Genomic DNA, 110827 nt, shown 5'->3' with positions numbered 1-110827 from the left:
CACCGACCTGCAACTGGTGCAGGGCCTGCTGGCGATGGTGCCCTGGTCGGGGCTGGCCGTGCTGCAGTTCGTGCTCTCGGCGGTGGTGATGGTGTGGCTGAGCCCGCCGCTGGCCCTGGCCGCGCTGCTGGTGGCGCCCGCGATGGTGGTGGTCGTGCTGCGAGTGCGGCCCCGCCTCTACGCCGCGACCTGGTCGGCCCAGCAGCGCGCCGCCGACCTCGCCGAACACGTCGAGCAGACGGTCACCGGGGTGCGCGTGGTGAAGGGCTTCGGGCAGGAGGCCCGGATGGTCGACATCCTCGAGGACCACGGCCGCGCGCTGTTCGCCGAGCGGCTGCGCGCCGCGCGGATCAATGCCCGTTTCGCGCCGGTCGTCTCGGCGCTGCCGCAGGCCGGGCTGGTCGCGGTGATCATCGTCGGCGGTGTGCTGGCCCGGCACGGTGCCATCGGTGTGGGCACCTTCCTCGCCTTCACCGCCTACCTCGCCACCATGACGGCCTCGGCGCGCACCATCACCTCGGTGGTGATCATGGGCCAGCTCACCAAGGCCGCCGTCGACCGGGTGTTCCAGGTGATCGACGCGGCGCCGGTGCTGGTCGACCCGGACCAGCCGGTCGACCTGCCGCCGGGCCCGCTGGGCATCGAGTTCGAGGCGGTGCGTTTCGGCTTCGATCCCGGACAGCCGGTGCTGCGCGAACTCGACCTCACCGTGCGTCCCGGCGAGACCGTGGCGATCATCGGCCCGGCCGGGTCGGGCAAGTCCACCCTGTCGCTGCTGCTGCCCCGCTTCTACGCCCCCGACGCGGGCCGGATCAGCCTCGTCGGCGCCGACGGCACCCGCGCCGACCTGGCCGACCTGCGCGCCGAGGACCTGCGCGGCGCGCTCGGCGTGGTCTTCGACGACCCGTTCCTGTTCTCCGACACCATCGCCGCCAATATCGCGCTGGGCAGCCCCGAGGCCACCGACGCCGAGATCAGGGCCGCCGCCACCGCGGCCGCCGCCGACGAGTTCATCGCCGCGCTGCCCGAGGGCTACGACACGGTGATCGGCGAACGCGGCCTCACCCTCTCCGGCGGGCAGCGTCAGCGCATCGCCCTGGCCAGGGTGCTGCTGACGCGCCCGCGTGTGCTCGTGCTCGACGACGCCACCTCCGCCGTGGACGCCGTCACCGAGGCCGAGATCTTCCGCCGTCTGCCCGACCCCGGCGGGCGCACCACGCTGATCCTGGCCCACCGCGAGTCCACGCTGGCCAGGGCCGACCGCGTCATCCGGTTACCCGCCCCCGCCGTCTCCGTGGTGCCGAGCCCGGCGGCCGCCGACCGGCCGCGCACCGACCTCGGCAAGCCGCGCACCATGTCGGCCACCGCCACCGAACTCAGCGAGACCCCCGAACTGCGCGCCGCCGTCGACGCCCTGCCCCCGGCCACCGAAGCGCCCCGGCTGCCCGGTGACCTGCGCGCGCCGCAGCCCGATTTCGGCCTGCGCGCGCTGCTGCGCCCGGTGCGCGGGCTGGTGCTGACGGTGATGGCCCTGCTCACCGCCGACGCGCTGATCGGCGTCGCCTTCCCGCCGCTGGTGCGCTACGCCATCGACACCGGCGTGACCGCGGGCGACGGCACCGCGCTGGCCGTCGCCGGGATCGCCGGGATCGGCCTGGTGCTGGCCGGACTGGCCGTGGGCGCGGCGGTCACCGTGCTCACCGCGCGCACCGGTGAGCGGGTGCTGTTCGGTCTGCGGGTGCGCAGCTACGCGCACTTGCAGCGGCTCGGCCTCGACTACTACGAGCGCGAACTGTCCGGCCGGATCATGACCAGGATGACCACCGACGTCGACGCCCTGTCGACCTTCCTGCAGACCGGCGTGGCGACCGGGCTGGTCGCGATGATCACCCTGGTCGGCGTCGCGGTGGGGCTGGTACTCATCGACGCCGGGCTGGCGCTGGTGGTGCTGGCCACCGTGTCGCCCATGCTGCTGGCCACACTGGCCTTCCGGCGCGTCTCGTCGAGCGCCTACACCGTCTCGCGCGAGCGGGTCTCGGTGGTCAACGCCGATTTCCAGGAGAACATCGCGGGCCTGCGGGCGGTGCAGGCCGCGCGCAACGAGCCGGTCGCCGCGCGCCGCTTCGCCGAGTACTCGCACCGCTACCGTGACGCCCGCGTGCGCGCCCAGCGGGCCATCGCGGCCTATTTCTCCTTCGGCCTGGCCTGGGCCGATGTCGCGCTGGCGGTGGTGGTCTACCTGGGTGCCACCGCCGTGGCCGACGGGCGAACCAGCACCGGCACCCTGGTCGCCTTCGTCCTCTATCTCGGGCTGCTGTTCAGCCCGATCCAGGAGCTGTCCCAGGTCTTCGACGGCTACCAGCAGGCCAGGGTCGGCCTGCGCCGCATCGGTGAGCTGCTGCGCACCGAGTCCTCGATCGCCGCCGATCCCCCCGACGCGCTGCCGGTCACCCGCCTCGACGGCGAGATCGTCTTCGACCGGGTCGGCTTCCGCTACCCGGGCGCGAGCACGCCCGCCCTCGACGACGTCTCCTTCACGGTTCCGGCGGGCGCGACGCTGGCGCTGGTGGGCGCGACCGGCGCGGGCAAGTCGACGATCGTGAAGCTGCTGGCCCGTCTCTACGACCTGCCCGACGACCCGGCGGCGGGCTCGATCCGGGTCGACGGGGTCGAACTACGTAAATTTGTGCTCACCGACTACCGGCGGCGGCTGGGAATTGTGCCTCAGGAAGCTCACTTGTTCACCGGTGACGTGGCGAGCAACATCGCATTCGGGCAACCTTTCGCCTCGGCAGTGGACATCGGCACCGCGGCCGCGAATGTCGGCGCGGCCGAAATGATCGCCGGATTACCCCGGAAAATGGACCAGCCGGTCGGTGAACGCGGGCGTGGCCTGTCCGCCGGACAGCGTCAGCTGGTCGCCCTGGCGCGGGCCGAACTGGTCGATCCCGACCTGCTGCTGCTCGACGAGGCCACCTCCACCCTCGACCCCGAAGCCGAGGCATCGGTGCTGGTAGCGAGCCGATCACTGGCCCGGGGCCGGACCACCGTCGTGGTCGCGCACCGGCTGGCCACGGCCGCGCGCGCCGACCTGATCGGCGTGGTCGATTCCGGACGTGTCATCGAATTCGGGACGCACCGGGAACTGCTCGACCGCGACGGTCGTTACGCGCGACTCTGGGCGGCGGGTGCGGGCACCGAGGGAATACTGTCGGCGCGGGACCGGTCGTAGGTGAGGAGATCGGGTCAGTAGCAACGCCGATATGCCGCTGGGCATATGCTCGGTGAGGGCGCATCGGCAGCCATCCGCTGATACCCCTGCCGGGCACGTCACAAACGTCGCAGCGCGAAGAACGAAATGAGGCGAACACCAGCTGTGAGCAGCTCAACTTCCCAGTTCGGACAGAACCAGTGGCTAGTCGACGAGATGTATCAGAAGTTCAAACAGGACCCGTCCTCGGTCGACGCCAGTTGGCACGAGTTCCTCGCGGATTACACCCCCGAAGCGAGCGAGTCCGCTAACAGCCAGCCGCAGGCTCCGGCCGCCGCGGCCGCGACAGCGCCCAAGACGGCCGTGGCGACAGCGCCCGCGCCGAAGGCCGCCGCGCCGCAGCCCGCGCCCGCCGCGAAGCCGGCACCGGCGGCGAAGCCCGCCCCGGCCGCCGCGCCCAAGCCCGCGACCGTGCGCGCGCCGCAGACCACCCCTGCCCCGGTGTCGAACGCACCGGCCACCACCGCGCCCAAGGCCGCCGCGGCCGCCGACGAGTCCAAGGTGCTGCGTGGCCCGGCCGCCGCCATCGCCAAGAACATGTCGGCCTCGCTGACCATCCCCACCGCCACCTCGGTGCGCGCGATCCCGGCCAAGCTGATGATCGACAACCGCCTGGTGATCAACAACCACCTGGCCCGTACCCGCGGCGGCAAGATCTCCTTCACCCACCTGCTCGGCTACGCGATCGTGCAGGCGGTCAAGGCGTTCCCGAACATGAACCGCCACTTCGCCGAGATCGACGGCAAGCCCAACGCGGTCACCCCCGCCCACACCAACCTGGGCCTGGCCATCGACCTCGCGGGCAAGGACGGCAACCGCTCGCTGGTGGTCGCGGCCATCAAGGGCACCGAGGACATGAGCTTCGGCCAGTTCCACACCGCCTACGAGGACATCGTCCGCCGCGCCCGCGAGGGCAAGCTCGGCGCCGACGACTTCTCCGGCGTCACCATCTCGCTGACCAACCCGGGCACCATCGGCACCGTGCACTCGGTGCCGCGCCTGATGCCGGGCCAGGGCGCGATCGTCGGCGCGGGCGCCATGGAGTACCCGGCCGAGTTCCAGGGCATGAGCGACGAGCGCATCGCCGACATCGGCGTGGGCAAGCTGATGACGCTCACCTCGACCTACGACCACCGCATCATCCAGGGCGCCGAGTCCGGCGACTTCCTGCGGACCATCCACAACCTGCTGATCTCCGACGAGTTCTACGACGAGATCTTCCACGGCCTGGGCGTGCCGTACGAGCCGGTCCGCTGGCGCAAGGACATCAGCGAGCGCGGCGTGGACAAGAGCGCCCGCGTGCTCGAGCTGATCGCGGCCTACCGCAACCGTGGTCACCTGATGGCCGACACCGACCCGCTGCGCCTGGTCAAGGACAAGTTCCGCAGCCACCCCGACCTCGACGTCACCCAGCACGGCCTGACCCTGTGGGACCTCGACCGCACCTTCAACGTGGCCGGTTTCCACGGCCAGGAGCGGATGAAGCTGCGCGATGTGCTCTCCATCCTGCGCGACGCCTACTGCCGCCACGTCGGTGTGGAGTACACCCACATCCTCGAGACCGACCAGCTGCAGTGGATCCAGGACCGGGTCGAGCAGAAGCACGTCAAACCGACTGTCGCGCAGCAGAAGTACATCCTGAACCGGCTCAACGCCGCCGAGGCGTTCGAGACCTTCCTGCAGACCAAGTACGTCGGCCAGAAGCGTTTCTCGCTCGAGGGCGCCGAAGCCGTCATCCCGATGATGGACGCCACCATCGACCAGTGCGCCGAGTACGCGATGGACGAAGTGGTCATCGGTATGCCGCACCGCGGCCGCCTCAACGTGCTGGCCAATATCGTCGGCAAGCCGTACTCGAAGATCTTCACCGAGTTCGAGGGCAACATGAACCCGGCGGCCACCCACGGCTCCGGCGACGTGAAGTACCACCTCGGCGCGCACGGCCAGTACCTGCAGATGTTCGGCGACAACGAGATCGCGGTCTCGCTCACCGCCAACCCCTCGCACCTGGAGGCGGTCGACCCCGTTCTCGAGGGTCTGGTGCGCGCCAAGCAGGACCTGCTCGACAAGGGCGACGGCCCCGACGGCTTCTCGGTCATGCCGCTGATGCTGCACGGTGACGCCGCGTTCGCCGGTCAGGGCGTGGTCGCCGAGACGCTGAACCTCTCGGGTCTGCGTGGTTACCGCGTGGGCGGCACCATCCACATCGTGGTGAACAACCAGATCGGTTTCACCACCGCGCCGGAGAACAGCCGCTCCACCGAGTACTCCACCGACATCGCGAAGTTCATCGGCGCGCCGATCTTCCACGTCAACGGTGACGACCCGGAGGCCTGCGACTGGGTCGCGCGCCTGGCGGTCGACTTCCGCCAGAAGTTCCGCAAGGACGTCGTCATCGACCTCGTCTGCTACCGCCGCCGCGGGCACAACGAGGGCGACGACCCCTCGATGACCCAGCCGGAGATGTACGACGTCATCGACACCAAGCGTTCGGTCCGCAAGGCCTACACCGAATCGCTGATCGGCCGTGGCGACATCTCCATGAAGGAGGCCGAGGACGCGCTGCGCGACTACCAGGGGCAGCTCGAGCGCGTGTTCAACGAGGTCCGCGAGCTGGAGAAGTACAGCCCGGAGCCCTCGGAGTCGGTCGAGGACGACCAGAAGGTGCCTGCCACCGTGCAGACCGCCGTCGACAAGTCGATCCTGCAGCGCATCGGCGACGCGTTCAACACCCCGCCGGACGGCTTCAACGTGCACCCGCGCGTCAAGCCGGTGCTGGAGAAGCGCCGCGAGATGGCCTACGAGGGCAAGGTCGACTGGGCCTTCGCCGAGCTGATGGCCTTCGGCACGCTGATCGACCAGGGCCACGACGTGCGCCTGACCGGTCAGGACTCGCGCCGCGGCACCTTCACCCAGCGCCACGCGGTGATCATCGACCGCGTCAACGCCGACGAGTACACCCCGCTGCACAACATCGGCTCGGAGAAGCCGGGCTGGTTCGCGGTGCACGACTCGGCGCTGAGCGAGTACGCCGCGGTCGGCTTCGAATACGGCTACTCCCTGGGCAATCCGAACGCCCTGGTGCTGTGGGAAGCCCAGTTCGGTGACTTCGTCAACGGCGCGCAGTCGATCATCGACGAGTTCATCTCCTCCGGTGAGGCCAAGTGGGGCCAGCTCTCCGACGTGGTGCTGCTGCTGCCGCACGGCCACGAGGGCCAGGGTCCCGACCACACCTCCGGCCGCATCGAGCGCTTCCTGCAGCTGTGCGCGGAGGGCTCGATGACCGTGGCGGTGCCCTCGACTCCGGCGAACTACTTCCACCTGCTGCGCCGCCACGCCCTCGACGGCATCCGCCGTCCGCTGATCGTCTTCACCCCGAAGTCGATGCTGCGCAACAAGGCCGTGGTCTCCGACATCAAGGACTTCACCGAGTCGAAGTTCCGTTCGGTGTTCGACGAGCCCACCTACGAGCAGGGCGTCGGCGACACCGCCAAGGTCAAGCGCATCCTGCTGACCTCGGGCAAGCTCTACTACGAGCTGGCCGCCGAGAAGGCCAAGCACAAGCGCGAGGACGTGGCCATCGTCCGGATCGAACAGCTCTACCCGATCCCGACCTACCGCCTCAACGAGGCACTGGCCAAGTACCCCAACGCGACCGACATCGCCTGGGTCCAGGAGGAACCGGCCAACCAGGGCGCCTGGCCCTTCTTCGGCCTCAACCTCCCGGAGGTCCTGCCCGACCACCTCGGCAAGCTGCGCCGCATCTCCCGGCGCGCCATGTCGGCCCCGTCCTCGGGTTCGTCGAAGGTCCACGCCGTGGAACAGGCCGAGATCATCGCCGAGGCCTTCGAGCCGACCACGTAATCTCTTCCAGCACAACGGCCGACGCCGGGTGGATCACCACGATCCACCCGGCGTCGGCCGTTGTCAGGCCAGCAGGTTCCGCAGGACCGTGCGGACGTGTTGTTCGGTGAGCCCGCGCAGTTCGGCGCGGCCGATCCGGTTGCCGCGGACCGTCAGTGTGGTGTCCACGTACACGTTCTCGTCGAGCACACCGATGCGTACCTGCGTCACCGCGCGCCCGTCCTCGTTGGCGCTCTCCTGCACGAACGCGTCTTCGCCGAGCCCGGCCAGGTATTCGAAACTCGTGTCCGGGTCCGAGATACGGTCGCCGACGAGGTAGGTGAAGTTGTCGTATTGCCGTCGCCGATCACCATCCGCCCGCGTGACCTTCAGGGTCAGCGACACGGTGAGATCACCGAAGGTGCCGGAGCAGAAGCCGGTCGAACCGAGGGGCTCCCCGTCGCTTTGCCGCCATTCGGCGCTGCCGCGACGCGTGAGTTCCGCCAGATCCATCAGCTCGCAGTGATCGCCGGGCTCCAGTTCGCGGTACTTACGCGAGGCCGGGGTGTCGATCGGCGTGCCCGGTATCCAGGACGAGTCCTGCGCCCCGCGCCCCAGCCACATCGCGGCGGCGATCACGAGGACCACCACCAGCGCGCAGGCCGACACCGAGGCGACCAGCCAGGGCATCGACAACCGTCGTCGTGGCGTCATGCGAGGCGCTCCCAGAGTGCTCGTCCCTGCTGCTCACAGGCACGCGCCATCTCCGCGTCGTCCACGGTCGTCTTCGCGGGCGTGTGCAGCGTGACCGCGACGACCACGTTGTCGTCGAAGAGGCCGAACTCGCAGGTCGGGCCGTACATGAAGGCCAGACGGCGGACATAGAGGTAGGAATCGTCACCGACCCCGAGCGTGCGCTCCCCCGCAGGCGTGCCGGTCGCCGACACGCGTGCCGACTCCCGGTCGCTGTGGAAGAACGCCTCGGCACTGTGGCCGTCGTTCACGACCTTGGCGAGCACGGTGACCCCGAGACCGCGGTAGGAGATCGAGCAGTGATGACTCGAATACGGATCGGAGTCAACGGATTCGGAGTGCACGGGTGATTCGGGCGCCGACCCGCCGAGCTGTTCGAGGGCAGCCGGATCGAGCAGCTCACAGGCGTTCGCGACACTCTGCGTGGTGTAGACCCGGGCCGGTTCGCCACGGATCAGGTCGGTGGTGGTCATGACGACCAGCAGGGCGACCGTGGCCGCCGTCAGCACGGCGGTGAGCGCCCAGGGCAGCAGCGGCCCGCGCCGTTTCCACCGCGGATCGGGCGACCCGGCCGCGACAGCGGGCGAACTGCTCGGGGACGGTGCCGTGGGTTCGAACACCCTGGTCGCCGCGGCGGCGAGATCGGCACAGCGGGCGAATCGATCCTCGGGCCGTTTCGCCATCGCGGTCGCGATGACCGCGTCGATGCCGCGCGGCAGCTCCGGCCGGAGCTCGGAGGGGCGTGGCGGTGGCGCGCCGAGGTGCGCGGCGATGACGGCGGCCTGATCGCCGCGCGGGAAAGGTGTGCGGCCGGTGAGCAATTGGAACAGCGTGCAGCCGAGGGAGTAGATGTCGGCCCGATGATCCACCGTGGCCCCGTGGAACCGTTCGGGTGCGGCGTAGGCGAAGGTCGCCGCCATCCCGGACAGGGTGACGGTGTCGTCGAGCGTACGGGCGATGCCGAAGTCGGTGAGCAGCGCCGTTTCCCGGCCCGCGGCGTCCCGTTCGACGAGCAGGTTCGCGGGTTTGACGTCGCGATGCAGCACACCCTGTTCGTGCGCGAAGTCCAGCGCCGCGGCGGCACCCTGGATCAGACGCAGGGCCCGGGCCGGGTTCAGCCCGCCGGGCTCGGCCTCGAGCAGACCGATCGCGTCCCCACTCGCGACATATTTCATCGACAGCCACAGCACCGGGTCCTGCGGACCGCTGCGATCGTAGACGGAGACGATATTGGGATGCTCGAGCCGCGCGGCGACCGTCGCCTCACGCTCGAAGGCGTTGCGCGCCTTGCTGTCCAGCGACAGCCCGTGGCCCAGCACCTTGATCGCGACCCGGCGGTTCAGCCGCGGGTGCCCGGCGAGATACACCGCCCCCATCCCGCCGGTGCCGAGGAGCCGTTCGATCGTGTAACCGGCGAACAGTGTTCCGCGTTCCACCCCTGCCCACCTTCTACCGCCGCCGTCCAGGGCGCGACATCGCCCGACACCCCTGGGTCGGATCGAATCTAGGTGCCTGCGATGGCCCGGGCAACTCACGTCCCCTGGTGGGCCACCGCACGACACCGTCGGCGCGGGCCGACACGATTCACCCGGCGTCCGCCGCAGTCCGCCCCGCCACCACAGCGGTCCCGCACGGAAGCGGCCGCCTCCTCTTACACGGTCCCGAGGATCGGAAACGCATAGCAAACCACGAATCCCGCAGTCCCACAATTTCTTTGGTAACCGCTCGGCCGCCGTTCAGCGGCCGCCGATGAACTTCTCGGCGGGGATGAACAGTTCGTGGCCGGAATCGAAGCGGAGACGGACGCCTTCGGGAAGCCAGTCGACCGCGGCGAATTCCAGGTTGTCGGTGCCGGTGAAGTCGACGCGGACGAAGTGGCCGTAGGCCAGGGCCGGGTCGCGGCCGGAATAGATCTGGTGGTGGCGGTCCCTGCCGAGCAAGGTGCGTGTCTCGTAGATCGCCACGTAGTGGGTCGACCCGTCGGCGTAGCTGACCGAATCCGGCTGCCGGTTCTGGTCGACGACGCGGTGTGGGTGGATCTGGCTGTCCAGCACCATGACCATCGCCAGTACCAGCAGCCCGAGAACGAACCCGATCACGGCGGGGACCAGGCCGCCGCCTCCCGCTTTTGCGCTTCGCCGAATGTCCCCCACCGGGACGACACTAGACCCGCACCGAGCCGACGGCCCTCCCGTGGCGCAACTGACAGAGTTCTCTTATCCGGCTCCCCGGTGCGGCTCACGGCCGGCCGGTAGTGTCCGCCGGACGGACGGACAGGAGTCGAGATGACCGGCACACGCAACGGGTACCTGCTGGTCGGCGCGATGGCGTCGATCGGGGCGGGGGCCGTGCATTTCCTGGCGGCGGGCATGCACACCGAGCACGCGACGCTGGCACGGCTGATGGTGGTGCTCGCGGCGGCACAGTGTGTGACCGGGCTGCTGGTGCTGGTGACCGAACGCAAGGCGGTCGCGCTGTCGGTGCTCGCGGTGAACGGGTTCGCGGCGGCGGTGTGGGTGTTCACCCGGTTCGCGGATGTGCCGTGGATCGCCGGATTGACCGCGGAGGCACCGCAGGTGGCCGACACGGTGTGTGCCGCGCTGGGTGCGCTGGCCGTGCTCGCGGTCGGGGTCGGGCTGGTGCGGCCCGGTGCGGGTCTGCCGCCGTCGCGGTCCGGGATCGCGGCCGCCGCGGTCGGTGTGCTGGCGCTCGCCGCGATGCTCAACGGTGTCGGGCACGTGCACAGTCACGGCGACGGCGACCACGCGCATGCCGCCGGCGACGACCACTCCCACAGCGAGCATCCCGACACCGGCGACGCCTGGCCGCGCCCGTTCGACCCCACCCAGCCGGTCGACGTCTCCGGCGTCCCCGGCGTCACCGCCGAGCAGGAACAGCGGGCCACCGCCCTGATCCGCAGCACCCTCGACGGCCTGCCCGCCTTCGCCGACGTGACCACCGTCGGCGCCCTCGGCTTCCGCTCGATCGGCGACTCCGCCACCGGTTACGAGCATTTCATCAACACCGGCTATATCCGCGACGACGCCTTCCTCGACGCCACCCGCCCCGAATCGCTGGTCTACCGGGTCGACGGCACGAACCGCACGCTCGTCTCGGCCATGTACATCGCCAAGGGCAAGAAGATCGACGACCCCGACCTGGTCGACTACGGTGGCGCCCTCATGCAGTGGCACGTCCACGACAACCTCTGCTGGCGCGCGGGCGACAACGGTCCCCAGGTCGCCGGCGTCACCGACGAGCAGGGCAACTGCCCGCCCAACTCCATCAATCCCGGCTCCGGCAACCCGATGGTCCACGTCTGGATCGCACCCCACCAGTGCGGACCCTTCGCCGCGCTGGAAGGCCACGGCGCGGGCCAGGCCGCCGCCGACGGCCGCCGCACCGACACCTGCGCCACCGGCCACGATCACGGCGGCGGGCACAAGTAGTCCTCAGCCGTCACGCCCGGTGCGGCTCACCGCGATTCCCGCGCGGATCGCCGACACCGCCGCGCCGGGATCGTCGGCCCAGAACGCGACGACCGATGCCGTGAATTCGCCGTGCGGTGTCATGAAGGTCCGGGGCTCGACGAGGTCGAGGCGAACGTTCGTCGAACTCCCCGCGACGACCGCCAGCGTATTCCCGTTGAGCTGCAAGGATTTCCCGTCGTAGCCGCTCAGATCCTGGTGGACCGCGCGGACTTCGTGCAGGTCCAGGTCGAGACGGGTGCGGCGCAGGTAGCGCACGCGCAGCCGCTCGCCGGTGAGCACATGGGGATAGACATGATGCGCGGCGATCATGCCGATCATCAACAGCACTCCCCAGATGCCGAGCACCAGCGCGACGATCCGCACCGGCGCCCACGGGATGAGAAAGTGCACGGCCGGGATCTCGATCGCGCTCACCACCAGGAATGCCCACAACACCGGCGATTCCGCGCCCGCGTACCGAATCGGCACGCCATCGGCGATGTCGGGCCTGCGCGCGACCACCCGCACGAGACTCACCCACATATCCGTCTCCAGCCGGACGAACCCCAACACCATCGCACGCATCGAACCCCTCCTTTGCAATACAAATGCATCGTAAAGAGTGATGGGCACCTATGGCAATACGACTGCATCGTGAAAAGATGGGCCCATGCCGAAACGGGTGGATCATGAAGCACGGCGGGCGGCGATCAGCGACGCGGTGATGCGATTGCTCGCGCGCGAGGGCCTGGAGGCCATCAGCCTGCGGAATGTCGCCGCCGAAGCGAGCGTCTCGGCGGGGCAGGTGCAGCACTATTTCCCCAGCAAGGACTCCATGATGGAGTACGCGGCGGGCGCCATCGCCGAACGGATCGGCGCCCGGGTCGCCACCGCGGGCCCCGACCCCGATCTGCGCCAGATCCTCACCGCGCTACTCCCCACCGACGCCGACTCGGCCGCCGACGCCCGCAGCCTCATCGGCTATCTGGCGTTCGCGTCCGTCCGCCCCCAGGTCGCCGCGACCATGGCCACCAACGGACGGTCCTTCCGCGACCATCTCGCCACCATGCTCCCCGACCACCCCGATCCCACCACCGCCGCCGACACCCTCCTCGCCCTCCTCGACGGCCTGGCCCTGCACGCCACCCTCGGCCAGATCTCCCCCGACCGGGCCCGCACCCTACTCACCGCGGCGATCGACACCACGCTCGCGCGGCGTTGAATCGGGGAAGTCAGTCGGCGGAGCCCTTGGGGTCGACCGCGCGGGCGAGGTCCAGGTCGAGGGGGAAGGGGAGGTCGACCTTCATGCGGCCGTGGTGGATGCCGGTGGTCGAATACTTCCCCGTCGCCGGGTCGAGCTGGTAGGCGTAGACCACCGCCCGGCCGTCGACGTTCTCGACGCGCCAGAAGTGCGGGATACCGGCTTCGGCGTAGAGCTGGGGCTTGCGGTGACGGTCGCGTTCGACGGAGTCCGGGGAGACGACCTCGATCGCGAGGACGACGTCCTCCGGACGGAACGTGGTCTGGTCGAGCCCGGTGAATGCCGCCGTGTCGACAACCATGACGTCGGGTTCAGGTCGTTGCCGCGCACCCAGCGTCACTGTCATCTCACGGATGACGGTGTACTCCCCGGGAATCTGCGCGAGCAGCTGCCATTCGAGGAATCGGATGAGAAGCAGGTGAAACATCATCTGCGGACTCACGAAAACCAAGCTCCCGTCGATCAACTGAGTGTGCGGCGGCAGTTCACTCAGATGGTCCAGGTCCTCGGCGAAATATCCCCCCGGTGGCGGCACCGGCCAGCTCAACGGGGCCCGGCCCCCCGGTGGCATCGGCTCCGCTGTCATCGGTTCCTCGCTCGTCGTACGGCGATCATCTGACACCGCCCAGTATGGCACACCGGCAGCGGCACCAAGTGGGCATTATCGCTGCTCAGACGCAGCGCGACGGCTGGTCCGCGAGGCATGGACAGCACCGCGGACCAGCCGCCGGGATCACGATCGCACGGGCTGGGTGACGCGGCGGGCGGCGACCGCGGCAGCGGTCTCGGCCATCACCAGTTCCGCGTTGATCTGCGCGCCCGCCATCGCGCCCGCGGCCGAGGCTGCGCCGACCTGGGCGGTGGGCTCGCTGAGATTGCCCGCGATCCAGACGCCGGGGACGGTGGTGCGGCCGACCGGGTCGGCGGGGAGGTGATCACCCATGCCCGACGGGTGCGGCTGCGGGGGCAGTCCGAGACCGGTGAGGAAATCGGCGCGAATGCTCGAGCGCGGGGCGACCACGAGGGCGTCGCGTTCGAGCACCGTGCCGTCGGCCAGGCGGACTCCGGCGAGCCGGTCGCCGGCCGAGAGGACCTCGGCGACTTCGCCTTCCACGATCCGGATGCCTCGCGCGGCCAGCTTCTCGGCGTCCTCGTCACCCGGTGCCTGCGCGGTGTGCGCCAGGTAGACGACATCGTCGCTGAGCTGACTGAACAGCAGCGCCTGGTGCACCGACATCGGCCCGCTCGCGAGCACGGCGATCCGCCGATCGCGCACCTCCCAGCCGTGGCAGTACGGGCAGTGCAGCACGTCGTGCCCCCAGTGTTCGCGCAGACCAGGGATCTCCGGAAGCACGTCGGTGATGCCGGTCGTCACGAGCAGGCGCCGGGCCAGGACGGTCCGCCCGTCGGCGAGGGTCACCCGGAACCCGGACGAATCCCGCGCCCCGGCAGGCATTTCCGCACCGCGAGGATCGGCGGGACCGGGCACCGAGTCCTGATCGCTCCCGTCGATCCGATCGACCGCGACGACAGCCCCGTCCACCACCTCCCCGCCGTACCCGACCACCTCGGCCCGCCCCTGCGCGACCAGTTCCGCGGGCGGCGTCCCGTCGCGGGCCAGCAGTCCGTGCACACCCTCGGCGGGTGCGTTGCGGGGCGAGCCCGCGTCGATCACCAGGACCGAGCGTCGCGAGCGCACCAGCATCAGTGCCCCGCTCAGGCCGGCGGCGCCACCGCCGATCACCACCACGTCATACGAATCGTTCATCTCGACCTCCTTCGCCGACCACCCTGCCGACCACCCCACCGAACTGGCAAGGTTATTTGCCGCTATGGCAAACTGGCTGACATGGACGACCTCGAACAGACCCTCGACTCGGTCGGCCCCCGCCTGCGCGCCCTGCGCTCGCAGCGCCGCACCACCCTGGCCGACCTTTCCCAGGAGACCGGCATCTCGGTCAGCACGCTGTCGCGACTGGAGTCCGGCGACCGCAAACCCACCCTCGAACTGCTGCTCCCCCTGGCCAAGGCACACGGGGTGACCCTCGACGAACTCGTCGACGCCCCCGCCACCGGCGACCCACGCATCCACATGCGCCCGATCACCCGCCACGGCATGACCATGCTCCCGCTCACCAAGCGCGCGGGCGGTATCCAGGCGTTCAAGATGATCATCGCCCCGGGGGCGACCGACCGGCCGCAGACCCCGCAGGTGCACGAGGGTTACGAGTGGCTCTACGTGCTCAACGGGCGCCTGCGCCTGATCCTCGGCGACAACGACATCGTGCTCACCCCCGGCGAGGCCGCCGAGTTCGACACCCATGTCCCGCACTGGTTCGGCGCCGCCGACGACCAACCGGTCGAATTCCTCAGCCTCTTCGGCAAGCAGGGCGAGCGCGCTCATCTGCGCGCCCGCCCCCGGGGTTCGGACTGACGATCAGCCGAGTGTGAAGCTCGCCCGGCCGGAGATGTGCTCGGCGGTCAGACCGACCAGGGCTGCGGCGGTGGCCAGGGTGGCGATCCGGCGCGGCCGCGACAATGGTCTCGATCTCGCAACGCGCCCGTCCGGCCGGGACCGGCGACGATCCTCGCCCGCGGTCGTATTCTGAGCCCGACCAGCACTTCCGCCGAGGAGGGCAGATGGGCGAGCGGCATTCCCCGAAGGCGAGCCGGTTCCGGTTCACCGTCACCGTCGTGCTCCTGCTGCTCACCGGCGTGCTGGTGATCGCCGGGGTGCTGGCCCGCTACCTGCACTCGGACCTGCTCGACACCGACCGCTACGTCGCCATCGTGGGCCCACTGGCCACCGAACCGGCCATCCAGGACGCGGTGACCGACCAGGTCGGCGCGGCGATCCTGAACCGCCTCGACGACACATCCCTGGCCCAGGACCTCGCCGCCGCCCTCACCGATGACGACACCGCCGCGGACTCACCCCGCCTGCAGGCCGCCCTGCGCGCCCTGCCCGCTCTGCTCCGCGCCGAGCTCGACGACCTGGTCCGCCAGACGACCGAATCGGTGGTGCGCAGCGAGCAGTTCGCCGAGCTGTGGACCTCGGCCAATCGTGGGGCACACACCGCGGTGAGCGGGGTGCTCACCGGTTCCGGACCGCTCGAGGTCGACGAGGACGGCACGGTGCGCGTCCCGCTCGACCAGGTCGTGGAGGTCGTGCGACAACGGCTGCGGGAGCGCGGCGTGGAGGTCTCCGGCGAATCGCGCACTATCAACGCGGAAGTGGTCGTCTTCCAGGACGAACGGATCGCGCGGGCCCAGCACTGGACCCGCCTGCTCGACCGCGCGGCCACCGGGCTGCCGGTGCTCGCGCTGCTGCTCGCCGTCGCCGCGATCGTGATCGCCCCACCGGGCACCCGCCGCCGCGCGGTCGCCCTGCACGGCGCGATCCTGATCGCCGCCATGGCGCTGCTCGCGGTGGCGATCGCGCTCGGCCGTCATTTCTACCTCTCGGCGGTGTCGCTGAATCCGGAGGTCGCGCGCCTGCTGTTCGACACCGTTACCGACCCGGTGCGCGAGAAGCTGCGCGTGGTCGCCGCCTACGGCGCCGTGCTGGTGGTGTTCGCGCCGCTGACCGGGCCGTCACGTCCCGCACGGGCGGTGCGGGCACGGATCGCGGCGGGCTGGGCGGCGATCATCCGCCGACCGGGCCTGGCGAGCTGGTGCGCGGTCGGCCTGGCGGCGCTGGTTCTGGTGTTCTGGACATCGCCCTCGATCACGGCGCTCGTGGTGGTCGCGGCGGCGGCCTGCGCGGCCGTGGTGACGATCCAACTGCTCGCCCGCCGCGCACAGCGTTGACCTCAGCTCTGGAGCGCGGTGATCAGCGCGGGACTCAAGGCCAGCGCGGGCAGTGACTCCACCAGCAGCTCGACCAATTGCTCACGGGTGACCGGCTTTTCGAGCATCCAGGTGAGGATGGTCTCCTCGACGAAGGCGATCCAGCCGCGGATGGCGAGGGTGAGCCGGGCCAGGTCCGGGTCGTTGGGCGGTAGCGGCAGTTCGCTGACGATGAGGTCGGCGATGGTGGCACGGGTGCTGTCGACATAGCCCGACATCTCCGGGGTGATGCTGGCCGGGCCGCGCAGCACCGAGCGATAGGACGCCGAGTGCTCGGTGACGTAGTCGACGAAACGGTCGATCGAATCGCGCAGCATGTCGAACAGCGACAGTTCCCGGTTCGGGGCGATCGCGGTGTAGAACTCCTCGATCACGTGCCGGGCGATGGCCTCGTGGAACTCCTGCTTGGACGCGAAGTAGTGGAACAGCAGGCCACGCGAGATGCCTGCCTGCTTGGCGATGTCGTCGACCGAGATGTCCTCGAGCGAACGCCCGGCCAGCATCTCGGCGCCGAGGGTGATCAGCTGCAGCCGACGTTCCTCGGGGCTGAGCCGGATGCGCTTGGTCTCGCCGGAAGTCCTGATGGTCACGCCGCCCATCGTAGCGCTACTGAACTCGATTCAATAGCTGTTGACTCCGGCTCAATAAGACCGTAGTCTGCTGTACATGAGTCGCAAGGTTACAGACAAAGTTGTCGACCGCAGCGCCGCCCGCCACATCAAGACGATCATCGTCGGCAGCGGGTTCGCGGGCCTCGGCATGGCCATCCGCCTGCATCAGCAGGGTCGTGACGATTTCCTCGTGCTCGAGCGCGGCAGCGATGTCGGCGGCACCTGGCGCGACAACACCTACCCCGGTGCCGCCTGCGACGTGCCCTCGCACCTGTACTCGTACTCCTTCGCACTGAACCCCGACTGGTCGCGCTCGTTCTCCAAGCAGGGCGAGATCCAGGCCTACATCCGCGGCGTCGCCGAAAAGAACAATGTGCTCGACAAGCACCTGTTCGACTGCGATGTGCTCGGCATGCGCTGGAACGCCGAGACCGCCCGCTGGGACATCACCACCAGCAAGGGCGATTTCACCGCCGACACCGTCGTCTCCGCGGTCGGCGCCCTCTGCGAGCCCTCGCTACCGGATATCAAGGGCATCAACGACTTCTCCGGCGAGATCTTCCACTCGGCCCGCTGGGACCACGACGTGGACCTGACCGGCAAGCGGGTCGCCGTGATCGGCACCGGCGCCTCGGCCATCCAGATCGTGCCCGCCATCGCGAGCAAGGTCGCCCACCTCGACCTCTACCAGCGCACCGCGCCCTGGCTGCTGCCGCGCATGGACCGCCCGTACTTCCTGCCCGAGCGCCTGGCGTTCAAGTACATCCCGGGCGTGCAGCGCCTCTCGCGCGCGGCCATCTACGCCGCTCGCGAGACCCAGGTCGTCGGCCTGGCCAAGTACCCCGCGCTGATGAAGATCTTCGAGACGATCTCGCGCGGCAAGCTGCTGGCCGAGGTCCGCAACCCGGTCAAGCGCGCGCTGGTCACCCCGGACTACCGCATCGGCTGCAAGCGCATGCTGATCTCCAACGAGTACTACCCGGCCATCGACCGCGACAATGTCGAGGTCGTCACCAACGGCATCGCCGAGGTGAAGGCGGGCTCGATCGTCACCAAGGACGGCACCGAGCGCGAGATCGACGCGCTGATCGTGGCCACCGGCTTCCACGTCACCGACTCCCCCGCCTTCGAGGGCATCATCGGAAAGACCGGGCAGACCCTGGCCGAGCAGTTCGACGAGGTCGGCCAGCGCGGCTACAAGGGCTCGACCATCGAGAACTTCCCCAACATGTTCTTCCTGCTCGGCCCGAACGTGGGCCTGGGCCACACCTCGATGGTGTTCATGATCGAATCGCAGATCAACTACGTCGCCGACGCCCTGGCAACCATCGACGCCGAGGGCCTGCGTACCGTCGAGGTCCGCAAGGACGCGGTCGACACGTACAACACCGAGCTGCAGGCGAAGATGGCCGACAGCGTGTGGATGAACGGCGGCTGTGCCAGCTGGTACCTGGACAAGCACGGCAACAACACCACGCTCTGGCCCGATTTCACCTTCCAGTTCCGTAGGCTGACCAAGAATTTCGATGTCGCTGCCTACGACACGACTTCTTCGACCGACTCCGACACCGAACTGAAAGTGGTGGCAGCACAGTGAGCAAAGATGCTTACTTCACGAACAAGGTCTGTGTGATCACGGGCGCCGGGTCCGGCATCGGCCGCGCGCTGGCCGAGAACCTGGCCCGCCGCGGCGCCAAGCTGGCGCTGTCCGACATCGACGCCGAGGGTCTGGCCGAGACCGTGCGCCTGGTCGAGGCGCTGGGCGCGCAGGTCAAGGCCGACCGGCTCAATGTCGCCGAGCGCGAGGCGTTCCTGCTCTACGCCGATTCGGTGAAGGCCCACTTCGGTGTCGTGCACCAGATCTACAACAACGCGGGCATCGCCTACCACGGTGACGTGGTCAAGACCGACTTCAAAGACATCGAACGCATCATGGATGTCGATTTCTGGGGCGTCGTCAACGGCACCAAGGCGTTCCTGCCGATGCTGATCGACTCCGGCGACGGTCACGTCGTCAACGTCTCCAGCCTGTTCGGCCTGGTCACCGTGCCCGGCCAGGCGGCCTACAACTCGGCCAAGTTCGCGGTGCGCGGCTTCACCGAGGCGCTCTACCAGGAGATGAAGATCGCCAAGGCGCCGGTCAAGGTCACCTGCGTGCACCCCGGCGGCATCAAGACCGCGGTGGCCCGCAACGCCACCTACGCCGAGGGCATCGACGGCGCCAACACCGCCTCGCTGTTCGACAAGTACCTGGCGATCCACAGCCCGGAGATGGCCGCGCAGACCATCACCGAGGGTGTGCGCAAGGGTCACGCGCGCGTGCTGATCGGCTGGGAGGCCAAGGTGCTCGACGCGAGCGTGCGCTTCCTGGCCTCGGGCTACAACCGGATCTCGGCCGTGGTCAACGGCCGCTTCATGCCGCACTGACCTCAGGACGACGCCCATGCGCGAGTTCAAGATTCCGCTGCCGATCGTGCGCGCGGTGCTCGACCCGGTCTTCCGGGTGACGCTCAACGCCCGCCTGCCGATCGCGGCGCAACGCGCTCTGCTCGACGCGGTCTCCCTGCTGCAGCTGGTGCCGGACGGTTCCATCGTCCAGCGGCTGCAGCTGGGGGGCCGCCCGGCCGAGCGGGTCATCGCCGAGACCGCGATTCCGGGTTCGCGTACCCACGCGGTCCCGCCGGAGCGCGCCGCCGGCGCGATCCTGTACCTGCACGGCGGTGGCTACGTGGTCGGTTCGCTGGCCACGCACCGCTCGCTGGTGGCCCATCTGGCCAGGGAGAGCGCCTGCGCGGTGTACTCGCTGGACTACCGGCTGGCCCCCGAGCACCCGTTCCCGGCCGGCCTCGACGACGCCGAGGCCGCGTTCCTCGACCTGGTCGACAATGTCGGCTACCGGCCCGAACAGATCTGCTTGGCGGGTGACTCGGCCGGTGGCGGCCTGGCCCTGGCCCTGGCGCAGCGACTGCTGGCCCGTCACGGCATCGCGCCTGCCGCGCTGGGCCTGATCGCGCCCTGGGTCGACCCGACCCAGGTGCCGACCAAAGACCGCGACCTGGTGATCAACCGGGCGTGGTCACAGGCGTGTGCCGCCCACTATCTGGGCGACGCCGCCGTCACCGAGGCGGGCTACGCGCCCCTGCTCGGCGACCTGCTCGGCCTGCCTCCCACCTACGTGCAGGTCGATGTGAGCGAACTGTTACACGATCAGTGCCGCCAGCTGGTCACGGCCCTTCGGGGGGCGGGTGTGCACGTCCGCTTCAGCGAAACGCGCGGCCTGTGGCATGTCGCGCAACTGCAGGCCGCGCTGGTCACCGAGGCCGCGCGGGCACTGAGCGAACTCGCAGAATTCCTGCGAGAAGCAATACAGCCGGTATCGATAGACGATTTACGATAAAGCCTGGTGACGGGCAATTCGGGCGGCGATATCGCGACCCGGCCGAGAGTGTCGTAGATTACTGGCGAGTAGAACCCACTGGAAGGGCACAGATGCGAGAGTTCGAAGTTCCGGCTTCCTACACCATCCCGGACGATGCGAACAATTCCGACAACGTCTTCCGCTTCGCGCAGGAGACGCCGAACACGGTCTTGTTCAACGTCCCGAACGGCAGCGGCGGCTGGAACGACGTCACGGCGGCACAGTTCGAGCGGGCCGTCACCGGCGTGGCCAAGGGCCTGATCGCCGCGGGCATCGAGCTGGGCGACCGCGTCGCCATCATGGCCGCCACCCGGTACGAGTGGACGCTGCTGGACTTCGCGATCTGGGCCGCCGGTGGCGTGACCGTCGCGATCTACGACAGCTCGGCCGCCGAGCAGGCCAAGTGGATCCTGCAGGACTCCGAGACCAAGCTGCTCGTCGTCGAGAACGACAAGCACCGCGCGACCATCGAGGAGATCGAGGCCGGTTCGCTGCCCGCGCTCGCCGAGACCCTGCAGATCGACAAGGGCGCGATCGACGAGCTGACCAAGCGCGGCACCGACCTCGACGACTCGGTCGTGCACGAGCGTCGCAAGCAGGTCGGCGCGGCCTCCCCCGCCACCCTGATCTACACCTCGGGCACCACCGGCAAGCCCAAGGGCGTGCAGTTGACCCACGCCAACCTCTACGCCGAGTCGCGCTCCGGCGGCATCGAGCTGTCGGCGTTCGTCTCCGAGGGCCAGAAGACCCTGCTGTTCCTGCCGCTGGCGCACGTGTTCGCCCGCGCGGTCGCGCTGATCGCCTTCGACTCCAAGGTGACCATCCGGCACAGCTCGGACTGGACCACCCTGGTCGAGCAGTTCGGCGAGTTCAAGCCCGACTTCATCCTCTCGGTGCCGCGCGTGTTCGAGAAGGTGTACAACTCGGCCAAGCAGAAGGCGCACGACGGCGGCAAGGGCAAGATCTTCGACGCCGCCGCCGAGACCGCCATCGCCTACAGCGAGGCGCTCGAGAAGGGCGGCCCCGACCTGCTGCTCAAGCTCAAGCACTTCGTCTTCGACAAGCTGGTCTACAGCAAGCTGCGCGCGGCCCTCGGTGGCCAGTGCCTGGCCGCTGTCTCCGGCGGCGGCCCGCTGGGCGCGCGCCTGGGCCACTTCTTCCGTGGCGTCGGCGTCACCATCTACGAGGGCTACGGCCTGACCGAGACCACCGCCGCGTTCAGCGTCAACACCCCGCAGTTCATCCGCGTGGGTTCGGTCGGTCGCCCGATCCAGGGCCACGCGGCCAAGATCGCCGAAGACGGCGAGCTGCTGCTCAAGGGCTCGGTCGTGTTCGACGGCTACTGGGGCAACCCGGAGGCCACCGCGGACTCGTTCGAGGACGGCTGGTTCAAGACCGGTGACCTCGGCGCCATCGACGCCGACGGCTTCATCACCATCACCGGCCGCAAGAAGGAAATCCTGGTCACCGCGGGCGGCAAGAACGTCTCCCCCGCCGTGCTCGAGGACTCCCTGCGCGCGCACCCGCTGATCAGCCAGGTCATGGTCGTCGGTGACGGGCAGCCGTTCATCGGCGCCCTGATCACCCTCGACCCGGAGGCCCTGCCGGGCTGGAAGGATCGCAACGGCGTCGCCGCCGACACCGCGATCGAGACCCTGATCGAGAACCCGGCGCTGGTCGCCGAGGTGCAGGCGGCGGTCGACGAGACCAACAAGAAGGTCTCCAAGGCCGAGGCGATCAAGAAGATCCGCATCCTGCCGGTCGACTGGACCCAGGAGGGTGGCGAGCTCACCCCGAAGATGTCGCTCAAGCGCGCCGTCGTCATGAAGCAGTACGCCTCCGAGGTGGACAAGATCTACTCGTAGGTCTCACCAGCTCGAAAACGGCCGGTCGCGCATGGTGCGCGACCGGCCGTTTCGTTTGTTCTAGTAGCGTTGAGCGGCGAATTCGGCTGCGGTGAGGGTCATTCCGTTGACGGCGTAGAGGGTGTGGACGGCGTTGGGCTGGGCGAGGGGGGAACCGTCGCAGATGTTGTCGGTGGGGATGCACAGGTCGATGGTCTTGCCCGCGTAGGGGTCGCCGACGGTGACGACGGGGGCGCCCGCGTCGGTGAGGAAGCGTTCGGAGGGTTTGCCGAACAGGGCGACCGCGGCGATGTGCTCGGCGATCTCGGGTGCCAGCGGTTCGGGAATGTAGGACAGGTATTCGGCGGGTACGCCCGCGGGCGCGTCGGCGCCGAGCGCGAAACCGGCCACGGCCGCGCCCTGGCTGTAACCGCCGAGCACGATCCGGGTGCCGGGGCAGGTGGCGGCGAGGTATTCCACGCGCCGCTGGGTGTCGTCGATGCCGCGCAGGACGGTGTGGGCGAAGGCGAGGCGGTCGGTGAAATCGCCGCTGGCCGGGTAGTTCACGCCGTAGGCGCCGACCGAGCGGCCGCCGGCGTTCAGGCGCACCGCCTCGACGAAGGACGTACCGGTGAGACCGAGTTCGCCGCCGGGCTCGGCGGTCCCGCGGGCGAAGACCACCTCGATGTCGGCGCAGGGCGCCGCGGTGGCCGGATGGGTGGGCGCTACCAGCGGAATCGCGGCTGCCAGAAGAGCTGCAGACACGAATCGAGGAAGAGAACGTGCTGTCATGCCGCGCAGACTACCGACCGGCGGCGCGCACCCGGCGCTTCGTGGCGCCGACGCGCCGCCGGTCAGCGGGTCTTTCGCGAGGCTAGGAAACCGGGGCCGGGATCATCCGGCGGGCGCGCAGGGCGTAGAGGCCCGCGATGCCGATGGCGATGTCGGCGCTGATCTCGAACAGTGCGGCGAACCAGGAGAACCCGGTGACGCGGGCCTGTGGCGGCGCGTTGATGAAACTGTCGCTGAGCGGCCCGAACCAGTCGGGCAGGATGTGCACCACGATGAAGCCGACCGCACTGGCGAACCCGACGATCGTCGCCGCCAGCGGTGCCGCGCTGTGGCCGCGGAACACCAGCACGATGGCCAGCACCGCGAACAGCAACTGCATCGTGCCCAGCGCGTTGACCAGCGCCGAACAGACATTCAGCCCCCGCCAGAAATGATCGCCACCATGCACGAACAGCGCCACGGCGAACACCGCGGTCGTCGCACGCAAGGCCCGGTCGGCTGGATTGGTAGTGGTCTCCGGCATGGGGTCCTCCTGCCCTTCATGACTACTACATAGCGTAGTTTTTCGAGCGCGATCAGGACAGGGTTTCGGCCGTCACGAATGGGTCACCCCTCACTCCGGCCGGTCTCGACGCGGATATTCGCGCACCGTCCACCGGGGTGGACGGCACACAGCACAGAGCCGCCCGTCGCGGCAGTTCGCGACGGGCGGCTCGAGGGGGGAATCAGACGCCCGCGTCGGCTTTCTCGAGTTGCGGGCGGGGGGCGGCGGACTTGGTGTGGCCCACGAACAGCGCCGAGGCGACGACGCCGATGAGGAGGATGGCGGCCGGGAGGATCATCGACTGGCCCAGCGCGGTGCTGAACTCGTCGAGGATCTGCGGCGGAAGCGGGCCGGTGGCCGCACCCTCGCCGACCGGTCCGCCGCCACCGAGGCCGTTGGCGGTCAGGCGCGCGGCGATCAGCGCGCTGATGGCCGCGCTGCCCAGCACCGAACCGACCTGACGGGTGGTGTTGTAGACACCCGCGCCCGCACCGGCCTGCGCGACCGGCAGGTTGTGGGTGGCGATCGAGGCCAGCGGGGCCCAGATGCAGGCGTTGGCGAAGCCGGCCAGGGTGGCCGCGAGCAGGAACCAGACGATCGACGAATCCGGGCGCATCAGCGCCGCGAAGGCGAACACCGAGGCCGCGAACAGCGTGAAACCGATGGTCGGCACCAGCCGGGGCGGCAGCTTGTCGGAGATCCGGCCGATGAACGGCGCGGTGAAACCGGTGGCCAGCGCCATCGGCGCGAACACCAGCGCCGAGGTGGTCGGCGACATCTCCCGCACGGCCTGCAGATAGAAGTACGAGGGCACCATCAGCGAGGTCACCGCGGCACCCATCGCCGCGATCGCCAGGTTCGACAACGCGAAATTGCGGTCGCGGAACAGGCTCATCGGGACCAGCGGTTCGCCGGTGTTGCGGGTCTGGTTGATCACGAACACCACCAGCATCACCACACCGAAGCCGATGAGCAGCCAGATCCGCAGCGACCAGTCCTGCGCGTTGCCCTCCTGGATGCCGAACACCAGCGCCAGCATGCCGACACCGCTGAGCACCACGCCGACGATGTCGAACTTGTGCTCGCTGGTCGGCAGCGCGGGCACCAGCCACGCGGCCAGCGCGAACGCGATGATGCCGACCGGCACGTTGACGAAGAAGATCCACTCCCAGCCGAGATTGTCGACCAGCACACCGCCCAGGATCGGGCCGACCAGCGTCGCCAGACCGGCCACGCCGCCCCACAGACCCATCGCCGCGCCGCGCTTGTCCGGCGGGAACGTGCGGGTGATGACGGCCATCGTCTGCGGCGTCATCAGCGCCGCGCCGATGCCCTGGGCCGCGCGCGCCGCGATCAGCATGCCGATGCTGCCCGACAGACCGCACCACAGCGAGGCGACGGTGAAGACCGCCAGGCCGATCAGGTAGATGTTCTTGGGCCCGAACCGGTCACCGAGGCGGCCGGTGACCAGCAGCGGCACCGCGTAGGTGAGCAGGTAGGCGCTGGTGACCCAGATGACGTTGGAGATGTCGGTGTCGAGCTCGGTCATGATCGCCGGGTTGGCGACCGCGACGATCGTCATGTCCAGCAGGATCATGAAGAATCCGACGACCAGCGCGAACAGCGCGGGCCACGGATTGCGTCGGTCAGTCATCGAAGTGGTTCCTATCGAGAAAATGAAGCGCGGATATCAGCCGCGGGCGGGAACGTCCACCCAGCGGGGTCGCGGTATGGGGTGGTCGCGGCTCGGCCAGTCGTCCTCGGTCCCGATACCGCTGATGACGCGTTCGCCGGTGCCGGGGTCGAACTCCTCCCACTCGACGGCGCCGCTGCCGAGTTCGGCGGCGAAGCCCTCGATCCAGGTCAGTTCGGCGTGCAGGGTGGTGCGGATGTACTCCAGGACCATGCAGTACCGGCGTGGCATGGCACGGTCACGGGTCCAGTCGATCAGCGCGTCGATGTCGGCGAGTTCGTGGCGCAGGTGCGCGACCCGCTCACCGAGTAGCGTGACGACCTGCTCGCGCGGCAGGCTGTGCGCCTCGGCCAGTGCCAGCCGGAAGATCGGGTACTCGCGCGCGGGGGTGCTCAGCAGCTCGGCGATCCGCTCGCGCAAGGCGGTGCGCCCGGATTCGGTGATCCGGTAGGTGGTGCGTTCGGGCCGGTTGCCCGCCCGGTCGGTGCCCTCCGCGGCGACCATCTCGTCGTCGGCCAGCCGCGCCACCGCGTGATACAGCGACCCCGGCCGCACCTTGACCAGCAGATCCTCCCGCCGCGCCACCAGCAGTTGATACATCTCGTAGGGATGCATCGGCCGCTCGTCCAGCAGCGCGAGCACCGCGACCGCCAACGGCGACATCACCCCCCGGCCCACCTGCCCCACCACCCCACCTCCCTGCTCCGAACCAAATATTCCAGTAGGAATATACGGAGCGGAACAGACGGGGCAAGAGCTACCCCTGCTGCCCGGCGCAGCCCCGCGGAAATCGGCGAACGCGGGTCGGCCCGCCGGGCAGAATGGGCGAGTGTCGAGAGTGTGGACTCGTGTGGGGGTCCTGATCTGCCTGCTGGTCTGCGCGGGATTCTTGGCCGCGTGCTCGCCGTATGAGACCTCCGATCCCGGCGCCCCCGCACGGGTGCTGGCGGCGATGCGGATCGGCGACTGCGCGCATGTGCCCGCGTTCGGCGATATCCCGAGCGAGACCATCCCCGCGCCGACTCCGGCCCCCTGCGACAACAGCGTGAACAGCAATGCCGTGGTGACGGCATCGTCGGCCCGGCGTTGCGGCACGGACGGCGAAATACTTTGGTCCGGACATTGTTTCGCACTCCGATGGATCACCGGTGCGTGCTACCGAAAGGTGCCCGTCGGCTGGCTGCGCACCGGGCTGTGCGCGACCGAAGATCGGACCGTACAGCAGTTCCGCGCAGACGGTTCCCTGGATGTTCCCGGCTCCGGATCGAACACCTACACCGTCTACACCGACTGGCGCGCGGTCGGTTTCGACATCTGGTCGACCCTGGTCGGCCTCGCCATCCTGGCCGCCGTGTTCGTCGTGACCCGGGCGATTCGCTTCTACCGATTCGTCGAGGGCAAGCCGGCGCCCTCGCGATCCTGTTTCGGGATCGCGCTGATCCTGTTCGTCCCGGTGCTGATCACCGCGTGGCTGCTCGAGTGGATGCTGCGATCGGGCGCCAGCGGACACCAACTGAGGCAGGCGCAGGCATTCGCCGACGATTGGAGCATCACCATCGTCGACCCGACCGCGATGCCCGGCCCCCACACCCGACGCATGGACCCGATCGTCGCCCGCACCGCCGACGGCACCCCTGTGACCTGCACGCTCAGCGCTTCCACCCGGCACCGCAAAACCGGCGAATGGGTGTTCACGGCAAAGCTCCCACGCGGCGAGCGCAGCGGCTGGCGCCGGTTCGAGCTGACCTGCGCCGGGATCACGCCGCGGGCGGCTGGGTGAGGGGCCAGTCAGCGGGGAGGCCGAGGACCGCGGCGGTCAGACGGACTGCGGTCAGGAAGGCGTGGATGTCGTCCAAGCCTGGGACCAGGTTCACGGGACGGTCGCCGATCCGGCAGGGGCACAGAGTGATTCGTGGGTTTCCTGGCTTCGGGTACGGGCGGCCGAAGACGACCGTGACCGGGCCGTCGGGGGTGGCGAGGACTCTGGTCGCGATCGGTGCGCCCAGGGTGGTGGTGCTCATCAGGAGGCGCCGGGAAGTGTCGGCAGACCGTGGTCAGCCTGGCCGAAGACGGTGTAGGCGGTGCCGGATTCGGCGGCGCGGGCCAGGTCGGCGTCGATGGCGGCGAGGGCGGTGTAGATCGCGGCCAGGGCGTCGGCGCCGGTGGACGAGCCGGTGGTCGTGTTCTCGATGCGGTAGCGGCAGAGCCATTCGCCGGACGCCGGGTCTTCCGTGGGCGCGCCGATGTCGATGGACAGCACGTCGCCGCGGTGGTCGATTGCGCGCGACAGGATGACCGGTCCGATATCGGTGAGGGGCTCGTTCCAGAGGTGGATGAGGAGGTGGGGGTCGACCGGGACCAGGCGGGGTTCGTGACCGGGGGCCGTGGCGAGGTAGGGCTGGTGGGGGCCGGGGAGTTCGTAGAGGCGGACGTGGACGCGGGCGGGCCCCGCGGGAGTGAGAGTGCCGGCCAGTTCGCCCTGGCATTCTTCGAAATAGCAGCTGGCGAGCCGCTGACTGCCGTGCTCGGTGAGATACGCGGCTTCCGCGAGGAACTCGGCGGACTCGGGTTCGGGCGGAAACCCGCCCTCCCCCACCTCGACGCTGACCCGCGCGAGATTGCCGTAAGACCGGTCCCGTCCGGCGTCGATACACAGCGCACCGATCCCGGCGCGTAGGCGGGCGGGATGGGACGGCAGGGTGTGCATCTGATCGCGCAGCGGCTCGTCGACGAGGTAGATACATCCCCCTTCGTCGTAGTCGATGATGTCGGTCGCCGGCATCGGCCCAGTATGCATCGGGTGTCCGACGGTATCCGCCGGGCGGACCGGCCAGTCGACGGAAGGGGTTCGGAGGGGGTTGGGGGCGCCGTAGACTCGGGGGTGACGGTCGTGGCGGGGGGATCGCTGTGGGGATGTATCGGATCGGGCCGGTGTTGGTGGTGCTCGTGGCTGGGACTGTGGGGTGTGGGGAGGTCGGGCGGGCGCTCAATGAGGGTGGGGATACGACGTGTGGTGTGTATCTCGAGCAGGATGCCGAGGATCAGCGCACCACGATCACCAAGTTCCTCGAGGAGCGGCGCCGGGGCGATGCGGAGTTCACTCCGGCGACGATCGATGTGGCGCGCGGTGGGGTGAACATGTTGTGTTCGATTCCCGCCAACACGGACGTGGCCATTCGGGACGCGACTTTCGTCGGCAAGCTCGACGTGCGGGTCACGCCCACCCGCTGAGCGTCCGGCGGGACGTGGTTCAGAGGGCGTGGGCGTCGAGCCAGTGGCGGGCGGCGGTGGCGGGGGCGGTGCCGGTGTCGACCTCGGCGATGAGGGCGAGGAGGTCGTCGGTGGTGAGTTCGCCCGCGACGTAGTTGAGCTTCTTGACCTGCTGGCGGTCGAAGATTCCGCTGCGGTAGAGGGCCAGGATGTTCTGGGCGCGGATCGCGTAGCCGGGGTCGGCGAGGACCGTGAGGCCGGTGAGGTCGCCGCCGGGGCCGTCGGTGAGGCCGGCCTGGATCGTGTTGTTCAGCAGGTCGGTTCGCAGGGCAGCGAGGTCGGGATAGGGGTGGACGGTGGCGGGGGCGCAGTCGGCGACGAGCTGTGCGGACGGATCGTCGTCCGAGGTCGGGGCGAGGGCGCCGACGGTGAGAGTGGCGCAGGCGGGGGCCAGCGCGGTGACGGTGCGGATGCCGTCGGCGGCCACGGCGGACTCGGGGCGGACCACGCGCGGACGCAGATCGGTGCCGTCGGCGGCATCGGACACACTGAGCCCGGCGGGCAGCGCCGCGTTGACGGCGGCGGCGACGGCGGCGGGCTCGCGGGCGGGCGAAGCGGGATTCCAGCGGTCGAGCAACTCGCCGTTGCGAGCACCGAGGACCGCGACGCGGCCCGCGTCGAGCGCGGCCAGCGGATCGGTCAGCCCGGTCACCACGCTGGTGCGGGTGCCGACACGCGCCAGGGCCTGGGCGTAGATCTCGGCGAGTACCACCGACTCGGTGGAGCTGCCCGCACCGACCGCGACCATGGGCCGATCATCGGCATCAGCGCAGGACACGGCGGCCATCGCACCGGCCGTCACCAGGATCGCGGCCATACTCCGACGCACCGCGCGCGCGACCATCGCCTCCGACACCAACTTCCCGTATTCGCCGTCCACCCACGCATTTCGGCGCGACGCGGGCAGTATTACCACCCAGAATGTACCTGCGGCCCCCGGGACGCATGCACAGCGCACTGCCCGCCTTTGCCGGAAGGACCCCAGTGAAAACCGCGTTCACCGCTTCGCCAGGACATCGCCGACCGGCTCGCCGCCTCGTGGTCCGGGCCGGACGGGTACTCGCGGCCGCTGTCGCTCTCGCCGCCGCCATGATCGTCTCCGCCTGCGGCAACACCGATCCGATGGCGGCCAAGGGCGATTGCGCCAGCGACGCGCTGATCATCGGTTCGGCCGACTTTCCCGAATCCGAGACCGTCGCCACGATCTACACCGAGGTCTTACGCATCAATGGCTTCAAGGTCGACACCGAGTTCAATATCGGTGATCGCGAAACCTATCTCCCGGCGCTGCGCCAGTGCGCGATCTCGCTGATTCCCGAATACACCGGAAACCTGTTGCGCTACCTGGACAACGACGCCACCGCCACCACCGCCGACGAGGTCACCGCGGCCCTGCCCGGCGTGCTCGGCGAGGAACTGGCCATCGCGACGCCCGCGCCCGGCCAGGATTCCGACGCGGTGGTGGTCACCCGGGCCACCGCCGAGAAATGGAAGCTGAGCAGCATCGCCGATCTGGCACCGCATTCGGCCGAGGTGACCTTCGGCGCCCAGCCGGAATTCGCGCAGCGGCCCGGCGGATTGCCCGGGCTGAAGAAGAACTACGGGCTCGACATCAGCGCGGGCAATTTCGAGGCGATCGACGACCACGGCGGCCCGGCGACGGTGCGCGCGCTGGTCGACGGAAAGGTCCTCGCCGCCGACATCTACACCACCTCCCCCGCCATCGCGCAGAACGATCTGGTGGTGCTCGCCGATCCGAAGCGCAATTTCGCGGCGCAGAATGTGGTGCCGCTGTTCAATGCCGCGAAGAAGACCGACAAAGCGGTGGCGGTCCTCGACGCGGTGTCGGCGAAACTCACCACCACGGAATTGATTTCGCTCAACACGGCGGTCTCCGGGCCCGGCAGGATCGAGCCGAAGGCGGCCGCGCTGGCGTGGATCACCGCACAGGGCTTGAATTCCCCGATCGGTTAGTCATCGCCCAGCAGGGCGCGCAGGTGTGGGTCGTCGGCCAGTACCGCCCGCATCCTGGCACGTTCGTGGGCGCGCTGGGCCTGGGCGTGCAGCCAGTCCTGCGCGGCCTGCACGAGCACGACGTTCACCCCGACGCCCGCCGCCTCGGCCGCGGCGACGAGCTCCGCGGCCATCTCGTCCGGAAACTGCACGGTGATCGATGCCATGCCCCGATGATCCCAGACAACGCGACAGCGCCCCCGTTCCGGACCGGAACGGGGGCGCTGTTCGACGGAACTACTGACTACGCGACACCCTCGGCGCGCGCGGTCGCGGCCACGGCCGCGGCGACGGCGGAAGCCACGCGCGGGTCCAGCGGGCTCGGGATGATCTTGTCGACCGCGAGCTCACCGGCGACCACGTTGAAGATGGCGTCGGCGGCGGCGACCTTCATGCCCTCGGTGATGCGGCGAGCGCCCGCGTCCAGCGCACCCTTGAACACGCCGGGGAAGGCGAGCACATTGTTGATCTGGTTCGGGAAGTCACTGCGGCCGGTGGCCACGATGGCGGCGTACTTGGCGGCCACCTCGGGGTGGATCTCCGGGTCCGGGTTCGACATGGCGAACACGATCGACTCCGGCGCCATCGAGGCGATGAGCTCCTCGGGGATGGTGCCCGCGGACAGGCCCAGGAACACATCGGCACCGGCCAGCGCCTCGGCCGGGCCACCGGTCAGGCCGCGCGGGTTGCTGCGGGCGGCCAGGTCGGCCTTGACGCCGTTGAGGCCGTCACGACCGGCGCTGACGATGCCCTTGGAGTCGAGCACGACCACGTCGGGGATGCCCGCGGCGAGCAGGATGTTGGCGCACGCCACACCGGCGGCACCGGCACCGGAGACGACCACCTTCAGGGCGGACATGTCACGGCCCTGCTGGGCGGCGGCGCCCTTGAGCGCGGCGAGCACCACGATGGCGGTGCCGTGCTGGTCGTCGTGCATGACCGGGCAGTCCAGCGCCTCGATGACCCGCTGTTCGATCTCGAAGCAGCGCGGGGCGGAGATGTCCTCGAGGTTCACCGCGCCGAAGCTCGGGCGCAGGCGGATCAGGGTCTCCACGATCGCGTCGGGGTCGGTGGTGTCGAGCACCAGCGGGATGGAGTTCAGGCCCGCGAACTTCTTGAACAGCGCGGCCTTGCCCTCCATCACCGGCAGCGAGGCGCGCGGGCCGATGTCGCCCAGACCGAGCACGGCGGTGCCGTCGCTGACGACGACCACGAGGCGGTCGGTCCAGGTGTAGGTCTTGGTGAGCGCGGCGTCCTCGGCGATGGCCCGGCTGACCTGGGCGACGCCCGGGGTGTAGGCGATGGACAGGTCGCGCTGGGTCTCGAGCGGGGCACTGAGCTCTACCGACAGCTTGCCGCCGAGGTGTCCCGCGAAGATCTCGTCGTGGGTGATGGCAGCCAGGCTCGCTGCATCATCGGCCTGGGGCGCCGCGGTGGCATTCGGTGCGTCAGTCACAGATGACACGATTTCACTCCTGCTCGAGTCGGACTCAACCGGGGGACGGTTACCGCCGGGTATATCGGGTTACGGTTCTTCATGAGCGCTCACCGGACGAGCGGCCCGACGCGGATACCGGTCACAACCGGTCGCGGGGCGCGGCACTGATCCAGGGTGCGGAGCCGGACGGGTGGTCCGGGCGAACAAAGGGTGGTCCCTCGGCCGCGACGGTGCGTCGCGTGGCGGGAGGTCACCAGGTTTCCCGAACCCGGCGGTGGCGAGGGAAGGGAATCCGCAACATTCTGCCAGCCGGGCCGACCAGTTGCCAAACCGGTGCGGGGTGTCCGCCGACAGCGTGTCATCTGTCGAGCGTAGCGACGCCGAATTGCCGCGGGGTAAGAGAAAACTCGCAGCTGACGGGGAACAGCCGGTGAACAATCACACCGCGGCCGGGCGTGGCGCGGTGAGTTCGTCGCCGAGGGGTTGCGGGCCTTGTTCGCGGCGCACCCAGACCTCGTCCAGCCCACCACAGCGCAGGCGCGCACGCCAGTCCGCGGCCGGGTCGGGATGGTCGGTGCGGCGGTGGATACCGCGCGACTCGGTGCGCACCAGCGCGCTGTACCCGGCCCAGCGGGCGACGGCGAGCAGCGCGGCGGCCTGGCGGGCGCGCAACTGGGCCGCGCCGGTGCCGCCGAGTTCGAACTGCGCGCCCGGCCACATGGCGTCGAGTTCGGCGATGCTGTCGCCCAGGCTGCCCGCGCTGCGCCGGTAGCTGCGGCGCAGCGGCAGGGTGTGTTCCTGGACCAGGCCGACGACCGAGCGCGGGTCGATGTGGGCGCGCGGGCCCAGGCCGGCGCCGGGGACCGGGCGCGCGCTGCCCGCCCACTCGGTCGACCGGGCGAAGACGGCCGCGCCCGCACCGGCCCAGCTGCCCGAGGCCACGGCCCACGCGCCGCTGAGCCCGCCCGCGGTGCCCGCCGCCCCGGCGACGAGTTCGCGCCCGGCCAGGTCGCCCGCGGTGTAGAGGCCGCGCACGGTGGTCGCGCAGTCGGGACCGGTCAGCGCGAGGCCGCCCGCGCCGCCGATGGTGCCTTCGAGCACCGCGCGCACCGGCACCCGCCCCGACGCGTCGACGGCACCGTGGCGGCCGAGCCAGGACCGCAGCGGTTCCGGGGTCTCGCGCAGGGCCGCGAAAACCCGGCGGCCCTCGGCGATGGCGGCCAGGGCGGTGCCGTCACCGGCCGGGAGCGCGGTGCCCGCCTCGTCGTAGAGCACCGCGAACGGCATCGACGGCCCCGGTGCGAGGGCGGAGTACAGCCGAGCCGGGACCGGGGCCAGGCCGTAGGCGCTGGAGAACTCCATGCCCGCCAGTTCGGCGCCCGCCTCGGCAGCCATCAGCAGGCCCTCCCCGGTGTTCACCTCGGTTCCCGCGCCGCCGGACAGGAAGGCGCAGCCGCCGGTGGCCACGACCACCGCGCCGGCCCGGATGGTCCACGGGCGGAACCGGTGGTGCCGTTGCAGGCCCGCCGCGCCGACGACGGTGCCCGCCGGGTCGACGAGCAGTTGCAGCGCCGGATGATGATCGAGGACGCGCACCCCCGCCGCCAGCGCACCGCGGCGCAGCCTGCGCAGATAGCTCGCGCCGTCGAGATATACGCGCGGCGGACCGGGGGCGGGCGCGCGCCGCACCGGCCCGGTCCAGCCGCGCAGCCGCCGATGCGTCTCGTCGATCACCCGCTCCAGCCAGACCGGATCGCCCAGACCGCCGCCGCGCGCGATGCTCGCGGCCACCGCCTCGGCCCGGTCCTGACCCGGTTCGATGTCCCACAGCACGGTGGTGCCGTGCACGGTGGGACCGCTGGATCCGCTGCGGCTCTTGTCCGCCAGCACCACGCGCGCACCGGCGGCCGCGGCGGCGACGGCGGCCCAGAGCCCGGCGGGCCCGCCGCCGAGGATCAGAACATCCGTCTCGATGCTGGTCACAGAGAGAAATGTTCGCCGCTCATTCACCTGCCCGCAACCACTACGCGGCGGTCAACCCCACCATTGTGTCCAAAGCAGTACACCGGTCGTGACCAGAACGATCGCCGACCCCGACAACGCCGCCGGACCACGCCCGCGATCCGCCACGAGTTGCGCGCCGACGACCACCACCGCCGCCACCACATGCCAGCCCAGCGAGGCGGCACCGGGCCCGGGGAAATCGCGCCGCGCGCCCATCACGGCGGCGCCGATCACCACGCACAGCAGCACCACGACGCCACCGGCGACGACGCCGCTGATCCCGCGCAGCAGCGTCACGAGGTGATCACCGGGACACCGCTCGCCTTGCCGATCAGCGCCTCGAACTGCTCGGGATCGGTGTGGCAGGCGCCGAGCGCGATGGTCTTGTTGCTGCCGTGATAGTCCGAGGAGCCGGTGCGTAGCAGGCCGAGTTCGGCGGAGAGGTCGGTGAGCACCGCGCGATCGGCGGCGCTGTGGTCGGGATGGTCGATCTCGAGACCCCCCAGGCCGAGCGTGGCCAGTTCCCTGATCTCGTCGAGGGCGAGCAGGCGGCCGCGTTTGCGGGCCCGCACGTGCGCCAGCACGCTGACCCCGCCCGCCGCGGCGATCAGCCGCACCGCCGTGGTCAGCGGGGTGTCGGCCTTCTCGGCGTAGTAGGGACCGTGCGGGGCCAGCAGGTCGACGAACGCCGCGTCGACGCTCTCCACCACGCCCGCCGCGACCAGCGCCCGCGCCAGATGCGGCCTGCCCGCCGCCGGGCCCGCCCCGGCGAGCACCGCGTCGGGGTCGATCGGCAGGCCGTCGGCCACCATCTTGTCGGCCATCGCGCGCACCCGGGCCACCCGCTCGGCGCGCAGCCGCTCGCGTTCCTCGGCGAAACCGGCGTCGGTGGGGTCGAACAGGTAGGCCAGCAGATGCACGGGGACGGGATACCCGTCCTCCCCCATGCCCTGACACGACATCTCCATCCCGCGCACCAGCGTCAGTCCCGAGGGGCGCGCGGCCTCGGCCTCTGCCCAGCCGCCGGTGGTGTCGTGATCGGTGATGGCGACGACGTCCAGGCCCGCCGCCGCGGCACGGCGCACCAGTTCGGCCGGGGTGTCGGTGCCGTCGGACGCCGTGGAATGGGTATGCAGATCGATGCGCACCCCTCAGTCTTACCGTGCGGTGCCCGCGCACGGCGATCCGTCCGGGAAACCGGACGCTGCCCGTACCATCGACACGTGCCGACTCTGCCCCCGATGCCGTCCTGGCGCGGGTCCGGCCGCGCGCGCACGAGCCCGCGACCCCGGGTCCCCGTCCCCACCGCGCGGGCCATCGTCGACTGCGGCGTCTACATCGACGGCAAGCGGCGGCCCGGGCACTTCACCCCGGAACAGGCGCTGACCGAGGCGCGCGGCAGCGAGGACGGTTTCGTCTGGCTCGGCCTGCACGATCCCGACGAGGCGCAGATGAGCGAGATCGCGCAGATCTTCGGGCTGCACCCGCTGGCCGTGGAGGACGCGGTGCAGGGCCGTCAGCGGCCCAAGCTGGAACGCTACGACGACACCCTGTTCCTGGTGATGCGCACGGTCAGCTACGTCGAGCACGACATCGACGCGATCAGCGAGATCGTCGAGACCGGCGACATCATGGTCTTCACCGGCGAGCACTTCGCCATCACCGTGCGCCACGGCGAGCACACCGGCCTGACCGGCGTCCGCCGCGAACTCGAGGCCGACCCCGACCAGGTGCGCCTTGGCCCGTACTCGGTGCTGCACACGGTGGCCGATCACGTGGTCGACTCGTATGTGGAGGTCTCCGAATCGGTCGAGCAGGACATCGACGAGATGGAGGAGGCGGTGTTCACGCCGAACTCCAAGATCGGGGTCGAGGCGATCTACCAGCTCAAGCGCGAGGTGGTGGAACTACGCCGCTCGGTCGCGCCGCTGGGCCTGCCGCTGCAACTGCTGGTGCACAACAAGGAACTGCCGGTGCCCCAGGAGATCCGGGCCTACCTGCGCGACGTCGCCGACCATCACACCAGCGTCTCCGAACACATCACCTTCTTCGACGAGGCCCTCAGCGGCCTGGTCAACGCGGCCCTGGCCAAGATCAGCGTCCAGCAGAACACCGACATGCGCAAGATCTCGGCCTACGCCGCCATGGCCGCGGTACCGACGATGATCGCCGGCGTCTACGGCATGAACTTCGACTACATGTGGGAACTACACCAACCCGCCGCGTACCCGGTCGTACTTCTGGTGATGGCGGTGTTGTGCGCCATGCTGTTCCGCAGCTTCCGCCGCAACAAGTGGCTCTAGCACTACGAACCGATCGGCGGATCGGGATCTTTGCGCCGATCACCCGAACGCGGCCCCGTTCAACACCGCATCGATGAATTTTCGGGGAGGCAAGTAGTTGTGAAGCTCGATGTAGTGAACGATCATCACCGGCGCAATATAGCTTTCACCCGCCGACCCCCGTACCAGAATCTCCCCGTTTCCCAGAGCTTCCAAACCGACCAGCTCATCATGCAGTTGAAGTCCAGTCATTTCTTCTTCGGTTCCAGCCAGGATTTCGGACGCGCAGAATTCACATCCGTGGTATCCCCGAGTCATGTTGATGCGATTCTTTGCCCCCTTTTGCAATCGGGCCAGAAATTGGCGGGATGTTTCTCCGGTCGGAAACGGTTCATCGACGGAGAGCCAGCCGATATTCAGAACTCGACCACAATCCGCAGGAGCCCGAATATAGGTGTAGGGGCTGAGATCGGCGAAATACATGGTTCTAGAGGTTCACTGCCCCTCGGGACGGGTCGCGGACGTCGATGCCCGCCTCGGTCCAGGCGTCGCGTAGGGCCTGGGCGCCGCGGACCCGGACCCAGGCGGCCTCGGTGGCGGTGATCGGGGTGACGCTGAGGTAGCGCACCGGTTCGGCCGGTTCGGGTAGCGCCACCTCGGGCACGTCGCTCTCGCCGAGCAGCACGGCGGTGAAGAGGGCGTTGCGCCACAGCGGTTCCCCGAGGTCGAGGAGTGCGTCGGCTTGCAGCACAACGCCTTCCACCGACGGGGTGGCGACCAGTACGCCCAGTGACTTGGCCACCCCGGCCTGTGGTCCGGCGCTCAGGAGCAGGGTGAGGACCAGTTCGGCGCGGGGGCCGCGCAGCGGGTCGGCGAGGAGGTCGGAGGGGTCGCCCATGGGGTGGCGGGAGCCGCCGAGGGTGGCGTAGTGGACCACGCCGTCGCCGGGGATGCGCAGGATCTCGATCGGTTCCAGGCCGAGGAAGGTCACCGAGGCCGCGTCGACCTGATCGCGCGCGACCTCGTAGTGGTCCAGCACCGCGGTGCGGACCGTGTTCACCACATCCATCGGCTCACAGCGCCAATCGGGCCAGCATGTCGCGGGCGCGCTCGGCGCTCTTCGGGTCGCACAGCACGTCGTAGCGGCCCGCGACCAGTTGCATGGTCGAGGCGAAGTCACGCTGGCCCTTGGTGGCCGCGTACGGGATCGAGGTGGTGATGACGCCGAAGATGATGCCGCCGACCAGGCCGACGACCAGCGGGCCCAGCGCGCCACCGGTGGTGGTGAACAGGCTCAGCAGCAGGCCGAGGAACAGGCCCAGCCAGGCGCCCGAGACCACACCGCCGCCGATGACCTTGCCCCAGGTGAGCCGGTAGAGCACCCGCTCGACCTGCATCAGGTCGACACCCACGATGGTCACATCGCCCACCGGGAACTGCCCGTCGGCCAGGTAGTCGACCGCGCGCTGCGCTTCGGCGTAGGTCGGATACGAGCCGACCGGCCAGCCCGACGGCGGCGTCGGCAACGCCTGCCGTCCGCGATTCGGGTTGCCCAAGGGATTCGTCATAGTCCCATTCTGCTAGGTCCGGGGTGGGTGTGGTGGAGTGAAACGCGTCTCCAAAATGTCCGGTATGCCCGTTCTGTGATCGCGGGCTCCCGGATCAGGCGTCTGTCCTCTTCATTCCTGCTGCTCGACCCTTGTCGGCTATCACCTTGGCCATCTTGGCGCTGGCCTCGTCGATCATCTCATCTCCGAGCATCACCGCGCCGCGCGCGCCGCCCTCGGCCGAGGTGTGGAAGGCGTAGGCGTCGAGAATCTGCTCGGCGCGGTCGTAGTCGCGCTGGCGGGGGCTGAAGATCTCGTTGGCCGCGTCGACCTGGGTCGGATGCAGCACCCACTTGCCGTCGAAACCGAGTGCGGCCGTGCGGCTCGCGGCGCGGCGGAAGCCGTCCAGATCGCGGATCTGCAGGTAGGGGCCGTCGATGGCCTGCAGGCCGTGGGCGCGGGCGGCGAGCAGGATGGTCATCAGGATGTGGTGGTAGGCGTCGCCGACGTCGTAGCCCTCCGGCTGCTCGCCGACCACCAGGGTGCGCATATTGATACTGGCCATGAAATCGGCGGGGCCGAACACCAGCGTCTGCACGCGCGGGCTCGCGGTGGCGATGGCGTCGATATTGCGCAGGCCCAGCGCGTTCTCGATCTGCGGCTCGATGCCGATGCGGCCCACCTCGAGTCCGCTGGCCTTCTCCAGCTGGGTCAGCAGCAGATCCAGGGCCTGGACCTGACCGGCGTCGGTCACCTTCGGCAGCAGGATCGCGTCGAGCACCGCGCCCGCGCCCTCGACCACCTGGATGACATCGGCGTAGGTCCACTCGGTCGACCAGTCGTTGACCCGGACCACCCGCAGCTGCTCACCCCACCCCGGCTCGTTGAGCGCGGCAACGATATTGGCCCGCGCCGCGACCTTGGCGCCGGGCGCGACCGCATCCTCCAGGTCGAGGAACACCTCGTCCACCGGCAGGCCCTTGGCCTTGGCGATCATCTTGGGATTGCTGCCTGGCACGGCGAGCACCGAGCGACGGGGCTGCATGGGGCCTCCTGTTGTTCGTCACACCGGCCGTGGCGTGTGGTGACCGGCCGTAGCGGACCGCCTAGCCTGATGATCATGGCAACCACCAGGGTGTACGTCGCCCGGCTCGCCGGCCTGACGGTGCTGGGTCCGGACGGGGAGTCTATCGGCCGGGTCCGTGACGTGGTCGTGGCCGTCCGGTACGGGCGCCAGCAACCGCGGGTGCACGGGCTGGTAGTCGAATTGGTCACCCGGCGGCGGATTTTCGTGCCGATGCTGCGGGTCACCGGGATCGAACCGGGCATGGTCACACTCAACACGGGCACCGTCAGCCTGCGCCGATTCGCGCAGCGACCGGGCGAGATGCTGGCGCTGGCGCAGATCGTGGACTCGCAGGTGCGCGTGGACGACCCCGGCCTGCCCGACCTGGACGGGGTCGCGGTCTTCGTCGCCGATCTCGGTATCGAGCAGACCCGCACCCGCGACTGGGTGATCGGGCGCGTCGCGGTGCGCGGGCACCGGCGCATCGGGCGGCGGCGCACCGTGCACGTGGTCGACTGGTCGCAGGTCGTCGGGCTGACGCCCGCCGTGGTCGGCAGACCGGGACAGGACGTCACCACGCTGCTGTCGCAGTTCGAGGGCCTGCGCCCGGCCGATGTGGCACACCGGCTGCGCGAACTGCCCGAGAAGCGCCGCGTCGAGGTGGCCATCGCCCTGGACGACGAGCGCCTCGCCGACGTGGTCCAGGAACTGCCCGACGACGACCAGGTCGACCTGCTCGGCCACCTCGAGGTGCACCGCGCCGCCGACGTGCTCGAGGCCATGGACCCCGACGACGCCGCCGACCTGCTCGGCGAGCTGCCCGAGAGCGAGGCCGAATCGCTGCTCGCGCTGATGGACCCGGAGGAATCCGAGCCGGTGCGCCGCCTGCTCGCGCACTCCCCCGACACCGCGGGCGGCCTGATGACGACCAAACCGGTGGTGCTGAGTCCGTCCACCACCGTCGCCGAGGCGCTCGCGCGGGTCCGCGATCCCGACCTGACCCCGGCGCTGGCCTCCATGGCCTTCGTCGTGCGGCCGCCCACCGCCACGCCCACCGGCCGCTACCTGGGCTGTGTGCACATCCAGCAGCTGCTGCGGGAACCGCCCGCGCATCTGGTCGGCGGGATCGTCGACGCGGATCTGTCGCCGCTGTCGGCCGAGCTGCCGCTGGCCGCGGTGACCCGCTACTTCGCCACCTACAACCTGGTGTGTGGGCCGGTGGTCGACGCGGAGAACCATCTGCTCGGCGCGGTGACCGTCGACGACGTGCTCGATCATCTGCTGCCCGAGGACTGGCGCGAGGAAGAGCCGCCACTGGCGCACACCGAGGAGGAGATCCGCAGTGAGTGAGAAGAGCCCCGCCCGGCAGCGCCTGGAGACGCCGGTCGGCTCGCGGCTGCGCTTCGACTGGGACTCCGACGCGTTCGCCAGCGCCAGCGAGAAGGTGGCCCGCTTCCTCGGCACCGGCCGCTACCTGGCGATCCAGACCGTGATCGTCGTGGTGTGGATCGTGCTCAATGTGTTCGCGGTGTCGCTGCGCTGGGACCCGTACCCGTTCATCCTGCTCAACCTGGCCTTCTCCACCCAGGCCGCCTATGCCGCGCCACTGATCCTGCTGGCGCAGAACCGCCAGGACAACCGCGACAAGGTCGCCCTCGAGGAAGACCGCACCCGCGCCGCCCAGACCAAGGCCGACACCGAGTTCCTCGCCCGTGAGCTGGCCTCACTGCGGCTGGCGGTCGGCGATGTGGCCACCCGCGACTACCTGCGCCGCGAGCTCGAGGAGATCAAAGAGGTGCTCGATCGCATCGACGCGGTCACCACGCCCGGCGGCGCGCCGACAACGGACAAAAAGCGAAAAGCCGTCCGCAAGAAAACCTCCGGTCAAACGCCCTCTTCCGCCCCGATTTCGCCAGGCGCTCCAGATGCATGACCGGAAATGCTCAACAACTTCCTGACCGGTAGGTAACCTGGATCACGTTGTTCCGGGCGGGCCGGAGGGGGGACTCTGCGGTGCCGCTGCTTCGACGTAAAGGGCTGGTGTGTCGCCAATGCGAATCTCTACTCCGATCACGATGTCGGCCCTGGTAGTGGCGGGACTCGTCGCCTCGGGTTCGGCCGCGCACTCCACCAACCCGAGCACCGCGCCGCAGGCCCCCGAGGCCCTGCTGGCCGCGAACGCGAGCAGCACCGCCGATTCCGAAGCCCCGCTCTCGGAGGTGGTCGGCCTGCTGCCGGTCTCCCAGGAGGCCCCGCGCAAGCTGCGCGCGCTCAGCCCGTCGGCCAACAGCGCCGCCCCCTTCGCCGGAACCGTTCCGCTGCAAAGCATTTCGCTGCCCACCGGCAGCGGCGCGCTGGGCATCCCGGAGATCGTGCTGGCCGCCTACCGCAATGCCGAGCTCGCGATGGAGACCGCCGAGCCCGGCTGCGGGCTCACCTGGAACCTGCTCGCCGGCATCGGCCGGATCGAGTCCGGGCACGCCAGCAGTGGCAGCACCGACGCCGCGGGCACCACGACCACCCCCATCTTCGGCCCGGCGCTGGACGGCACGCTGCCGGGTAACGAGGTCATCAAGGAGGCCGACGGCGGATTCGTGCGCGCCGTGGGCCCGATGCAGTTCCTGCCCAGCACCTGGGCGCACTACGCCGCCGACGGCAACGGCGACGGCGTGGCCGATCCGCACAATGTCTTCGACGCCGCGCTCGGCGCGGGCAAGTACCTGTGCTCGGGCGGGCTGAACCTGCGCGAGGCGTCCCAGGAACTGCGGGCGGTGCTGCGCTACAACAACTCCATGTCCTACGCGGCCAATGTGCTGAGCTGGTCGGCGGCCTACCGCAACGGCGGCGCGCCGAGCCAGGTCGCCATCTCCCCGGAGATCGTGCCGCCGGGCAGCGCGCCGCTGGTCTCGCCGAACGTGCTGGCCGCCTCCACCGACACCCCCACCACCGCGGCCCCGCCGTCGACGGCCAACCAGCTGCCGCCGAACACTCCGAAGACCACCACGCCGACCCAGGTGATGATCACCCTGCCCGGCCTGCCGCCGATCCCCTGCGGCATCTTCTGTCCCGCGCCGGTGGTGCCCGAAACCTGTGTGAGCGAACCGCAGCCCGCGCAGATGCCGAATCCGCTGGCTCCCGCCGAGCAGCCCGCGCAGCAGCCGGTCGAGCAGACCTATGGTGCGGCCGCGCCGAAGGACCCGGCCGCGCCCGCGGAGCCGGTCGTGCCCGCACCCGCCGACGCGGCGAAGTGCACGCCCGCCGAGGCCGCGCCCGCGCCGACTCCCGCGCCCGCCGCGCCGGAGAAGACGCCGGAACCCGGTGTCGCACCGGCCGAGGAGCCCGCGCCGGAACCCGAGCCCGCCCCGGCGCCCGTGGCACCGCAGCCCGCGATCACGTTGCCGTTCAACATCGTCATCCCGCTGCCCGCCGGGCCCGTGATTCCCTGAAATCAAACCGGAATTCAGATCACAGAGGGGTAACAAAAAGATCTCGGGTGCGGTAATCTCGACCTATGGGCCGCCATCGGAAACAGCCAGCCACCACCGTTCGCCGTAGTTCGCTCATCGCACTGACCGGATTGGTTCCCGCCGGGCTCGTGGCCGTCACCGCGGCCGCGACCGACGTGACCACCGCGACCGCCGCCGCGGTCGAACACGATCTGCCCGAGGCCGATCAGGAGGTCGCCGAGCTCGCCGGAGCACCGCTGGCCGAGGTCGCCGAGGTGGCGCACATGGAGGCCAAGCAGTCGGCGTCGGCCGCACCGGTCGTCAAAACCGTTGCGCTGCCGGACGACCGGGCCGCCTCCGACCTACCCGCCGGACCGCTCGGCATTCCCGGTATCGCGGTCGCCGCCTACCAGAGCGCCGAAGAGCAACTGGCCGTGGAGAATCCGCACTGCGGGATGAACTGGTCGCTGCTGGCCGGGATCGGCCGCGTCGAGTCCACCCACGCCTACGGCAAGGCCGACGCGCAGGGCAACCCGATCAAGGCCGTCTACGGCCCGGTCCTCGACGGCAGCCTCTACGGCAACAACGTCATCCACGACAGCGACGGCGGCGAGCTCGACGGCCTCGGCGGCTACGACCGCGCCATCGGCCCGATGCAGTTCCTCCCCGAGACCTGGCAGCGCTACGCCGCCGACGGCAACGCCGACGGCATCGCCGACCCCCAGAACCTCTTCGACGCCGCCCTCACCGCGGGCCGCTACCTCTGCGACGGCGGCCTCAACATGCGCGACCTCTCCCAGCAGTCCAAGGCCATCCTCCGCTACAACAACTCCATGGCCTACGTAGCCAACGTCATGGCCTGGTCCGGCTCCTACTCCAGCGGCCTGGCCCCCCGCCCCCAAGACCTCCCCCGCATCTGAGGCAAGCGCCCCACCCGACCTACGGAGGCATTTGCGCTGGACAGGGCGCATATGCCATGGTCCTCCGACGCGCGGACACCATCCAGAGCATGCCGCCGGGACAGGGGTTCTGATGCTGGTGCTGGACAACTCCGTCTGGGGCGACGGCGGACTGATCCGGATCGGTCTCAGCGCGGTCAGCGAGGCGCATGAGCAGCTCGCGCCGAACTACGCCACGCTGGGCACTCTCGCCGATGCCGCGGCAACCGAGCTGACCAAGGTCGCGCAGGTATACCGGACCACGGACCAGGCGCGAGCCGAAGCTCTGGACAGCACCTATCCGGCGGGCAATCAGTGATGGCCAAGGCTCCGTCCGAACACCTCGCCGAGCCCGTCCTGGCCGATCCACTCAACGACAAGATCGAATTCCTCGCCACCTCGAACGCGATATCGCCGACCTACTGGGCCTGCAAGTGGTGCGAAACCGTGCTCGGGACCGACCCGCTGAAATGGGTCACCACCAAGATCTCCGGGGATTGGGAGGCGCTGCAGCAGGCGGGCAAGGCCGTCGAAAACCTCGCCGCCTACAACCAGGCCTTCGCCGAATCGATCGCGTCCGGCGCGATGACGGTCGACGCGACCTGGGACGGCAACGCGGCGACGAGCGCGCAGGCCTACTTCACCAAGCTGTCGGCGGCCATCTCGGCCCAGGTCGAGCCACTGAAGGAGATGGCGACCGAGATCGACCGATTCGCGACCTCCGCGTATCACGTCTCGACGGCGATGAGCAACGCCCTGCAGACGGTGCTCGACTGGGGTGCCATCGCGGTCATCGAGTGGGCGGCCGCGCAGGCCTCCGCCCTGACCGGGGTAGGGATCGTGGCGACAGCGGCACTGGTCGCGGCCGCCACCGCGACGACGCTCAAGGTCATCGCCGAATGGGGGCGGTTGGTCGAGACCTTCAATGCCGCCTACGTCGCCCTGGAGGCGGTCGCCGGTGTCGGCTTCGGCGTCGCCGGTGTCGTCGGGTCAGCCGACCTGCCGTCGCTGCCCGCGGGCAACTACGACCATCCGGGGGCCTGAGTGACTACCCCCGAGCCGATCCACGACCTTGCGCACGGCGATGTCGGAGTCTCACGACAGCTCTCCCGGGCACTGCGGGTCCTGATGGAAACCGCGACCGACCCCAAGCTCGAAGACCAGATCCGCGGCATCCTCGGTGGGCAGGGAAGTGCCCGCGAGCTGATGCACAGCGAGGCATTCAACCGGGTCCTGGACGGGACGCTGCCCGCCGCCATCGAGCAGTTCACGGCGATGTCCGAGGAGGAGCGCAGGCGGCTCGCCGACCAGGGCGACGCGGAGGCGCTGCGGTTTCGCTCGGAGCCACCGGCGGATACGCCGGGGCCGACGTCACCGATGCCGGCCCCGTCAGGCGATGTCGTTGTCCCGGGAACACGCAAACCCAACCGAGACCGCGTGGTCACGCCCGACGAGGACGATGCGGACGATGAGTACTTTCGCGAACGGCACCAGCGGGGATGGCTTCAGTGACACTGTGGACACGCTCGTGAGTGGGGGTGGGCGGCGGCGGGTGGTGTTCGGTACCGAGGTCGATTCGGCGTGGGTGCCGGTGGGTGCCGGTGGGCCGACGGAACTGGTGTTGAGCGAGGCTATACCTGGTGTGTGTAGTGAGCACGGGGTGGTGGCTGGGGCGACGCGGGTTTGTACGGTGAATTCCAGTGGGCCCATGTCGGAGATGCCGACGGTTCGGGCGATGGTGCGGTCCATGGGGCCGGGGCGGCGGGGGGCGGTCGAGGCGCGGGTCCGGTTCGAGTGTCCGGCCTGTGAGCTCTGTCTGGAGGATGTCAGGCGGTTTCGGTGGGTCGCTGTGGTCGCGGCGCTGCTGGTTCCGTTGACGGTCGTGGGTGTTGTCGTCGCGCGGGTGCTGGAGTTCGAGGCGGCGTATGTGCCGCTGGCGGTGGCTGTGGTGCCGGGGTGTTTTCCGCTCGCGCTGCTGGGCGCACTGCTGGCGTGGAGCCGGTCGGGGTATTTCGCGGATGTGTGGATGGATCCGGCGGATCATCGGCTGATCGTGTCGGCGCATCCGGACTTCGCCGCCGCGGTCGAGCGGCAACGGGCGCGGGACCACCGGCGGTGACGGGTCACGAACAGGCCACGGGGGTTGCCGGATTCCGCGCAGCATAATATCGGTCGTATGGCAGTGATTACGGAAGCGGATGTGCGGGCGGCGCTCGCGAAGGTCGACGATCCGGAGATCCGCAAGCCGATCACCGAGTTGGGCATGGTGAAGTCCATCGCCATCGCCGACAGCGGTGATGTGCATGTCGAGGTGTATCTGACCACGTCCGGATGCCCGTTGCGGACCGAGATCGTGCAGCGTGTGACCAAGGCCGTCGCGGATGTGCCCGGGGCGGGCGCGGTGACGGTCGATCTCGACGTGATGAGCGACGAGCAGCGCACCGAGCTGCGCAAGTCGCTGCGCGGTGATTCGGCCGAGCCGGTGATCCCCTTCGCCCAGCCGGGCTCGCTGACCCGCGTGTACGCGGTCGCCTCCGGCAAGGGTGGCGTCGGCAAGTCCAGTGTCACCGCCAACCTCGCCGTCGCGCTGGCCGAGCGCGGTCTGTCGGTGGGTGTGCTCGACGCCGACATCTACGGTCACTCGATTCCGCGCATGCTCGGCTCCGACGCCAAGCCCACCCAGGTCGAGCGGATGATCCTGCCGCCGGTCGCGCACAACGTGAAGATGATCTCGATCGCGCAGTTCACCTCGGGCAACACGCCGGTGGTGTGGCGCGGTCCGATGCTGCATCGCGCGCTGCAGCAGTTCCTGGCCGACGTGTTCTGGGGCGACCTGGACGTGCTGCTGCTCGACCTGCCGCCCGGCACCGGTGACGTCGCCATCTCCATCGCCCAGCTGATCCCCAACGCCGAGATCCTGGTGGTCACCACCCCGCAGATCGCCGCCGCCGAGGTGGCCGAGCGCGCGGGCGCCATCGCCCTGCAGACGCGTCAGCGCATCGCGGGCGTGGTGGAGAACATGTCCTGGCTGGACCTGCCCGACGGCTCCCGCATGGAGCTCTACGGCTCCGGCGGCGGCCAGGTGGTCGCCGACCGGCTGACCCGCGCCGTCGGTTCGACGGTGCCGCTGCTGGGCCAGATCCCGATCGAGCAGGCCCTGCGCGAGGGTGGCGACGCGGGCACCCCGATCGTGCTCGGCGAGCCGGAGAACCCGGCCGCCGTCGCCCTGCGCGGCGTGGCCGACAAGCTCGCCGTCCGCAAGCGCGGCCTGGCGGGCATGTCCCTGGGCATCGACACCACCCGCCATCTCTGATTCGGGGGTTGTCGGTGGGGGTGCCTAGGCTGGACCCATGCTGACGCTGCTTCTATACGTGCTCATCGTCGGGTTGGTGGCGGCGATGCTGTTCCTCGTCGCGAGTGCGGTGTTCGGGCGGTCCGAGGAGCTCGGGCCGCTGCCCGAGGGGACCACGGCCACCGTGCTGCCCGCGCAGGGCGTCACCGGGGCCGATGTGCGGGCGCTGCGGTTTCAGCAGGTGGTGCGCGGTTACAAGGCCGGGGAGGTCGACTGGGCGCTGGGGAGGCTGGCCGAGCGCATCGATGAACTGGAGCTCGAGCTGGCCCAGGCGCGGCACTGGCAGGCGCAGGTCATGGCCAGCCAGGAACGCCCGTGAGCGAGCTCGCCGACGACGGACTGGTCCGCTGCGGCTGGTCGACCGGCTCCCAGCTCTACCGCGACTACCACGACACCGAGTGGGGCGTGCCCCTGCACGGTGACGACGCCCTGTTCGAGCGCCTGTGCCTCGAGGCGTTCCAGTCGGGGCTGGCCTGGATCACCATCCTGCGCAAGCGGCCCGCCTTCCGCGCGGCCTTCGCCGGGTTCGAGATCGCGAAGGTGGCCGAGTTCGGTGACGACGATCGCGCCCGGCTGCTCGCCGACACCGGCATCGTCCGCAATCGCGCCAAGATCGACGCGGCCATCACCAATGCCCGGGTTGCTCGCGACCTGCCGGTGGGCCTGGACGAGCTGGTGTGGTCGTTCGCACCCGCGCCACGCCCGCGACCGGCCACCCTCGCGGATGTGCCCGCGACCACACCCGAATCCGTTGCTCTGGCAAAGGAATTGAAGCGCCGGGGCTTCGCTTTCGTCGGCCCGACGACGGCGTACGCCCTGATGCAGGCGACCGGGATGGTGGACGACCACCTGGAAGTTTGCTGGGTACGCCCCACGCCGGACGGAACCGACTCGAGAGTCACATTTCCTACTCAGGTGTCCGCCCGCGCGGGCAATAGGGAAGAATAGGACCGGTGTGGCCCGCCGAACACCCGGCGAGCCCGCTGGTTGGCGACAACCGGCAGACGAGAAACAGTGCGCAGACAGACCGCGCAGATCTGGAGGGAGCAGAGGATGGCGGCCATGAAGCCCCGTACCGGGGACGGTCCCCTCGAGGCAACCAAGGAAGGTCGTGGAATCGTCATGCGGGTTCCACTCGAGGGTGGCGGGCGTCTGGTCGTCGAACTCACGCCGGACGAGGCTGCGGCGCTCGGTGACGAACTGAAGAGCGTCACCAGCTGACAGCGCTCGACACGGTCGCCGCACTCCTGGCCTGCCCGGAGTGCGGCGCCGCACTGCATCAGCGCGACACCGCGCTGCGCTGCGCGACCGGGCACAGCTTCGACATCGCCCGTCAGGGTTATGTCGGGCTGCTGACCGGGGCGTCGACCAAGATGACCGGCGACACCGCCGCCATGCTCGACGCCCGCGCGGCTTTCCAGGGCGCAGGCCACTACGCCCCCATCGCCACGGCCACCGCCGACGGGCTCGCCCCTGCCGACGACGTCGTGCTCGAGATCGGTGCGGGCACCGGCTACTACCTGGCCTCGGTGCTCGATGCCCGGGCGGACTCCTTCGGCATCGCCCTGGACGTGTCCAAACCGGCCGCACGCCGGGCCGCCCGCGCGCACCCGCGCATGGCCTCGATCCTGGCCGATGCCTGGCGCGGCCTGCCGGTTCGCGATCACTCCCTCACCGGCGTGCTCTCGGTCTTCGCCCCGCGCAACCCCGCCGAGATCGCCCGCGTCCTGGCGCCCGGCGGCCGCTTCGTGGTGGTCACCCCCACCGACCGGCATCTGGGCGAGCTGATCGGCCCGCTCGGCATGGTCCGCGTCGACCCCGACAAGGACCGACGCCTGGCCGACTCCCTCGCGGGCACCTTCACCCGCACCGAGCACACCCTCGTCGAATTCCCGATGAAGCTCACCCGCGCCGATGTGACGAACGTGGTCGCCATGGGCCCGTCGGCCTTCCACGGCACCCCCGCCGACGACCCGCGCATCGCCGCCCTCCCGGACATCACCGAAGTCAGCGCCTCGGTGACGGTCTCGGTCTACGCGCCGAATTCCTGAGGGCTCAGCGCAGCACGCTGCGATACACCGCCACGGTGTCCTCGGCGATCTTGGCCCAGTCGAATTCCGCGATGGCGCGTGCCCGCCCGGCCTCGCCGTAGCGCACCGCCAGCGCCGGATCACTCGCCACCGCGTTCACCGCCATGGCCAGCCCCCGTTCGTAGACCTCCGGCTCGTCGGCGGCGTAGTGCACCAGCGTGCCGGTGACCCCGTCGGCGACCACCTCGGGAATCCCGCCCACATCGGAGGCCACCACCGCGGTGGCACAGGCCATCGCCTCCAGGTTGACGATGCCGAGCGGCTCGTAGACCGACGGGCACACGAAGACCGCCGAGGCGGCCAGGATCTGACGCACCTGCTCGGTGGGCAGCATCTCCTGCACCCAGAACACCTTGCCGCGGCGGCGGTGCAGCTCGTCGACCGCCGTGGCGACCTCCTGCTCGAGTTCGGGGGTGTCGGCCGCGCCCGCGCACAGCACCAGCTGGATGTCGGGGTCGAAATCGTGGGCGGCGGCGAGCAGGTGGCCGACGCCCTTCTGCCGGGTGATCCGTCCGACGAACGAGACGATCGGCAGGTCGGGCCGCACCCCGAGGCGCTCCAGCACCGGTGTCTCCCCCGGCGCGGGCGGGCCGGGATGCCAGACGGTCGCGTCGATCCCGTTGTGCACCACGTGCACTCGCGCGGGGTCGATCGCCGGGTAGGCGTCGAGTACGTCGTGGCGCATGCCCGCGCTGACGGCGATGATCGCGTCGGCGTTCTCCATCGCGGTGCGCTCCGACCACGACGACAGCCGGTAGCCGCCGCCGAGCTGCTCGGCCTTCCACGGCCTGCGCGGCTCGAGCGAATGCGCGGTGAGCACGTGCGGGATGTCGTAGAGCGCGGCCGCCAGATGCCCGGCCAGGCCCGCGTACCAGGTGTGCGAGTGGACCACTTCGACGCCGCCCGCCGCGTCGGCCATGCGCAACTGGGCCGACATCATCCGCAACGCGGCATTGGCCGCGGCGAGCTCGGGATCGGGCCGGTGCACCACCGCGCCGGGGCGCGGCGCGCCCATGCAGTGCACCGTCACCGCGCACAACACGCGCAGCCGCGCGGTGAGTTCGGTGACGTGCACGCCCGCCCCGCCGTACACCTCCGGCGGGTATTCCCGGGTCAGCACGGCGACGCGCAACGCGTCGGCCCGCGCCTGCTCGGTGTCGGTGCCAGAACTCACCGGTCCAAATTAGACCGTCGGGTCGACATGAGCCACCGACGCCTGCGCGGACCTGTACTTTGAGCAGGGTGAGGAGCCAGCCGCACGTACTCGGGATCGTGCTCGCCGGTGGCGAGGGCAAACGACTGTTTCCGCTCACGGCAGACCGCGCCAAGCCCGCGGTGCCGTTCGGTGGCGCCTACCGGCTGATCGATTTCGTGCTCAGCAATCTGGTCAACGCGGGCTATCTGCGCCTGTGCGTGCTCACCCAGTACAAGTCGCACTCGCTGGACCGCCACATCTCCCAGACCTGGCGGCTGTCCGGGTTCACCGGCGAGTACATCACCCCGGTGCCCGCCCAGCAGCGGCTCGGGCCGCGCTGGTACACCGGCAGCGCCGACGCGATCATGCAGTCGCTCAACCTGATCTACGACGAGGACCCGGACTACATCGTGGTCTTCGGCGCCGACCACGTGTACCGGATGGACCCGGAGCAGATGGTCGCCAGCCACATCGCCTCCGGCGCGGGTGTCACCGTGGCGGGTATCCGGGTGCCGCGCAGCGAGGCGAGCGCGTTCGGCTGTATCGACTCCGACGAGTCCGGCCGGATCACCCAGTTCCTGGAGAAACCCGCGCACCCGCCCGGCACGCCCGACGACCCGAACGTCACCTTCGCCTCGATGGGCAACTACGTGTTCACCACCCGCGTGCTGGTCGAGGCCATCCGCGCCGACGCCGAGAACTCCGATTCCGACCACGACATGGGCGGCGACATCATCCCGGCACTGGTGGCCGCGGGCCAGGCCGCCGTCTACGACTTCGCCGACAACGAGGTGCCCGGCGCGACCGACCGCGACCGCGGCTACTGGCGTGACGTCGGCACCATCGACGCCTTCTACGAGGCGCACATGGACCTGGTCTCGGTGCACCCGGTGTTCAACCTCTACAACAAGCACTGGCCCATCCGCGGCGCCGCCGAGAACCTGCCCCCGGCCAAGTTCGCCCAGGGCGGGCTGGCCCAGGAGTCGATCGTGGGGTCCGGCTCGATCCTGTCGGCGGCCACCGTGCGCAACTCGGTGCTCAGCTCGAACGTGATGATCGACGACGGCGCCACCGTGGAGGGCAGCGTGCTCATGCCCGGGGTGCGGATCGGGCGCGGCGCGGTGGTGCGCCACGCCATCCTGGACAAGAACGTGGTGGTCGGCGAGGGCGAGATCATCGGTGTCGACCTGGACCGCGACCGCGAACGCTTCGCGGTGAGCAACGGCGGGGTGGTCACCGTAGGCAAAGGCATCTGGGTAGGGTGACCCGCCTCGACCCGCGGCGCCAGCCGCAATTCAGCACCGCGAGGCGCAGAGCAAGCCGTCGCCGATGGGGATGAGGACGCTGGTGAGGTCGGGGTTCTCGGCGATGGCGCGAGTGGCGGCGCGCACCGCCGTGGTGGCCGGGTCGCGCTGGGCCGGGTCGGGGACACGCCCGCCGAGCAGCGCGTTGTGCAGGATGATGGCGCCGCCCTCGCGCAGTAGTCGCACGCCCTGCTCCACATAGTGCAGGTGTTCCATCGGCGCGGCGTCGACGAAGACCAGGTCGTAGGCGCCGTCGGCCAGCCGGGGCAGCACGTCGAGCGCGCGGCCGTTGATCAGCCGGGTGCGCGCGGGCGGGATGTCGGCGGTGCGGAAGGCCTCCTTGGCGGCGCGCTGATGCTCGGGCTCGGAATCGATGGTGGTGAGGGTGCCGTCCTCACGCATGCCGTCGAGCAGCCATAACCCGCTGATGCCCGCGCCGGTACCCACTTCGACGACCGCGCGGGCGCCCAGCATCTGCGCGTACATGCTCAGCACCGCGCCGACCGAGGCGGGCACGGGCGCTGCCCCCAGTTCGGTGGCCCGCTCCCGCGCCTCGAGGAGGACCTCGTCCTCGACGACGGACTCCTCCACGTACGCCAGGTTCCGCTCCACGTTCGATGCCACAGCTAAGAGGCTAGGCCACCGAGGGGGTCTGTGTATTCAGCGAAGGCGCGGGTGCGGCGAAATGTCGATTCTCAGGCCACACTCAGGATCCCCACACCTGTCCCATATCGCGACAGGAAATAGTTGCCCTACGCAAGGCCAGCCGATCGCGGCGGGCACGAGACGGGAACAACCACACACCGATGCTGGTTGATTCCGGTAAGCAAGGTTCGCTGACCCGGACCGGCAGGCCTCGTGCCGGCGGTCCCGAGTAGGAGGTGTCCCATCCCGATGGTAGACACGGCGCGTCCGAACGCCACACTGCCCGATCACACCCTCCCCGCAGACTTCGCCGCCGAGGGCGAGATCCTCGATGCCGAGCTCACCGGCACCGCCGCGTTCGACGCGACCGGTGACCGCACCGTCATGCCCTCCTGGGACGAATTGGTCCGCGAACACGCCGACCGGGTCTACCGCCTGGCCTACCGCCTCTCCGGCGACGCCCAGGACGCCGAGGATCTCACCCAGGAGACCTTCATCCGGGTCTTCCGATCGCTGCAGAGCTACCAGCCGGGCACCTTCGAGGGCTGGCTGCACCGCATCACCACCAACCTGTTCCTGGACATGGTGCGCCGCCGCAACCGCATCCGGATGGAAGCCTTACCCGAGGACTACGACCGGGTGCCCGCCGAGGGCCCCACCCCCGAGGACGCCTACCACGACGCGCGCCTCGACCCCGACCTGCAGAAAGCACTCGACGCGCTGGCGCCGGAGTTCCGCGCCGCGGTGGTGCTGTGTGACATCGAGGGCCTGTCCTACGAGGAGATCGGCGCGACGCTCGGCGTCAAGCTGGGTACCGTGCGCAGCCGGATCCACCGTGGGCGGCAGGCACTGCGCGAGCACCTTGCGCATAATGGAACTACAGCAGCGGTACTCCGCTGACGCCTACGCTGGGTGACGCCGGGTGTGGTGTCCCCGGTTGGTCGGTCGATGTCGGTCGGAAGGATGATCTCCGCATGAGTGTGGACCCCGGAGCGGCGGGTCGATCGCCGCGCTTCCAGCCCACCGAGCACCTGGCCAGCGAGGCGGTCGCGGCCTATGTCGACGGCGAGCTGCGGATGAACGCGTATCTGCGTGCCGCCCAGCATCTTTCGGTCTGCCCCGAGTGCGCGGCCGAGGTCGACGCCCAGCAGCAGGCCCGCATCGCGCTGCGTCGCGCCGCCGAGGTGGCCGTGCCGCGCAGCCTGCACGACAGTCTCACCCGCATCCCGCTGGCCGAACTGCCCGGCACGCCGGCCCAGCCGCCGCGCCGTAACGAGGCGTTTCTCGGATTCATCACCGATTCCTTCACCGCGACCCGGTGGACAACCTGGCGGCGCAAGTAGAGTCTCGACACGTGACAGGCGAATCGACGAATTCCGGATCGACCGAGCACACGGATTCGGGGGCGGAGCGGGGAAACCTGCGTCCCTCCGACGCGCCGAACCTCGGACCGCGCCCGGTGTACCGGCCGCACATCGACAGCCATACCGCGCGCGCGTTCCGCCGTCCGAACGGACAGTCCGGCTCGTTCGCCCCGCACGAACCCCGGCCCACCGATCGGCCCGCCGAGACCGATCAGCTCGTCACCCAGCGCCCGCCCGACGGCGTGCTGGCCGAGGCGTTCGCCCGGCCGGAGGGTTCCGACGAGCTGCTCCAGCGCGAGCCGGGTGCCACCGAGGACTCCCCCGCCGTCGCCGGTCCTGTCGATCCCTGGCGTGATCCGGCCGCCGCGGCCCGCCTCGGCGCTCCCGCCGTCGCCGCCGCGCCGGTCAAGCGCCCGCCCGACGCGCCCAAACTGACCGCCCGCGAGGTGCTGTTCGGCTCCACCGTCGCGCCCAAGGCGCTGGCCGTGCTGGCCGCCCTGGCGCTCGGTATCGCCGTGGTGGGCGGGCTGGTCGGGCGGATCACCGCCGAGACCGCCTCCACCCTGACCTCGCGCGAGGTCACCCTCGACCAGACCGGCGGCACCGAGGAGCCGCACAGCCGCATCGCCGCGGTCGCCAACGCGGTGCTGCCCTCGGTGGTCTCCATCCGGGTCACCGTCGGCGACAACGGCGCCACCGGTTCGGGTGTGGTGATCGACGGCAAGGGCTATGTCGTCACCAACAACCACGTCATCTCGATGGCCGCGACCGACAAGTCCGACCGCGCCGCCATCCAGGTGCAGTTCTCCGACGGCACCCGGGTGCCCGCCCAGATCGTCGGCCGCGATCCCAAGACCGACCTGGCCGTGCTCAAGGTGGAGGCCAAGAACCTCACCGTCGCCAATCTCGGCAAGTCCGCCGACGTGCAGGTCGGCGACGACGTGCTGGCCATCGGCTCCCCGCTGGGCCTGAGCAAGACCGTCACCTCCGGCATCGTCAGCGCCCTGCACCGCCCGGTGAAGCTGGCCGGTGAGGGCAGCGACACCAACGCCGTCATCGACGCCGTGCAGACCGACGCCGCCATCAACCCGGGTAACTCCGGTGGCGCCCTGGTCGACATGCAGGGCCGCGTGATCGGCATCAACACCGCCATCCGCAGCGAGACCGGCGGTTCGGTGGGCCTCGGCTTCGCCATCCCGGTCGACGTCATGCAGAACGTCGCCCAGACGCTCATCAACGACGGCCAGATGCACCACCCGGTGATCGGCCTGACCGCACGCACCAAGACCGTGGCCAACGAGGTGATGAGCGGCGCCGCCGTCGCCGATGTCACCCCGGACGGCCCCGCGGCCAAGGCGGGCATCGTCGAGGGCGATGTGATCGTGAAGATCGGCGACCGTGAGGTCACCAATCCCGACGAGCTGGTCGTGGCCGTGCAGCAGCACAAGATCGGCGACAAGGTGAACGTGCAGTTGATCCGCGACGGCAGGCAGGTGGACGTCCCGGTCACCCTCGAATCCGACTGACCAGCGGCGTCGCGCGCCGGGTACCCTGGATTCGTGTTCAGCAACATCGGGTGGAGCGAGATGATGATCCTGCTCGTCGCCGCCCTCGTGATCCTCGGCCCGGAGCGCCTGCCGGGCGCCGTGCGCTGGACCACCCGTTCCCTGCGCCAGGTGCGCGACTACGCCAGCGGGGCCACCAGTCAGCTCAAGCAGGAGCTGGGGCCGGAGTTCGACGAGCTGCGCAAGCCGCTGGCCGAGCTCAACGAGCTGCGGTCGATGAGCCCGCGCGCCGCGGTGACCAAGCACCTGCTGGGCGGCGACGATTCGGTGTTGCGCGACCTGGAGAGCGCGGTGCCCGACAAGCAGCAGCTCTTCGGCACCAGCAGCGGCATGCCGGGCGGCTCGACCCCCTCCTTGCAGAAGCCGCTGACGCACAACGAGCGTCCGCCGATCGACTCCGACGCCACCTGAGCCCAGAACACACCGCACGGTCGGCATTTGCCACGTGATCGCGCACACCCGGTGTTGCCGCGCCGACCTCGCATCCTTGTGATTGCCGACAATTTCGCGAGAATTCCCGTTGTCGCACAGGACAGTTGGATGTCAACCGATATAGACACGGAATGCTGTCGAGCTGTCTAGACTTCGCACATGTCGGCCGATGACGTGGCAAGAGTCTTCGCGATCGAGGACAAGGTCGAGAGACTCAAAGCGGCCACCGACGGGGTGGCGGCTGCCCAGCAGACCATCAACGAACTCACCAGGATCCGGCGCGCCGTGATCCGCGAACTCCATGCCGAAGGCTGGACTTTCGCCAGGATCGGCGCCGCCGCCGGCCTATCGCGCGCGCGGATCCATCAGGTCAGCACCCAGGGCCCGGTGCCGGAGGGACTGTTCTTCGGGCACGGCGCGCTGACCGTCCTCGCGCCGGAGGTCCGCGCGGGCAGGCTGCTCGGCGCGCCCGATCCGGCCGCCCCGCAACGCCTGGCCGAGCTCCTGCGCCAGCTCGGCTTCGTGGCGACGGTGGAGACCTTCCTGCCCGGCAGGCCGATCGATCTCAATCGCGACGGCCTGGTGATCCTCGGCGGCCCGGAGCTCTCACCGAGCCTGCGCCAGCTGGTGGTCGCCGATCCTCGGCTGCGCCGTACCGTCACCCGCGCGGGCGACACCCGGCGCGGCATCGAGGACCGGGCCGCGCGGCGCGTCTACCGGCCCGGCGGCACCGAACCGCACGACATCGCCTACCTGGCCCGGCTGCCCCGCCCCGACCGGCGCGGCAGCATCATGCTCATCGACGGCCTGCATCCGCCCGGCTCGCTGGGTGCGATCAGATTGCTGGCGACCCGGCTCGCGACCCTGCACGAACGCGCGAGCACGCAGCTGTTCTCGGTGTTGATTGCGGTTCGGTATGACCGCACGACCGGAGAACCGGTAGACGCGGACCTGCTCACCCCGGTCTACCGGCACGAAACCGACCCCAGGTTGGCTACGACCCGGGTTCATCCATAACCGGAATTAAACTAACCATGCTTTGTGATCTGCATCACGGTATTGTTATGGATCACAAGTCGTCCACGATGGTTAGATTGCTAGCGAGTAACCGAGTGTGAGTAGGTGAGCGTCACATGTTCTCGTCTCCCGAGGCCAGCGCGTGCCGGGTCCTGCCCGTCCGCGCGGCAGGCACCCCGGACCCCCACCCCGTCCCCCCGTTCGAGGCCGCGCCGGTGGCCGACGAGGTCATCGTCGCCACGCACCGCGTCACCTACAGCGACCGGCTGAAGGTCTTCATCGGCCCGCACGAGGACGTCGACAGCTTCCTGCGCCCGCTACGCCGGATGGACGGGCACCAGCGCTACGCGCTCGAACTGACCCTGCTCCCCGAGCCGATGCCCGCCACCGACGTCACCGCGACGGTGAGCGCGGCCCGCGGAGACCTCGCGCTGCACTGCGCGGGCTCGGCGGGCGCGATGACGCTGCAACTGCGCACCACCATCGACCACGTCACCCGCCGCTACACCCTCGGTGCCACCGGCAGTCGCCTCGGCCTGCCCACGGTGTACCTGCCGCACGGCGACGAGGACACCTACGTCTACCCGGAAGAGGTGTTCACGGCCGACCACGCGACGGAGGTCTTCCGCGACTTCTTCCACGCGGGCACCATCCCCGCCGGCCTGCACCGCCGCGAAATCCTCGACTGACACTCCCCCGCGCTCGGCGCGCGCGCATGCCCGGCGATAGCTAGGCTGGTCGCAGCGGTCCCCCGCGACCGCGGGAAGGCCGGTGCGCGATGCGTGAACTGCTCGGACCGGTGCTCGCACTGCTCGCCGCCCAGCCCGTGGCGCTGGCCAGGATCGTCGACCGTACCGACGCCGGCCCGCGCGAGACCGGGGCCGCGATGGCGGTGACCGGCGACGGCCGGGTGCTGGGTTCGCTGTCGGGTGGCTGTGTCGAGGCCGCCGTCCTGCACACCGCCGGACAGGTGCTGCGCGACGGCCACGCGAGCACCGAACGCTTCGCCGCGGCCGACGAGTTCGCGGTCGGACTGCCCTGTGGCGGCGAGATCGAGGTCTTCGTCGAACGTCTCGACCACACCGCCGTCCCCCTGCTGCGCGAGCTGGACGCGGCGCTCACCGCCCACCGCCCGATCGCCCTGGCCACCACCCTCGAATCCACGCCGGACCACAGGCTGCTGACCCCGGAACAGCACGAACCGTGGCGCGATCTCGACCGCGACGCCGCCGCCCTGCTCGCCGCGGGTCGCCACGGGATCGTCGGCGCCCAGGACTGCACCCCCGCCGCGGCGACGCGCCCCCGCACCTTCGTGCAGGTCTTCCGCTCCCCCGCCCGGATGATCCTGGCCGGTGCCGACGACTACACCCGCGCCCTCGCGGCCGCCGCCACCCCGCTCGGCTACCACGTCACCGTGGTCGACGCCCGCGAAACCTTCACCACCCCGGCCCGATTCCCCGGCGCGCACGAGGTGGTTATCGACTGGCCGCACCGCTATCTCGAATCCGAACACCGCGCGGGCCGCCTGGACCACCGCACCGTCGTCTGCGTGCTCACCCACGACCCGAAATTCGACGTCCCCCTGCTGGCCGCCGCTTTGCCCCTGCCCCTGGCCTTCCTCGGCGCCCTCGGCTCGCGCCGCGCCCACGCCGACCGCACCGCCCGCCTGCGCGAATCCGGTTGCGCCCCGGCCGATATCGCCCGCATCCACAGCCCCCTCGGCCTCGACCTCGCCGCCCACACCCCCGAGGAGACCGCCATCTCCATCCTCGCCGAGATCCTCGCCACCCGCACCACCGCCACGGCCCGCCCCCTCGCCGACCTCGACGGTCCCATTCATCCACACCGCTGACCGGCCCGAGGGCCTCTACACTCGGCCGAATCGCCCAGGCCCGGTCCGAGCCCACCGGTGACCTCCGCGCCGACCTGCGCCGCGAACTGGCGGGTACCCAGGCGATGCTGCACGATCCCGGCGAGCGCCGAGCAGCACCTGCGCAACGACGCCTGGCCCCCGCACGCGAAATTCCATGACGCCCAGTACATCGTGATGTCGATCCTGCTGATCGTCCTCACGGCCGCGACCGTGCTGACCTACCGTCCCGCACCGGCCGGAACCCAGGTCTAGCACCGGCGGTGGCGTCGGTCAGGCGGCGACCTGTTCGGGGCGGAGGGTTTTCATCGGGGGGCGGTCCTCGAGGGAGACCTCGGTGGAGTGGGGGATGAATTCGTTGCCGATGAGCGGGAACTGGGTCAGGGCGGCGCCGGAGTCGGGGACGCCGCTGCGGCGCAGGGCGGTGCCGAGGATCTGGCGGCTCATGACGCCGAGGTCGGACAGGGGGCGGTTGCGGTGGGTACGCACGCCCAGGTTGACCTGGGTGATGGCGTCGAGGCCGAGACGGTCGTAGGTGTCGAGCAGCAGGCCGATCTCCACCCCGTAGCCGGGGGCGAAGGGCACGGCCGTGAGCAGCTCGCGGGTGCCGGCGTACTCACCGCCCAGGGGCTGGAGCACCTGGGCCAGTTCGGGGCGCAGCGCGGCCAGCAGCGGGCGCGCGACCAGCTCGGTGACCCGGCCGCCGCCGTGCGCGTCCACCGACTCGCCCTGACGCAGCGGGCGCCGGTAGTACGCCTTGGACAGGTGCGTGTCCGGCGTGGTCAGCAGGGGCCCGAGCAGCTTGGGCACGAACGCGGGGTCGGGGTCGATGAGATCGGAGTCGACGAAGGCGATCAGGTCGCCGGTGGTGCAGGCCAGCGAACGCCACAGCACCTCGCCCTTGCCGGGCAGCGGTTCGAGTTCGGGGACGGCTTCCTCGCGGGTGATCACCTCGGCGCCCGCGGCGCGGGCCCGGGCGGCGGTGGCGTCGGTGGAGCCGGAATCGAGGACGATCAGTTCGTCGACGAGCGTGCCGAGCAGCGGCCGGATACTGGCCACCACGTCGGCGACGGTGTCCTGTTCGTTGAGCGCGGGCAGCACCACCGAGACGGTGCGGCCCGCCTTGGCGGCGACGAGTGCGTCCACTGTCCAGTCGGGGGTGTCCCAGGTGTGGGTGGTGGCCCAGGCGGGCTCGCGGTGTTGGATTTTCATGCCAGACCTCGCAGAGTTCGTGCGGGGGGCCGGATGCCCTGGATCGCGGCGATCATGTCCACGACCCGCCGGGTTTCGGCGACTTCGTGAACCCGGAAGATCCGAGCGCCCGCGGCGGCCGACCACGCGGTGGCCGCCAAGGTGCCCTCGACCCTTTCGGTGAGACCTACCCCTAGAGTCTCCCCGATAAAATCCTTGTTGCTCAGTGCCATCAGTACTGGCCATCCGGTTTTTACGAGACTGTCGATTCCGCGCAACAACTCGAGCCCGTGATAGGTGTTCTTCCCGAAATCATGCGTGGGATCGATCACGATCCCGTCCCGGCGCACCCCCGCCGCGGCCGCGCGCTCGGCCGCGGCCACCACCGTCGCGGTCACCTCGGCCACCACATCGGTGTAGCGCACCCGGTGCGGACGGGTCCGCGGCACGGCGCCGCCGGTGTGACTGCACACGATCCCCGCGCCGGTCTCGGCCGCCACCCGCACCAGGTCCGGGTCGGCGCCCGCCCAGGTGTCGTTGATCAGCTCGGCGCCCTCGGCCACCGCCGCCCGCGCGACCTCGCTGCGCCAGGTGTCCACACTGATCAACAGGTCGGGATACTTCGCGCGGATCGCCGCGACGAACGGCACCACCCGCAGCGTTTCCTCGGCCGCGTCGACGGTGGCGCCCGGGCCCGCCTTCACCCCGCCGATGTCGACCAGGTCGGCGCCCTCGTCGACGGCCCTGGCCACCCGGTCCATGGCGGCCTCGTCGGTGAAGGTGGCGCCGCGGTCGTAGAAGGAATCGGGCGTGCGATTCACGATCGCCATCACCAGCGCCCGATCCCCCGGCACCACCCGCCCGCACAAGCTGGGGCTCGCCCGCCGCTGCGTGACTTCTGCCGACGACTCGGAGCCGCTGCCGCCAGCATGCCGGGCGGGCTCGTCCCGCCTCTCCGCGACTCTTGCCGACGACTCGGAACCGCTGCCGCCGGCATGCCGGGCGGGCGGTTCGGTGGCTGGTCGCGGTTCGGGCGTGCCCGACGGGTTACCGGTGTTCATGCGAAATCAGACGTTACCTTGCGGTCTCCGGGCGATTCCGGGCTATCGCGGGGCTCGGCCGCCCGCGACGTCGGCCGCGTAGTCGTCGTAGGCGGGCACATAGCCCTCCGACGGGCCCGACAGCACGTAGAGCTGACTCTCGTCGTCCGGGGTGTAGCCCTGCTTGCGCAGTTCCACCTTGCGGCTCTTGAAGGTGGAGGTCTGCTCCAGTTCCGCGACCACGCGCACGAACAGCGGCACCGCGTAGAGCGGCAGACGCGCGTAGGCGGTGGACGCCAGGGCGCGGCCGTCGAACTCGGTATCGGGGTGCAGGGTGACCGCGGCCATGCCCGCCTTGCCGTCGGTGCCGGGGATGTCGACGCCGTAGACCACGGCCTGCTCGATCTGGTCGTCGTGGTCCAGGGCGCCCTCGACCTCGGTCGTGGCCACGTTCTCGCCCTTCCAGCGGAAGGTGTCGCCGAGCCGGTCGACGAAGGCGATGTGCCAGAAGTGCTGGTCGCGCACCAGGTCACCGGTGTCGAACCAGCAGTCGCCCTTCTTGAAGCCGTCGCGCACGAGCTTGGACTCCGAGGCCGTCTTGTCGGTGTAGCCGTCGAAGGGCTGACGGTCGTTCACCTTGGCCAGCAGCAGCCCGACCCCACCCGAGCGCACCTTGCGCAGCTTCCCGTCGCGGCCGCGCCGGGCCTTGCCGGTCTCGTCGTCGTATTCCACGACCGCGTACGGCAGCGGGCACAGCCCGGCGGTGCGGTCGACACCGAAGGCGTTGACGAAGGCCAGCGGCGCCTCGCTGGAGCCGTAGAACTCGACCACCCGCGCGATGCCGAAGCGGCGGCGGAACTCGTCCCACAGTTCCGGGCGCAGCCCGTTGCCGACGGCCAGGCGCACCCGGTTGCCCTGCTCGGCCGGGCGGACCGGCTGGTTGAGCAGGTAGCGGCACAGTTCGCCGATGTAGATGAACGCGGTCGCGCGCTCGCGGGCGATCTCGTCCCAGAAGTTCGAGGCGGAGAACTTGCGGCTGAGCACATAGGTCGCCTCGCCGGCCAGCACCGACGACAGCGCGACCGTGAGCGCGTTGTTGTGATAGAGCGGCAGGCAGCAGTACAGGGCGTCGTCGGCGCGCAGCCGCACCCCGAGCCCGCCGAGGCCGGACATGCTCTTGGTCCAGCGGTGATGGGTCATCACGCTGGCCTTGGGCATCCCGGTGGTGCCGGAGGTGAAGATCAGGAAGGCCCGCTCCCCCGCGGTGACCTGCGCGCAGACGGCCGGGTCGGCGTCGGCGGCGGTGCGCGCGGCCTCGGCCAGCTCCTCGGCGGGCAGCACGTTCGCGGCCGGTTCGGGCAGCGAGTCCAGCGCCTCGGCGCATTCGGCGCCGACCACGTCGAGCACGCTGTCGAGCAGGCCGATGCTGTGCGCGAGCACCTGGTCGCGCTGGTTGTAGTTGAGCAGGCCCACGGTGGCGCCGAGCTTGAGCACCGCGAGCACGGTGAACAGCGTCTCGGGCCGGTTGGTCATCAGCACGCCGACCACCTCGCCGCGGCGCACCCCGCGCGCGGTCAGCACCGCGGCATACCGGTTGACCTCGCTGTTGGCGGCCCGATAGGTGTAGGAACTGCCCTCGAACCGCAGGAACACCCGGTCCGGGTGGCGGTGCGCGACCCGCTGGAAGTACAGGCCGATGGAGGCTTTGTCCTTGGGCCCCACCAGCATTCCGCGCGCGTTGCGCAGCATGCCGGGGACCTCCTTGGCCATCCCGGGCAGTGCCTTGGCCAGGTCGAACACGCTCACCGTGTCGCGGGCGTCATTGCTCACGTCGATCTCTCCTACCCTTGCGCCGCAGCCGGTTCCAGCGCGGCGAACGCGGCCGCCAGGTCGGTGACCACGATGATGCGGTCCCGCGCCTGCCGGGTCATGATGTTGCGCTCGTACAGTTCGTCGATCCAGCGGAACAGCCCGTCGTAGAAGCCGTTCGCGTCCAGCACCACCACGGTCTTGTCGTGCTCACCGAGGTAGCCACCGGTCCAGGTCTCGAACAGTTCCTCCAGTGTGCCGATTCCGCCGGGCAGCGCCAGGAACGCGTCGGCGCGCTGTTCCATGATCTGCTTGCGCTGGCGCATGGTGTCGGTGACGACCAGCTCGTCGGAGTCGACATCGGCGACTTCCCGGTGCACCAGATGTTTCGGAATCACCCCGAGGGTGTGCGCGCCACCCGCCCTCGCGGCGGTGGCCACCGCGCCCATCATCGACACGTGCCCGCCGCCGGAGACCAGACTCCAACCGCGCCGGGCGATCTCGGTGCCGACGCGCGCGGCCAGGCCGATCAGTTCGGGGTCGGTGGTGCTGGCCGAACAGTAGACGCAGATCGCACGGCTCACCACTGGTCCTCGCTGCCGAGCCGCTCGATATCCGGGTGGCCGACGTGGTCGGCCTGGATGATCCGCACGACCTCCTCGACGCTGTCGGTGACCTGGATCAGGTCGACGTCCTCGGGCGAGATCTTGCCGGAGGCGGCCAGCGAGTCACGCAGCCAGTCGACCAGGCCCGACCAGAAGGCGGTGCCGAACAGGATGATCGGGAACCGGGTGATCTTGCGGGTCTGCACCAGCGTCATCGCCTCGAACAGCTCGTCGAGGGTGCCGAAACCGCCGGGCAGGCACACGAAGGCCTGCGAGTACTTCACGAACATGGTCTTGCGGACGAAGAAGTAGCGGAAGTTGATCCCCAGGTCCACCCACTCGTTGAGGCCCTGTTCGAACGGCAGCTCGATGCCGAGGCCGATCGAGTACCCGCCCGCCTCCGACGACCCGCGGTTGGCGGCCTCCATCGCGCCGGGGCCGCCGCCGGTGATCACCGCGAACCCGGCCTCGGTCAGCGCGGCGCCGATGGCCACGCCCGCCTGGTATTCCGGATGGTCACGCGGGGTGCGGGCCGAGCCGAACACCGTCACCGCGGGCGGCACCTCGGCCAGCGCGCCGAAACCCTCGACGAACTCGGCCTGGATGCGCAGCACCCGCCACGGATCGGTGTGCACCCAGTCGGCGTCCTGGCGCGAGTCCAGCAGGTTGCGGTCGGCGGTGCGCACGCCCGGCTTGCGTTCGCGCCGGAACATCACCGGTCCCCGGAACTTCGCCGTCGATCTGACCTTCCCACCCTGCTCGTCCGCGGAATCGGTAGACATGCTCCCAACCTACTTGCCGCGGGCCGCTCAGCTCCGGGTGAGGTAGGTGCGCAGCATGGCGGTGACGGCGGTGATCTGCGCCAGCGGCACGTGCTCGTCGCGCTTGTGCGCCAGGTTCGGATCGCCGGGGCCGAAGTTCACCGCCGGGATGCCGCGCGCGGCGAAGCGGGAGACATCGGTCCAGCCGTACTTGGCGCGCACCCCGCCGCCGCCGTGCGCGTTGACCGAGTCGATCAGGGTGCGCGCGGCGGGCGCGGTGAGCCCGGGCAGCGCGCCCGGTGAGGAATCGGTGATCTCGAAGGTCACCGGGAGCCCGGCGAAGACCTCGCGGACGTGCTCGACGGCCTGCTCCACACTGCGATCGGGCGCGAAACGGAAGTTCACATCCACCTCGGCGACATCGGGCACCACATTGCCCGCCACGCCACCGGAGACCCGCACCGCCGACAGCCCCTCCCGGTACACGCAGCCGTCGATGTCGACCTGCCGGGCCTGGTAGGCCGACAGCCGCTCGAGCACCGGCGCCAGCCCGTGGATCGCGTTCTCGCCCAGCCACGCGCGGGCCGAGTGCGCGCGCGTGCCCGCGGTGCTCAACCGCACCCGCAGGGTGCCCTGGCAGCCCGCCTCGATCCAGCCCGCCGACGGCTCACCGAGCACGGCGAGGTCGCCTTCGAGCCATTCGGGCAGGTCGCGCTCGATGTGGGCGAGACCGTTGAACTCCGCGGCGATCTCCTCGCCGTCGTAGAAGATGAGCGTCAGATCGTGGGCCGGGTCGGTGATGGTGGCGGCCAGGTGCAGGAAGACCGCATCGCCGGACTTCATGTCGACGGTGCCGCAGCCGAACAGCACCGGTTCCCCGTCGACCTCAGCCGGGCGGCTGGGCACATTGTCGGCGATCGGGACGGTGTCCAGGTGCCCGGCCAGGATCACCCGGGTGGGCAGCCCGCGCGCGGTGCGCGCCAGCACCACATTGCCGTGCCGCAGGATCTCGAATCCGCTGGTCTGCTCGCGCAGGGCCTGCTCGACCAGGTCCGCGATCTTGGCCTCGTCCCGCGACACACTGGGGACATCCACGAGGGCGGCTGTCAGCTGGATCGGATCGGCGCGCAAATCGAGAGTCACATCTCGACAGTAGTACGCCCGGCGGCCCACACCCCGTGTTCGCGCGCGCGGGCGGCGATCGGCGGGGCCGGGGCGGACGATCCGGCGCACAGCATCGTCCCAGCGAACCCGCGCCCACCCGGGTGACGCTCGGCGCCTCCCGTCACAGGACCGCAAAGTGCCTGCTCGAGCAAATATGACGATCTCATGACGACGAACCCGGGTGTGCCCCATCGTTTTTCGCTCCGCTAGCGTTACGGCGGCGGTCCCGATCGGGACAGCAAACACATGGAGGGGTTCATCAGTATGAAGTTCGGAAAGATCACCACTGCTGTTTTCCTCGCGGTGACCGCGGTGGGTATCACCGCCGCGACCGCGAACGGTCAGCCCGCCGTGGCGACCGAGCAGCCGGCCGTGGTGGCTTCGGGGGGCGTGACTTCGGGTGTCGCGCAGGGCATCAACTACAACACCACCGTCTCGCCGGTCGACAAGACCATCACCTGGTCGGTGGACAGCGGTCGCTTCCAGCTGACCGAGGACGGCTCCGCCGTCGCCCTGATCGCCGACAACGGCGCGACGGTCGACCAGGTGGCGCTGAAGTCCGAGGTCGCCGGTCTGCCGATCGCGGTGGCCCAGGAGATCAGCGCGGACGGCCGCAGCGTCAAGCTGGCCGCCTCGATGACCCCCGAGGACACCACCGAGCTGCAGAACGTCGCGGAGCTGAAGGACATCAGCTCCTACGACCGCCTGATGGAGCAGGTCAACAAGAACCTGCCGGGTATCGCGATCGGTGGCATCATCGGCGCGTTCATCCCGTTCCTGTGGCTGATCACCATCCCCGCCGGCATGCTCATCGGCGGTTACGTGATGGGTGGCCAGGAGTTCCTGGACGCCGTGATCGCGTTCGCCACCGGTCAGCCCTGATCTGACGCGGTAGCACCGTGAGGGGTGTGCGGGCCACAGCGGCCCGCACACCCCTTTCTCGTCGCCTGCGGCGGGGGTAGCGCACACTTCGCGCGGCCGACCCGGCAAAATGGGGGTTGTGAGTATTCAGGGAGCCACCGCAGTCGGTATCGCCAATGTGACCTCGGACGGGACCGTCCTCGACACCTGGTACCCCAGCCCGGAGCTGGGCGAGGTCAGCGAGACCGGCACCAAGCGCCTGGAGGCGTCGGAGGCCGGTGAGTTCGCCGAGCTGCTCGGCGTGGACGCGGCGCGCGGGGTCGAGGTGATCGCGGTGCGTACCACCATCGCGGACCTGTCGGCCGCCCCGGTCGACGCGCACGACGTCTACCTGCGCCTGCACCTGCTCTCGCACCGTCTCGTCCAGCCGCACGGCCTGAGCCTGGACGGCCAGTTCGGCCTGCTCAGCAATGTGGTGTGGACCAACCACGGCCCGTGCGCGGTGGAGGGCTTCGAGCAGACCCGCCTGAAGCTGCGCGCCCGCGGCCCGGTGACCGTGCTCAGCATCGACAAGTTCCCCCGCCTGGTCGACTACGTGGTCCCCTCCGGTGTACGCATCGGTGACGCCGACCGCGTGCGCCTGGGTGCGCACCTGGCCTCCGGCACCACGGTCATGCACGAGGGCTTCGTCAACTTCAACGCGGGCACCCTGGGCAACTCGATGGTCGAGGGCCGCATCTCGGCCGGTGTCGTGGTCGCCGACGGCACCGACGTCGGCGGTGGCGCCTCCATCATGGGCACCCTGTCCGGCGGCGGCACCCAGGTCATCTCGGTGGGCGAGCGCTCGCTGCTGGGCGCCAACTCCGGCCTGGGCATCTCGCTGGGCGACGACTGCGTGATCGAGGCGGGCCTCTACGTCACCGCGGGCACCAAGGTGACCGGCCCCGACGGCACCGTGGTCAAGGCCGCGACGCTGTCCGGGCAGTCGAACCTGCTGTTCCGCCGCAACTCCACCACCGGCACCGTCGAGGTGGTGCCGCGCAAGGGCACCGGCGTCGAGCTCAACGCCGCCCTGCACGCCAACGACTGAGCACCCGTCGCGGAAGGCCCCGTACTCCCCGAGTACGGGGCCTTCTGCCTGCGGTGATCCAGATCACCGTCACAGATCCGGGCCCTGCCGCATCCCATGGTCGAACGCACCATCCAACAGCAGGAGGCAGCGATGCACATCGTCGTGATCGGGGCAGGGTATGCGGGCGCGGGGGCAGCCAACCGGCTGGCCGCCAAGACAGCGGGGGCGCGGATCACCGTGGTCAATCCGCGGGCCGATTTCATCCAGCGGGTGCGGCTGCACGAGCAGCTGGCGGGCACCGGGTCGGCGGCGATTCCGCTGACCGAGATGCTGCGCCCCGGCATCACGCTGCGCGTGGCCGCGGCGGACAAGATCGGTGACGGCACGGTGGCCCTCGACGACGGCACCGATCTCGCCTTCGACCACCTGCTGGTGGCCGTCGGCAGCACCGCCCAGCCGCTGCCCGGCACGATCCCCGTCGCCACCTGGGAGGGCGCCGAGCTGGCGCGGGTCGCCCTCGCCGCCCTGCCCGCGGACCGGGTCGTCACGGTCATCGGCGGTGGCCTGACCGGTATCGAGACCGCCGCCGAGGTCGCCGAGGCGCGGCCGGATCTGCGGGTGCGCCTGGTGAGCGGCACGCTCGGGGCGAGCCTGTCGCGCGGTGGACAGCGCAGCGCGCGCCGGGGGCTCGAGCGGCTGGGCGTGGAGTGTGTGCGCGGCGAGATCGATCATGTCGACGGGTCGCGGGTACACCTGCGCTCGGGGACCGCGCTCGACACGGATCTGACCCTGTGGGCCGTCGTCTCGGGGGTGCCCGAACTCGCCGCGCGCAGCGGGCTCGCCGTCGACGCCCAGGGCCGCGCGCTCGTCGACACCCACCTGCGCAGCGTCACCGACCCGCGCGTGTTCGTCATCGGTGACTGCGCCGCGGTCCCCGGCGCCCGGATGGCCTGCGCCACCGCGGGTCCGCAGGGCGCGCACGCGGCCGATACGCTCGCCCGGATGATCGAAGGACGTGCGCCGCAACCCTTCTCGATGGCCTCGGTCGGGCAGGCGCTGAGCATCGGCCGCCGCGACGCCGTGCTCCAGGCCACCCGCGGCGACGACACCCCGCTGCCGCTGCACCTCGCCCGGCGCCCGGCCGCCGTCGCCAAGGAACGCATCGTGCGCTACGCCACCTACGCCGCGCGCACCGGCAACGCCGTCTGGCTGCGCGGCCGCAAACCATGACCGGCCCGCACGAGGACACCTTCGCCGAGAACCGGCGGCTGCTGTTCTCGATCGCCTACGAGATCCTCGGCACCGTGGTCGATGCCGAGGACGTGCTCCAGGACAGCTACCTGCGCTGGCGCGGAGTCGACCTGTCCGCGGTCGGCAATCCCCGCGCCTACCTGGCCCAGATCGTCACCCGGCAGGCGCTGGGGGTGCTGCGCTCGGCCGCGCACCGGCACGAGGAGTACGTGGGCCCGTGGCTGCCCGAGCCGCTGGCCACCACCGCCGACGGCGGGGTGGAGCACGTGCTCACCGGCGAGGACGTCACCGTCGCCATGCTGCTCGTGCTCGAGACGCTCACCCCGTTGCAGCGCGCGGTGTTCGTGCTGCGCGAGGTGTTCGCCTTCGACTACGCCGAGATCGCGGCCGCGGTCGACAAGTCCGAAGCCGCTGTGCGCCAGCTCAATCAGCGCGCGCGGGCCCGCGTGCACGCGCAGCGGCACACCGCCGTCGCCACGCCCGCCGAGGCGCAGTCGGTGGTCGAGCGGTTCTCGCTGGCCGCCGCCACCGGCAATGTGCAGGCGCTGATGGACGTGCTCGCCCCCGATGTGGTGTTCCTCGGCGACGGCGGCGGCGTGGTGAGCGCGGCACGGCGCCCGGTGGTCGGGCCGGACAAGGTGGCGCGGCTGGTCATCGGGCTGCTCGGCAAGGGCGCGCAGCGGGGTGAGCTGGGCGCGCGGATCGCCACCTACAACGCCATGCCCGCGGTGGTGACCACCCTGGACGGGGTGGTCGACCAGGTGACCACCATCGAGGTCGTCGACGGGGTGGTCACCGCGCTGTACTCGGTGCGCAATCCCGCCAAGCTCGCGACCGTGCGGCTCACCGACTGACGCTCAGCCCAGCAGCTTCTTCTGCACCTTGCCCATGGCATTGCGCGGCAGGGCCGCGAGGAAGCGGACCTCGCGGGGGCGCTTGTGGGCCGAGAGCTGTTCGCCGACAAAGGCGGTCAGCTCCTCGGCCAGCGCGGGCGAGCCCGCCTCGCGGGGCACCACGAAAGCCACGATGCGCTGGCCGAGGTCGTCGTCGGGCAGGCCCGCCACCGCGACCTCGGCCACGGCCGGGTGCCCGAGCAGCGCGGTCTCGATCTCGCCCGCGCCGATGCGGTAGCCGCCGGACTTGATCAGGTCGATCGACTCGCGGCCGACGATGCGATGGAAGCCGTCGGGATCGATCACGGCGACGTCACCGGTGCGGAACCAGCCGTCCTCGGTCCAGTCCGCGGCGGTGGCCTCGGGACGGTTGAGGTAGCCGTCGAAGAGCATCGGGCCGCGCACCTGCAAACCACCGATGCTGCTGCCGTCGTGCGGGACCGGCTCCCCCGATTCGTCACGCAGACGGGTTTCCACGCCGCGCACCGGCGTCCCCACCCAGCCCGGCCTACGTTCGCCGTCGGCGCGGGTCGACAGGGTGATCATGGTCTCGCTCATGCCGTAGCGCTCCACCGGCGCCTGCCCGGTGAGCTCGGTCAGCCGCTCGAACACCGGCACCGGCAGCGGCGCGCTCCCCGACACCAGCAGCCGTGCCGCGCTCAATTCCTTGGCCAGCTCCGGCTTTTCGACGATGCGCGACCACACCGTCGGCACCCCGAAGTACAGGCTGCCGCCGGCCCGCGCGTAGGACTCCGGCGTCGGCTTGCCGGTGTGGATCACCGGCGAGCCCACCCGCAGCGGGCCCAGCAGCCCCAGGATCAGCCCGTGCACGTGGAACAGCGGAAGTCCGTGCACCAGAGTGTCTTTCCAGGTCCACGCCCAGGCTTCGGCGAGCGCGTCCAGCCCGGCGGCGATGGCACCGCGGCTGAGCATCACGCCCTTGGGCGCGCCGGTGGTGCCGGAGGTGTAGAGGATGAACGCGATGCGCGCCGGGTCGGGCTCGGGATAGGTGTGCCAGGAGCGCGCGTGCAGGCGCACCGGGATCACCGGCAGCTCGGTGCCCTCGGGCGCGGGACCGACCCAGGCCTGGGCGCCGGAATCGCGCAGGATGTGCTCGCGCTCGGCACTGCCGGAATCCGGCGGCACCGGGACCACCGTCACCCCGGCGATCAGGCAGCCGACCACCGCGAGCACCGTGCGCAGCGTCGGTTCGGCCAGCACCGCGACCCGCTGCGCCCGCGCGACCCGTTCCGCCACCGAAGTTGCCGCACCCAGCAGATCCGAGCGCGAGACGGTGGCATCATCGATGGTGACGGCGTCGGGAATGTCGGCCCCGGCGGCGACGGCGATCGGATCGAGTGAGGCGAGCAGCAGCGGCGGACCGAAAGGCATTCGTCCACGCTAACCCGGTGTGGTCCGGCGCGGTACGCCGCCGTCCGTTGACACCCCGGCGACAGAATGAGACATTCAACGTATAGTTCTCTCACCGATGAAGACGGGGTCAACGATGACCATCCTCGCTCGCTCGCGTTCGCCGAGATCCGAACCGGCCGATTTCGATATTCGCGACTATGTCGACGGGGCGGCCGCCTTCTACGGCGCCACCGCCAATGTGATCATGCAGCTCAGCCTGGCCCCCGTCGGCTACGGCGTCGCGGAATCACGCGTGCACAGCGGCAGCATCATGCGTCATCCGGTGAAACGAACCCGCACCACCCTCACCTACCTCTCGGTCGCCCTCATGGGCACCGACGAGGACCGCGCCGCCTTCCGCGCGGCCGTGGACAGCGTGCACCGCCACGTCCGCTCCACCGCCGAGAGCCCCGTGAAATACAACGCCTTCGACCGCAACCTGCAACTGTGGGTCGCCGCCTGTCTCTACTGGGGCTCGGTCGACGTCATGCGCCGCCTGCACGGCCCCACCGACGACGAGATCGCCGACGTCTTCTACACCTACGCCCACCACCTCGGCACCACCCTGCAGGTCCCCCGCGACATGTGGCCCGCCGACCGCGCCGCCTTCGACGCCTACTGGTCCACCCACCTCCCCCTGACCAGCATCGACCCCACCATCAAGACCTACTTCGACGGCCTCCTCGACCTCCGCATGCTCCCCACCCCGATCCGCCTCCCCTTCGCCCGCTTCCACCGCTGGTACACCACCGGCCTGCTCCCCGAACACCTCCGCACCGAAATGGGCATGACCTGGACCCCCCGCGACGAACGTCGCCTCAACCGCCTCATGCGCACCACCGGCGCCGTCGTCGGCCGCCTCCCCCGCCCCCTCCGCAACTTCCCCTTCAACGCCACCCTCGCCGACATGCGCCGCCGCCAACGCCGGGGAAAGCCCCTGGTCTGACACTGACGACGTGGCTACCACTCGCCGGGGAAGCTCCATTCGATGGACAGTTTCGCCTCCGGGGCGATCTCCGCGACACAACGAAAGGACAACCGGCCTGTCCTCGATGGCTTCCATCCCCAACGCATCGAAAAGCTCACCGGATTACTCCGCGTACATCACAGAATCAACCCGGTAAGTCAACACAGTGCTCGGCGTTGCAAACGGAACGCCCATACGCAGGTCAGGAGTGCAATCCCGCCAGTCAACCGCCTGAACCGGCTCACCGTTGCGGATAAACACTGTGTACGTATTCGATGTCGGAGCATCATCGTTCGACATCACCCGACCCGGTATGCCAAGCAGGCAGTTGGCCGCCAAGTGGGTTCCCGCCTTCTTATTGAAAGATTCGACGGTCGTCAAGAAATTCACTTGTACAGCACGATCCCATTCACCCGACCATCCCGCCTTTGCCGTCAGCTCTCCCACCGCCACGGACTCGACCTCGTTGTGTACCGCCGACGCGAACTCCTCGATCAGCCGTTTACCCGACCCCAATGGCTCTGCCCCGGATTTCAGGTCGAACGCCTGCCCGAGGCATGGCGCTGTCGGTTCGTCGGGCGATCCACACCCGGATACCGCGACTGCCACCATCGCGAGAACAAGGACATTCGGAACGATCCAGCGCATGTCAGTCCTTCTCGAGTCAGAGGGGGGCCTGGTCCCACCACTGGGTGCGGAGGTCGTCGAAGGTGTGGGTGGGCCAGGAGACTTCGACGAGGATGGTGTCGGTGAAGGGGTTGATCCAGCCGTGGGTGGCGAGGGTGAAGGGGGCGCCGGGGGCGGTGGGGCGGAACAGGACGAGGGTGCCCATGCGGGAGTAGTCGCGTTCGGCGACGCGGTCGGTGTGGGCGGTGAGATAGGCGCTGACGTCGTCGGCGGAGTTGTACTTCGTGTACCAGACGGTGACGCCGTCGGGCTGGGTGCAGATGATCTGGCCCAGTGGGACCGGGTCGCCCGCCAGCGCGACGACCGTGCCCGCGCCCACGCAGCGCGCGTCGCGCCAGCCCAGGCCCTGGGGATCGGTGGGGATCATCTGGGGATAGGCGATGGCGATCGAATGGTGCTGGCCCCAGGGCATGGTGGGGGCCAGGCGCTGGGGACGGATGAACTTCCAGTAGACACCCGCGACACCGATGGCGGCCACGCCCAGCACCGCCAGCAGCACCAGCAGGACCGAGAGTGTGCGCCAACCCGAGGACACCCGGCGGTCGGGCGGATACGGCGGCCGACCGTACGACGCCGGGCCGATCGGCGGACGAGGTACGGCACGCGGGGTACTCACGACAGTCGGCTGATGAGCATCGCTCATCGCTGTCGCACCGGTACCCGGTCGCGAATACGCGGGCGGGAAGGTCGCCGTCGACGGAGCGGGTGACACCGACAGACCGGCACCGCCCGACAGAGCCGCAGCGGCCGCCTGCGCGAATTCCGCACAGCTGTCGAATCTTTCGGCCGGTTCCTTGGCCAGCGCCCGGGCGATGATCGCGTCGATCCCCGCAGGCAGATGACGAACCGTCGCGGAGACCCGGGGCACCGGCTTGGTCAGGTGCGCCGCCACCACCGCGCCGGGATTGTCTGCGGGAAAAGGACTTTCGCCGGTCAGCAGGGTGAACAGCGTGCAGCCCAGCGAGTACTGATCGGAGCGGTGGTCGATCTCGCCACCGGACAGCTGTTCGGGCGAGGCGTAGGCGAGGGTGGCGAGGAAGTCGCCGGTGCGGGTGAGCTGACGGGCGTCACCGCGTAGCCGGGCGATACCGAAATCGGTGAGTACCACGCGATCTCCGGTCCGCGCGGCCGCCAGCAGGATATTGGCGGGCTTCACATCCCGGTGCAGCACATCGCGCTCGTGAGCGTAGTCCAGGGCTTCGGCGGTCTGGGTGACGATGCCGACCGCCCGGGCGGGATACAGTGGCGTGCCACGAAATACCGAGGCATCGGTCCCGTCGACGTACTGCATCGAGATCCACATCAGCCCGTCCTCGACACCGCGATCGAGCACCGACACGATGCCGGGATGATCCAGCCGCGAGGACACATCCGCCTCGCGCTCGAACCGGCCACGCACCTCGGCGTCAGCCGAGAGTTCCCGGTTCAGCAGCTTGAGCGCCACCTGACGCGGCAGCCGCGGATGTGCCGCCAGGTAGACGGTGCCCATCCCACCGCGGCCGAGTGTCCGCACGATCCGGTACCCGGCGAACACCGTGCCCGCACCGATCCCCACCCCATGCATGCGTTGTGCGCCTTCCGATCCCGTGTCACCCCGACCCGCCGGACAGTAGCCGATCCGGGGGCCGGGGGGCGAACGGTGATCAGGCCAGGCGCGATGCCGCTTCGGCGATGCGTTCGTCGGTCGCGGTGAGGGCGATGCGGACGTGTTCCGGGGAGCGGGGGCCGTAGAAGTCGCCGGGGGCGGCGAGGATGCCGCGGTCGGCGAGCCATTCGAGGGTCAGGCGGCAGGGTTCGCCGCGGGTGGCCCAGAGGTAGAGGCCCGCTTCGGAGTGGTCGATGCGGAAACCGGCCGCCAGCAAGGCTTTTCGCAGGGTGTCGCGGCGGGCGCGGTAGCGCTCGCGCTGCTGGGCCTCGTGGGTGTCGTCGCTCAGGGCGGCGGTCATGGCGGCCTGGATGGGGAAGGGCAGCATCATGCCGGAGTGCTTGCGCACCTCGAGCAGTTCGGCCACCAGTTCCGGGTCACCGGCGACGAAACCGGCGCGGTAGCTGGCCAGGTTGGAGGTCTTCGACAGCGAGTGGATGGCCAGCAGACCGGTGTGGTCGCCGTCGCACACGCGCGGGTCGAGGATGGAGACGGCCTCGCCTTCCCAGGTCAGGCCCAGGTAGCACTCGTCGGAGGCGACGATCGCGCCGCGTTCTCGGGCGAAGGCCACCACCTTGCGCAGGTGCTCGACCGGCAGCACCTTGCCGGTGGGGTTCGACGGCGAGTTCACGAAGATCAGCGCCGGGTTCTGCGGGCCGATCCGGGTGAGGCCGTCGGCCCGCCACGGCTTGGAGCCGGCCAGCAGCGCGCCCACCTCGTAGGTCGGGTAGGCGATCTCGGGGATCACCACCAGGTCCTCGGCGCCGAGCCCGAGCAGGCGCGGCAGACCGGCGATGAGCTCCTTGGTGCCGATCACCGGCAGCACCGCGGCCTGGTCGACCCCGGTGACCCCGAACCGGCGGGCCAGCGCCGCGACGGCGGCCGCGCGCAGCTCAGGGGTGCCGTGGGTGGTCGGGTAGCCGGGAACGGCCGCGACCGAGTTCAGGGCCGCCTGGATCAGCGGATCGACCGGGTCGACCGGCGTGCCGACGGACAGGTCCACCAGCCCGCCGGGATGCGCGGACGCCTTCTGCTTGAACCCGGCGATGGTGTCCCAGGGGAAATCGGGCAGCAGGCTGCTGACCCTCATTCTTCGGCCATGGGGGGCAGCGCCTTGATGAAGGCCGGGTCGTAGTCGACCTTGCCCACCTTGGTCGCGCCGCCGGGAGAACCGAGTTCGTCGAAGAAGTCGACGTTGGCGTTGATGTAGCCGCTCCACTGGTCCGGGGTGTCGTCTTCGTAGAAGATCGCCTCCACGGGGCAGACCGGCTCACACGCACCACAGTCAACGCACTCGTCGGGTTGGATGTAGAGCATGCGGCCACCCTCGTAGATGCAATCCACGGGGCACTCTTCGATGCACGCCTTGTCCTTCACGTCAACGCACGGTTCAGCGATGATGTACGGCACTGCCGTTCTCCTAGTCTGTCCTGCGGGTTGCTCCGCCCCCGAAACCCTATCGCGTGACTCCACGTTACCCCCAGGTCAGCCTGCCCTAACTCGACGTTTTCCTCACCCGATCGACAGCGACAACGGCACCGGTTTCGCGGCCACCGATCCGTAGGTCGTGGTGCGTTCGCGCACCGGCCTGCCGATGCCGACGGCGATCTCGGTGAGTTCGGCCACAGTCTTGGCCGAACCGTGCTGCGAGCCCGCCATCCGGGAGATGGTCTCCTCCATCAGCGTGCCGCCGAGATCGTTGGCGCCGCCGGAGAGCATGGCCTGCGTGCCGAGGGTGCCGAGCTTGACCCAGCTGGTCTGGATGTTGTGGATGCGCCCGTGCAGCATGATCCTGGCCAGCGCGTGCACGGCCCGGTTGTCGCGGTTGGTCGGGCCCGGCCGGGCCGCGCCCGCCAGGTAGAGCGGGGCGCTCTGGTGCACGAACGGCAGCGGGACGAACTCGGTGAAGCCGCCGGTCTCGTCCTGGATGCCGCGCAGTACGCGCAGGTGCCCGACCCAGTGCTTGGGGTTGTCGACGTGGCCGTACATCATCGTCGAGCTCGACGGGATGCCCAGCTGATGCGCGGTGGTGATCACCTCGATCCAGGCCGAGGTGGGCAGCTTGCCCTTGGTGAGCACCCAGCGCACCTCGTCGTCGAGGATCTCCGCGGCTGTGCCCGGAATGCTGCCCAGCCCAGCCTCTTTCAGTGCGGCGAGCCAGTCGCGGATGCTCTGGCCGCCGCGCGAGGCACCGTTGACGATCTCCATCGGGCTGAAGGCGTGCACGTGCATCGACGGCACCTTGGCCTTGATGGCGCGCACCAGATCGGCGTACCCGGTGACCGGCAGTTCGGGGTCGATGCCGCCCTGCATGCAGACCTCGGTGGCGCCGTCGACGTGCGCTTCCCAGGCCCGGTCGGCGACCTCGTCGGTGCTCAGGGTGAACGCGTCGGCGTCGCCCTTGCGCTGGGCGAACGCGCAGAAACGACAGCCGGTGTAGCAGATGTTGGTGAAGTTGATGTTGCGGTTCACCACGTAGGTGACCTCGTCACCGGAGACCTCGCGGCGCAGCTGATCGGCCAGTGCCGCAACGGCATCCAGCGCCACACCGTCGGCGGTGGCCAGGGCCAGGTACTGGTCGTCGGTGAGCCCGCCCGGGTCCTTCTCGGCGGCGGTCAGGGCGTCGAGGACCTCGGAATCGAGGCGCTCGGGCGCGGTGACGGCCAGCTCGCGGGCGTGTTCGCGGATGGTCTCCCAGTCGCCGAACGCGCCGACGACCTCCTGGCCGAGGCCGGAGTCGCTGCGGCTGTCGGTCTTGCGGCCCTCGCTGTCGATGGCGGTGTTGAGGTCGACGCGGCCGACCGAATCCCAGGACTCGTCGGGTTCCTGCCAGGGCAGGCCCACCGGCATCGCGTCGGAGCGGGCCAGGCCGGTGGCCGGGTCGGTGAGCGCGTCGACGTGGGCGCCGATGCGCGGGTCGATCCACGGGTGCCCGGCGCGCACGTACTTCGGATGCGCCGAGGTGCGCTCGACCAGGGTGAATCCGGCGGCCTCGGTGATCTCGCGCAGCGTGTCCAGGTTCGGCCACGGCCGCTCGGGGTTGACGTGGTCGACCGTCACCGGCGACACCCCACCCCAGTCGTCGATACCCGCGTCGATGAGCGCGCGGCAATCGCTGTGCGACACCAGGTTCGGCGGCGCCTGCACCGGAACATCCGGTCCCAGCAGCAATCTCGTCACCGCGACGGCGGCCAGGAACTCGTCGACGCCTGCGTCGGGGACATCGCGCATGGCGGTGTCGTCCTTGGCGCGGAAGTTCTGCACGATCACTTCCTGGATGTGCCCGAACTCGCGATGCTGCTTGCGGATGGCCATGATCGACTCGGCGCGCTCGGTGAGACTCTCGCCGATGCCGACCAGGATGCCGGTGGTGTAGGGCACCGAGAGCCTGCCCGCGTCGGTGATCGCGCGCAGCCGCACGGCCGGGTCCTTGTCGGGGCTGCCGTAGTGGCAGGCGCCCTTCTCGGTGAACAGCCTGGTCGCGGTGGTCTCGAGCATCATGCCCATCGACTGCGCGACCGGCTTGAGGCGGGCGATCTCGGCCCAGCTCATCACCCCGGGGTTCAGGTGCGGCAGCAGGCCGGTCTCCTCGAGCACCAGGATCGACACCGCGCGCAGGTAGTCCAGGGTGGAGTCGTAGCCGCGTTCGTCGAGCCACTGCGCGGCCTCGGGCCAGCGGTCCTCGGGGCGGTCACCCAGGGTGAACAGGGCTTCCTTGCAGCCCAGCGCGGCACCTTGGCGGGCGATCTCGAGCACCTCGTCGGGCTCGAGGAACATGCCCTTGCCCTCGGCGCGCAGCTTGCCCGGCACCGTGACGAAGGTGCAGTAGTGGCATTTGTCCCGGCACAGCTTGGTGAGCGGGATGAACACATTGCGCGAATAACTGATGGTGCGCGGCCGACCGGCCGATTCCAGTCCCGCGTCGCGGACCCGGGCGGCGCTGGCGCACAGATCGGCCAGGTCCTCGCCGGTGGCGTGCAGCAGGACGGTGGCCTCGTCCACGTTCAAGGTCACGCCGTCGCGAGCCCGGCGCAACGCCCTGCGCATGGCGGCGGGCGTCGGTGGCGGCAGCGGGAAGCTCGGCTTCGGAAGATCGCTCACCCCGTCGATCATGCGCTATTTCCTTCCAGAACGTGCGGTCTGCTGGTCACGGCCATGACCGGCGCGCGTCGTTCGGTCCCGTCGAACGACAACCCGCCGGGGGCGCACCGGTATTCCCGAGCGGGTGAACTCGTCGGTCCCGCATGGAACCATGGGCAGCATGTCACCCCCGCGCTCCACCATTCTGGCCGAACCGGCCTGGCGTCCGAGTTCCAAGGCCAAGCTGCTGTGGGCGCTCGAGAACGCCCTCGGGATCGTGGTGCTGGCCGCCGTGCTGGTGGTGTGGACGGTGCTCGACAGCGCGCATCGGAACTGGCAGGGGCTCGCGGCGCTGGTGCTGGTGCTGCTGGCGGTGCTCGCGGTGGTGGTCGTGCCGCTGTGGCGCTACGCGGTGCATCGGTGGGAGGTCACCGACGAGGCCGTCTACACCCGGGTGGGGTGGGTGGATCAGGAATCGCGGGTCGCGCCGATCTCGCGGGTGCAGACCGTCGACACCGAGCGCGGGCCGCTCGAGCGCATCCTGGGGCTGGCGACGGTAACGGTGACCACGGCGTCCTCGGCGGGCGCGGTGAAGATCGGCGCGCTGGACCTGCCGGTCGCCGAGCAGACCGTCACCCGGCTGGCCGCCATCGCCGCCCAGCACCGCGGGGACGCCACGTGACCGCAGCGGCTCCGGTCGAGTGGCAGCGGCTCGATCCCCGGATGCTGCTGGTGTATCCGGTCACCGAGATCATCAAGTACATCCCCGTGCTGCTCGGCTCGGTGATCGTCGGCACGACCAGCGGCAATCCGCTGTGGAGTCTGGGGCCGGTGGCGCTGGTCGCCGCCTACGGCGTGGCCCGCTGGTTCACCACGTCCTATCGCATCGACCCCGATCACGTGCAGTTGCGCACCGGGATTCTGCAACGGCGCACCCTGTCGGTGCCGCGCCCGCGCATCCGCTCGGTGGACGTGGAAGCCGATCTGCTGCACCGGATGCTGGGCGTGGCGGTGCTCGCCATCGGCACCGGCAAGCAGACCGGCAAGGGCGAGGAATTCAAGCTCGACGCGCTCGACACCAGCCGGATTCCCGCGCTGCGCGCCGAACTGCTCGCCCACACCGGTACCGCGAACGCCACGGATTCCCCTGTGGTGCCCCATGTCTCGCCGTACGACGCCGCGGCCGAGACGGGCACCGAGATCGGCCACTGGCAGGCCGCCTGGGTGCGTTACGCGCCGCTGTCGCTGACCGGGCTGGCCATCGTCGCCCCGATCGCGGGCCTGGGTGCCCAGTACGGGCTCATCGACGTGGTCTCGGATTCGGCGCCCGTGCAGCATCTGGGTGACGACAGCGTCTCGATCGTCACCGTCGTGGTGCTCGGCCTGACCCTCGCCACGCTGGCACTGGTGAGCCTGGCCGCCTGCGCGCAGTACCTGACCACCTGGTACGGCCTGCGGGTGCTCGACAACGGCAGCACCCTGCACCTGCGCCACGGCCTGATCACCACCCGCCAGATCACCCTGGACCTGGCCCGTTTCCGCGGCGCCACGCTCAGCGAGCCGCTGCTGCTGCGGGCCGCCCGCGCCGCGCAGCTGGAAATGATCATGACCGGCGAGAACCCACGGCAGAAGATCCTGCCGCAGGCGCCACGCATCGCGGTCGAACGCACCCTGGACGAACTGCTGCGCACGCGGCGCAGGCCGGGGACGCCTACGAGAGCCGAAGCGGGCGCCGGCTCGACCGAGTTACTACCCGGGAACGCGCCAGCCGAACCAGGCCCCGCCACCGAGACCCCGCCTGCCCAGCCGAGCCACGCCATCGGGATCGCGACCGGCGGCGCCGATCGTCCGCACGCGGATGCTGGAGCGCGGCCTGTCGTCCAGGGCCCGGTCACCGGTGCCACGCTCGGCACGATCGAGCTGCACCGCCATGGCCCCACCGCCCGACGACGGCGCTACACCAGAGCCGCCTGGCCTGTGGGCATCCTGATCGCCGCCATGATCCTCGCCGTGCTGCTGGGCGGCGACCTGCCCGGCTGGACCTGGGCCCTGCCGGTGCTGCTGGCCCTGGTCATGGCGGCGCTGGCCGAGGATCGCTATCGCGGACTCGGTCATCGCGTTCTGCCCGGCACTACCGGCCCGACCTGGCTCATCACCCGGCGCGGCAGTCTCGATCGCAATCGCGACTGTCTGGAAGCGCCCGGCATCATCGGCTGGACCGTCCGCCAGACGTTCTGGCAGCGCCGGGCCGGGCTGGCCACCGTCGTCGCGGCGACCGCCGCCGGGAAGAAGGCCTATCTCGTCGTCGATATCCCGCTCGACCGCGCCTACTCCCTCATCGAGGAAGTCACACCAGGACGGCTCGGCCACCGCGGATAGCCCGCACCCCGTGCGGTCCCCTCAGATCCCGACCGGGTCGGCGCCGCGAGTGTCCGGCCGCGGGCCGTCGCGGTGCGGCGTAGGCTGCGAAGAGCTCGCCCGGCCGCGCACGCAAAGGGGTGCTTCGTGGACTTCACCGAGATCATCGAGACCGCAGGCAAGGCCCTGGACGGGGCGGGCGTGGCCGCCATCGCGATCGGCGCGCTGGTCGCGACGGTGCAGTTCGCCCGCAGCTGGCGCGGCGACTTCGAACCCGCCTACGAGACCTACCGGCGCGGGCTCGGGCGCGCGATCCTGCTCGGCCTGGAATTCCTGGTGGCCGCCGACATCATCCGGACCGTCGCCGTCGCACCGAGTTTCACCAGTGTGGGCGTGCTGGCCCTGATCGTGCTGGTGCGGACCTTCCTCAGCTACTCCATGCAGCTGGAGCTGACCGGGCACTGGCCGTGGAACCAGGCCAAGACGAGCACCTAGCCGGTGCGGAAGACGTTCGCGTTCGAACGGTAGTAGAGGTAGGCGATCGGCGGGATCACGCCGCAGGCCAGCAGCAACAGGGTGCGGCCGTCGCTGCCGAGCATGATGTCACCGCCGGGCCCGCGCGAGGCGCACACCAGGAAACCGAAGACCCACACCACGATCGGGGCGAAGGTGAAGCCGAGCCGCCCGGTCACCGACTCCATGCCGTAGACCAGCGCGACATTGATCGGCGCGGCCAGCAGCGCCGAGATCGGCACCGGCACCGAGCCGATGTACAGCGGCAGGAACAGCACCTCGACGACCAGCGTGAGCAGCGCGTTGAACAGCAGCAGCACGACGACGAGTCCCGAGAGCACCGGATCCGGCAGCGCGGGCAGGCGCCGCGACACGGCGGCGGGCTGGTCGGTCATGCGGCCGAGTCTATGCGGCCGCGGACCGGTGACCTCACTCCAGTCCGGCGAACAGATCGTGTTCGAGCCCGTCGGCCGCGACCGGCCCGCGCGCGCCGCGCACCAGCTGGAAATGCTCCACCGGCAGCACCGGCAGGGCGATGTTGTTCGACAGCGCGAACTCCCGGCCGCTGGGCGCCACGCTCACCTGGGTGGCGTGCGCGCGCAGGGCGGCGCGCTTGGCCGCGAGCACATCGGAGACGTCGACCAGGGTGGTCGCGGTGTCGGTCGACACCGCCGCCAGCTCGGCCTCCACCGGCAGCCGCCAGCCCGCGGGCAGCGCGCCGGGCAGCTCGTCGACGGTGCGGCGGGCCAGCGCGGCGGTGTGCTGACGCAGCAGCTCGCCGTCGGTGACGGTCCAGTAGAACTTGGGCACGTCCCAGCCCTGGCCGGCGGCCGCGGCCACCGCGGCGGTGGTGATGCGGTGCGCGCGGATGTGGTCGGGATGGCCGTAGCCGCCGCGCGGGTCATAGGTGACCACCACACGCGGGCGCAGCGCCAGGATCACCGCGACGAGCTCGTCGACCGCCGCGTCTCCGGAGTTCACGAATGCCCGCGGATGCTCGGCCGAGGGCGTCCCCGCCATCCCCGAGTCACGCCACCGGCCCGCGCCACCGAGGAACCACGGCTCACCGGCGTCCAGTGCCGCCAGCGCGGCGGTGAGTTCGCTGATCCGGTAGCCGCCGAGCTGATCGGCCTCGCCCGCGATCAGGCCCGCCCAGCGCGACCCGATCACCTCGCCTTCCTCACCGAGCGTGCAGGTCACCACGGTCACCGGCACCCCGAGGCGCCGGTAGTGCGCGATGGTGCCACCGGTGGTGAGCGACTCGTCGTCGGGGTGGGCGTGCACCAGCAGCAGTCCGCCGGTGTCGCTGATTCCATGCATTGGAAGTCCCTCTCGTCCCATCGTCAGCCCGTTCGAGGCGACCGTTGGATACTAGCTGGCTCCCAATTCAAACCCTGGAATGATCGAAATCCCCGCAAACGAAAAAAGCCGATGGGCCGCCCCGGGCATCCTTTCGATTCAGCTGCGACATCGAGACCTCTTTGCTCATGAATGCACGAACAGAGACGGGCGGAAATTCGAAATACTGCAAACAGAGGCGACAGCAAACGAATCGAAGATAGATAGACTACATTTCGGCCGATAGAAGCCCGGATGACACCCGGCGCCCTCCCGCGAACTTCGGTCCTGACATGCGGCGGTGGATCGGCTGCCGAGGGGCTGCGACCAGGCGCTGACCGACCCCTCGGCAGCTTCACCTGCGGAGATCTACTCGATCGACCCGCTACAGCTGGACACAGTACCAATCATCGATCAACGAACCATCATTTCTCTGAACGATCTTGTACTGGCCCGGGCACTGCTGATCGACAGCATTCTTACACGAGCCGTCGGTATAGTGGCAACTTCCCACATATGTATCGGCATGTGCAGGCGCAGCCAAAGCCGCCAGACAACCTACCGAAATTACCGACGCGGCAACAGCGGCGCTGAAACGCATACCCATAATGGAACCCCTCCCAAAGAGTGCGACATGATGTGGTCGCACGCTGACGAGCGTAAAGGACAACGCTGAGCCTGACAAGTGTGTGCCCAGCACATCCAAAGCAATCGTCACGGCAACTTTCGCCATTGCGCCGCGTCGCCGAAGATACCCACCTGGATGGCGCCGGACATCGACACGCCATCCACCCGAGGACCGGCCGCCGCAACGACGTTGTCCTGGACGATGGGTAGAACACTGGCGAGTTCCCACAGCCGAGGCTCGACCTCGGCCACGATCCGGCCGACATCTGTTCCTCGCAGCGCCTCATCGATCAACGGCTGGATCACCGGATCGCAAACTCCTCCGAGATTGCTCGGTGCCCGTTGATACGCGTCGGCAGCAGCTGTAGCCGCACCGTCCGCGCCGATTGCCTCGCGTGGCGCGCAACCGTAACGCGACGCTAGTACCGTCGCCGGATCAGCTCCCGCCAGCTCCCAGCCGACGATGGCATCGACACCTGAGTCGACCAGCTGCTTCCCGTACAGTTCGTCGGCCGGAACGCCTCGAACCGTGGCATCGATACCGGCGCTGCGCAATTGGTCCGCAGCAGTGTTGGCGACGGCCAAGGCCACCGTGTCCTCGGCGACCGCGCCGATGCGGACCGTCAACGCCTTACCAGTGCGGACTATCGAGCGCGGCTGCGGAGCTGGCGATGTGGGCGAGTTGGTCTGCACCGTTTCCGGTGCGCGCCCGAATCCTGCCTCGGCCAGAAGGGCGAACGCTTCGTCGGTACTCATTCGCCCTGGCGCTGTCGGACTGTAGCTGGGACTCGACGGTGGAAGTATTTGTGCGCGCGCGGGCTCCACCCAGCCGCCCGACTGCGCCCCGACTGTCGCCAGCAGACCTGGATCGAGCAACGCAAGCACGGCCTTGCGCACCCGCGCGTCGCTGAGATCGCCAGAGCGACCGTTCAGTGCCAGTTGTAGCTCACGAGCCTGCGGCATGATCGTGGTACGAACCGACGGAATCGCGGCGAGTTGCGCCCGAGTAGCCACGCCGCCGTGCACCAGCGCCATCTGTGCGTCACCGGTGCGCAACGACTCAGCAAGCTGAGACGAGGTCCCACCGCGACGGAACAGGATTTGGTCGGGTGCCGCCGGGGTGCCCCAGAAGCGATCATTGCGTTCCAGCAGGATCTCGTCGCGGCCCCGGTCGACACGCATAGTGAAGTTTGCCCCCGACACCGGAATCCGTTCGGCCAGACCGCTGGTGAACCCTCCCGGTGAGTCCTTGACCAGGTGCGAAGGGAGAAGATTCGAAAACAGCTCGCGCCAAGCCGGATACGGCTGCGACAAGGTCACGATGACAGTCTTTCCGCCTCCCGCCGACGAAACATCGGAGATCAGACGATAGCCTGCCGGATCGACCACTCCGGGCTGCGTGACCATCTGCTGCCACAAGAATCGGAAGTCTTCAGCCGCGATCGGCGCTCCATCGGACCAGTTCGCCTGGTTACGGAGAACGTAGGTGATGGTGAACGGATTCTGCGCCGACACCTCAGCCGACTCGATCAAGGACGCATCGGGTACCCAGTCCACCGCTGTGGGCTCGACCGGGTTCGGAACCGGCCGAAACGGACTCGGCAGCACCATCGAACTCACCGCATTCGTCGCAGGCGACTGATCCGAGCGCAGATGCGGATTGAAGCCGATGCCGATGTCGTCGATCGCGACCACGACGGTGTTCTTGCCCGGCTTGGCCTGGGTGGTCTTGGGGGAATCGGTGCTCTCGATCGGCGGTGGTGGATTCGCCGTGCAACCGGCGAGGACCGCCGACGCGGCCATCGCCACCACTGCTGCGCGCCACTTCGCGCGTCTGACCCCCGAACTCACGTCCGGCACTCTACCTGCCCCATCTGTCCGGGGGCGCGCACGCGCACCCCACCGAAACGAACGAGGGGACGGTACCGAAGCACCGTCCCCTCGACTCGGGTACTACCTAGGACCCGGCGGCCGCGCGGTCGCGCGCCTTGCGGCGGGACAGATCGCGGGCACGCTCGTTGGCGCCGAGCACGACCTTACGCACGCGGACCACCTCGGGGGTGACCTCCACGCACTCGTCACCGGCGCAGAACTCCATCGCCAGCTCGAGGTCCAGGGCCAGCGGCTTGGCCAGGGTCTCCATCACGTCGGCGGTCGCGCTGCGCATGTTGGTCAGCTTCTTCTCGCGGGTGACGTTGATGTCGAGATCCTCGGCGCGCGGGTTGATGCCGACGACCATGCCCTCGTAGGTGTCGGCACCCGGCTCGACGAAGAACTGACCGCGGTCGGCCAGCTGGATCATCGCGAACGGGGTGACCGTTCCGGCCCGGTCCGACACCAGCGAACCGGTGTGGCGGGCGCGGATCTCACCGGCCCACGGCGCGTAGCCGTGGGAGACGGCGTTGGCGATGCCGGTGCCGCGGGTCTCGGTGAGGAACACGGTGCGGAAGCCGATCAGGCCGCGCGAGGGGACGATGAACTCCATGCGCACCCAGCCGGCGGCGTGGTTGCTCATCTGCACCATCTTGCCCTTGCGGGCGGCCAGCAGCTGGGTGATCGCGCCCAGGTACTCGTCGGGGCAGTCGATGGTCAGCTCTTCGAACGGCTCGTGCACCTTGCCGTCGACCTGCTTGGTGACCACCTGCGGCTTGCCGACGGTGAGCTCGAAGCCCTCGCGGCGCATCTGCTCGACCAGGATGGCCAGCGCCAGCTCACCGCGGCCCTGCACCTCCCAGGCGTCGGGACGGCCGATGTCGAGCACGCGCAGCGACACGTTGCCGATGAGTTCCTGGTCCAGGCGCGACTTCACCATGCGGGCGGTGAGCTTGTGCCCCTGCACCCGGCCGACCAGCGGCGAGGTGTTGGTGCCGATGACCACCGAGATGGCGGGCTCGTCGACGGAGATACGCGGCAGCGCCACCGGGTTGTCGATGTCGGCGAGGGTGTCGCCGATCATGATGTCGGGGATACCGGCGATGGCGACGATGTCACCGGCCACGGCGACCTCGCCCGGCTGACGCTCCACACCGATGGTCTGCAGCAGTTCGGTGATCTTGACCTGCTTGGCGCCGTCGGCGTTGATCCAGGTGACGTTCTGACCCTTGCGCAGCTCGCCGTTGTGCACCCGCACCAGCGCCAGGCGGCCGAGGAAGGCCGAGGCGTCGAGGTTGGTGACGTGGGCCTGCAGCGGCGCGTCCGCGTTGCCCTTGGGCGCCGGGATGTTGTTGAGCAGCACGTCGAACAGGGCGTCGAGGTTCTCGGCGTCGGGCGCCTGACCGTTCTCCGGACGCTCCTTGGACGCCTTGCCCTCGCGGCCCGAGGCGTAGAGGACCGGCAGGTCCAGCGCCAGCTCGGCGGCTTCGGCGGCCTCGTCGTCGAGGTCGGAGGCCAGGTCGAGCAGCAGATCGTGCGACTCCTCGACGACCTCGGCGATGCGGGCGTCGGGGCGGTCGGTCTTGTTGACCACCAGGATCACCGGCAGCTTGGCCGAGAGCGCCTTGCGCAGCACGAACCGGGTCTGCGGCAGCGGGCCCTCGGACGCGTCGACGAGCAGCACGACACCGTCGACCATGGACAGGCCGCGCTCGACCTCGCCACCGAAGTCGGCGTGGCCGGGGGTGTCGATCACATTGATGACGGTGACGGAGCCGTCGGGGTGGTGCCGGTGCACCGCGGTGTTCTTGGCGAGAATGGTGATGCCCTTCTCGCGCTCGAGGTCACCGGAGTCCATGACTCGGTCGACCAGCTCGGCTCGCTCTGCGAACGCGCCCGACTGACGAAGCATGGCGTCGACCAGCGTCGTCTTGCCGTGGTCGACGTGGGCCACGATGGCGACGTTGCGAAAATCGCGTGTAGACGACACGCCTCAATCCTCCTGCATGTTGGTGTATTGGCGCGCATTCAACTGGCATCGCGGCCTGTTACACCCTACCGGTACCCCGGTGGCCCACACGTGTCAGGCTTTGTACTTAGGCTACGCTAACCCGCATGGGCAAGGTGAAGGCCAAGAAGGTGTCGAGCCTGAAACCGAAGAAGAAGTGCTGCAGAAAGAAGACGCGCTGCTTCAAATGTCCCGTCGTCATCATGCGGATGAAGAAGGCCGAAGCGGCCGGAATATGCGGTAAAGATCTCAAAAAAGCGCTGAAGAAAGCGCGCGCCGCCTGACGCTGTGACGACGGGCGATGCGCCGTGGCCGAAACCGGCGTAGAACTGCAGGCATGGGTACTCCGCAACCGGCACTGCTCAGCGATCCCGAGATCACCATCGCCCTGGCGACCCTGCCCGGGTGGTCACACGAGGGCACCACACTCACCCGCACGGTGCAGGCGCAGAGTTTCCTGGCCGGCATCGAACTGGTGCGCCGGATCGCGGCGGCGGCCGAGACGGCCGATCATCACCCCGATATCGACATCCGCTGGCGCACACTGCATTTCACGCTGAGCACGCATTCGGCGGGCGGGATCACCGCCAAGGACGTCGCGCTGGCGCACAGCATCGACGAGATCGTCGGCTGACCTACCGGTTCGCCGCCACCTCGACCGGCGCGCGGCCGAGCGAGCGCACCTGCGCGCGCAGGGTGTCGCGACCGCGCCAGATCAGCCAGCCCAGCAGCACGAACACCCCGATCGCGTTGACCGCGCCCAGCCAGGCCAGCGGCCACGGCCGCGGGATGGTCCAGATGGTCGGCTGCGCGAACGAGAGCACCCACGGCACGCCGACCAGCATGGTCAGCACCCAGAACCCGGCGATGATCCGCGCCATCCGTTCCTCGCGCAGCGGCCCGTAGAGCAGCCACAGGGAGGTGGGGATCAGCCACACCCAGTGGTGCGACCAGGAGATCGGCGAGATCATCAGGCCGAACAGCTGCACCAGCACCAGGGTGCCGAGCCGGTCGTCGGGGCCGAGGGTGCGCCAGGCCAGCAGCGCCAGCACCGCGGTGACCAGCACCGCCGCGATCCACCACGGCCCGGACTGCACGTCGTGGCCCAGGATTCGGCTGATCGTGCCGCGCAGCGACTGGTTCCACACCGAGCCCACCGGCCCGATCCGGTCGGCGTCACCGAGCAGGGTGCCGAAGTAGCGGCGCGCCTCGTGCGCGTTGATCAGGAAGCTCACCGCCACGGTCAGGCCGAAGGCCGCCGCCGACCACAGCACCGTCGCCCAGCGGCGCCGCGCCACGAAGTAGAGGCCGGTGATCGCCGGGGTCAGCTTGATGCCCGCGATCACGCCGACCAGCGTTCCCGAGATCCACCAGCGCGCACTGCGCACCGCCAGCATCGCGCCGAACACCAGGAACACATTGACCTGGCCGTAGTCGATGGTGGTGCGCACCGGCTCGAGCCAGACGCCCAGCGCCGTCCAGCCCACCGCCAGGGTGATCCAGCGGGTCTGCCGGGCGCGCTCGGCGCCGACCAGCAGTTCCAGGCTGATCCGGATCACGCCGTAGAGCGCGGCCACCGTCGCCAGCATCCAGCCGACCGCCACCAGCGTGAACGGCAGGTAGTGCAGCGGGAAGAAGACCAGCGCGGCGAAGGGCGGATAGGTGAACGGCAGCGGGAAGTCCGGCGTCACTTCCGAATAGGTGAAATCGTAGAGCCGGTCGGTGAGCAGCGAGGCCGACCCGTCCACGTAGACGTGCAGGTCGACGACGTTGAGGCCGTTCGGCGCGAACAGCATCCAGCCCAGGCGGGCCAGCACGGACAGTCCGAGCAGCACGAGCGCCCATCGGAGATGTCTGTTCGATGCCATGGTGAGACAACCTTAACCGGGCTCCCACGCGCGCCTGCGCGCACGGGTTGACCAGCCACCCATCGACACCATCGGTAACAGTTGCATCAACATCCCCATCTGTAACACGGACCGGGGTTAGCGTCGATGAACACGGTTTCGGGTCCGGACGCGACATCGGGCCGGGCGGCTGTACAACACAGCGGCGTTGTCCCTAGAGTGACCCCGACACAGACGGGTTCGACACCTCGTCACCATCGCAACACCGAGGTAAGGACGGCTAGACCAGTGCTTCGTAGCCGAGGATCGCGGATCGCAACGACCGCTCTCGCCATCGCGGCCAGCGCCATGCTCGCCGCGCCGGCCATCGCCGCTCCCGCGCCCGCCCCGCAGGCGGCGCCGATCAGCGTTCCGATGGTGCCCGAGGGCGTCCCGGTCGACGCGCTCGCCGCCTTCGCCCCCGCCGTCGCCGGCCTCATCGCAGGCCCCGCCGACGTCGCCAACCCGCAGACCGCGCTGCTCGATCAGGCGCGGGCGCTGCTGGCCACGCTGAACCTCCCGCCCGCCATCAAGTCCACCCTCGAGCGGATCATCACCTTCCTCGACGGCAGCGGTGGCGGCGGCCCCGAGATCCCCGAGGACGGACCGGTCATCGCCCAGTTCCTCTACCCCACCATCGGCAAGGGCTGCATCGGTGACGGCGCCGATTCGGTCGGCACCGCGCTCGCGGTCGCCGGTCCGGCCCAGCTGCCCCCGCCCGGCCCCGCCGCCGGTCAGGCCGGTTTCGTGTTCACCGCGCTCGGCACCAAGGCGCCGACCGCCGAGCAGAACCCGCCGATGACGGTGCAGTGGCTCAACCTCGACACCCGCCAGTCGGCGATCCAGACGCTGACCGACGAGGCCAAGATCAACCCCGGCGGCCCGGCCACCCTCTCGGCCATCGCGAACACCGGCCACGGCCGCGTCGTCGCGGTCGTCTCCGGCTCGCTGACCACCGCCGCCGAGGGCGCCGCCCCGCGCACCTGCTCGTTCATGCCGACCCTGGGCTTCTTCACCGTCTAGGAAAGCACCGCCGAACCCGGTCCGTTCCCCCGAACGGACCGGGTTCGGTCGTTTCCGGGGTGTTCCGCCGCGCCCAGGGCATGTGGTAGACCGGGACGATGGCGACCAACCAGAGTGTCGGAGACCTCCGCTCGATCCGGAGCAGGAAATCGCGCCGGTCCATTCTGTCGTGGCGATCCGAGGGCTCGATCCTGTCGATCGGGTCGGCCTATTCGGTGCTCTCGATCGGCAGCGTCGGGTCGGTGCTCTCGATCGGATCGGTGGGCTCGTTCGGGTCGGCGATCTCGTCGGGGTCGTTCGTGAGTCTCGGGTCGGCGCTGTCGGGACTGTCCCGGTGGTCGCTGCTGTCCTGGCTCGGCGACCATGCCGCACCCGACAACCGGGCGGCGCTGCGGGTGGTGCCCGACGACGAACCGGAACTGCGGCTCGCGCCGACCTGTCACTGCCAGACCTAGCGGTTCACCACTGGCCGTAGTCCGAGGCCAGGACCCGGTTCAGGTCGACCCCGACGCCGTCGATGCTGCGCTTGTCGATCTCGAACTGGTGCAGATGCGCCTCGGGGTGCACATAGCCGCGCGGGGTGCCCCAATTGTGCTGCCAGAACCAGGAAGCCAGGCCCGCGTCGAGCGCGCGGTCGATGGTGGGGCTGTTGGCGTAGATGCCGACCAGCTCGTGGCCGAGAACCGATTCCCAGCCCTCGATATAGGGCGCGATCATCTCCACGAACTCGTCCTCGTCGGGGTTGTCGTCGATCGAGGCGTAGATCGGTGCCGAATCAGGTCCGCCCGCGGCACTGTGCAATTGCCAGCCGCGCTCGGCGCAGCGCTTACCGGCCTCGCGGCCACCGCGCCAGTCGGCGGTCGGGCCCTTGCCGAACTGATAGTTCGACACGATCGACAGGCCCTCCGACCAGAGGTCCTCCACCTCCGCGGCCCGCAGCGGCTTGCCCTCCATCCACTCCGCACCGGGCCTGCGATCGGAGACGTAGCGGATCACGCCGATGTGCCCGGCCGCGCGGATGGCCGCCGCCGAGGGCACGCCCGCGGCGTAATCGACCATGGTGCCGTAGGACTGGGCGGCGGCGGGGGCCGCGGACAGGCCCATCCCGACGGTGGCCGCGGCGGCGGCGAATCCGAAGAACTCCCGCCGGCTCACAGGGACAGAACGCATCGCAGGACTCCTTCGCGCAACCCGACCGTCAACCGGCGGCGTGCCCGGTGCGCCTTCCCCGAAACCTGCGCGCCGGGAGCCTCGAATGTCGACTCATTGCACCACAACCACAGGGGAACCGCCAGAACCAACGGTCACATTCGCCCCACGAGTCACACGGGCGTCAGGTGGCGCCGTCGATCGCCGCGCCCACGTCGATGGTCCGGCCGCGCGAATCGGCCAGCTCGGTGCTCACCACCGCGACGACCTGGGAGATGATCTGCTTCTTGATCCCGGCCAGCCGCGCCAGCGTGGCCGCGCGCAATCCCTTGGCCCGGAACTCCATCGAGATGTCCTCGACCGCGGGCGGCGGCACATCGATCACGATCTGCAGCGGCTCGGCGGCCCTGGCCGTGAGGACCAGCGGAATCCGCAGGTCGGCACGGTAGTGGTTGGCCTTGAGCACATCGACGGTGATGTCGAGGCCCACCGGCAGCACCATGTCGAAGACCCGCAGGTCACCGGGTGCGCCGGTGCCACGGTCGAGCACGCGCGGTTCCTCGATCGCGCCGCGCACCGTCACCGTGGCCGCGCCGCGCGGGCCCTCCGAGAGCGGGCCCACCTCGATCGGGCTGCCCGCCATCTGGCCGACCACCCCGTGCACGCGGTCGCGGGTGACGATGGTGGTGAAGAAGCGCAGGCCGAACTCGCGGTAGTCGATCCATTCGAAGACGGTGTCGTTGCGGTGCGGCGAGCGATAGCCGTCGAGGATGGCCTCGATGTCGAAGACCCGCGCCGAGCGGACCTTCGGATCACCGACGATGGCGTTCACCCGGCCCGCCACTTCGCGCTGCACCAGGCCCGCGATCGGGTCGAGCAGCATCTCCCACGCGCTGTCGACGGCCTCGGCGCGCAGGGTGAAGCTCACGTCGCGCGCGGTCACCGGGGCCACGTCGATCACCACCAGCAGGGGCGCGGCGGTGCGGGCGTGCAGCGTCAGGCCGATCTCGACGACGGCGGCCAGGCCCAGCTTGCGCCCGCCCAGCACCAGGTTGACGGCCAGCGTCAGCGGGATCTTCACCCCGAAGCTGAGCGCGTCACCGGGCGTGCGGGTGACCACCGGGGTGCCCAGGGTGCCCTCGGCGGCGAACCCGGCCAGCCCGGCCGGACCCAGCGAGAACGGGCCGATCTGCACCCCGCGCCCGGTCATGCCCGCGACGGCGGCGGCGATGCGGTCCTCGGTCACCGCGTAGGTGACGAAGCGCTCGCCGAAATCGGCGTAGTCGATCCACGTCGGGTCACGACGGGCCTCATCGGTCACCTGCGCATGCACATCGGACACCGTAACAACTCCTCCGTCCTGCCGATGAGGGGGAAGCAGGACGGAGGAGCCATCGGCGGCGCTGCCGGGCGCCGCGATCTCCATGGTACGGGCACCCGCGTGGTACCGCCGTCCAGGTTCATGGCAGTTGTCTTGAGCGACAAGAGATTTCAGAAACGCCCATACCCGACCAGATCGTCCGTTTCGGCGAGGGTGATGGTGCGGACCCGGATTCCGCCCAGTTCGTTGCCACCGATGGTGGTGATCGTCTCGCCGTCGGACTCCAGCACGATGTTGGTGTGCTGACCCAAGGGGCTGTCGGGGCCGTAGAGCACCACGTCACCGGCGCGCGGCCGGTAGCCGACATCGCCGCGGGTGAACCGGCCGACCTGCTGGTAGTACTCCTGCAGCGTGTAGACACCCGGGATACGCCAGGACCCGGAGTTCGGATTGGCCAGCGGCCTGCCCGCCTCGCGCATGGTCCAGCTGACGAAGTCGGCGCACCACGCCTCCTCGACGCCCTCGGCGTACTTGCGGCCGTCACCGGGCTGCTCGTATTCGCGCCGCAGCACCTCGACCAGGGCGATCTGCTGTTCGTCGAGGTGTTCGGTGTCCAGCGTGGGGAACGGCTCGCCCCAGTCGTGCTGCCACCACACCAGTCCGCCGACGATCACCGCCGTGGCCGCCAGCAGTCCCGAGATGCCGAGCATCCACCGGCCGACGCGGCTGGTGGGTTCTTCGGTCTGTACTTGCGTCATCGCCCCCCGCTTTCGTTGTGCCTGTGCACTCTTAGACGAACCGGAGGCGCGACAGGTTCCCCGAATCGGGAAACCGGTCGGTGTGCTCCGGAGCGGGCCGGGCGGGAGCACGACCACCGGGTGGACCCCTGCGCCACCCGGGCGTCGGCTCGGCAAACCGCGCTCTCGGCGCGCAGCAAGCGTGCGTGCCATCCCCTCCGGCGACATCCGCGCACGGGGGCGCGGACGTGGTTTCGAACACGTACCGCTCCGGAACACACTGACCGGACCAGCACGGACAGCGGCGCGTGGCGCCCGATCGTGCTGGACTGGTAGCCGTGCGGTTTCCCGCCCGGCTGTGAGAATTTTTGCGAACGCTTTACTGTCGGTCAAGCTAGACGACTGTCCCAATTTGTCCCATCGACGTAGCGGAGGAACGTGGCGTGGAAGACCCGCACGCACCGGTGGCGCGATTCCTGCGCGAACGCCGGGAGTCGGCGGGCCTGACCAGAGCCGCGCTCGGCGCCCGCGCCGGCATCTCCCCCGCGCTCGTCCAGAAGATCGAGCAGGGCACGCGTACCCCCACCCTCGAGGCGCTGACCTCGCTGTTCGAGGCGCTCGACGTGCCCGATCTGTTCCGCGAGCACCTGGTGTCGCTGTCGCTGTCGCCGCGCTACGACACCCCGGCCCCGGTCGTCTCGCCGGAGGTCCCCGCCGCCGATCTCACCCTGCTCGCCAACCTGACCCAGCCCGCCTGCCTGCTGGTGTATCCCACCTCCGACGTCGTGGCGACCAACCCCGGCTGGGATCGCCAGTTCCCCGGCATGGTCGCGGGCACGACGCTGCTGGAGTGGATGTTGCTCGACCCGGTGGCCCCCACGGTGGTGCTGGACTGGGAGCGCCAGATCCACCTGTTCGTCTACAGCTTCCGGGTCACCGCGCCCGGGGTGGTGCCGCAGGCGCGCATCGACGCCATCGTCGACGCCTGTTCGCGCGCGGCGGTGTGGGAACGGCTGTGGACCACGGTCCCCGACACCCCCGGCAACGCCGACGCCCCCGAATTGCTGCTGCGGCACCCCGAGACCGGCGAGCCGACGAGAACGGCCCTGCACAATCTGGAGTTCACCTTGCCGCGCCGCCCGTGGTCGCTGGTCACCGTGGCGCCGTACGCCTCGGGCAGAGGGAGTGACACGTGAAAGACGACCCGCACGCCTCGATCGCGCGCTATCTGCGCGACCGCCGCGAGTCGGCGGGGCTCACCCGCACCGCCCTCAGCGCGGCCGCGGGCATCTCCCCCGCCCTCATCCAGAAGATCGAACAGGGCACCCGCACCCCGACCGTGGAGACGCTCAACGCCCTGTTCGACGTGCTGGAGGTGCCCGACCTGTTCCGCGACCACCTGGTGTCGCTGTCCTACGCCGACCGCTACGACAGCTCGGTGCCCGACACCGGCACCGTGCCCGCCGCCGACCTGGACCTGCTCGAGTCACTCCCCTATCCGGCCAGCCTGCAGGTGTATTCGTCCTTCGACATCGTGGCGGCCAACGCGGCCTGGGAGCGGTATTTCCCCGGCCTGCACGCCGGCACCACCCTGCTCGAGTGGATGATGCTCGACCCCAGCTCCCGGGTGGCGATGCTGGACTGGCACAAGCAGGTGCACCTGTGCGTCTACGGGTTCCGGGTGATGAGCCCGGGGGTGGTGCCCCAGCGCCGCATCGACGAGCTGGTGGCGACCTGTTCCCAGGCCGAGGAGTGGGCCGAGTTCTGGACCACCGAACCGGACGCGCCCACCCACCTGGACCGCCCGGTCCAGCGCATCCGGCATCCGGAGACGGGCGCCTCGGTCACCATGACCATGCACGTGCTCGACTACACCATTCCGCGCCGGGAATGGTCGCTGGTGGTGTTCTCCCCGGTGCCGGACTCGGACTAATCGGTCTTGCGCATCGGGATGCAGGCGGTGAGCGCGATCGCGGCCACCGCACCGGCCATCGCGATGAAGAAGGCGGTGTGGAAGCCCTCGCGCGAGGGCAGCACGTGCGGGCCGAGCTGCATGGTCATGTGCGCGAGCACCACGCCCATCACCGCGGCCGAGGTGGACGTGCCGATCGAGCGCATCAGCGAGTTCAGGCCGTTGGCGGCCGCGGTCTCGGTGATCGGCACCGCGCCCATGATCAGCGCGGGCATGGCCGCGTAGGCCAGGCCCACACCACCGGCGACGATCACCGAGGCCAGCATGATCTGCCAGACGCTGTCCATCATCAGCACCGCGCACAGGTACCCGATCCCGATCACGGCCGAGCCCAGCGCCAGGGTGAGCTTGGGCCCTTTCTTGGCCGAGAGCCGCGCCGAGACCGGCGAGAGCAGCATCATGACCAGGCCGGTCGGCGCCATCGCCAGACCGGCGACCACCATCGACAGCCCGAAGCCGTAGCCGGTCGCCTCGGGGGCCATGAGCAGCTGCGGGAAGGTCAGCGACATACCGTAGAGCGCGAAGCCGACGGCGATCGAGGCCATATTGGTGAAAAGCACACGCGGACGCGCCGAGACCCGCAGGTCGACCAGCGGCGCGGACTGGCGCAGTTCGTAGAAGCCCCAGAGCAGGAAGCTCACCAGCGACGCGGCGAACAGACCGAGGATCGAGACGCTCGCCCAGCCCCAGTCGGCGCCCTTGGTGATGCCGACCAGCAGCGTCAGCAGCGCGATCGACAGGCCGAGCGCCCCACCGAAATCGAACTTCGCCGGGGTGCGCACCGGCGACTCGGGCACGAACACGAACACCAGCACCGCGCAGACGATGCCGAGGCCCGCCGCGGTCCAGAAGAGCATGTGCCAGTCGGCGTTCTGCGCGATCACCGCGGCGAAGGGCAGGCCGATGGCGCCGCCGACGCCGAGCGTCGCGCTCATCACCGCCATCGCGCCGCCGACCTTGGCCGGGGGCAACTCGTCGCGCATGATGCTGATGCCCAGCGGGATCGCGCCGACGGCCGCGCCCTGCAGCGAGCGGCCGACGATCTCGGGCAGCAGCGAGGAGAAGCTCGCGCAGACCACCGAGCCGACGATCATGAACCCGAGGTTGATCACCAGCACCAGGCGCTTGCCGAACATGTCGCCGAGCTTGCCGGAGATGGGCGTGGAGACCGCGCCTGCCAGCAGCGTCGCGGTGATCACCCAGGAGGCATTGGAGGCCGAGGTGCTCAGCAGCGTCGGCAGCGAGGGGATGATCGGGATGACCAGCGTCTGCATCAGCGACACGACGACGCCGACCGTGCTGAGCACCGCGATGAGTACCGCCGGGGTGATCCGGCCGGTTTCGGGGGTGGCCGGCGAGACGTCGGCGGTAGTTACAGACACGAATATGCACCGTACACAGCATGTGCATACTACACAATTTGGATTCGGGTGACTCACGCGACATAGTTGGCACATGTCCGATTCCGGCCCCGCCGACGACACCCCGTTCGCCCGCCTGGTTTTCGAGCTGAACCTGATCTCCCGGCACTTCCCGACCACCTCGCGGCGCCGCCCCGGCTTCCAGCTCGACCGCTCGGCATTCCTCATCCTCACCCGCCTGGACCTGGGCGAACCGCTCAGTCTCAAGGAACTGTCGGAGGCTTTCCAGCTCGATATCTCCACCATCAACCGGCAGGTGGGCGCGATGCTGAAGCAGCAACTGGTGGAGCGGGTGCCCGACCCGGACGGCGGGCTGGCCCGCAAGATCCGCGCCACCGCCGAGGGCAGGGCGGCGCTGGCCGCCGACCGCAAACATCGCGCCGACGGGATCGGCGTCGTCGTGGCCGACTGGGACGCCGCCGACATCGGCGAGCTGAGCAGGCTGATGCGCAAGTTCAATCGCTCGGTCGAACAGATCGAGCGCAACCCGTGGCCGAGACCGCCGCACACCGACAGCTAGCGCGCTAAGCTGCCGCGCGTGGTCACTCACCGGTCTGCCCGTCCGAGCTGGCTCGCCTGGGACAACTACTTCGTCGGCGTCGGCGGACTGGTCCTCGGCCTGTGTTTCGGCACCTGCGCGGCCCTGATCGCCGGGCCCGGCCGCAACCTCGCGGCGATCGCCCTGGTGGTTCTGGCCGGGTTGTGTGTCCTGCCCGCGCTGGTGCGCGCGGTGATCGAGCTGAGCGTCTGGCTGCGCCTGGCCGTGTTGGTGCTCGGCTTCGCGATCCTGCTGCCCGCGATCCTGGTCAGCCCCGACGTGCGCGACTGGGCCGCCGACCGCTGGCAGCAGGCCTGGAAGTGACCGCTAGAGATTCGGCCCCACGGCGAGCAGCAGTTGCAGCGCCTTCTGCAGGAACTGGGCCGACTGCCAGGTGAAATAGGAATCGGCCGCGGCCGCGGAGGCCTGCGCCGAACCGGTCGCGAGCTGCGCCGAACCGGTGGCCAGATTCGCCGAGCCGGTGGCCGACCCGGTCGCCGAGCCCGTCCCCGGCACGGCCGAAGCGGGCGCCGCCGCCCCGAGCAGCCCGATGGTCAGCGCGGCACCCACCAGGGCGACCCGCACGGCATACGGCTTGGACGTTTCACGACCGGACAACATCAACCTCGAACCCACTCTCGGAAATCACTGCGAGTATGCAGTATTCACGCCACAACTCGGCACCGAGCCCGATTCGCCCGGATTGAGTTCCGGGCGCCGGACTCCGCGCGAATTCTTCACCCCCGACCCTGTCCCATCATGACCCGTGCCGACAAGGGCCGATAGACACCGGATCTCGGGGCAGGCCGCGCCGGCCTTCACCGTCGTCCGGACGCGGGAACGCCGGGGTGCGCGAGTGCGCGACCCCGGCGTTCCCGGCGCGGTATCAGCGGAAGAAGCGGCGGGTCTTCTCGGCCGGCTCGGCCTGGCGGGTGGCCGCCTCCGCGCGCTCGCGCAGGACGTCGACCAGTGCCGTGCCGCGCTGCCGAGCGGCCTCGGCCAGCTCGGGCCCGCGGTCCTTGGCGATCTCGGCGAGGTGGGCGCCGCGTTCCTTCGCGGCCTCGGCCAGCTGCGGCGCGCGCTGACGGGCGAGCTCGCCCCAGTGCGCGCCGCGCTCCTTGGCCACCTCGGCCAGTTGCGGGCCCCGGTCACGGGCCAGCTCGCTGAGCTGCTGTCCGCGTTCCTTGGCGGCGTCGGCCAGCTGCGGCCCCCGATCGCGGGCGAGCTCGCTGAGCTGTTGTCCGCGTTCCTTGGCCACCTCGGCGACCTGCGGTCCGCGCTCCTTGGCGAACTCGCCGAGCTGCGCCCCGCGCTCCTGCGCGATGGCGGCAAGGTGCTCACCCTGCCCCTGTGCGGCATCGGCCAGCTGCGCCCCGCGCAGTTTGGCGGCGCCGAGGAGCGCGGCACCCTCGGCCTTCGAATCGTGGCGTTCCAGCGCCTTGCGCGCCCGCCAGCCCAGCGACGGCTTGCCCGCCGTGTCGGAGGCGGTGATCAACAGACCGCCGAGCAGCCCGAGATCCTTCAGGAACCCGATGCGTTTGACCGCGCGGCGATCCGGATCGGGTTCGGCCCAGAAGTCCTGTTCGGTGACCGTCCCCGGCACCACCGTCGCCGCCAGCACCAGCGCGGCGGGCCGCGGCGCGCGACCGCTGGCCAGCAACAACCCGCCCGCGATCTGCACCATCGAGTTGATCCGCACCCACTGCCCCGGGTCGTCGGGCACCTTCGCGGCGAGCGCGTCGGGCAACCCCGTGCGCCCCTTGTCGGCCAGCGCGGACGCGGCCTCCGCCCGAGGTTTCGGATTCATCAACCCGTTCACACCCCCGGCGACGAACGTGGTCGCCAGCAGAGTACGGGCCAGACGGCGGACAGGCTTGATCGGCATCGTGGGAATCCCTTCGTCAACGACTGGGGAGAACGCAGCTCCTCATCCTGCGTCTACCCGGGTCCCCCGAACCGAAACGACGCGCCGCCCGATGCATGCCCTACCGAGTGCGCCTTCGTGCACCGCGGGTGGCGGTCAGGCGGCGAGGGCGAGGTGGGTGCGGTCGACCTGCTCGGCGGTGGCCCGGTCGGTCAGGCGGGTGATCGCCTCGGCGACCTGGGCGGGCTGTTCGAGGATCACCGAGTGGCCCGCACCGTCGATCAGCACGAAATCCGCGTAGTCCACGGCGGCGGCCATGGCGACCGAGTGCGACGGGGGCGTCATCAGGTCGGCCGTGCCGCTCAGGATCAGGGTCGGGATCTGGGAGAGCGCGGGCAGCACATCGGTGCGGTCGTAGGTCATGAAAGCGCTCAGGAAACTCGCCATGGTGACGATCGGCGTCTCGTTGTGCATCGCGTAGGCCAGCGCCAGCACCCGCGGGCTGACCTTCCGGTCACCGAACTCCGCGGCCCGCACCACCGGCGCGAACACCGTGCACGCCACCCGCTTCACCCGCTGCATCAGCCGCGGCGCCCGCCGCACCGCCGCCTGGAACCCGGCGACGATCGGATGCCGCAGCAGCCGCCCGAAACCGGCGTCGGCGAGCCCGCTGGCCGCGGTCGCGATGAGCCCGACGCCGACGATCCGCGTGCCGATCTCGTCCCGATGCTGATCGGCGTAGGTCAGCACCGTCATCCCGCCCATCGAATGCCCGACCAGCACGACCGGCCCACTCGGCGCGACCGCGGCGAGCACATCGCCCAGATCGTGACCCAGCTGCTCGAGGTTGTAGGACCGCCCCGCCGAGGTCCCCGAGTCGCCGTGCCCGCGATGGTCGTAGCAGACGATCCGCGCCTCGGGATTGCCCCGCAGCAGCGCGTCGCGCACATCAGTCCAGGATTCGCTGCGCAGGCAGTGCCCGTGGATCAGCACGATCGTGACCTGCGCCGACCGCCGCCCGTACTCCCGCACCACCAGCTCGACCCCGTCGCTCGTCGAGACCGCGACACGCCGCTGCGCCGAGTGGGCGATTGTGCTGATGCTCGACATCGTGGCCTCCGGTTCCAGGTGAATTCGACAGGTTCAACTCTCCACCGGATCGGCCCCCACCAGCAGATCCCCGAGTGCTGACACCGCCGCACCGAGGGTGCACGGAATTCCCACCTAGGTGCACCGGCTTGACTGAAAATTTAGTCAGGATCTACGGTGGAGGGACCCAGAAGGAGAAACAGATGCGACGACGAACGTTCGTTCAGACCACGATGGCCGTGCTCGGCAGCGTGCTGTGGACCGGTTGCGACGACAGCTCCCGCGACGAGCCCGACGACGGCCGCGCCTGGCTCATGCCCGACGAAGCGCACCCCCACCAGCGCACCTGGATGGCGTTCGCGGCCGACGAACACATCTGGGGCGCGCACCTCGTCCCCGAAGTGCAGCGCAACCTGGCCACCATCGCCACCACCATCGCCCGCTACGAACCGGTCGCCATGCTGGTCCGGCCCACCGATCAGGCCCTGGCCCAGAGCCTGATCGGCACCGCGAACGTCGAGCTGATCCCCACCGATCTCGACGACCTGTGGATGCGCGACACCGGTCCGGTCTTCGTGCGCAGCGGAAACACCAGGGCCGGTGTCGACTTCAACTTCAACGGCTGGGGCGACAAGCAGCAGCACCGCGCCGACGCGAAGGTCGCGCAGTTCGTCACCGCCCGCGCGGGCGTCGAGACCCGGCACACCGATCTGGTGCTCGAAGGCGGCGCGCTCGAGGTCGACGGCGAGGGCACCGCGATCATCACCGAGAGCTGCGTGCTCAACAGCAATCGCAATCCCGGCTGGAGCAAGCGCGATGTCGAGGAGGAGCTCGACTACCTGCTCGGCATCGAGAAGGTGATCTGGCTGCCCGGCATCGCCGGGCACGACATCACCGACGGGCACACCGATTTCTATGCCCGCTTCACCGGCCCCGGCGTGGTCGTCGCCGGACTCGACAACGACCCCGACTCCTTCGACCACGACGTCACCCGCCGCCACCTCGACATCCTGCGCGCGGCCACCGACGCCCGCGGCCGTCCGTTGCGGGTGGAGGTGCTGGCCGGGCCGTCGACCGTGCGCGAGAGGTTCGAGAACGACGATTTCGCCGCGGGCTACATCAACTTCTACGTGTGCAACGGCGCCGTCATCGCCCCCGAATTCGGCGATCCCGCCGCCGACGGCGCCACCGCGGCCACCCTGACCCGGCTGTTCCCCGGACGCGACGTGGTGCAGATCAATATCGACGGCATCGCCGCAGGTGGCGGCGGTATCCACTGCACCACCCAGCAGGAACCCGCCGCCTGAGCCGCGCCCGGACGAACACCGGGACCTACTGTGAGGAATCGTGTCGGATCGTCGTACTCAGATCATGGAAGCCGCGGTGCGCGTCATCGCCCAGGACGGCGTGCGCGGACTGCGGGTCGACAAGCTCGCCGCGACCGCCGAGGTCTCCACGGCCCTGATCTACTACCACTTCAAGGACCGCGCGGGCATCCTGCGGGCCGCGCTCGCCCACATCAACCATCGCGCCCAGACCTACACCGACGCACCCACCACCGACCCGCGCGCCCGCCTCGAACAGATGCTGCTCCAGGAACTGCAGGACACCGCCGACGTGCGCGAGACCAGCCTTGCCTGGGGCGAACTGCGGGCCACCGCCGCCTTCGACCCCGAGCTGCGCACCCCGCTGCGCACCACCACCGAATCCTGGAACGCCGATATCGCGTCCCTGATCCGCGCGGCGACGGACGCGGGCAGCGTCGCCACCACGGTCGATCCGGCCGACGCCGCCGAGCGCCTCACCGCGCTGGTCGAGGGTCTCAGCGAACGATGGCACAGCGGTTCGCTCACCCTCGCGCGAGCCCGCGAACTCCTCGCCGGCGCCATCGCCCTCGAGTTGCCGCCGGCAGGCACCTGACGCTCGACACCCGCTGGTTGCCGGCGTCCCGGTGACGCGCGCCCGAGTTCGGCGTGCCCCCGCATCCGGGCCGACACCGTCCTAGACTCGCGCCATGACCGTGAGGATGAACAACGTCGGCATCGTCGTGGAAGACCTCACCGCGGCGATCGAATTCTTCCGTGAACTCGGCCTCGAACTCGAAGGTCAGGGCGCCGTGGAAGGCGAATGGGCGGGCCGCGTCACCGGCCTGGGCACTCAGCGCGTCGAAATCGCGATGATGCGCACCCCCGACGGCCACAGCCGCCTCGAACTCTCCCGTTTCCTCGAACCCGCCGTCATCGCCGACCACCGCACCGCCCCCGTCAACGCCCTCGGCTACCTGCGCGTCATGTTCGAGGTCGACGACATCGACGCCACCCTCACCCGCCTGCGCGCCCACGGCACCGAACTCGTCAGCGACGAGGTCGTCCGCTACGAAGACGTCTACCGCCTCTGCTACCTCCGCGGCCCCGAAGGAATCCTCCTCGGCCTCGCCGAAGCACTCCACTGACCGCCGCGGGTCACCGCGCCCGGTTGACCCGCACCGCCTCGTTGATCAACGCTTTGAACGCCTCGGGATCGAGCTCGTCGTCCTCGTGCAGATCGATCGACCGCCCCACCGGCGCATGCAGACTGGCATTGAACAGCCCCTCCGGATCCTTCACCGAAGACCCCTTGGCAAAGTTCACCTTCACCTTCCCCTTGTACATCTCCAAGGTGCAGATCAACCCGTCCAGCGAAAAAGCCGGAACCCCCTCCGGATTCGACGGCTTCTTCCACTTCATCTCCTCGACGACATCCGGCTCCGCCGCCTTGATCAGCGCCCGAATGTCCTCCACCCGCCCGACCCGCCAGTCCTCAGCCATCCCCCGATGATAAGCCGCACCTCACACGTTGAAGCGGAACATGCGGAGACCATCCGACATGTTCAATATTTCAGCATGTTCACTTAAACTGAACAACATGGAAGGTCGAACGCGCGACAGCGACATCGCTCGCAGGCTCGCCGAGGTAGCGGCGGCGATCTCGATCGATCTCCGGATCCTGGACTGGACCTCACCCCAGACAGCCCTCGTCGAAGTCGGCCGGAAGAGCTCCAGCACGGTGTACCAGATGGCGTGGCTACCCCATGCGACCCTGTCAGAGCTCGCCCGTATCGACCAGCACCCCGGCTCGCATCGTCTGCTCGTCGCCAGTTCCCAGATCAGCAGCCGAACCGCCGACGCGCTCCGAGACGCCCACATCGACTTCATCGACTACGCGGGAAACGCCCACCTCGACTTCGGTCAGATCCTCATCGACATCCGGGGACGCCGTAGCGCACTGACGCGCCAGGACCGCCGACACACCGAAGCCAATCTGTTCAGCGCAAGACGAATGCAGGTCCTCTTCGGGATCTTGTCGTGGCCGGGCCTGCTCGATGGGCCGGTTCGCAGCATCGCCCAGACGGCAGGTACATCTGTCGGCATCACCCAATCGACGCTGGAAATCATGAAGGAGTCCGACTACCTGGTCGGAAGGTCGCTCCATCGCCGAGACGAACTCCTTGATCTCTGGTCCGCCGCGTATCGAGGCACCCTCCTGCCGAAGATTCGGGACCACGCCTACGCAGGCGACATCCGGGACTGGACACCACCGCCGGGACACCTGGTCAGCGGCGAATCCGCGGTCGACACCATCAGACACCCCCAAACGCTGACGGTCTACACCCGGGACTTCGATCCCATGGTGGCCATACGCAACGGCTGGCACAGATCCGACGATCCGAACATCGAGATCCGCCAGAAATTCTGGACCGAACCCGCCGGTGCCACCGATCCCCAGCCATTCGGCGCGTTCACGGACTCGGCAGCACCACCGGTCCTGGTATACGCGGATCTCCTGGCGTCGAAAGAACCACGACAGGCCGAAGTCGCGGAAGCCTTGAGGAGAGACGACCTTGTTTGATCCTGAGCGCATCGACGAACAGTCATCGGATCTGATCGACAAGGTGATCGCCGAACTGGTATCGGCCACCGGCGCGAACGACGCGTCGATCATGATCATCGGCGCGCACTGCCGCGACCTGGTGCACACATCGTTCGGCCGTACCGAGGGGCTGCGCTCCACCAATGACGTGGACATCGCCATAGCCGTCGCCGGCGATGCCGACTATCGACGGATCGTCGCGGCGCTGCCTCGATCAGGAACCACCGACATTCGCTACTCGATCGCCGGCATCGCGGTCGATGTCGTCCCGTTCGGCGAGATCGAAGACCCGACCGGGACGACAGTCCTACCAGGCAGAAAGGACTCCCTCGATGTTTTCGGCTTCCGAGAGGTCTTCTCCCATGCCGAGGAACTCGTCTTGCCGAGCGGCAACCGGGTCCGCCTACCCACGCCTGCCGGTTACGCCGCTCTGAAACTGAAGGCCTGGTGCGACAGGTCGGTCAACGGCGAGTACAAAGACGCTGAAGACATCTCGATCGCATGCAGCTGGTACCAGAACGACCCCGATATCCGTGCCGAGCTCTACGGACCGCGCACCGACCTGCTGCTGAAAGCCGAGGTCGATGTCGACACCGCCGCGCTGTATCTCCTCGGCGAGCACATATCGACCGTCCTCGGAACGACGCGAGTAGCGGAGTTGTCCGAGTCCTGGAAGCGAACCAACCGCGACCTACTCATCGAATACTTCGCTCGTCAACGGTCGAAAACGCATCCCGACCGCATGGCAGCACGCCAGGCGGTCGACAGCCTCACAGCCTTCTTACCTGCGTGAACCCACAGCCGGATTACACGTTGAAGCGGAACTCGACGACATCGCCGTCGGACATGATGTAGTCCTTGCCTTCCATGCGGACCTTGCCTGCCGCCTTGGCGGCGGACATGGAGCCGGCTTCGACCAGGTCGGTGAAGGCGACGAGTTCGGCTTTGATGAAGCCGCGTTCGAAGTCGGTGTGGATGACGCCTGCGGCCTTGGGGGCGGTGTCGCCCTGGTGGATGGTCCAGGCTCGGGCTTCCTTGGGGCCTGCGGTGAGGTAGGTCTGCAGGCCGAGGGTGTGGAAGCCGGCGCGGGCCAGGGCGTGCAGGCCGGGTTCGGTCTGGCCGATGGATTCGAGGAGTTCGAGGGCGGACTCGTCGTCGAGTTCGAGGAGTTCGGCTTCGACCTTGGCGTCGAGGAAGACGGCGTCGGCGGGGGCGACGGCGGCCTTCAGTTCGGCGACCTTGGCCTCGTCGGTGAGCACCGATTCGTCGGCGTTGAAAACGTAGAGGAACGGCTTGACGGTGAGCAGCGAGAGTTCGCGCAGCAGCTCGGCGTCGATCTTCTTGCCCGCGGCGAACAGGGTGGTTCCGTCGTTGAGGAACTCCTGGGCGACCTTGGCGGCGTCGAGCAGCGGCTTGCGGTCTTTCTTGACCTTGGCTTCCTTCTCGAGGCGCGGGATGGCCTTCTCGAGGGTCTGCAGGTCGGCCAGGATGAGCTCGGTCTCGATGACCTCGATGTCGGCGGTGGGGTCGACCCGACCGTCGACGTGCACCACGTCGTCGTCGGCGAACACGCGCACGACCTGGCAGATGGCGTCGGCCTCACGGATGTTGGCCAGGAACTTGTTGCCCAGGCCGGCGCCTTCGGAGGCGCCCTTCACGATGCCGGCGATGTCGACGAAGGACACCACGGCGGGCACGATCTTCTCGGAACCGAAGATCTCGGCCAGCTTGTCCAGGCGCGGGTCCGGCAGCGGGACCACGCCGACGTTGGGCTCGATGGTCGCGAACGGGTAGTTCGCGGCCAGCACGTCGTTCTTGGTCAGCGCGTTGAACAGGGTCGACTTTCCGACATTGGGCAGGCCGACGATTCCGAGGGTGAGGCTCACGAGGATCAGATCCTACGCGGTGATCCCCCGCAGCCTGGTGGCACCCAAGCGATCGGCGCGGGCGAGGACGAGGCTGTGCACGGCGCGCGCGGCGGCGGGACCGATCGGGGTCACCACCGCCAGGACCTGACCGGACCCGTCCGGCGCGGCGAGCATGTCGTAGGAGACGGGGATCTCGCCTGCCTCGCGATGACGGATCAGTTTGGTCCCGAAGCTGCGTTCGCGCACGGTGTGGTCGTCCCACCAGGTGGCGAACTCCGGACTGGCAGCGCGCAGTCCGTCGATGAGACGGTCCAGTTCGGGGTCGTCCGGGTACCGGGTGCGGTTGCGGCGCAGGTGGCCGACGGTCTCGCGGGCTATCTGTTCCCAGTTCGCCTGCGTCGCCCGGGAGGTGGGGTCGAGGAAGATCATGTGCGCGACATTGACCCCGGCGACGAATCCGTCGCCGAGCAGCGCCGCGGCCGCGTCGTTGCGCGCGAGGACGCCGAAGCGGTGGTCCATCAGGTAGCCGGGCCAGGGCAGGCTGTCCACGATCAGGCGCAGTGAGTCCCGCACCGGCCCGGGGGTGTGTGGTGTGGGCGGCGCCTCGCCTCTGGCCAGCAGGTGCAGGTGTGTGCGCTCGGCCGGACCCAGCCGCAGCGCGTCGGCGATGCCGTCCAGGACGCCGGAGCCCGGGGTTCCGGCCCGGCCCTGTTCCAGCCGGATATACCAGTCGACGCTGACGGCGGCCAGCTGCGCCACTTCCTGCCGCCGCAGGCCGGGGGTCCAGCGGCGGCCGGTCTCGGGCAGTCCCGCCTCGCGCGGACTCACCCGCTCGCGCGCGGCACGCAGGAAGGAACCGAGCTCGCAGGCACGTCGCGGGGTCGTCATGGCGTCGATCATCGCCCGGCGCCGGGCCTGCCGCGAATCATCGTGGTATCGCGGGTACCAGGCTCGACACGCTCTCCCGGACGACCCCACCGCGGCGCGAGGGTGGTTTCGGCAACCCCGCCCCGTGTCACAAGGAGTCACCCATGACCATCGCCCGCACCCTGGCGAGCATCGCACTGCCCGCTGTCGCGCTGCTCACCACCGCCTGCGGTGACGCGAACACCCCGGCCGACGATACGACCGCCGTGCGGTCCTACATTCCGGCCGGGACCCCGACGTTCACCGTCACGAGTCCCGATCTGCCCGACGGCTCGGAAGTCCCCGGCGCCGGTTTCGCCGCGAGCCTGGGCTGCACCGGCGACAACGACGCGCCCACCATCACCTGGTCGGGCGCGCCTGCGGCGGCGAAGAGCTTCGCGCTCACCGTGTTCGATCCCGACGCGCCCACCGGCTCCGGCTTCTGGCACTGGCTGACCTGGGACATCCCGGCCACCGCGACCAGCGTCACCGATCCGGCCCCGGCGGGCGCGGTCGCGGGCACCCACACCGCCGGGGGTACCGGCTATCTGGGTCCGTGCCCGCCGGTCGGTGACCCGGCGCATCGCTACCGGTTCACCGTCCTGGCGCTCGACACTCCCAGCCTGGGGCTGCCGCCGACGACACCGCCCGCGCTGGTCACCTTCACCCTGCGCGATCACATCATCGGCGAAGGTCACCTGACCGCCACCGCCCGGCGCTGACCGGATCAGGGAACCAGTACGACCTTGCCCAGGTTGGCCCGCTGCTCGATGACCGCGTGCGCGGCCGCCGCGTCGTCGAGGGCGAACTCGGCGTGCACGACGGGGTGCAGCAACCCGGAGGCGTAGTACTGCCAGACCTCCTGGCGCAGGTCCTCGTAGCGGGCCGGGTCGCGCTGGGCGAGGCGGCCGATGCGGAAGCCGGTGAGGGTCTTGCCGCCGGCGAGCAGGTCCTCGGCGTCGATCAGGCCGCCGCCGGTGCCGTAGGTGACCACGCGGCCACCTTCGGCCAGCCCGGCCAGGGTGCCGCCGAGACCGGTGCCGCCGACGCCGTCGAGGGCGTAGTCGGCCTGCTTGCCGCAGTGCAGCTGGTCGTAGGTGAACACCTCGTCGGCGCCGAGTTCGCGCACGAAATCGGCCTTGGCCGGGTCCGAGACGGCGGCGACGACCCAGGCGGCGCCGCGCACGCGGGCCAGCTGGACGGCCAGGTGGCCGACACCGCCGGAGGCGGCGGTGACCAGGGCGGTCTCGCCCTCGCGCGGGGCGGCGGTGTCGAGTGCGCCGAGGGCGACCAGGCCGCTGCGCATGAGCGCGACGGCGTCGACCGCCGAGGCGCCGTCGGGGATGGCGCTGGCCTGGTCGGCGGCCAGCACGACGTATTCGGCGTAGGCGTCGGAGGTGCACAGGCCGACGACGCGGTATCCGGCGCTGTAGCCGTCGACCCCGTCACCGACGGCGACGACCTCACCGGCGACCTCGGCGCGCGATTCCTGCGCGACCGGCTGGGCGCTGATCCGCCGGATCGACGACAACGTGACCCCGATGGCCTCGACCCGGACCAGCAGCTCACCGGCGCCGGGCACCGGCACCTCCGCCGCGACGACCTCGAGCGCCTCCGGACCACCGCTGCGCTCGTACTGAACCCGCCGCATGACACCTCCTACAGATTTGGGCGAAGGCGCAACGGTAACCGGGCGAGTGCGCGTTTCCACAGGCCATGGACGTGTGAGTGCGAAATCTCACCGACTCCGCGACACTGCGGAGAGCACCTTCACGAAACGGTTACCCCACTCCGGTGGCCGGGACGCGTGCGTCATCCCACACCGTGGCGGGCTTGACGGACGCCGAGCGCGCCGTCCCGGCGTAGCGTGGCCGGTATGGAGCCGAGCACCGAGGTGGTGACCGCGGCCCCCGCGCCGGTGCTGGCAGCGTTCATCGACCGGTACGTGGGCTACCGGCTGGCGGGCTTCGCCCCCGGCCTGCACCGCGGGCTGCCCTCGCGCCACATGACCTTCATCGTCGCGATCGGCCCGACCATCGACGTGGTCGCCCAGACCGATCCCCGTCAGGCGCCGGGCCGCTACCGCTGTGTCCTCAGCGGCCTGCAGGCGAGCCCCGCGATGATCGCGCACACCGGCTTCCAGGAGGGCGTCGCCATCGAGCTGACACCGCTGGGCAGCCGCGTGCTGTTCGGCATGCCCGCGCGCGAACTGTGGGATGTGTCGATCGAATGCACCGACGCGCAAAGGATATTGGGTGATCAGCTCGCCGATGCCGTGCAGTCGCACCGGGATTGGCCGGACCGCTTCGCCGCCTGCGACCGGGCGCTGCTGGCCGCCGCCCGCACCGAGTCGCTGGCCGGGCCCGAATTGACCTGGGCCTGGCGCACTCTCGTCGGCACCGGCGGCACCTGTGAGATCACCCCGCTGGCCGAGCGGATCGGCTGGAGCCGCCAGCACCTGACCCGCAAGTTCACCGCCGAGTTCGGCGCGAGCCCGAAACTGGCGGCCAGGATCATCCGCTTCGAACGCGCCCGGCACATGCTCGCGGCCACGCCCTCGTTCGTCTCCATCGCCCAGGTCGCCGCCGCCTGCGGCTACTACGACCAGGCCCATCTCGACCGCGACTTCGCCGAACTCGCCGGCTGCTCGCCCACCACCTGGCTGACCGAGGAGGAGGTTCCATCCGTCCAAGACCCGAGTACCGCCGACACGCGAGGCTGAATCCATGGACACCACAACCAACACCGTGACCGGCGTCTGGCCCTGCCTGGCCTTCGACGACGCCCGCGCCATGATCGAATTCCTCACCACCGCCTTCGGTTTCACCGAGACAGCGGTCTACGCCAGAGAAGACGACCCGTCGGTCGTCGAACACGGGGAACTGCGCTGGCCCGCGGGCGGCGGCATCATGTTCGGCTCCACCGGCCGCGACGAGTCCCCCTTCGGCAGCCGCCCCGCCGGCACCGCCTCCCTCTACCTGATCACCGACGACCCCGACGCCCTGCACGCCCGCGCCACCGCCGCGGGCGCGCGGATCATCCGCGGGCTGCGCGACGAGGACTACGGCTCCCGCGGCTTCAGCGCCGCCGACCCCGAGGGCAACCTCTGGAGCTTCGGCACCTACACCGGGGAATGAACGAACGCGGTGGGCGGCTGGAGTAGCCGCCCACCGCGTCCGCCGGTGCCGAGAATCGCGGTCGGTCACCGTGGGTTCGACAAGTTACAGCGAACCACCCCCTCCGACCAGCCACGGGTTGAACTCGCACACCAGGTTCGGGCTGCTCGCCGGATCCAGCGCGCGCAGCGCGATCGACAGGGCCCGGGGCGAGTACATCATCGTCAGGTGGTCGGAGACGTCCTGCTCGCAGCCGTCTTGGAGGGTGATGTTGTTGACCGTGGCACCCGGCCCGGCCTTCAGGAAGGTCAGGTCGTAGGGGTTGGTCACCTCGTCGTAGCGGGTGCCCACGACCGTGTAGTCGACCCCGGCGACGGTGTCACCGTTGGCGTTGAGCTGGTTGACGAAGTCCGAGCCGATGGTCTGCTGGATGCCCGCGTGGCCCACGAAGATCTCGATGAACCCGAGGATGTCGATGCCGAGGTTGTTGATCATGCGGCCCAGCGCGCCGATGCCGTCGAGCGAGGTGCCGTGGTGGGTGGCGCCGAAGGTGATCAGGTTCTTGACCTTGGCCGCGCCGCCCTCGTACTTGGTGTACCAGTTCGACATCGACCCGCCCTGGGAGTGGGCGACCAGGTCGACCTCGTCGGCGCCGGTCGCGGCCAGCACCTTGTCGACGAATCCGGCCAGCTGCTTGGCCGAGTCCTGGATGTAGCCGGTGCCCATCACGCCCGGCAGCACCGAACCGAGGCCACCGCCCTCGAGCAGGTTCGAGCGCCCGTAGTTGAAGGTGAAGGTGCAGTAGCCCGCGTCCTTGATCGGCTGGCTCATGTAGGCGTAGCCGTTGTAGGCGTTCATCCAGGTGCCGTGGATCAGCAGGACCGGACGCGGGTGTTCGGCGGTCGGCTTGCAGTTCCAGTCGTTGGTGCCGGGCGGGGCCGCGTCACCGTTGGACAGGCCGTAGGCGAACGCGGGCAGGAACGCCGTCTGCCGCGGCCCCCAGCCCTTGGTGTCGCTGGAGTAGCCGCCCGCCGACCCCGAGCTGGAGCCCGAGCCGCCGTAGCAGTCTCCCGACCCGTTGCCCGAGCCCGTGCCCGACCCCGAGTTGCACCCCGACCCCGACGCACTGCCGCTGTCCGCGATGGCACCCGCGCCGATGATCTCGGCCAGCGCCTGCTCGGTGGGTTCGGAGGTGGGATTCGCCGAGGCGCCGGCCCCGGACAAGGCGACAGCGAGAGCGCTGACGCCGATCATCACTGCCGCATGCATGCTGCGTCTGCGGCCGCCGGTAGTTCGCATAAAGACTTGCCTTCCGAAGGGAAAAGGATTCGGCCCATGAGCCGCCCCGAACCTAAGGCGAGAACAACGCGAAATCGTCCCGGTACCACCGCATCTGGACAGTTCACGAACTGATCACGAAAAACCCCATGGCCACACACAGGAAATAGTCGAGCATTTCCGAGAACGACAATTCGGCACCACGACCACCCACCTGACCAGGGCAGAAACACCGACACAGTGATCCACAACAGGCAACCCGATGAATTCACTGTCACCACTACACAAAACCCGAACAACTCCCCGCAACAACAACATCCCGACCCCGAGGAGGGATCGCCGACGAAGTCGGCGGTTCGCGCCCGTCCCGTCGATCAGGCGCCGTGGCGTACGCGACGAAGGAGCGAG

115 protein-coding genes (1 of these 115 cut by a window edge) are annotated in these 110827 nt (G+C 69.6%); 61 read left to right on the top strand and 54 right to left on the bottom strand.

The window, feature by feature from the left end; all coding sequences use genetic code 11:
• Window positions 1-3232: the 3' portion of an ABC transporter ATP-binding protein gene (locus tag ACWEMY_RS06315; RefSeq protein WP_452389111.1), read on the top strand. Its footprint begins 398 nt before the window's first position; the window shows 3232 of its 3630 coding nt (coding positions 399-3630); its start codon lies off the left edge, out of view; the stop codon is at window positions 3230-3232.
• A gap of 126 nt (window positions 3233-3358) precedes the next feature.
• Window positions 3359-7135: a multifunctional oxoglutarate decarboxylase/oxoglutarate dehydrogenase thiamine pyrophosphate-binding subunit/dihydrolipoyllysine-residue succinyltransferase subunit gene (locus ACWEMY_RS06310; RefSeq protein ID WP_452389110.1), complete on the top strand. Its 3777-nt coding sequence runs from the start codon at window positions 3359-3361 to the stop codon at window positions 7133-7135.
• 63 nt (window positions 7136-7198) lie between these two features.
• Here ACWEMY_RS06310 and ACWEMY_RS06305 read toward each other — a convergent pair whose 3' ends face one another.
• The 3 genes from ACWEMY_RS06305 to ACWEMY_RS06295 all read right to left on the bottom strand — a co-directional run bounded on the left by ACWEMY_RS06305 (window position 7199) and on the right by ACWEMY_RS06295 (window position 9966).
• Entirely contained in the window at window positions 7199-7828 is a 630-nt protein-coding gene (locus ACWEMY_RS06305; protein ID WP_452389109.1) for a hypothetical protein, read from the bottom strand.
• The gene (locus tag ACWEMY_RS06300; RefSeq protein ID WP_452389108.1) at window positions 7825-9303 is read right to left on the bottom strand and encodes a serine/threonine-protein kinase; all 1479 of its coding nucleotides are present in this window, start codon (window positions 9301-9303) and stop codon (window positions 7825-7827) included. The genes ACWEMY_RS06305 and ACWEMY_RS06300 overlap by 4 nt, the downstream gene beginning before the upstream one ends.
• Before the next feature lie 300 nt (window positions 9304-9603).
• Window positions 9604-9966 carry a hypothetical protein gene (locus ACWEMY_RS06295; RefSeq protein WP_452389107.1) on the bottom strand — a complete coding sequence of 121 codons (363 nt, stop codon included), beginning with the start codon at window positions 9964-9966 and terminating at the stop codon, window positions 9604-9606.
• A gap of 186 nt (window positions 9967-10152) precedes the next feature.
• Here ACWEMY_RS06295 and ACWEMY_RS06290 point away from each other — a divergent pair, with 186 nt between their 5' ends.
• Entirely contained in the window at window positions 10153-11316 is a 1164-nt protein-coding gene (locus ACWEMY_RS06290; protein ID WP_452389106.1) for a hypothetical protein, read from the top strand.
• 3 nt (window positions 11317-11319) lie between these two features.
• Here the strand turns inward: ACWEMY_RS06290 and ACWEMY_RS06285 are convergent, their stop codons facing one another.
• Window positions 11320-11922: a hypothetical protein gene (locus tag ACWEMY_RS06285; protein WP_452389105.1), complete on the bottom strand. Its 603-nt coding sequence runs from the start codon at window positions 11920-11922 to the stop codon at window positions 11320-11322.
• Window positions 11923-12007: 85 nt separating this feature from the next.
• Between ACWEMY_RS06285 and ACWEMY_RS06280 the strand changes: the two genes are divergently transcribed.
• A complete protein-coding gene (locus tag ACWEMY_RS06280) occupies window positions 12008-12559 on the top strand; it encodes a TetR/AcrR family transcriptional regulator (RefSeq protein WP_452389104.1) in 552 nt (183 codons plus the stop codon).
• A 10-nt stretch (window positions 12560-12569) separates the two neighbouring features.
• On the opposite strand, the gene ACWEMY_RS06275 is transcribed toward ACWEMY_RS06280, so the two are convergent.
• Window positions 12570-13169 (bottom strand): Uma2 family endonuclease, encoded by a 600-nt coding sequence (locus tag ACWEMY_RS06275; RefSeq protein ID WP_336085922.1) that lies wholly within the window; start codon window positions 13167-13169, stop codon window positions 12570-12572.
• 162 nt (window positions 13170-13331) lie between these two features.
• Window positions 13332-14366, bottom strand: coding sequence for an NAD(P)/FAD-dependent oxidoreductase (locus ACWEMY_RS06270; protein ID WP_452389103.1), 1035 nt, complete (start codon window positions 14364-14366; stop codon window positions 13332-13334).
• A gap of 81 nt (window positions 14367-14447) precedes the next feature.
• Here ACWEMY_RS06270 and ACWEMY_RS06265 point away from each other — a divergent pair, with 81 nt between their 5' ends.
• Window positions 14448-15032, top strand: coding sequence for a helix-turn-helix domain-containing protein (locus ACWEMY_RS06265; protein WP_375929790.1), 585 nt, complete (start codon window positions 14448-14450; stop codon window positions 15030-15032).
• A gap of 206 nt (window positions 15033-15238) precedes the next feature.
• Window positions 15239-16408, top strand: coding sequence for a hypothetical protein (locus ACWEMY_RS06260; RefSeq protein WP_452389102.1), 1170 nt, complete (start codon window positions 15239-15241; stop codon window positions 16406-16408).
• Window positions 16409-16410: 2 nt separating this feature from the next.
• On the opposite strand, the gene ACWEMY_RS06255 is transcribed toward ACWEMY_RS06260, so the two are convergent.
• Complete coding sequence (locus tag ACWEMY_RS06255) at window positions 16411-17046, bottom strand: TetR/AcrR family transcriptional regulator (protein WP_452389101.1); 636 nt, start codon at window positions 17044-17046, stop codon at window positions 16411-16413.
• A gap of 67 nt (window positions 17047-17113) precedes the next feature.
• On the opposite strand from ACWEMY_RS06255, the gene ACWEMY_RS06250 reads away from it, so the two are divergent.
• The 4 genes from ACWEMY_RS06250 (at window position 17114) to ACWEMY_RS06235 (ending at window position 22341) form a co-directional block, all read left to right on the top strand.
• Window positions 17114-18655, top strand: a complete 1542-nt coding sequence (locus tag ACWEMY_RS06250) for a flavin-containing monooxygenase (protein WP_452389100.1) — start codon at window positions 17114-17116, stop codon at window positions 18653-18655.
• Window positions 18652-19485, top strand: a complete 834-nt coding sequence (locus ACWEMY_RS06245) for an SDR family NAD(P)-dependent oxidoreductase (RefSeq protein ID WP_452389099.1) — start codon at window positions 18652-18654, stop codon at window positions 19483-19485. The genes ACWEMY_RS06250 and ACWEMY_RS06245 overlap by 4 nt, the downstream gene beginning before the upstream one ends.
• Window positions 19486-19501: 16 nt before the next feature.
• A complete protein-coding gene (locus ACWEMY_RS06240; protein WP_452389098.1) occupies window positions 19502-20455 on the top strand; it encodes an alpha/beta hydrolase fold domain-containing protein in 954 nt (317 codons plus the stop codon).
• Window positions 20456-20547: 92 nt separating this feature from the next.
• A complete protein-coding gene (locus tag ACWEMY_RS06235; RefSeq protein ID WP_452389097.1) occupies window positions 20548-22341 on the top strand; it encodes an AMP-dependent synthetase/ligase in 1794 nt (597 codons plus the stop codon).
• Between the two features lie 60 nt (window positions 22342-22401).
• Here ACWEMY_RS06235 and ACWEMY_RS06230 read toward each other — a convergent pair whose 3' ends face one another.
• From ACWEMY_RS06230 to ACWEMY_RS06215, 4 genes are all read right to left on the bottom strand, one after another.
• Window positions 22402-23085 carry a cutinase family protein gene (locus ACWEMY_RS06230; RefSeq protein WP_452389096.1) on the bottom strand — a complete coding sequence of 228 codons (684 nt, stop codon included), beginning with the start codon at window positions 23083-23085 and terminating at the stop codon, window positions 22402-22404.
• A 109-nt stretch (window positions 23086-23194) separates the two neighbouring features.
• Window positions 23195-23635 carry a hypothetical protein gene (locus ACWEMY_RS06225; RefSeq protein ID WP_452389095.1) on the bottom strand — a complete coding sequence of 147 codons (441 nt, stop codon included), beginning with the start codon at window positions 23633-23635 and terminating at the stop codon, window positions 23195-23197.
• Between the two features lie 202 nt (window positions 23636-23837).
• Window positions 23838-25310 carry a DHA2 family efflux MFS transporter permease subunit gene (locus ACWEMY_RS06220; protein ID WP_452389094.1) on the bottom strand — a complete coding sequence of 491 codons (1473 nt, stop codon included), beginning with the start codon at window positions 25308-25310 and terminating at the stop codon, window positions 23838-23840.
• A 36-nt stretch (window positions 25311-25346) separates the two neighbouring features.
• Complete coding sequence (locus ACWEMY_RS06215; RefSeq protein ID WP_375935415.1) at window positions 25347-26012, bottom strand: PadR family transcriptional regulator; 666 nt, start codon at window positions 26010-26012, stop codon at window positions 25347-25349.
• 187 nt (window positions 26013-26199) lie between these two features.
• On the opposite strand from ACWEMY_RS06215, the gene ACWEMY_RS06210 reads away from it, so the two are divergent.
• The gene (locus ACWEMY_RS06210; RefSeq protein WP_452389093.1) at window positions 26200-27129 is read left to right on the top strand and encodes a hypothetical protein; all 930 of its coding nucleotides are present in this window, start codon (window positions 26200-26202) and stop codon (window positions 27127-27129) included.
• Here the strand turns inward: ACWEMY_RS06210 and ACWEMY_RS06205 are convergent.
• Together ACWEMY_RS06205 and ACWEMY_RS06200 are read right to left on the bottom strand one after the other, a co-directional pair.
• Complete coding sequence (locus ACWEMY_RS06205) at window positions 27107-27370, bottom strand: hypothetical protein (protein WP_452389092.1); 264 nt, start codon at window positions 27368-27370, stop codon at window positions 27107-27109. The two genes, ACWEMY_RS06210 and ACWEMY_RS06205, sit on opposite strands and share 23 nt — an antisense overlap.
• Window positions 27370-28131, bottom strand: coding sequence for a DUF6968 family protein (locus ACWEMY_RS06200; protein ID WP_452389091.1), 762 nt, complete (start codon window positions 28129-28131; stop codon window positions 27370-27372). The genes ACWEMY_RS06205 and ACWEMY_RS06200 overlap by 1 nt, the downstream gene beginning before the upstream one ends.
• Window positions 28132-28262: 131 nt before the next feature.
• Here ACWEMY_RS06200 and ACWEMY_RS06195 point away from each other — a divergent pair, with 131 nt between their 5' ends.
• A complete protein-coding gene (locus ACWEMY_RS06195; RefSeq protein WP_452389090.1) occupies window positions 28263-28580 on the top strand; it encodes a hypothetical protein in 318 nt (105 codons plus the stop codon).
• A gap of 19 nt (window positions 28581-28599) precedes the next feature.
• Here ACWEMY_RS06195 and ACWEMY_RS06190 read toward each other — a convergent pair whose 3' ends face one another.
• The gene (locus ACWEMY_RS06190; protein ID WP_452389089.1) at window positions 28600-29499 is read right to left on the bottom strand and encodes a glycine betaine ABC transporter substrate-binding protein; all 900 of its coding nucleotides are present in this window, start codon (window positions 29497-29499) and stop codon (window positions 28600-28602) included.
• 209 nt (window positions 29500-29708) lie between these two features.
• Here ACWEMY_RS06190 and ACWEMY_RS06185 point away from each other — a divergent pair, with 209 nt between their 5' ends.
• A complete protein-coding gene (locus tag ACWEMY_RS06185; protein ID WP_375935418.1) occupies window positions 29709-30593 on the top strand; it encodes an ABC transporter substrate-binding protein in 885 nt (294 codons plus the stop codon).
• Here the strand turns inward: ACWEMY_RS06185 and ACWEMY_RS06180 are convergent.
• The 5 genes from ACWEMY_RS06180 to ACWEMY_RS06160 all read right to left on the bottom strand — a co-directional run bounded on the left by ACWEMY_RS06180 (window position 30590) and on the right by ACWEMY_RS06160 (window position 35222).
• On the bottom strand, window positions 30590-30799 hold the full coding sequence (locus tag ACWEMY_RS06180; RefSeq protein WP_375929806.1) for a hypothetical protein: 210 nt from the start codon (window positions 30797-30799) through the stop codon (window positions 30590-30592). The two genes, ACWEMY_RS06185 and ACWEMY_RS06180, sit on opposite strands and share 4 nt — an antisense overlap.
• 77 nt (window positions 30800-30876) lie before the next feature.
• Window positions 30877-32034, bottom strand: a complete 1158-nt coding sequence (locus ACWEMY_RS06175; RefSeq protein WP_452389142.1) for an NAD(P)-dependent malic enzyme — start codon at window positions 32032-32034, stop codon at window positions 30877-30879.
• Between the two features lie 474 nt (window positions 32035-32508).
• The gene (locus ACWEMY_RS06170) at window positions 32509-34053 is read right to left on the bottom strand and encodes an FAD-binding protein (RefSeq protein ID WP_452389088.1); all 1545 of its coding nucleotides are present in this window, start codon (window positions 34051-34053) and stop codon (window positions 32509-32511) included.
• A 51-nt stretch (window positions 34054-34104) separates the two neighbouring features.
• Window positions 34105-34371 (bottom strand): hypothetical protein, encoded by a 267-nt coding sequence (locus tag ACWEMY_RS06165; RefSeq protein ID WP_375929809.1) that lies wholly within the window; start codon window positions 34369-34371, stop codon window positions 34105-34107.
• A complete protein-coding gene (locus ACWEMY_RS06160; RefSeq protein ID WP_375929810.1) occupies window positions 34368-35222 on the bottom strand; it encodes a PHP domain-containing protein in 855 nt (284 codons plus the stop codon). Before ACWEMY_RS06160 ends, ACWEMY_RS06165 begins: the two co-directional genes overlap by 4 nt.
• Window positions 35223-35315: 93 nt before the next feature.
• Here ACWEMY_RS06160 and ACWEMY_RS06155 point away from each other — a divergent pair, with 93 nt between their 5' ends.
• Window positions 35316-36377, top strand: coding sequence for a magnesium and cobalt transport protein CorA (locus tag ACWEMY_RS06155; RefSeq protein ID WP_375935421.1), 1062 nt, complete (start codon window positions 35316-35318; stop codon window positions 36375-36377).
• Between the two features lie 39 nt (window positions 36378-36416).
• On the opposite strand, the gene ACWEMY_RS06150 is transcribed toward ACWEMY_RS06155, so the two are convergent.
• The 4 genes from ACWEMY_RS06150 to ACWEMY_RS06135 all read right to left on the bottom strand — a co-directional run bounded on the left by ACWEMY_RS06150 (window position 36417) and on the right by ACWEMY_RS06135 (window position 38948).
• A complete protein-coding gene (locus ACWEMY_RS06150) occupies window positions 36417-36839 on the bottom strand; it encodes a DUF7919 family protein (protein WP_452389087.1) in 423 nt (140 codons plus the stop codon).
• Window positions 36840-36843: 4 nt separating this feature from the next.
• Window positions 36844-37425 carry a suppressor of fused domain protein gene (locus ACWEMY_RS06145; protein ID WP_452389086.1) on the bottom strand — a complete coding sequence of 194 codons (582 nt, stop codon included), beginning with the start codon at window positions 37423-37425 and terminating at the stop codon, window positions 36844-36846.
• A gap of 4 nt (window positions 37426-37429) precedes the next feature.
• Window positions 37430-37924: a general stress protein gene (locus ACWEMY_RS06140; RefSeq protein WP_375929813.1), complete on the bottom strand. Its 495-nt coding sequence runs from the start codon at window positions 37922-37924 to the stop codon at window positions 37430-37432.
• A 94-nt stretch (window positions 37925-38018) separates the two neighbouring features.
• Window positions 38019-38948, bottom strand: a complete 930-nt coding sequence (locus ACWEMY_RS06135) for an HpcH/HpaI aldolase/citrate lyase family protein (RefSeq protein WP_452389085.1) — start codon at window positions 38946-38948, stop codon at window positions 38019-38021.
• Between the two features lie 75 nt (window positions 38949-39023).
• Here ACWEMY_RS06135 and ACWEMY_RS06130 point away from each other — a divergent pair, with 75 nt between their 5' ends.
• From ACWEMY_RS06130 to ACWEMY_RS06070, 13 genes are all read left to right on the top strand, one after another.
• Entirely contained in the window at window positions 39024-40319 is a 1296-nt protein-coding gene (locus ACWEMY_RS06130; protein ID WP_452389084.1) for a magnesium transporter MgtE N-terminal domain-containing protein, read from the top strand.
• Window positions 40312-40902, top strand: coding sequence for a DUF1003 domain-containing protein (locus tag ACWEMY_RS06125; protein WP_375929816.1), 591 nt, complete (start codon window positions 40312-40314; stop codon window positions 40900-40902). The genes ACWEMY_RS06130 and ACWEMY_RS06125 overlap by 8 nt, the downstream gene beginning before the upstream one ends.
• Window positions 40903-41044: 142 nt before the next feature.
• Window positions 41045-42415 carry a lytic transglycosylase domain-containing protein gene (locus tag ACWEMY_RS06120; protein ID WP_452389083.1) on the top strand — a complete coding sequence of 457 codons (1371 nt, stop codon included), beginning with the start codon at window positions 41045-41047 and terminating at the stop codon, window positions 42413-42415.
• A gap of 65 nt (window positions 42416-42480) precedes the next feature.
• A complete protein-coding gene (locus ACWEMY_RS06115; RefSeq protein WP_375929818.1) occupies window positions 42481-43335 on the top strand; it encodes a lytic transglycosylase domain-containing protein in 855 nt (284 codons plus the stop codon).
• A gap of 112 nt (window positions 43336-43447) precedes the next feature.
• Window positions 43448-43672, top strand: a complete 225-nt coding sequence (locus ACWEMY_RS06110; protein ID WP_452389082.1) for a hypothetical protein — start codon at window positions 43448-43450, stop codon at window positions 43670-43672.
• Window positions 43672-44397 carry a WXG100 family type VII secretion target gene (locus tag ACWEMY_RS06105; protein WP_452389081.1) on the top strand — a complete coding sequence of 242 codons (726 nt, stop codon included), beginning with the start codon at window positions 43672-43674 and terminating at the stop codon, window positions 44395-44397. The genes ACWEMY_RS06110 and ACWEMY_RS06105 overlap by 1 nt, the downstream gene beginning before the upstream one ends.
• The gene (locus ACWEMY_RS06100) at window positions 44398-44865 is read left to right on the top strand and encodes a hypothetical protein (RefSeq protein WP_452389080.1); all 468 of its coding nucleotides are present in this window, start codon (window positions 44398-44400) and stop codon (window positions 44863-44865) included.
• 337 nt (window positions 44866-45202) lie between these two features.
• On the top strand, window positions 45203-45472 hold the full coding sequence (locus ACWEMY_RS06095; RefSeq protein ID WP_452389079.1) for a hypothetical protein: 270 nt from the start codon (window positions 45203-45205) through the stop codon (window positions 45470-45472).
• A 57-nt stretch (window positions 45473-45529) separates the two neighbouring features.
• Complete coding sequence (locus tag ACWEMY_RS06090; protein ID WP_452389078.1) at window positions 45530-46666, top strand: Mrp/NBP35 family ATP-binding protein; 1137 nt, start codon at window positions 45530-45532, stop codon at window positions 46664-46666.
• A gap of 37 nt (window positions 46667-46703) precedes the next feature.
• The gene (locus ACWEMY_RS06085) at window positions 46704-47024 is read left to right on the top strand and encodes a DivIVA domain-containing protein (RefSeq protein WP_278263238.1); all 321 of its coding nucleotides are present in this window, start codon (window positions 46704-46706) and stop codon (window positions 47022-47024) included.
• Window positions 47021-47653 (top strand): DNA-3-methyladenine glycosylase I, encoded by a 633-nt coding sequence (locus ACWEMY_RS06080; RefSeq protein ID WP_452389077.1) that lies wholly within the window; start codon window positions 47021-47023, stop codon window positions 47651-47653. Before ACWEMY_RS06085 ends, ACWEMY_RS06080 begins: the two co-directional genes overlap by 4 nt.
• Window positions 47654-47758: 105 nt before the next feature.
• On the top strand, window positions 47759-47926 hold the full coding sequence (locus tag ACWEMY_RS06075) for a DUF3117 domain-containing protein (protein WP_011211259.1): 168 nt from the start codon (window positions 47759-47761) through the stop codon (window positions 47924-47926).
• The gene (locus ACWEMY_RS06070) at window positions 47923-48756 is read left to right on the top strand and encodes a putative RNA methyltransferase (protein WP_452389141.1); all 834 of its coding nucleotides are present in this window, start codon (window positions 47923-47925) and stop codon (window positions 48754-48756) included. The genes ACWEMY_RS06075 and ACWEMY_RS06070 overlap by 4 nt, the downstream gene beginning before the upstream one ends.
• 4 nt (window positions 48757-48760) lie before the next feature.
• Here the strand turns inward: ACWEMY_RS06070 and glgA are convergent, their stop codons facing one another.
• Complete coding sequence (gene glgA, locus ACWEMY_RS06065) at window positions 48761-49927, bottom strand: glycogen synthase (RefSeq protein ID WP_452389140.1); 1167 nt, start codon at window positions 49925-49927, stop codon at window positions 48761-48763.
• A gap of 110 nt (window positions 49928-50037) precedes the next feature.
• Between glgA and glgC the strand changes: the two genes are divergently transcribed.
• Window positions 50038-51255, top strand: a complete 1218-nt coding sequence (gene glgC / locus ACWEMY_RS06060) for a glucose-1-phosphate adenylyltransferase (RefSeq protein WP_375929822.1) — start codon at window positions 50038-50040, stop codon at window positions 51253-51255.
• A 30-nt stretch (window positions 51256-51285) separates the two neighbouring features.
• On the opposite strand, the gene ACWEMY_RS06055 is transcribed toward glgC, so the two are convergent.
• Window positions 51286-51918 carry an O-methyltransferase gene (locus ACWEMY_RS06055; RefSeq protein ID WP_375929823.1) on the bottom strand — a complete coding sequence of 211 codons (633 nt, stop codon included), beginning with the start codon at window positions 51916-51918 and terminating at the stop codon, window positions 51286-51288.
• A gap of 270 nt (window positions 51919-52188) precedes the next feature.
• Between ACWEMY_RS06055 and sigE the strand changes: the two genes are divergently transcribed.
• The 8 genes from sigE to ACWEMY_RS06015 all read left to right on the top strand — a co-directional run bounded on the left by sigE (window position 52189) and on the right by ACWEMY_RS06015 (window position 58442).
• Window positions 52189-52839, top strand: a complete 651-nt coding sequence (gene sigE, locus ACWEMY_RS06050) for an RNA polymerase sigma factor SigE (RefSeq protein WP_375929824.1) — start codon at window positions 52189-52191, stop codon at window positions 52837-52839.
• 74 nt (window positions 52840-52913) lie between these two features.
• A complete protein-coding gene (locus tag ACWEMY_RS06045; RefSeq protein WP_375929825.1) occupies window positions 52914-53282 on the top strand; it encodes a hypothetical protein in 369 nt (122 codons plus the stop codon).
• Between the two features lie 11 nt (window positions 53283-53293).
• Window positions 53294-54829: a S1C family serine protease gene (locus ACWEMY_RS06040; RefSeq protein ID WP_375929826.1), complete on the top strand. Its 1536-nt coding sequence runs from the start codon at window positions 53294-53296 to the stop codon at window positions 54827-54829.
• Between the two features lie 33 nt (window positions 54830-54862).
• Window positions 54863-55279 (top strand): Sec-independent protein translocase protein TatB, encoded by a 417-nt coding sequence (gene tatB, locus ACWEMY_RS06035; RefSeq protein ID WP_375929827.1) that lies wholly within the window; start codon window positions 54863-54865, stop codon window positions 55277-55279.
• A gap of 180 nt (window positions 55280-55459) precedes the next feature.
• On the top strand, window positions 55460-56317 hold the full coding sequence (locus ACWEMY_RS06030) for a hypothetical protein (RefSeq protein ID WP_278263229.1): 858 nt from the start codon (window positions 55460-55462) through the stop codon (window positions 56315-56317).
• Between the two features lie 116 nt (window positions 56318-56433).
• The gene (locus ACWEMY_RS06025; protein ID WP_452389076.1) at window positions 56434-57006 is read left to right on the top strand and encodes a hypothetical protein; all 573 of its coding nucleotides are present in this window, start codon (window positions 56434-56436) and stop codon (window positions 57004-57006) included.
• Window positions 57007-57095: 89 nt separating this feature from the next.
• Entirely contained in the window at window positions 57096-58169 is a 1074-nt protein-coding gene (locus ACWEMY_RS06020; RefSeq protein ID WP_452389075.1) for an XdhC family protein, read from the top strand.
• Window positions 58170-58226: 57 nt separating this feature from the next.
• A complete protein-coding gene (locus tag ACWEMY_RS06015; protein WP_452389074.1) occupies window positions 58227-58442 on the top strand; it encodes a DUF6640 family protein in 216 nt (71 codons plus the stop codon).
• Between the two features lie 18 nt (window positions 58443-58460).
• Here ACWEMY_RS06015 and ACWEMY_RS06010 read toward each other — a convergent pair whose 3' ends face one another.
• From ACWEMY_RS06010 to dapE, 6 genes are all read right to left on the bottom strand, one after another.
• Window positions 58461-59399 carry a glucosyl-3-phosphoglycerate synthase gene (locus ACWEMY_RS06010; RefSeq protein WP_375929832.1) on the bottom strand — a complete coding sequence of 313 codons (939 nt, stop codon included), beginning with the start codon at window positions 59397-59399 and terminating at the stop codon, window positions 58461-58463.
• Window positions 59396-60247, bottom strand: a complete 852-nt coding sequence (gene folP, locus ACWEMY_RS06005; protein ID WP_452389073.1) for a dihydropteroate synthase — start codon at window positions 60245-60247, stop codon at window positions 59396-59398. The genes ACWEMY_RS06010 and folP overlap by 4 nt, the downstream gene beginning before the upstream one ends.
• Window positions 60248-60481: 234 nt before the next feature.
• Entirely contained in the window at window positions 60482-62248 is a 1767-nt protein-coding gene (locus tag ACWEMY_RS06000) for a long-chain-acyl-CoA synthetase (protein WP_452389072.1), read from the bottom strand.
• 11 nt (window positions 62249-62259) lie between these two features.
• The gene (locus ACWEMY_RS05995; protein WP_375929834.1) at window positions 62260-62814 is read right to left on the bottom strand and encodes an LOG family protein; all 555 of its coding nucleotides are present in this window, start codon (window positions 62812-62814) and stop codon (window positions 62260-62262) included.
• Window positions 62808-63614, bottom strand: coding sequence for an LOG family protein (locus ACWEMY_RS05990; RefSeq protein WP_375929835.1), 807 nt, complete (start codon window positions 63612-63614; stop codon window positions 62808-62810). The genes ACWEMY_RS05995 and ACWEMY_RS05990 overlap by 7 nt, the downstream gene beginning before the upstream one ends.
• Before the next feature lie 27 nt (window positions 63615-63641).
• Window positions 63642-64736, bottom strand: a complete 1095-nt coding sequence (dapE, locus tag ACWEMY_RS05985; RefSeq protein WP_452389071.1) for a succinyl-diaminopimelate desuccinylase — start codon at window positions 64734-64736, stop codon at window positions 63642-63644.
• Between the two features lie 285 nt (window positions 64737-65021).
• Here dapE and ACWEMY_RS05980 point away from each other — a divergent pair, with 285 nt between their 5' ends.
• The 4 genes from ACWEMY_RS05980 (at window position 65022) to ACWEMY_RS05965 (ending at window position 68795) form a co-directional block, all read left to right on the top strand.
• Window positions 65022-65639 (top strand): hypothetical protein, encoded by a 618-nt coding sequence (locus ACWEMY_RS05980; protein ID WP_452389070.1) that lies wholly within the window; start codon window positions 65022-65024, stop codon window positions 65637-65639.
• A gap of 118 nt (window positions 65640-65757) precedes the next feature.
• Window positions 65758-66708, top strand: a complete 951-nt coding sequence (gene dapD / locus ACWEMY_RS05975; protein ID WP_452389069.1) for a 2,3,4,5-tetrahydropyridine-2,6-dicarboxylate N-succinyltransferase — start codon at window positions 65758-65760, stop codon at window positions 66706-66708.
• 132 nt (window positions 66709-66840) lie between these two features.
• Entirely contained in the window at window positions 66841-67920 is a 1080-nt protein-coding gene (locus ACWEMY_RS05970) for an NAD(P)/FAD-dependent oxidoreductase (protein WP_452389068.1), read from the top strand.
• On the top strand, window positions 67917-68795 hold the full coding sequence (locus ACWEMY_RS05965; protein WP_375929840.1) for an RNA polymerase sigma-70 factor: 879 nt from the start codon (window positions 67917-67919) through the stop codon (window positions 68793-68795). The genes ACWEMY_RS05970 and ACWEMY_RS05965 overlap by 4 nt, the downstream gene beginning before the upstream one ends.
• 3 nt (window positions 68796-68798) lie before the next feature.
• On the opposite strand, the gene ACWEMY_RS05960 is transcribed toward ACWEMY_RS05965, so the two are convergent.
• A complete protein-coding gene (locus ACWEMY_RS05960) occupies window positions 68799-70226 on the bottom strand; it encodes an acyl-CoA synthetase (RefSeq protein WP_452389067.1) in 1428 nt (475 codons plus the stop codon).
• Window positions 70227-70341: 115 nt separating this feature from the next.
• Here ACWEMY_RS05960 and ACWEMY_RS05955 point away from each other — a divergent pair, with 115 nt between their 5' ends.
• Window positions 70342-71193, top strand: coding sequence for an oxygenase MpaB family protein (locus tag ACWEMY_RS05955; RefSeq protein WP_452389066.1), 852 nt, complete (start codon window positions 70342-70344; stop codon window positions 71191-71193).
• A gap of 144 nt (window positions 71194-71337) precedes the next feature.
• Here ACWEMY_RS05955 and ACWEMY_RS05950 read toward each other — a convergent pair whose 3' ends face one another.
• From ACWEMY_RS05950 to ACWEMY_RS05930, 5 genes are all read right to left on the bottom strand, one after another.
• On the bottom strand, window positions 71338-71862 hold the full coding sequence (locus ACWEMY_RS05950; protein ID WP_452389065.1) for a hypothetical protein: 525 nt from the start codon (window positions 71860-71862) through the stop codon (window positions 71338-71340).
• A 16-nt stretch (window positions 71863-71878) separates the two neighbouring features.
• Window positions 71879-73465: a serine/threonine-protein kinase gene (locus tag ACWEMY_RS05945; protein ID WP_452389064.1), complete on the bottom strand. Its 1587-nt coding sequence runs from the start codon at window positions 73463-73465 to the stop codon at window positions 71879-71881.
• 79 nt (window positions 73466-73544) lie between these two features.
• On the bottom strand, window positions 73545-74636 hold the full coding sequence (gene dapC, locus ACWEMY_RS05940; RefSeq protein ID WP_452389063.1) for a succinyldiaminopimelate transaminase: 1092 nt from the start codon (window positions 74634-74636) through the stop codon (window positions 73545-73547).
• Window positions 74633-74956 carry a ferredoxin gene (fdxA, locus tag ACWEMY_RS05935; protein ID WP_022566345.1) on the bottom strand — a complete coding sequence of 108 codons (324 nt, stop codon included), beginning with the start codon at window positions 74954-74956 and terminating at the stop codon, window positions 74633-74635. The genes dapC and fdxA overlap by 4 nt, the downstream gene beginning before the upstream one ends.
• Before the next feature lie 102 nt (window positions 74957-75058).
• A complete protein-coding gene (locus ACWEMY_RS05930) occupies window positions 75059-77659 on the bottom strand; it encodes a bifunctional FO biosynthesis protein CofGH (protein ID WP_452389062.1) in 2601 nt (866 codons plus the stop codon).
• A 148-nt stretch (window positions 77660-77807) separates the two neighbouring features.
• Between ACWEMY_RS05930 and ACWEMY_RS05925 the strand changes: the two genes are divergently transcribed.
• From ACWEMY_RS05925 to ACWEMY_RS05915, 3 genes are all read left to right on the top strand, one after another.
• Window positions 77808-78308 carry a PH domain-containing protein gene (locus ACWEMY_RS05925; RefSeq protein WP_452389061.1) on the top strand — a complete coding sequence of 167 codons (501 nt, stop codon included), beginning with the start codon at window positions 77808-77810 and terminating at the stop codon, window positions 78306-78308.
• 41 nt (window positions 78309-78349) lie between these two features.
• Entirely contained in the window at window positions 78350-80005 is a 1656-nt protein-coding gene (locus tag ACWEMY_RS05920; protein ID WP_452389139.1) for a PH domain-containing protein, read from the top strand.
• Window positions 80006-80131: 126 nt separating this feature from the next.
• Window positions 80132-80479 (top strand): DUF1622 domain-containing protein, encoded by a 348-nt coding sequence (locus ACWEMY_RS05915; protein ID WP_452389060.1) that lies wholly within the window; start codon window positions 80132-80134, stop codon window positions 80477-80479.
• Here ACWEMY_RS05915 and ACWEMY_RS05910 read toward each other — a convergent pair.
• Together ACWEMY_RS05910 and mshB are read right to left on the bottom strand one after the other, a co-directional pair.
• Window positions 80476-80892, bottom strand: a complete 417-nt coding sequence (locus ACWEMY_RS05910) for a hypothetical protein (protein ID WP_375929849.1) — start codon at window positions 80890-80892, stop codon at window positions 80476-80478. The genes ACWEMY_RS05915 and ACWEMY_RS05910 overlap by 4 nt on opposite strands.
• Before the next feature lie 34 nt (window positions 80893-80926).
• Window positions 80927-81817: an N-acetyl-1-D-myo-inositol-2-amino-2-deoxy-alpha-D-glucopyranoside deacetylase gene (mshB, locus tag ACWEMY_RS05905; protein ID WP_452389059.1), complete on the bottom strand. Its 891-nt coding sequence runs from the start codon at window positions 81815-81817 to the stop codon at window positions 80927-80929.
• Window positions 81818-82136: 319 nt separating this feature from the next.
• Between mshB and ACWEMY_RS05900 the strand changes: the two genes are divergently transcribed.
• On the top strand, window positions 82137-82511 hold the full coding sequence (locus tag ACWEMY_RS05900; protein WP_452389058.1) for a hypothetical protein: 375 nt from the start codon (window positions 82137-82139) through the stop codon (window positions 82509-82511).
• 38 nt (window positions 82512-82549) lie between these two features.
• Here ACWEMY_RS05900 and ACWEMY_RS05895 read toward each other — a convergent pair whose 3' ends face one another.
• The gene (locus tag ACWEMY_RS05895) at window positions 82550-84265 is read right to left on the bottom strand and encodes an ABC transporter family substrate-binding protein (protein ID WP_452389138.1); all 1716 of its coding nucleotides are present in this window, start codon (window positions 84263-84265) and stop codon (window positions 82550-82552) included.
• A gap of 154 nt (window positions 84266-84419) precedes the next feature.
• Window positions 84420-86324 (bottom strand): translational GTPase TypA, encoded by a 1905-nt coding sequence (typA, locus tag ACWEMY_RS05890; protein WP_375929851.1) that lies wholly within the window; start codon window positions 86322-86324, stop codon window positions 84420-84422.
• 125 nt (window positions 86325-86449) lie between these two features.
• On the opposite strand from typA, the gene ACWEMY_RS05885 reads away from it, so the two are divergent.
• Together ACWEMY_RS05885 and ACWEMY_RS05880 are read left to right on the top strand one after the other, a co-directional pair.
• Complete coding sequence (locus tag ACWEMY_RS05885; RefSeq protein ID WP_278263204.1) at window positions 86450-86626, top strand: hypothetical protein; 177 nt, start codon at window positions 86450-86452, stop codon at window positions 86624-86626.
• Window positions 86627-86679: 53 nt separating this feature from the next.
• On the top strand, window positions 86680-86976 hold the full coding sequence (locus ACWEMY_RS05880) for a 4a-hydroxytetrahydrobiopterin dehydratase (RefSeq protein WP_375929852.1): 297 nt from the start codon (window positions 86680-86682) through the stop codon (window positions 86974-86976).
• Window position 86977: 1 nt separating this feature from the next.
• On the opposite strand, the gene ACWEMY_RS05875 is transcribed toward ACWEMY_RS05880, so the two are convergent.
• Window positions 86978-88210, bottom strand: a complete 1233-nt coding sequence (locus tag ACWEMY_RS05875; RefSeq protein WP_452389057.1) for a mannosyltransferase — start codon at window positions 88208-88210, stop codon at window positions 86978-86980.
• A 267-nt stretch (window positions 88211-88477) separates the two neighbouring features.
• Between ACWEMY_RS05875 and ACWEMY_RS05870 the strand changes: the two genes are divergently transcribed.
• Together ACWEMY_RS05870 and ACWEMY_RS05865 are read left to right on the top strand one after the other, a co-directional pair.
• The gene (locus tag ACWEMY_RS05870; protein ID WP_375929854.1) at window positions 88478-89251 is read left to right on the top strand and encodes an Rv1157c family protein; all 774 of its coding nucleotides are present in this window, start codon (window positions 88478-88480) and stop codon (window positions 89249-89251) included.
• Between the two features lie 98 nt (window positions 89252-89349).
• On the top strand, window positions 89350-89706 hold the full coding sequence (locus tag ACWEMY_RS05865; protein WP_375929855.1) for a hypothetical protein: 357 nt from the start codon (window positions 89350-89352) through the stop codon (window positions 89704-89706).
• A gap of 4 nt (window positions 89707-89710) precedes the next feature.
• On the opposite strand, the gene ACWEMY_RS05860 is transcribed toward ACWEMY_RS05865, so the two are convergent.
• The 3 genes from ACWEMY_RS05860 to ACWEMY_RS05850 all read right to left on the bottom strand — a co-directional run bounded on the left by ACWEMY_RS05860 (window position 89711) and on the right by ACWEMY_RS05850 (window position 92479).
• On the bottom strand, window positions 89711-90421 hold the full coding sequence (locus tag ACWEMY_RS05860; RefSeq protein WP_452389056.1) for a DUF1906 domain-containing protein: 711 nt from the start codon (window positions 90419-90421) through the stop codon (window positions 89711-89713).
• Window positions 90422-90584: 163 nt separating this feature from the next.
• Complete coding sequence (locus tag ACWEMY_RS05855; RefSeq protein WP_452389055.1) at window positions 90585-91742, bottom strand: hypothetical protein; 1158 nt, start codon at window positions 91740-91742, stop codon at window positions 90585-90587.
• Window positions 91743-91891: 149 nt separating this feature from the next.
• Window positions 91892-92479, bottom strand: a complete 588-nt coding sequence (locus ACWEMY_RS05850) for a CHAP domain-containing protein (RefSeq protein WP_452389054.1) — start codon at window positions 92477-92479, stop codon at window positions 91892-91894.
• Between the two features lie 422 nt (window positions 92480-92901).
• Here ACWEMY_RS05850 and ACWEMY_RS05845 point away from each other — a divergent pair, with 422 nt between their 5' ends.
• A complete protein-coding gene (locus ACWEMY_RS05845; protein WP_452389053.1) occupies window positions 92902-93654 on the top strand; it encodes a helix-turn-helix domain-containing protein in 753 nt (250 codons plus the stop codon).
• Window positions 93651-94391: an MmyB family transcriptional regulator gene (locus ACWEMY_RS05840; RefSeq protein ID WP_452389052.1), complete on the top strand. Its 741-nt coding sequence runs from the start codon at window positions 93651-93653 to the stop codon at window positions 94389-94391. Before ACWEMY_RS05845 ends, ACWEMY_RS05840 begins: the two co-directional genes overlap by 4 nt.
• Here ACWEMY_RS05840 and ACWEMY_RS05835 read toward each other — a convergent pair.
• Window positions 94388-95818, bottom strand: a complete 1431-nt coding sequence (locus ACWEMY_RS05835) for an MFS transporter (RefSeq protein ID WP_452389137.1) — start codon at window positions 95816-95818, stop codon at window positions 94388-94390. The genes ACWEMY_RS05840 and ACWEMY_RS05835 overlap by 4 nt on opposite strands.
• A 67-nt stretch (window positions 95819-95885) precedes the next feature.
• On the opposite strand from ACWEMY_RS05835, the gene ACWEMY_RS05830 reads away from it, so the two are divergent.
• Together ACWEMY_RS05830 and ACWEMY_RS05825 are read left to right on the top strand one after the other, a co-directional pair.
• A complete protein-coding gene (locus ACWEMY_RS05830) occupies window positions 95886-96371 on the top strand; it encodes a MarR family winged helix-turn-helix transcriptional regulator (RefSeq protein ID WP_375929861.1) in 486 nt (161 codons plus the stop codon).
• A gap of 18 nt (window positions 96372-96389) precedes the next feature.
• Window positions 96390-96713, top strand: a complete 324-nt coding sequence (locus ACWEMY_RS05825) for a hypothetical protein (RefSeq protein ID WP_375929862.1) — start codon at window positions 96390-96392, stop codon at window positions 96711-96713.
• A gap of 3 nt (window positions 96714-96716) precedes the next feature.
• Here ACWEMY_RS05825 and ACWEMY_RS05820 read toward each other — a convergent pair whose 3' ends face one another.
• From ACWEMY_RS05820 to ACWEMY_RS05810, 3 genes are all read right to left on the bottom strand, one after another.
• Window positions 96717-97010 carry a hypothetical protein gene (locus tag ACWEMY_RS05820; RefSeq protein ID WP_375929863.1) on the bottom strand — a complete coding sequence of 98 codons (294 nt, stop codon included), beginning with the start codon at window positions 97008-97010 and terminating at the stop codon, window positions 96717-96719.
• 265 nt (window positions 97011-97275) lie between these two features.
• Entirely contained in the window at window positions 97276-98274 is a 999-nt protein-coding gene (locus ACWEMY_RS05815) for a DoxX family membrane protein (RefSeq protein ID WP_452389051.1), read from the bottom strand.
• Between the two features lie 135 nt (window positions 98275-98409).
• On the bottom strand, window positions 98410-99363 hold the full coding sequence (locus ACWEMY_RS05810; protein WP_452389050.1) for an alpha/beta fold hydrolase: 954 nt from the start codon (window positions 99361-99363) through the stop codon (window positions 98410-98412).
• A 182-nt stretch (window positions 99364-99545) separates the two neighbouring features.
• Here ACWEMY_RS05810 and ACWEMY_RS05805 point away from each other — a divergent pair, with 182 nt between their 5' ends.
• The 3 genes from ACWEMY_RS05805 (at window position 99546) to ACWEMY_RS05795 (ending at window position 101794) form a co-directional block, all read left to right on the top strand.
• Complete coding sequence (locus ACWEMY_RS05805) at window positions 99546-100649, top strand: agmatine deiminase family protein (RefSeq protein WP_452389049.1); 1104 nt, start codon at window positions 99546-99548, stop codon at window positions 100647-100649.
• 40 nt (window positions 100650-100689) lie between these two features.
• Complete coding sequence (locus ACWEMY_RS05800) at window positions 100690-101262, top strand: TetR/AcrR family transcriptional regulator (protein WP_452389048.1); 573 nt, start codon at window positions 100690-100692, stop codon at window positions 101260-101262.
• A gap of 94 nt (window positions 101263-101356) precedes the next feature.
• Window positions 101357-101794, top strand: a complete 438-nt coding sequence (locus ACWEMY_RS05795; protein WP_452389047.1) for a VOC family protein — start codon at window positions 101357-101359, stop codon at window positions 101792-101794.
• A 10-nt stretch (window positions 101795-101804) separates the two neighbouring features.
• Here ACWEMY_RS05795 and ACWEMY_RS05790 read toward each other — a convergent pair whose 3' ends face one another.
• On the bottom strand, window positions 101805-102149 hold the full coding sequence (locus ACWEMY_RS05790; RefSeq protein ID WP_452389046.1) for a DUF1801 domain-containing protein: 345 nt from the start codon (window positions 102147-102149) through the stop codon (window positions 101805-101807).
• Window positions 102150-102246: 97 nt separating this feature from the next.
• Here ACWEMY_RS05790 and ACWEMY_RS05785 point away from each other — a divergent pair, with 97 nt between their 5' ends.
• Both ACWEMY_RS05785 and ACWEMY_RS05780 read left to right on the top strand, forming a co-directional pair.
• Entirely contained in the window at window positions 102247-103230 is a 984-nt protein-coding gene (locus ACWEMY_RS05785) for a type IV toxin-antitoxin system AbiEi family antitoxin (RefSeq protein WP_452389045.1), read from the top strand.
• Window positions 103223-104044, top strand: a complete 822-nt coding sequence (locus ACWEMY_RS05780) for a hypothetical protein (protein ID WP_452389044.1) — start codon at window positions 103223-103225, stop codon at window positions 104042-104044. The genes ACWEMY_RS05785 and ACWEMY_RS05780 overlap by 8 nt, the downstream gene beginning before the upstream one ends.
• 13 nt (window positions 104045-104057) lie before the next feature.
• On the opposite strand, the gene ychF is transcribed toward ACWEMY_RS05780, so the two are convergent.
• Both ychF and ACWEMY_RS05770 read right to left on the bottom strand, forming a co-directional pair.
• The gene (ychF, locus tag ACWEMY_RS05775; RefSeq protein WP_452389043.1) at window positions 104058-105137 is read right to left on the bottom strand and encodes a redox-regulated ATPase YchF; all 1080 of its coding nucleotides are present in this window, start codon (window positions 105135-105137) and stop codon (window positions 104058-104060) included.
• 12 nt (window positions 105138-105149) lie between these two features.
• Window positions 105150-106007, bottom strand: a complete 858-nt coding sequence (locus ACWEMY_RS05770; protein ID WP_452389042.1) for a helix-turn-helix transcriptional regulator — start codon at window positions 106005-106007, stop codon at window positions 105150-105152.
• A 143-nt stretch (window positions 106008-106150) separates the two neighbouring features.
• Between ACWEMY_RS05770 and ACWEMY_RS05765 the strand changes: the two genes are divergently transcribed.
• The gene (locus ACWEMY_RS05765) at window positions 106151-106747 is read left to right on the top strand and encodes a YbhB/YbcL family Raf kinase inhibitor-like protein (protein WP_452389041.1); all 597 of its coding nucleotides are present in this window, start codon (window positions 106151-106153) and stop codon (window positions 106745-106747) included.
• 5 nt (window positions 106748-106752) lie between these two features.
• Here ACWEMY_RS05765 and ACWEMY_RS05760 read toward each other — a convergent pair whose 3' ends face one another.
• Window positions 106753-107676 carry a quinone oxidoreductase family protein gene (locus ACWEMY_RS05760; RefSeq protein ID WP_375929878.1) on the bottom strand — a complete coding sequence of 308 codons (924 nt, stop codon included), beginning with the start codon at window positions 107674-107676 and terminating at the stop codon, window positions 106753-106755.
• 225 nt (window positions 107677-107901) lie between these two features.
• On the opposite strand from ACWEMY_RS05760, the gene ACWEMY_RS05755 reads away from it, so the two are divergent.
• Together ACWEMY_RS05755 and ACWEMY_RS05750 are read left to right on the top strand one after the other, a co-directional pair.
• On the top strand, window positions 107902-108747 hold the full coding sequence (locus ACWEMY_RS05755) for a helix-turn-helix domain-containing protein (RefSeq protein WP_452389040.1): 846 nt from the start codon (window positions 107902-107904) through the stop codon (window positions 108745-108747).
• A gap of 4 nt (window positions 108748-108751) precedes the next feature.
• Window positions 108752-109162, top strand: a complete 411-nt coding sequence (locus ACWEMY_RS05750; protein WP_452389039.1) for a VOC family protein — start codon at window positions 108752-108754, stop codon at window positions 109160-109162.
• Between the two features lie 84 nt (window positions 109163-109246).
• On the opposite strand, the gene ACWEMY_RS05745 is transcribed toward ACWEMY_RS05750, so the two are convergent.
• On the bottom strand, window positions 109247-110410 hold the full coding sequence (locus ACWEMY_RS05745; RefSeq protein WP_375929881.1) for an esterase/lipase family protein: 1164 nt from the start codon (window positions 110408-110410) through the stop codon (window positions 109247-109249).
• Window positions 110411-110827 lie beyond the last annotated feature (417 nt).

The sequence above is a fragment of the Nocardia sp. NPDC004415 genome, assembly GCF_053602435.1.
The sequence above is the reverse complement of the archived record's forward strand: the minus strand, read 5'-3'. Positions and strand labels throughout refer to the sequence as shown.

What these genes read in the sequence shown, in the direction of transcription:
- ACWEMY_RS05805 (WP_452389049.1), top strand. Translation starts at nt 99,546, where the DNA reads ATGCGACGACGAACGTTCGTTCAGACCACGATGGCCGTGCTCGGCAGC.
- ACWEMY_RS05925 (WP_452389061.1), top strand. Translation starts at nt 77,808, where the DNA reads ATGTCACCCCCGCGCTCCACCATTCTGGCCGAACCGGCCTGGCGTCCG.
- ACWEMY_RS06200 (WP_452389091.1), bottom strand. Translation starts at nt 28,131, where the DNA reads ATGCCGGCGACCGACATCATCGACTACGACGAAGGGGGATGTATCTAC.
- ACWEMY_RS06130 (WP_452389084.1), top strand. Translation starts at nt 39,024, where the DNA reads ATGGCAACCACCAGGGTGTACGTCGCCCGGCTCGCCGGCCTGACGGTG.
- ACWEMY_RS06215 (WP_375935415.1), bottom strand. Translation starts at nt 26,012, where the DNA reads ATGTCGCCGTTGGCGGTCGCGGTGCTCGCGCTGCTGGACGAGCGGCCG.
- ACWEMY_RS06020 (WP_452389075.1), top strand. Translation starts at nt 57,096, where the DNA reads ATGCGTGAACTGCTCGGACCGGTGCTCGCACTGCTCGCCGCCCAGCCC.
- ACWEMY_RS05810 (WP_452389050.1), bottom strand. Translation starts at nt 99,363, where the DNA reads ATGTCGAGCATCAGCACAATCGCCCACTCGGCGCAGCGGCGTGTCGCG.
- ACWEMY_RS05785 (WP_452389045.1), top strand. Translation starts at nt 102,247, where the DNA reads ATGGAAGGTCGAACGCGCGACAGCGACATCGCTCGCAGGCTCGCCGAG.
- ACWEMY_RS06085 (WP_278263238.1), top strand. Translation starts at nt 46,704, where the DNA reads ATGCTGACGCTGCTTCTATACGTGCTCATCGTCGGGTTGGTGGCGGCG.
- ACWEMY_RS05880 (WP_375929852.1), top strand. Translation starts at nt 86,680, where the DNA reads ATGGGTACTCCGCAACCGGCACTGCTCAGCGATCCCGAGATCACCATC.
- ACWEMY_RS06030 (WP_278263229.1), top strand. Translation starts at nt 55,460, where the DNA reads ATGTCGGCCGATGACGTGGCAAGAGTCTTCGCGATCGAGGACAAGGTC.
- ACWEMY_RS06235 (WP_452389097.1), top strand. Translation starts at nt 20,548, where the DNA reads ATGCGAGAGTTCGAAGTTCCGGCTTCCTACACCATCCCGGACGATGCG.
- ACWEMY_RS06150 (WP_452389087.1), bottom strand. Translation starts at nt 36,839, where the DNA reads ATGTATTTCGCCGATCTCAGCCCCTACACCTATATTCGGGCTCCTGCG.
- ACWEMY_RS06310 (WP_452389110.1), top strand. Translation starts at nt 3,359, where the DNA reads ATGAGGCGAACACCAGCTGTGAGCAGCTCAACTTCCCAGTTCGGACAG.
- ACWEMY_RS06250 (WP_452389100.1), top strand. Translation starts at nt 17,114, where the DNA reads ATGAGTCGCAAGGTTACAGACAAAGTTGTCGACCGCAGCGCCGCCCGC.
- ACWEMY_RS06115 (WP_375929818.1), top strand. Translation starts at nt 42,481, where the DNA reads ATGGGCCGCCATCGGAAACAGCCAGCCACCACCGTTCGCCGTAGTTCG.
- ACWEMY_RS05955 (WP_452389066.1), top strand. Translation starts at nt 70,342, where the DNA reads ATGACCATCCTCGCTCGCTCGCGTTCGCCGAGATCCGAACCGGCCGAT.
- ACWEMY_RS06270 (WP_452389103.1), bottom strand. Translation starts at nt 14,366, where the DNA reads ATGAACGATTCGTATGACGTGGTGGTGATCGGCGGTGGCGCCGCCGGC.
- ACWEMY_RS05910 (WP_375929849.1), bottom strand. Translation starts at nt 80,892, where the DNA reads ATGACCGACCAGCCCGCCGCCGTGTCGCGGCGCCTGCCCGCGCTGCCG.
- ACWEMY_RS05970 (WP_452389068.1), top strand. Translation starts at nt 66,841, where the DNA reads ATGCACATCGTCGTGATCGGGGCAGGGTATGCGGGCGCGGGGGCAGCC.
- ACWEMY_RS05795 (WP_452389047.1), top strand. Translation starts at nt 101,357, where the DNA reads ATGACCGTGAGGATGAACAACGTCGGCATCGTCGTGGAAGACCTCACC.
- ACWEMY_RS05815 (WP_452389051.1), bottom strand. Translation starts at nt 98,274, where the DNA reads ATGCCGATCAAGCCTGTCCGCCGTCTGGCCCGTACTCTGCTGGCGACC.
- ACWEMY_RS05770 (WP_452389042.1), bottom strand. Translation starts at nt 106,007, where the DNA reads ATGACGACCCCGCGACGTGCCTGCGAGCTCGGTTCCTTCCTGCGTGCC.
- ACWEMY_RS05965 (WP_375929840.1), top strand. Translation starts at nt 67,917, where the DNA reads ATGACCGGCCCGCACGAGGACACCTTCGCCGAGAACCGGCGGCTGCTG.
- ACWEMY_RS06265 (WP_375929790.1), top strand. Translation starts at nt 14,448, where the DNA reads ATGGACGACCTCGAACAGACCCTCGACTCGGTCGGCCCCCGCCTGCGC.
- ACWEMY_RS05760 (WP_375929878.1), bottom strand. Translation starts at nt 107,676, where the DNA reads ATGCGGCGGGTTCAGTACGAGCGCAGCGGTGGTCCGGAGGCGCTCGAG.
- ACWEMY_RS05765 (WP_452389041.1), top strand. Translation starts at nt 106,151, where the DNA reads ATGACCATCGCCCGCACCCTGGCGAGCATCGCACTGCCCGCTGTCGCG.
- ACWEMY_RS05945 (WP_452389064.1), bottom strand. Translation starts at nt 73,465, where the DNA reads ATGCATGGGGTGGGGATCGGTGCGGGCACGGTGTTCGCCGGGTACCGG.
- ACWEMY_RS06240 (WP_452389098.1), top strand. Translation starts at nt 19,502, where the DNA reads ATGCGCGAGTTCAAGATTCCGCTGCCGATCGTGCGCGCGGTGCTCGAC.
- ACWEMY_RS05750 (WP_452389039.1), top strand. Translation starts at nt 108,752, where the DNA reads ATGGACACCACAACCAACACCGTGACCGGCGTCTGGCCCTGCCTGGCC.
- ACWEMY_RS05865 (WP_375929855.1), top strand. Translation starts at nt 89,350, where the DNA reads ATGGCGACCAACCAGAGTGTCGGAGACCTCCGCTCGATCCGGAGCAGG.
- ACWEMY_RS06045 (WP_375929825.1), top strand. Translation starts at nt 52,914, where the DNA reads ATGAGTGTGGACCCCGGAGCGGCGGGTCGATCGCCGCGCTTCCAGCCC.
- ACWEMY_RS06140 (WP_375929813.1), bottom strand. Translation starts at nt 37,924, where the DNA reads ATGACGAATCCCTTGGGCAACCCGAATCGCGGACGGCAGGCGTTGCCG.
- ACWEMY_RS05885 (WP_278263204.1), top strand. Translation starts at nt 86,450, where the DNA reads ATGGGCAAGGTGAAGGCCAAGAAGGTGTCGAGCCTGAAACCGAAGAAG.
- ACWEMY_RS06180 (WP_375929806.1), bottom strand. Translation starts at nt 30,799, where the DNA reads ATGGCATCGATCACCGTGCAGTTTCCGGACGAGATGGCCGCGGAGCTC.
- ACWEMY_RS05850 (WP_452389054.1), bottom strand. Translation starts at nt 92,479, where the DNA reads ATGACGCAAGTACAGACCGAAGAACCCACCAGCCGCGTCGGCCGGTGG.
- mshB (WP_452389059.1), bottom strand. Translation starts at nt 81,817, where the DNA reads ATGCATGGAATCAGCGACACCGGCGGACTGCTGCTGGTGCACGCCCAC.
- ACWEMY_RS06275 (WP_336085922.1), bottom strand. Translation starts at nt 13,169, where the DNA reads ATGCCACCGGGGGGCCGGGCCCCGTTGAGCTGGCCGGTGCCGCCACCG.
- ACWEMY_RS06105 (WP_452389081.1), top strand. Translation starts at nt 43,672, where the DNA reads ATGGCCAAGGCTCCGTCCGAACACCTCGCCGAGCCCGTCCTGGCCGAT.
- ACWEMY_RS05990 (WP_375929835.1), bottom strand. Translation starts at nt 63,614, where the DNA reads ATGTCTACCGATTCCGCGGACGAGCAGGGTGGGAAGGTCAGATCGACG.
- ACWEMY_RS06220 (WP_452389094.1), bottom strand. Translation starts at nt 25,310, where the DNA reads ATGACTGACCGACGCAATCCGTGGCCCGCGCTGTTCGCGCTGGTCGTC.
- ACWEMY_RS05820 (WP_375929863.1), bottom strand. Translation starts at nt 97,010, where the DNA reads ATGTTGTCCGGTCGTGAAACGTCCAAGCCGTATGCCGTGCGGGTCGCC.
- ACWEMY_RS05960 (WP_452389067.1), bottom strand. Translation starts at nt 70,226, where the DNA reads ATGCCTTTCGGTCCGCCGCTGCTGCTCGCCTCACTCGATCCGATCGCC.
- ACWEMY_RS05950 (WP_452389065.1), bottom strand. Translation starts at nt 71,862, where the DNA reads ATGCGCTGGATCGTTCCGAATGTCCTTGTTCTCGCGATGGTGGCAGTC.
- ACWEMY_RS05895 (WP_452389138.1), bottom strand. Translation starts at nt 84,265, where the DNA reads ATGGCCGCGTCGGCGGTCCTCGCCGGTTGCACGGCGAATCCACCACCG.
- ACWEMY_RS06280 (WP_452389104.1), top strand. Translation starts at nt 12,008, where the DNA reads ATGCCGAAACGGGTGGATCATGAAGCACGGCGGGCGGCGATCAGCGAC.
- ACWEMY_RS05930 (WP_452389062.1), bottom strand. Translation starts at nt 77,659, where the DNA reads ATGATCGACGGGGTGAGCGATCTTCCGAAGCCGAGCTTCCCGCTGCCG.
- ACWEMY_RS06195 (WP_452389090.1), top strand. Translation starts at nt 28,263, where the DNA reads ATGTATCGGATCGGGCCGGTGTTGGTGGTGCTCGTGGCTGGGACTGTG.
- sigE (WP_375929824.1), top strand. Translation starts at nt 52,189, where the DNA reads ATGGTAGACACGGCGCGTCCGAACGCCACACTGCCCGATCACACCCTC.
- ACWEMY_RS06155 (WP_375935421.1), top strand. Translation starts at nt 35,316, where the DNA reads ATGCCGTCCTGGCGCGGGTCCGGCCGCGCGCGCACGAGCCCGCGACCC.
- ACWEMY_RS06075 (WP_011211259.1), top strand. Translation starts at nt 47,759, where the DNA reads ATGGCGGCCATGAAGCCCCGTACCGGGGACGGTCCCCTCGAGGCAACC.
- ACWEMY_RS05790 (WP_452389046.1), bottom strand. Translation starts at nt 102,149, where the DNA reads ATGGCTGAGGACTGGCGGGTCGGGCGGGTGGAGGACATTCGGGCGCTG.
- ACWEMY_RS06260 (WP_452389102.1), top strand. Translation starts at nt 15,239, where the DNA reads ATGGGCGAGCGGCATTCCCCGAAGGCGAGCCGGTTCCGGTTCACCGTC.
- ACWEMY_RS05860 (WP_452389056.1), bottom strand. Translation starts at nt 90,421, where the DNA reads ATGCGTTCTGTCCCTGTGAGCCGGCGGGAGTTCTTCGGATTCGCCGCC.
- ACWEMY_RS05745 (WP_375929881.1), bottom strand. Translation starts at nt 110,410, where the DNA reads ATGCATGCGGCAGTGATGATCGGCGTCAGCGCTCTCGCTGTCGCCTTG.
- ACWEMY_RS06290 (WP_452389106.1), top strand. Translation starts at nt 10,153, where the DNA reads ATGACCGGCACACGCAACGGGTACCTGCTGGTCGGCGCGATGGCGTCG.
- ACWEMY_RS05830 (WP_375929861.1), top strand. Translation starts at nt 95,886, where the DNA reads ATGTCCGATTCCGGCCCCGCCGACGACACCCCGTTCGCCCGCCTGGTT.
- ACWEMY_RS06110 (WP_452389082.1), top strand. Translation starts at nt 43,448, where the DNA reads ATGCTGGTGCTGGACAACTCCGTCTGGGGCGACGGCGGACTGATCCGG.
- ACWEMY_RS06225 (WP_452389095.1), bottom strand. Translation starts at nt 23,635, where the DNA reads ATGCCGGAGACCACTACCAATCCAGCCGACCGGGCCTTGCGTGCGACG.
- ACWEMY_RS06120 (WP_452389083.1), top strand. Translation starts at nt 41,045, where the DNA reads ATGTCGGCCCTGGTAGTGGCGGGACTCGTCGCCTCGGGTTCGGCCGCG.
- ACWEMY_RS06010 (WP_375929832.1), bottom strand. Translation starts at nt 59,399, where the DNA reads ATGAAAATCCAACACCGCGAGCCCGCCTGGGCCACCACCCACACCTGG.
- ACWEMY_RS06090 (WP_452389078.1), top strand. Translation starts at nt 45,530, where the DNA reads ATGGCAGTGATTACGGAAGCGGATGTGCGGGCGGCGCTCGCGAAGGTC.
- ACWEMY_RS06255 (WP_452389101.1), bottom strand. Translation starts at nt 17,046, where the DNA reads ATGGGCGGCGTGACCATCAGGACTTCCGGCGAGACCAAGCGCATCCGG.
- ACWEMY_RS06305 (WP_452389109.1), bottom strand. Translation starts at nt 7,828, where the DNA reads ATGACGCCACGACGACGGTTGTCGATGCCCTGGCTGGTCGCCTCGGTG.
- ACWEMY_RS06205 (WP_452389092.1), bottom strand. Translation starts at nt 27,370, where the DNA reads ATGAGCACCACCACCCTGGGCGCACCGATCGCGACCAGAGTCCTCGCC.
- ACWEMY_RS06285 (WP_452389105.1), bottom strand. Translation starts at nt 11,922, where the DNA reads ATGCGTGCGATGGTGTTGGGGTTCGTCCGGCTGGAGACGGATATGTGG.
- ACWEMY_RS06025 (WP_452389076.1), top strand. Translation starts at nt 56,434, where the DNA reads ATGTTCTCGTCTCCCGAGGCCAGCGCGTGCCGGGTCCTGCCCGTCCGC.
- ACWEMY_RS06145 (WP_452389086.1), bottom strand. Translation starts at nt 37,425, where the DNA reads ATGGATGTGGTGAACACGGTCCGCACCGCGGTGCTGGACCACTACGAG.
- dapC (WP_452389063.1), bottom strand. Translation starts at nt 74,636, where the DNA reads ATGAGGGTCAGCAGCCTGCTGCCCGATTTCCCCTGGGACACCATCGCC.
- ACWEMY_RS05920 (WP_452389139.1), top strand. Translation starts at nt 78,350, where the DNA reads ATGCTGCTGGTGTATCCGGTCACCGAGATCATCAAGTACATCCCCGTG.
- ACWEMY_RS05875 (WP_452389057.1), bottom strand. Translation starts at nt 88,210, where the DNA reads ATGGCATCGAACAGACATCTCCGATGGGCGCTCGTGCTGCTCGGACTG.
- ACWEMY_RS06185 (WP_375935418.1), top strand. Translation starts at nt 29,709, where the DNA reads ATGATCGTCTCCGCCTGCGGCAACACCGATCCGATGGCGGCCAAGGGC.
- ACWEMY_RS06135 (WP_452389085.1), bottom strand. Translation starts at nt 38,948, where the DNA reads ATGCAGCCCCGTCGCTCGGTGCTCGCCGTGCCAGGCAGCAATCCCAAG.
- ACWEMY_RS05755 (WP_452389040.1), top strand. Translation starts at nt 107,902, where the DNA reads ATGGAGCCGAGCACCGAGGTGGTGACCGCGGCCCCCGCGCCGGTGCTG.
- ACWEMY_RS05980 (WP_452389070.1), top strand. Translation starts at nt 65,022, where the DNA reads ATGAAGTTCGGAAAGATCACCACTGCTGTTTTCCTCGCGGTGACCGCG.